Source organism: Pseudomonas sp. GW822-FHT04C11 (assembly GCF_058800905.1).
Genome location: NZ_JBXAMS010000001.1, coordinates 114,017 through 229,359, shown reverse-complemented (window position 1 = coordinate 229,359; position 115,343 = coordinate 114,017). Strand labels below are relative to the sequence as shown.

90 protein-coding genes and 4 pseudogenes (2 of these 94 running past the window's edge) are annotated in these 115,343 nt (G+C 58.8%); 57 read left to right on the top strand and 37 right to left on the bottom strand.

The window, feature by feature from the left end; translation table 11 throughout:
• The 4 genes from AC1RJ3_RS01035 to glnE form a co-directional block, all read right to left on the bottom strand.
• On the bottom strand, positions 1-15 hold the 5' portion of the coding sequence (locus tag AC1RJ3_RS01035) for a glycosyltransferase family 4 protein (RefSeq protein WP_054595304.1). The gene continues 1,107 nt to the left of window position 1, outside the view; 15 of the gene's 1,122 nt are visible here — the first part of the coding sequence; it begins with the start codon at positions 13-15; its stop codon lies off the left edge, out of view.
• The gene (gene waaC / locus AC1RJ3_RS01030; RefSeq protein ID WP_493077023.1) at positions 15-1,088 is read right to left on the bottom strand and encodes a lipopolysaccharide heptosyltransferase I; all 1,074 of its coding nucleotides are present in this window, start codon (positions 1,086-1,088) and stop codon (positions 15-17) included. Before waaC ends, AC1RJ3_RS01035 begins: the two co-directional genes overlap by 1 nt.
• Position 1,089: 1 nt before the next feature.
• Positions 1,090-2,124 carry a lipopolysaccharide heptosyltransferase II gene (gene waaF, locus AC1RJ3_RS01025; protein ID WP_347928714.1) on the bottom strand — a complete coding sequence of 345 codons (1,035 nt, stop codon included), beginning with the start codon at positions 2,122-2,124 and terminating at the stop codon, positions 1,090-1,092.
• Positions 2,125-2,311: 187 nt separating this feature from the next.
• A complete protein-coding gene (gene glnE / locus AC1RJ3_RS01020) occupies positions 2,312-5,251 on the bottom strand; it encodes a bifunctional [glutamate--ammonia ligase]-adenylyl-L-tyrosine phosphorylase/[glutamate--ammonia-ligase] adenylyltransferase (protein ID WP_347928713.1) in 2,940 nt (979 codons plus the stop codon).
• A gap of 382 nt (positions 5,252-5,633) precedes the next feature.
• Between glnE and aceE the strand changes: the two genes are divergently transcribed.
• The 5 genes from aceE (at position 5,634) to msrA (ending at position 15,310) form a co-directional block, all read left to right on the top strand.
• Positions 5,634-8,279, top strand: a complete 2,646-nt coding sequence (gene aceE / locus AC1RJ3_RS01015; RefSeq protein WP_054595300.1) for a pyruvate dehydrogenase (acetyl-transferring), homodimeric type — start codon at positions 5,634-5,636, stop codon at positions 8,277-8,279.
• 11 nt (positions 8,280-8,290) lie between these two features.
• A complete protein-coding gene (aceF, locus tag AC1RJ3_RS01010) occupies positions 8,291-9,925 on the top strand; it encodes a dihydrolipoyllysine-residue acetyltransferase (RefSeq protein ID WP_347928712.1) in 1,635 nt (544 codons plus the stop codon).
• A 337-nt stretch (positions 9,926-10,262) separates the two neighbouring features.
• Positions 10,263-11,657, top strand: a complete 1,395-nt coding sequence (locus tag AC1RJ3_RS01005) for an alkaline phosphatase D family protein (RefSeq protein WP_347928711.1) — start codon at positions 10,263-10,265, stop codon at positions 11,655-11,657.
• Between the two features lie 234 nt (positions 11,658-11,891).
• On the top strand, positions 11,892-14,585 hold the full coding sequence (locus AC1RJ3_RS01000) for a sensor domain-containing phosphodiesterase (RefSeq protein WP_054595297.1): 2,694 nt from the start codon (positions 11,892-11,894) through the stop codon (positions 14,583-14,585).
• A gap of 77 nt (positions 14,586-14,662) precedes the next feature.
• Positions 14,663-15,310: a peptide-methionine (S)-S-oxide reductase MsrA gene (msrA, locus tag AC1RJ3_RS00995; RefSeq protein WP_054595296.1), complete on the top strand. Its 648-nt coding sequence runs from the start codon at positions 14,663-14,665 to the stop codon at positions 15,308-15,310.
• A 152-nt stretch (positions 15,311-15,462) separates the two neighbouring features.
• On the opposite strand, the gene AC1RJ3_RS00990 is transcribed toward msrA, so the two are convergent.
• The 7 genes from AC1RJ3_RS00990 to putP all read right to left on the bottom strand — a co-directional run bounded on the left by AC1RJ3_RS00990 (position 15,463) and on the right by putP (position 26,818).
• Positions 15,463-16,299 carry a 23S rRNA (adenine(2030)-N(6))-methyltransferase RlmJ gene (locus tag AC1RJ3_RS00990; RefSeq protein ID WP_054595295.1) on the bottom strand — a complete coding sequence of 279 codons (837 nt, stop codon included), beginning with the start codon at positions 16,297-16,299 and terminating at the stop codon, positions 15,463-15,465.
• Positions 16,300-16,545: 246 nt separating this feature from the next.
• Positions 16,546-16,905, bottom strand: coding sequence for a hypothetical protein (locus tag AC1RJ3_RS00985; RefSeq protein ID WP_493077018.1), 360 nt, complete (start codon positions 16,903-16,905; stop codon positions 16,546-16,548).
• A 49-nt stretch (positions 16,906-16,954) separates the two neighbouring features.
• A complete protein-coding gene (locus AC1RJ3_RS00980; protein WP_103316354.1) occupies positions 16,955-17,371 on the bottom strand; it encodes a hypothetical protein in 417 nt (138 codons plus the stop codon).
• Positions 17,372-22,153, bottom strand: coding sequence for an RHS repeat-associated core domain-containing protein (locus tag AC1RJ3_RS00975; protein WP_493077016.1), 4,782 nt, complete (start codon positions 22,151-22,153; stop codon positions 17,372-17,374).
• The gene (locus tag AC1RJ3_RS00970; RefSeq protein ID WP_493077014.1) at positions 22,153-22,890 is read right to left on the bottom strand and encodes a DUF4123 domain-containing protein; all 738 of its coding nucleotides are present in this window, start codon (positions 22,888-22,890) and stop codon (positions 22,153-22,155) included. The genes AC1RJ3_RS00975 and AC1RJ3_RS00970 overlap by 1 nt, the downstream gene beginning before the upstream one ends.
• Complete coding sequence (locus AC1RJ3_RS00965) at positions 22,880-24,892, bottom strand: type VI secretion system Vgr family protein (RefSeq protein ID WP_493077012.1); 2,013 nt, start codon at positions 24,890-24,892, stop codon at positions 22,880-22,882. Before AC1RJ3_RS00965 ends, AC1RJ3_RS00970 begins: the two co-directional genes overlap by 11 nt.
• Before the next feature lie 441 nt (positions 24,893-25,333).
• Positions 25,334-26,818 carry a sodium/proline symporter PutP gene (gene putP / locus AC1RJ3_RS00960; protein ID WP_103320384.1) on the bottom strand — a complete coding sequence of 495 codons (1,485 nt, stop codon included), beginning with the start codon at positions 26,816-26,818 and terminating at the stop codon, positions 25,334-25,336.
• 460 nt (positions 26,819-27,278) lie between these two features.
• Between putP and putA the strand changes: the two genes are divergently transcribed.
• The 3 genes from putA to AC1RJ3_RS00945 all read left to right on the top strand — a co-directional run bounded on the left by putA (position 27,279) and on the right by AC1RJ3_RS00945 (position 34,066).
• The gene (putA, locus tag AC1RJ3_RS00955; RefSeq protein WP_493077010.1) at positions 27,279-31,232 is read left to right on the top strand and encodes a trifunctional transcriptional regulator/proline dehydrogenase/L-glutamate gamma-semialdehyde dehydrogenase; all 3,954 of its coding nucleotides are present in this window, start codon (positions 27,279-27,281) and stop codon (positions 31,230-31,232) included.
• Between the two features lie 133 nt (positions 31,233-31,365).
• Entirely contained in the window at positions 31,366-33,168 is a 1,803-nt protein-coding gene (locus AC1RJ3_RS00950) for an acyl-CoA dehydrogenase (RefSeq protein WP_493077008.1), read from the top strand.
• Between the two features lie 175 nt (positions 33,169-33,343).
• Positions 33,344-34,066, top strand: a complete 723-nt coding sequence (locus AC1RJ3_RS00945) for a hypothetical protein (RefSeq protein WP_493077006.1) — start codon at positions 33,344-33,346, stop codon at positions 34,064-34,066.
• 57 nt (positions 34,067-34,123) lie between these two features.
• On the opposite strand, the gene AC1RJ3_RS00940 is transcribed toward AC1RJ3_RS00945, so the two are convergent.
• From AC1RJ3_RS00940 to AC1RJ3_RS00925, 4 genes and pseudogenes are all read right to left on the bottom strand, one after another.
• Entirely contained in the window at positions 34,124-34,855 is a 732-nt protein-coding gene (locus tag AC1RJ3_RS00940; RefSeq protein WP_437128449.1) for a methyl-accepting chemotaxis protein, read from the bottom strand.
• Between the two features lie 135 nt (positions 34,856-34,990).
• Positions 34,991-36,016: pseudogene (locus tag AC1RJ3_RS00935) on the bottom strand (HAMP domain-containing protein); the annotation flags it as partial.
• A gap of 144 nt (positions 36,017-36,160) precedes the next feature.
• Positions 36,161-36,463: a cell division protein ZapA gene (locus AC1RJ3_RS00930; protein ID WP_054595286.1), complete on the bottom strand. Its 303-nt coding sequence runs from the start codon at positions 36,461-36,463 to the stop codon at positions 36,161-36,163.
• Complete coding sequence (locus AC1RJ3_RS00925; RefSeq protein WP_019691434.1) at positions 36,460-36,690, bottom strand: hypothetical protein; 231 nt, start codon at positions 36,688-36,690, stop codon at positions 36,460-36,462. Before AC1RJ3_RS00925 ends, AC1RJ3_RS00930 begins: the two co-directional genes overlap by 4 nt.
• Positions 36,691-36,964: 274 nt before the next feature.
• On the opposite strand from AC1RJ3_RS00925, the pseudogene AC1RJ3_RS00920 reads away from it, so the two are divergent.
• The 8 genes and pseudogenes from AC1RJ3_RS00920 to AC1RJ3_RS00885 all read left to right on the top strand — a co-directional run.
• Positions 36,965-37,687 (top strand): annotated as a pseudogene (locus AC1RJ3_RS00920) (MCP four helix bundle domain-containing protein); the annotation flags it as partial.
• A 30-nt stretch (positions 37,688-37,717) separates the two neighbouring features.
• The gene (locus tag AC1RJ3_RS00915; protein WP_371917727.1) at positions 37,718-38,590 is read left to right on the top strand and encodes a methyl-accepting chemotaxis protein; all 873 of its coding nucleotides are present in this window, start codon (positions 37,718-37,720) and stop codon (positions 38,588-38,590) included.
• 289 nt (positions 38,591-38,879) lie between these two features.
• Positions 38,880-40,622 (top strand): potassium/proton antiporter, encoded by a 1,743-nt coding sequence (locus AC1RJ3_RS00910; protein ID WP_103317206.1) that lies wholly within the window; start codon positions 38,880-38,882, stop codon positions 40,620-40,622.
• 34 nt (positions 40,623-40,656) lie between these two features.
• Positions 40,657-44,004: a mechanosensitive channel MscK gene (mscK, locus tag AC1RJ3_RS00905; RefSeq protein WP_347928704.1), complete on the top strand. Its 3,348-nt coding sequence runs from the start codon at positions 40,657-40,659 to the stop codon at positions 44,002-44,004.
• Positions 44,005-44,062: 58 nt separating this feature from the next.
• The gene (gene selO, locus AC1RJ3_RS00900) at positions 44,063-45,526 is read left to right on the top strand and encodes a protein adenylyltransferase SelO (RefSeq protein WP_103317202.1); all 1,464 of its coding nucleotides are present in this window, start codon (positions 44,063-44,065) and stop codon (positions 45,524-45,526) included.
• Between the two features lie 61 nt (positions 45,527-45,587).
• Positions 45,588-45,947, top strand: a complete 360-nt coding sequence (locus AC1RJ3_RS00895; RefSeq protein ID WP_103317200.1) for a DUF7716 domain-containing protein — start codon at positions 45,588-45,590, stop codon at positions 45,945-45,947.
• 335 nt (positions 45,948-46,282) lie between these two features.
• Complete coding sequence (locus tag AC1RJ3_RS00890) at positions 46,283-46,921, top strand: hypothetical protein (protein ID WP_146039820.1); 639 nt, start codon at positions 46,283-46,285, stop codon at positions 46,919-46,921.
• A 25-nt stretch (positions 46,922-46,946) separates the two neighbouring features.
• Positions 46,947-47,168, top strand: a pseudogene (locus AC1RJ3_RS00885) (hypothetical protein); the annotation flags it as partial.
• A gap of 53 nt (positions 47,169-47,221) precedes the next feature.
• On the opposite strand, the gene AC1RJ3_RS00880 reads toward AC1RJ3_RS00885, so the two are convergent.
• Positions 47,222-47,395: a hypothetical protein gene (locus AC1RJ3_RS00880; RefSeq protein WP_347928702.1), complete on the bottom strand. Its 174-nt coding sequence runs from the start codon at positions 47,393-47,395 to the stop codon at positions 47,222-47,224.
• 123 nt (positions 47,396-47,518) lie between these two features.
• Between AC1RJ3_RS00880 and AC1RJ3_RS00875 the strand changes: the two genes are divergently transcribed.
• The 10 genes from AC1RJ3_RS00875 to trxC all read left to right on the top strand — a co-directional run bounded on the left by AC1RJ3_RS00875 (position 47,519) and on the right by trxC (position 59,396).
• Positions 47,519-48,037, top strand: coding sequence for an Hcp family type VI secretion system effector (locus AC1RJ3_RS00875; RefSeq protein WP_054595279.1), 519 nt, complete (start codon positions 47,519-47,521; stop codon positions 48,035-48,037).
• A 353-nt stretch (positions 48,038-48,390) separates the two neighbouring features.
• Positions 48,391-48,909: an Hcp family type VI secretion system effector gene (locus tag AC1RJ3_RS00870; protein ID WP_054595278.1), complete on the top strand. Its 519-nt coding sequence runs from the start codon at positions 48,391-48,393 to the stop codon at positions 48,907-48,909.
• A gap of 133 nt (positions 48,910-49,042) precedes the next feature.
• A complete protein-coding gene (locus AC1RJ3_RS00865) occupies positions 49,043-51,097 on the top strand; it encodes a type VI secretion system Vgr family protein (RefSeq protein ID WP_493077001.1) in 2,055 nt (684 codons plus the stop codon).
• Entirely contained in the window at positions 51,094-51,972 is an 879-nt protein-coding gene (locus AC1RJ3_RS00860) for a DUF4123 domain-containing protein (RefSeq protein ID WP_347928700.1), read from the top strand. Before AC1RJ3_RS00865 ends, AC1RJ3_RS00860 begins: the two co-directional genes overlap by 4 nt.
• Positions 51,972-55,430, top strand: a complete 3,459-nt coding sequence (locus AC1RJ3_RS00855; protein ID WP_493076999.1) for a T6SS effector BTH_I2691 family protein — start codon at positions 51,972-51,974, stop codon at positions 55,428-55,430. Before AC1RJ3_RS00860 ends, AC1RJ3_RS00855 begins: the two co-directional genes overlap by 1 nt.
• Before the next feature lie 20 nt (positions 55,431-55,450).
• Positions 55,451-56,194 carry a hypothetical protein gene (locus AC1RJ3_RS00850; RefSeq protein WP_493076997.1) on the top strand — a complete coding sequence of 248 codons (744 nt, stop codon included), beginning with the start codon at positions 55,451-55,453 and terminating at the stop codon, positions 56,192-56,194.
• 128 nt (positions 56,195-56,322) lie between these two features.
• The gene (locus AC1RJ3_RS00845) at positions 56,323-57,066 is read left to right on the top strand and encodes a hypothetical protein (protein WP_493076995.1); all 744 of its coding nucleotides are present in this window, start codon (positions 56,323-56,325) and stop codon (positions 57,064-57,066) included.
• Positions 57,067-57,321: 255 nt separating this feature from the next.
• The gene (locus tag AC1RJ3_RS00840; protein WP_493076993.1) at positions 57,322-58,086 is read left to right on the top strand and encodes a hypothetical protein; all 765 of its coding nucleotides are present in this window, start codon (positions 57,322-57,324) and stop codon (positions 58,084-58,086) included.
• A gap of 235 nt (positions 58,087-58,321) precedes the next feature.
• Positions 58,322-58,648: a DUF6124 family protein gene (locus tag AC1RJ3_RS00835; protein WP_493076991.1), complete on the top strand. Its 327-nt coding sequence runs from the start codon at positions 58,322-58,324 to the stop codon at positions 58,646-58,648.
• A gap of 313 nt (positions 58,649-58,961) precedes the next feature.
• Positions 58,962-59,396, top strand: coding sequence for a thioredoxin TrxC (gene trxC, locus AC1RJ3_RS00830; protein WP_054595271.1), 435 nt, complete (start codon positions 58,962-58,964; stop codon positions 59,394-59,396).
• A 190-nt stretch (positions 59,397-59,586) separates the two neighbouring features.
• Here trxC and AC1RJ3_RS00825 read toward each other — a convergent pair whose 3' ends face one another.
• Complete coding sequence (locus AC1RJ3_RS00825; protein WP_054595270.1) at positions 59,587-60,357, bottom strand: ParA family protein; 771 nt, start codon at positions 60,355-60,357, stop codon at positions 59,587-59,589.
• A 359-nt stretch (positions 60,358-60,716) separates the two neighbouring features.
• On the opposite strand from AC1RJ3_RS00825, the gene AC1RJ3_RS00820 reads away from it, so the two are divergent.
• From AC1RJ3_RS00820 to AC1RJ3_RS00725, 20 genes are all read left to right on the top strand, one after another.
• Positions 60,717-61,436: a beta-ketoacyl synthase chain length factor gene (locus AC1RJ3_RS00820; RefSeq protein WP_054595269.1), complete on the top strand. Its 720-nt coding sequence runs from the start codon at positions 60,717-60,719 to the stop codon at positions 61,434-61,436.
• Positions 61,412-62,221, top strand: coding sequence for a lysophospholipid acyltransferase family protein (locus AC1RJ3_RS00815; RefSeq protein ID WP_054595268.1), 810 nt, complete (start codon positions 61,412-61,414; stop codon positions 62,219-62,221). The genes AC1RJ3_RS00820 and AC1RJ3_RS00815 overlap by 25 nt, the downstream gene beginning before the upstream one ends.
• The gene (locus tag AC1RJ3_RS00810) at positions 62,202-62,462 is read left to right on the top strand and encodes a phosphopantetheine-binding protein (protein WP_054595267.1); all 261 of its coding nucleotides are present in this window, start codon (positions 62,202-62,204) and stop codon (positions 62,460-62,462) included. The genes AC1RJ3_RS00815 and AC1RJ3_RS00810 overlap by 20 nt, the downstream gene beginning before the upstream one ends.
• 9 nt (positions 62,463-62,471) lie before the next feature.
• On the top strand, positions 62,472-62,726 hold the full coding sequence (locus tag AC1RJ3_RS00805; protein ID WP_054595266.1) for an acyl carrier protein: 255 nt from the start codon (positions 62,472-62,474) through the stop codon (positions 62,724-62,726).
• Positions 62,723-63,268 (top strand): COG4648 family protein, encoded by a 546-nt coding sequence (locus AC1RJ3_RS00800; RefSeq protein WP_054595265.1) that lies wholly within the window; start codon positions 62,723-62,725, stop codon positions 63,266-63,268. Before AC1RJ3_RS00805 ends, AC1RJ3_RS00800 begins: the two co-directional genes overlap by 4 nt.
• Positions 63,265-64,944 carry an ApeI family dehydratase gene (locus AC1RJ3_RS00795; RefSeq protein WP_347928693.1) on the top strand — a complete coding sequence of 560 codons (1,680 nt, stop codon included), beginning with the start codon at positions 63,265-63,267 and terminating at the stop codon, positions 64,942-64,944. The genes AC1RJ3_RS00800 and AC1RJ3_RS00795 overlap by 4 nt, the downstream gene beginning before the upstream one ends.
• Positions 64,945-65,123: 179 nt before the next feature.
• Entirely contained in the window at positions 65,124-65,858 is a 735-nt protein-coding gene (locus tag AC1RJ3_RS00790) for a glycosyltransferase family 2 protein (protein WP_054595263.1), read from the top strand.
• Positions 65,855-66,802, top strand: a complete 948-nt coding sequence (locus AC1RJ3_RS00785; protein WP_054595262.1) for a lysophospholipid acyltransferase family protein — start codon at positions 65,855-65,857, stop codon at positions 66,800-66,802. Before AC1RJ3_RS00790 ends, AC1RJ3_RS00785 begins: the two co-directional genes overlap by 4 nt.
• Positions 66,783-68,327: an HAL/PAL/TAL family ammonia-lyase gene (locus AC1RJ3_RS00780; RefSeq protein WP_054595261.1), complete on the top strand. Its 1,545-nt coding sequence runs from the start codon at positions 66,783-66,785 to the stop codon at positions 68,325-68,327. Before AC1RJ3_RS00785 ends, AC1RJ3_RS00780 begins: the two co-directional genes overlap by 20 nt.
• Positions 68,320-68,745, top strand: a complete 426-nt coding sequence (locus tag AC1RJ3_RS00775; protein WP_019691416.1) for an acyl-CoA thioesterase — start codon at positions 68,320-68,322, stop codon at positions 68,743-68,745. The genes AC1RJ3_RS00780 and AC1RJ3_RS00775 overlap by 8 nt, the downstream gene beginning before the upstream one ends.
• A 98-nt stretch (positions 68,746-68,843) precedes the next feature.
• Complete coding sequence (locus AC1RJ3_RS00770) at positions 68,844-69,512, top strand: outer membrane lipoprotein carrier protein LolA (RefSeq protein WP_493077307.1); 669 nt, start codon at positions 68,844-68,846, stop codon at positions 69,510-69,512.
• Positions 69,496-71,835, top strand: coding sequence for an MMPL family transporter (locus AC1RJ3_RS00765; RefSeq protein WP_493076985.1), 2,340 nt, complete (start codon positions 69,496-69,498; stop codon positions 71,833-71,835). The genes AC1RJ3_RS00770 and AC1RJ3_RS00765 overlap by 17 nt, the downstream gene beginning before the upstream one ends.
• Entirely contained in the window at positions 71,832-72,992 is a 1,161-nt protein-coding gene (locus AC1RJ3_RS00760) for a cation:proton antiporter (RefSeq protein WP_493076983.1), read from the top strand. Before AC1RJ3_RS00765 ends, AC1RJ3_RS00760 begins: the two co-directional genes overlap by 4 nt.
• Positions 72,979-74,226, top strand: coding sequence for an NAD(P)/FAD-dependent oxidoreductase (locus AC1RJ3_RS00755; protein WP_054595258.1), 1,248 nt, complete (start codon positions 72,979-72,981; stop codon positions 74,224-74,226). Before AC1RJ3_RS00760 ends, AC1RJ3_RS00755 begins: the two co-directional genes overlap by 14 nt.
• Positions 74,223-74,963, top strand: coding sequence for a class I SAM-dependent methyltransferase (locus AC1RJ3_RS00750; RefSeq protein WP_493076981.1), 741 nt, complete (start codon positions 74,223-74,225; stop codon positions 74,961-74,963). The genes AC1RJ3_RS00755 and AC1RJ3_RS00750 overlap by 4 nt, the downstream gene beginning before the upstream one ends.
• Complete coding sequence (locus AC1RJ3_RS00745; protein ID WP_427529344.1) at positions 74,963-75,448, top strand: hypothetical protein; 486 nt, start codon at positions 74,963-74,965, stop codon at positions 75,446-75,448. The genes AC1RJ3_RS00750 and AC1RJ3_RS00745 overlap by 1 nt, the downstream gene beginning before the upstream one ends.
• Positions 75,445-76,641 carry a beta-ketoacyl-[acyl-carrier-protein] synthase family protein gene (locus AC1RJ3_RS00740; RefSeq protein ID WP_103317145.1) on the top strand — a complete coding sequence of 399 codons (1,197 nt, stop codon included), beginning with the start codon at positions 75,445-75,447 and terminating at the stop codon, positions 76,639-76,641. The genes AC1RJ3_RS00745 and AC1RJ3_RS00740 overlap by 4 nt, the downstream gene beginning before the upstream one ends.
• The gene (locus AC1RJ3_RS00735; protein WP_489111254.1) at positions 76,638-77,117 is read left to right on the top strand and encodes a hotdog family protein; all 480 of its coding nucleotides are present in this window, start codon (positions 76,638-76,640) and stop codon (positions 77,115-77,117) included. Before AC1RJ3_RS00740 ends, AC1RJ3_RS00735 begins: the two co-directional genes overlap by 4 nt.
• A complete protein-coding gene (gene fabG / locus AC1RJ3_RS00730) occupies positions 77,114-77,842 on the top strand; it encodes a 3-oxoacyl-ACP reductase FabG (protein WP_493076978.1) in 729 nt (242 codons plus the stop codon). Before AC1RJ3_RS00735 ends, fabG begins: the two co-directional genes overlap by 4 nt.
• On the top strand, positions 77,842-79,068 hold the full coding sequence (locus tag AC1RJ3_RS00725) for a beta-ketoacyl-ACP synthase (protein WP_493076976.1): 1,227 nt from the start codon (positions 77,842-77,844) through the stop codon (positions 79,066-79,068). Before fabG ends, AC1RJ3_RS00725 begins: the two co-directional genes overlap by 1 nt.
• Before the next feature lie 107 nt (positions 79,069-79,175).
• Here AC1RJ3_RS00725 and AC1RJ3_RS00720 read toward each other — a convergent pair whose 3' ends face one another.
• Positions 79,176-80,099: a LysR family transcriptional regulator gene (locus AC1RJ3_RS00720; protein ID WP_493076974.1), complete on the bottom strand. Its 924-nt coding sequence runs from the start codon at positions 80,097-80,099 to the stop codon at positions 79,176-79,178.
• A gap of 131 nt (positions 80,100-80,230) precedes the next feature.
• On the opposite strand from AC1RJ3_RS00720, the gene AC1RJ3_RS00715 reads away from it, so the two are divergent.
• The 5 genes and pseudogenes from AC1RJ3_RS00715 to queC all read left to right on the top strand — a co-directional run bounded on the left by AC1RJ3_RS00715 (position 80,231) and on the right by queC (position 83,457).
• Entirely contained in the window at positions 80,231-80,998 is a 768-nt protein-coding gene (locus AC1RJ3_RS00715; RefSeq protein ID WP_493076972.1) for an iron-containing redox enzyme family protein, read from the top strand.
• Positions 80,998-81,894, top strand: a complete 897-nt coding sequence (locus AC1RJ3_RS00710; RefSeq protein WP_493076970.1) for a DMT family transporter — start codon at positions 80,998-81,000, stop codon at positions 81,892-81,894. Before AC1RJ3_RS00715 ends, AC1RJ3_RS00710 begins: the two co-directional genes overlap by 1 nt.
• Positions 81,895-81,913: 19 nt before the next feature.
• Complete coding sequence (locus AC1RJ3_RS00705; RefSeq protein ID WP_493076968.1) at positions 81,914-82,225, top strand: (2Fe-2S) ferredoxin domain-containing protein; 312 nt, start codon at positions 81,914-81,916, stop codon at positions 82,223-82,225.
• Positions 82,226-82,254: 29 nt separating this feature from the next.
• Entirely contained in the window at positions 82,255-82,533 is a 279-nt protein-coding gene (locus AC1RJ3_RS00700) for a DUF6953 family protein (RefSeq protein WP_493076966.1), read from the top strand.
• A gap of 223 nt (positions 82,534-82,756) precedes the next feature.
• Positions 82,757-83,457, top strand: a pseudogene (queC, locus tag AC1RJ3_RS00695) (7-cyano-7-deazaguanine synthase QueC).
• A 47-nt stretch (positions 83,458-83,504) separates the two neighbouring features.
• Here the strand turns inward: queC and AC1RJ3_RS00690 are convergent.
• Positions 83,505-84,383 carry a queuosine precursor transporter gene (locus AC1RJ3_RS00690; protein WP_493076964.1) on the bottom strand — a complete coding sequence of 293 codons (879 nt, stop codon included), beginning with the start codon at positions 84,381-84,383 and terminating at the stop codon, positions 83,505-83,507.
• Complete coding sequence (locus tag AC1RJ3_RS00685; protein ID WP_493076962.1) at positions 84,376-84,972, bottom strand: helix-turn-helix transcriptional regulator; 597 nt, start codon at positions 84,970-84,972, stop codon at positions 84,376-84,378. Before AC1RJ3_RS00685 ends, AC1RJ3_RS00690 begins: the two co-directional genes overlap by 8 nt.
• Positions 84,973-85,410: 438 nt before the next feature.
• Between AC1RJ3_RS00685 and AC1RJ3_RS00680 the strand changes: the two genes are divergently transcribed.
• A complete protein-coding gene (locus AC1RJ3_RS00680; RefSeq protein WP_493076960.1) occupies positions 85,411-85,794 on the top strand; it encodes a DUF6124 family protein in 384 nt (127 codons plus the stop codon).
• A 33-nt stretch (positions 85,795-85,827) separates the two neighbouring features.
• Positions 85,828-86,082, top strand: coding sequence for a hypothetical protein (locus AC1RJ3_RS00675; protein ID WP_019691391.1), 255 nt, complete (start codon positions 85,828-85,830; stop codon positions 86,080-86,082).
• Between the two features lie 219 nt (positions 86,083-86,301).
• Here the strand turns inward: AC1RJ3_RS00675 and AC1RJ3_RS00670 are convergent, their stop codons facing one another.
• Both AC1RJ3_RS00670 and AC1RJ3_RS00665 read right to left on the bottom strand, forming a co-directional pair.
• Entirely contained in the window at positions 86,302-86,589 is a 288-nt protein-coding gene (locus tag AC1RJ3_RS00670) for an addiction module antidote protein (protein ID WP_019691390.1), read from the bottom strand.
• A gap of 92 nt (positions 86,590-86,681) precedes the next feature.
• Positions 86,682-87,575: a LysR family transcriptional regulator gene (locus AC1RJ3_RS00665; RefSeq protein WP_493076957.1), complete on the bottom strand. Its 894-nt coding sequence runs from the start codon at positions 87,573-87,575 to the stop codon at positions 86,682-86,684.
• Between the two features lie 152 nt (positions 87,576-87,727).
• Between AC1RJ3_RS00665 and AC1RJ3_RS00660 the strand changes: the two genes are divergently transcribed.
• On the top strand, positions 87,728-88,972 hold the full coding sequence (locus AC1RJ3_RS00660) for an MFS transporter (RefSeq protein WP_493077305.1): 1,245 nt from the start codon (positions 87,728-87,730) through the stop codon (positions 88,970-88,972).
• Between the two features lie 11 nt (positions 88,973-88,983).
• On the opposite strand, the gene AC1RJ3_RS00655 is transcribed toward AC1RJ3_RS00660, so the two are convergent.
• The 12 genes from AC1RJ3_RS00655 to AC1RJ3_RS00600 form a co-directional block, all read right to left on the bottom strand.
• Positions 88,984-89,502: a cytochrome b gene (locus AC1RJ3_RS00655; protein ID WP_103317128.1), complete on the bottom strand. Its 519-nt coding sequence runs from the start codon at positions 89,500-89,502 to the stop codon at positions 88,984-88,986.
• 365 nt (positions 89,503-89,867) lie between these two features.
• A complete protein-coding gene (hemE, locus tag AC1RJ3_RS00650; RefSeq protein WP_054595237.1) occupies positions 89,868-90,935 on the bottom strand; it encodes a uroporphyrinogen decarboxylase in 1,068 nt (355 codons plus the stop codon).
• 243 nt (positions 90,936-91,178) lie between these two features.
• A complete protein-coding gene (locus AC1RJ3_RS00645) occupies positions 91,179-92,597 on the bottom strand; it encodes an FAD-dependent oxidoreductase (RefSeq protein ID WP_054595236.1) in 1,419 nt (472 codons plus the stop codon).
• A 33-nt stretch (positions 92,598-92,630) separates the two neighbouring features.
• Positions 92,631-97,076, bottom strand: a complete 4,446-nt coding sequence (gene gltB, locus AC1RJ3_RS00640; protein ID WP_493076954.1) for a glutamate synthase large subunit — start codon at positions 97,074-97,076, stop codon at positions 92,631-92,633.
• 349 nt (positions 97,077-97,425) lie between these two features.
• Positions 97,426-99,027 (bottom strand): AAA family ATPase, encoded by a 1,602-nt coding sequence (locus AC1RJ3_RS00635; RefSeq protein ID WP_103317123.1) that lies wholly within the window; start codon positions 99,025-99,027, stop codon positions 97,426-97,428.
• A gap of 10 nt (positions 99,028-99,037) precedes the next feature.
• A complete protein-coding gene (gene aroB, locus AC1RJ3_RS00630) occupies positions 99,038-100,138 on the bottom strand; it encodes a 3-dehydroquinate synthase (RefSeq protein ID WP_054595233.1) in 1,101 nt (366 codons plus the stop codon).
• 147 nt (positions 100,139-100,285) lie between these two features.
• On the bottom strand, positions 100,286-100,804 hold the full coding sequence (gene aroK / locus AC1RJ3_RS00625; protein ID WP_054595232.1) for a shikimate kinase AroK: 519 nt from the start codon (positions 100,802-100,804) through the stop codon (positions 100,286-100,288).
• A 4-nt stretch (positions 100,805-100,808) separates the two neighbouring features.
• Positions 100,809-102,890 (bottom strand): type IV pilus secretin PilQ, encoded by a 2,082-nt coding sequence (locus AC1RJ3_RS00620; RefSeq protein WP_103317121.1) that lies wholly within the window; start codon positions 102,888-102,890, stop codon positions 100,809-100,811.
• Between the two features lie 13 nt (positions 102,891-102,903).
• Positions 102,904-103,431, bottom strand: a complete 528-nt coding sequence (locus tag AC1RJ3_RS00615; protein ID WP_054595230.1) for a pilus assembly protein PilP — start codon at positions 103,429-103,431, stop codon at positions 102,904-102,906.
• Positions 103,428-104,051, bottom strand: a complete 624-nt coding sequence (gene pilO, locus AC1RJ3_RS00610; protein WP_054595229.1) for a type 4a pilus biogenesis protein PilO — start codon at positions 104,049-104,051, stop codon at positions 103,428-103,430. The genes AC1RJ3_RS00615 and pilO overlap by 4 nt, the downstream gene beginning before the upstream one ends.
• Positions 104,048-104,614 (bottom strand): PilN domain-containing protein, encoded by a 567-nt coding sequence (locus AC1RJ3_RS00605; protein ID WP_493076950.1) that lies wholly within the window; start codon positions 104,612-104,614, stop codon positions 104,048-104,050. Before AC1RJ3_RS00605 ends, pilO begins: the two co-directional genes overlap by 4 nt.
• Complete coding sequence (locus AC1RJ3_RS00600; RefSeq protein ID WP_216742899.1) at positions 104,614-105,678, bottom strand: pilus assembly protein PilM; 1,065 nt, start codon at positions 105,676-105,678, stop codon at positions 104,614-104,616. Before AC1RJ3_RS00600 ends, AC1RJ3_RS00605 begins: the two co-directional genes overlap by 1 nt.
• Before the next feature lie 216 nt (positions 105,679-105,894).
• Here AC1RJ3_RS00600 and AC1RJ3_RS00595 point away from each other — a divergent pair, with 216 nt between their 5' ends.
• A complete protein-coding gene (locus tag AC1RJ3_RS00595) occupies positions 105,895-108,333 on the top strand; it encodes a penicillin-binding protein 1A (protein WP_493077303.1) in 2,439 nt (812 codons plus the stop codon).
• Positions 108,334-109,492: 1,159 nt separating this feature from the next.
• On the opposite strand, the gene AC1RJ3_RS00590 is transcribed toward AC1RJ3_RS00595, so the two are convergent.
• From AC1RJ3_RS00590 to rpmE, 3 genes are all read right to left on the bottom strand, one after another.
• Positions 109,493-110,761 carry a malic enzyme-like NAD(P)-binding protein gene (locus tag AC1RJ3_RS00590; protein ID WP_054595225.1) on the bottom strand — a complete coding sequence of 423 codons (1,269 nt, stop codon included), beginning with the start codon at positions 110,759-110,761 and terminating at the stop codon, positions 109,493-109,495.
• 181 nt (positions 110,762-110,942) lie between these two features.
• A complete protein-coding gene (locus AC1RJ3_RS00585; protein ID WP_493076947.1) occupies positions 110,943-111,761 on the bottom strand; it encodes a thermonuclease family protein in 819 nt (272 codons plus the stop codon).
• An 8-nt stretch (positions 111,762-111,769) separates the two neighbouring features.
• A complete protein-coding gene (rpmE, locus tag AC1RJ3_RS00580; RefSeq protein WP_054595223.1) occupies positions 111,770-111,985 on the bottom strand; it encodes a 50S ribosomal protein L31 in 216 nt (71 codons plus the stop codon).
• A gap of 233 nt (positions 111,986-112,218) precedes the next feature.
• Here rpmE and AC1RJ3_RS00575 point away from each other — a divergent pair, with 233 nt between their 5' ends.
• Together AC1RJ3_RS00575 and argS are read left to right on the top strand one after the other, a co-directional pair.
• Positions 112,219-114,438 (top strand): primosomal protein N', encoded by a 2,220-nt coding sequence (locus tag AC1RJ3_RS00575; protein ID WP_493076945.1) that lies wholly within the window; start codon positions 112,219-112,221, stop codon positions 114,436-114,438.
• 268 nt (positions 114,439-114,706) lie between these two features.
• A protein-coding gene (argS, locus tag AC1RJ3_RS00570; RefSeq protein ID WP_493076943.1) for an arginine--tRNA ligase crosses the window boundary here: on the top strand, positions 114,707-115,343 show its start. The gene runs 1,100 nt beyond the window's last position; 637 of the gene's 1,737 nt are visible here — the first part of the coding sequence; it begins with the start codon at positions 114,707-114,709; its stop codon lies off the right edge, out of view.

The following is a 115,343-nucleotide window of genomic DNA, read 5'->3' as shown; positions in this document are numbered from 1 at the left end:
AAAAGCCAATTGCATCAGCGCAGCTCCTCAGCCAGTAGCGGCGGCTGCAAAAGCGTGCTTAAACGGCTCGCGACACGCTCGGGGTTCAGGCGAGTGAAGCACAATGGCCACTCGCGCTTGAGATCGAATCGACGCTGATCTTCAGCGGTCGGTTGGTAAGAACATTTCTTTTGCATGCATGGCGCACACGGGAAGTCGCTCGCCAGGTGCACCTGGCTTTTGCCATAGGCACCGGTCAGGCCCGGATTGGTCGGGCCGAACAACGATATCGTCGGCACGTCCAGCGCAGCGGCCAGATGACCGAGACCGGTGTCTACCGCCACGCAGGCTTGCGCACCGGCCAGCACTTTGGCGACGCCGGCCAGGTTCAACTTGGGCAGCACTTCGGCATTCCGCAGACCCTTGGCGATGCGCTCGGCCCGGGCCTTTTCGGCCGGGTTGCCCCATGGGAGTTTCACCGCCATGCCGAGGTGGCCCATGCGTTCGGCCAACTCACGCCAGTAAGCTTCCGGCCAATGCTTGGTGTCCCACGTCGTGCCGTGCAGAAACAGCACGTAAGGATTCTTGCGCGGCAGCTCGACCAACCGCTCGACGTTCAGGCCATAGTCGCCCAACCCTTGCGGCAGGTCGTAGCCCAGCGCCACGGCGAATAACTGACGCAGTCGTTCCACGGCGTGTTGCCCACGGGCTACCGCCAGACGCCGGGAATAAAATCGCGCGGCAATGGGCTCACGGGCCGAGTTCTTGTCCAGCCCGGCTACCGGCGCGCGGACGTAACGGGTCAGCCAGGCGCTTTTGAGCAGGCCCTGGGCATCGATCACCAGATCGTATTTGGTCGCACGAACGTTTTGCTTGAAGCGTTTCCACTCGCCGCTTTTGAGGGTTTGCCAGAGGTTCTTGCGCCAGCGACGGATCGCCACCGGAATCACCTTGCCAACCGCCGGGTGCCAGGTCGGGATCTCGGCGAAGCCTTCTTCCACTACCCAGTCGAACTTGATGCCCGGGATCGCCCGTGCCGCGTCGGTCAACGCCGGCAACGCATGAATCACATCGCCCAGCGAGGAAGTCTTGATCAACAGTACCCGCAACTTAACGGACCTCGACCGGAGCGCCTTGCAGGCGTTCTAACGCTTCGTTCACCGGTTGCGGCGTGAGCTGGCGCAAGCAGTTGTAATGACCGAAACGGCAGGTACGATCGAAACACGGGCTGCACTCGATACCCAGGCGAACGATCTCGACCTTCTCGGCCAGCGGCGGCGTGAAGCCCGGCGACGTCGAGCCATAGACCGCTACCAGCGGGCGGTTCAGCGCTGCTGCGACGTGCATCAGGCCGGAGTCGTTGGACACCACTGAATCGGCGCAAGACAGCAAGTCGATGGCCTCGGCCAGCGAAGTGGCGCCACTGAGGTTCACCGACTCTTCACGCAGGCCCGGAATCAGTCGCGAGCGAATGTCTTCGCCAACCGCGTGATCGTTCTTCGAACCGAACAGCCAGACTTGCCAGCCCTCGCGGATTTTCGCCTCGGCGACCTTGGCGTAGTGCTCCGACGGCCAGCGCTTGGATTCACCGAATTCGGCACCCGGGCACAGCGCCAGCACCGGACGATCAAGGGCCAGATCGAACTTGGCCAGCGCAGCGTCGCGGCTGCCCGGGTCGATTTGCAGGCTCGGGCGCGGATACGGCTTGGGCAACTCGGCGCCCGGCTCATAGGCGAGCGCCATGAAGCGCTCGATCATCAGCGGGTAACGCTCTTTATCGAGGGTACGCACATCGTTGAGCAGGCCGTAACGAAACTCGCCACGCCAACCGGTGCGTTTCGGGATGCCGGCAAAGAACGGCACCAGTGCCGATTTCAGCGAATTGGGCAGCAAAATCGCCTGATCGTACTGGCCGGCCAGGGACTTGCCGATCCGCCGCCGCGTTGCCAGCTCCAGCACGCCGTGGCCGAGCGGAAAGCTCAAGGCCTGACGCACTTCGGGCATCCGCTCAAGGATCGGCCGACTCCACTCGGGGGCCAGCACGTCGATTTCGCACTGAGGATGACGCTGTTTCAGGCACTGGAAGAGTGTCTGCGCCATCACCATGTCACCGACCCAACTGGGCCCAACGATCAGAATTTTCATAGTTATCCACAAACGAATAAGGGAGGCATAAGCCTCCCCGCCTCGATAATTACTGTGGGAGCAGGCTTGCTCCCAGCGGCGTTCCGACGATAGGGTCATCACATTCAACATTGATGTCGACTGTCATTGTGCTATCGCGAACATGCTCGCTCCCACATCAAGAGTTGTTTCGTCCATGACTTCGAGTTCAGCTTAACCCCAGCTCGCGCCAGATCCGCAACACTTCGCGTCGCTCGGCCACAAACTGGTCCCCCGCAATCACCCCGGCCTCATTCTGCAGGGCCTGGCGGTGGGCCGCCGCGCGGTAGGTTTTATAGGCCTCACGCAGCAGGCTGGCGTCTTCGGCGGGCATCAACCCGACTTCCTCCAGACCTTCCAGGATGCGGATGTTATCCGTATAGCGGAGCAGCGAAGGGTGCGTGTCAGACCACGCCAACGCGGCGTATTGCACCATAAATTCAATATCGACGATACCACCGGCGTCCTGCTTGAGGTCGAACGGCGCAGTGGCTTCGAAGGCGTTTGGTGCGGTCCCGGCAGCGGTGCCCTTGCTTCCCAGGTTGTCGCGCATCTTGGCGCGCATCTCACTGACTTCCTGGCGCAGCTTGGGTAAGTCGCGTGCCCGGGCCAGAACCTTCGCCCGGACTTTCTCGAAGGCCTGGCCGACATCCTGACTGCCGACCAGCACCCGCGCCCGCACCAGCGCCTGATGCTCCCAGGTCCAGGCTTCGTTTTCCTGATAGCGCTCGAACGCCCCCAACGAACTGACCAACAGCCCCGACGCGCCAGAAGGGCGCAGGCGCATATCAACTTCGTACAACTGGCCGGAGTTGGTCTGGGTGGTCAGCAAATGGATGATCCGCTGCCCCAGCCGGGTGAAGAACTGCGCGCCGTCGATCGGTTTCGCACCGTCGGTTTCTGCTTGCGGATCACCATCGTGGATGAACACCAGGTCGAGGTCCGAACCATGCCCCAACTCCAGACCGCCGACCTTGCCGTAACCGACAATGACGAACCCCGGGTCGCACAAGGTTCCGTCGGAACGCTGCGGCGAGCCGTACTTGGCGACCGTTTGACGCCAGGCCAGGGCCAGCACTTGCTCCAGAATGGCTTCGGCGAGCCAGGTCAGGTAGTCGCTGACTTTCATCAGCGGCAGGCTGCCGGCGATTTCCGAGGCCGCCACCCGCAGGCGGTGCGCCAGCTTGAAGTGCCGCAAGGCTTCCATCTGTTGTTCGAGATCATCCTCGGGAATCCGCGTCAGCCGCTCGCGCAATTCGGCGGCCAGCTCCGGCGCCAACGGTGGCTTGAACAGCCGCCCCTCGTTGAGCAGTTCGTCGAGCAACAACGGAAAACGGGTGATCTGTTCGGCAATCCACGGGCTGGCCGCGCACAAGGTCATCAGCCGCCGTAGCGCACCAGGGTTCTCGGTGAGCAGCACCAGATAAGCCGAGCGCCGAGCCACCGCTTCAACCAACGGCAACACGCGTTCCAGCACCAGGTCCGGGCTGGCGTGTTCAACCGCTTGCGCCAGCAAACGCGGAATAAAGGCATCGAGCCGTTCGCGCCCCAGACGTTGCATCGCCCGCAATTGCGGACTGCTGCGCAGGCTGGCGAGCGTTTTCAGGGCCTTGGGCGCATCGACAAAACCACCCTCTTCCAACTGACGGCAAGCGGCCTCTTCATCCTGGGCTTCCTCCCAGAGCGGCAACCACTCACCGCCGACCACCACTTCGCTCTCCTCGCCGTCCTCTTCATCCGGGTCAGCGATCACTTGACGGAAATGCCAGTCGACCCGGCCGCGCCAGTACATCAGTTGTTCATGGAACGCTGTCCAATTGGCAAAACCCAACATAAAGGCAATGCGCGCCTGATCTCGCTCATCATGCGGGAGCATTTGCGTCTGCCGGTCGGCAATCGCCTGGATCGCATGCTCGGTGTAGCGCAGGAATTCGTAACCTTCGCGCAGCTCGCTGATCACCGCCGGCGGCAGGTAACCTTGCCCTTCCAGCGTGCTGAGTACTTTTAATAGAGGACGCTGCTGCAAACTCAGGTCGCGCCCCCCGTGAATCAGCTGAAAGGCCTGCGCGATAAATTCAACCTCGCGAATGCCGCCAGAGCCGAGCTTGATGTTGTCGGCCATGCCTTTGCGCCGGACTTCCTGCTGAATCAGCTGCTTCATGGTGCGCAGCGCTTCGATGGCCGAGAAATCCAGATATCGCCGGTAAACGAATGGCCGCAGCATGTCGAGTAATTGCGCGCCCGCCGCCTGATCACCGGCCACCACCCGCGCCTTGATCATTGCGTAACGCTCCCAGTCGCGCCCCTGGTCCTGGTAGTACTGCTCCAACGCATTGAAGCTGAGCACCAGCGCGCCGGATGAACCGTACGGCCGCAAGCGCATGTCGACACGGAAGACAAAACCGTCGACAGTCATCGGGTCCAGCGCCTTGATCAACCGCTGGCCCAGACGAATGAAAAATTCCTGGTTATCCAATGGACGCTTTACGCCGACCGTCTCGCCGCCTTCGGGGTAGGCGAAAATCAAATCGATGTCCGACGACAGGTTGAGCTCCACTGCGCCAAGCTTGCCCATTCCGAGAATGACCATTTGCTGCGGTTCACCGCTGCGCCGCCCGGTGGGTGTACCGAACTGCTGGCAATGGCGCTGATACAACCATTGATAAGCCTGATCGATGCTCGCATCGGCCATGTCCGAGAGGTCACGGCAGGTCTGGATCAGATCGGCCTGGCGGGTCAGGTCGCGCCAGATAATCCGCACTTGCTGACGGTTGCGCTGCCGGCGTAATACGCGACCCAACTCATCGTCGGTGGTGGCCGTCTGCACCGCAGCGGCGATCTGTGCGCACAATTCACCGGAGGCGAAACTTCGGTCGAGTTCGCCGGACCGCACAAGCTCAAGCAACATCAAAGGGTCACGCAGGCTCTGTTCAATGACGAAATCGCTGGCCGCTGTCACTCGGGCAAACGCTGTCCAGCGTTCTGGCGACCAGGTCGACAGGCCATGATCATCGTCAAACAGGGCAACAGCGGCACGGAACGACTGCTCGGCGCGGCTGGCAAGCGGAAGAAGAATGGCCGGCAGTTCGGCAAGCGAAGGAAGGCTCATGGTCTATCCTTGATCGGCGTAGAAAGGGCTGTCTGTAGTGAATTCATGAAATGCACTACGCAAAGGACTGTCGAACAAAAGTTAGAAATAGCTGAAATTTCGGTTTTTTTGGCAGCCAGCATCAAACTTCCACCTATCTCGGTTAGCTAAAGACCAACAGTAACGATTATTCTCACAACGCAGCAGGAGGCCACACGCCCGTCTTCTGTAGTTTTACTACTCGTATATACATTCGAAAGGCTGAAATGGCCGACGATTTGTAGTAAAACTACACGCCGCCGAATCAACCTCCGGCATTCCAAGAATTTATAACGTCTGCCCACAAGGCCAGTCGCTAACTCAGGCAACCGATTCTGGAAGCCTTTCCGCCCTGGAGCAAGCCATGCAAGACCTCGATCCCGTCGAAACCCAGGAATGGCTGGACGCCCTGGAATCGGTTCTCGACAAAGAAGGCGAAGACCGTGCTCACTATCTGATGACCCGTATGGGCGAACTCGCAACCCGTAGCGGTTCGCAATTGCCTTACGCCATCACCACGCCATACCGCAACACCATTCCCGTTACCCACGAAGCACGCATGCCTGGCGACCTGTTCATGGAACGCCGCATTCGCTCGCTGGTACGCTGGAACGCGATGGCCATGGTGATGCGTACGAACCTGAAAGATTCTGACCTGGGCGGTCACATCTCCAGCTTCGCCTCCAGCGCAACCCTGTACGACATTGGCTTCAACTATTTCTTCCAGGCCCCGACCGACGAACACGGCGGCGACCTGATCTACTTCCAGGGCCACACCTCGCCAGGCGTTTACGCCCGTGCATTCATGGAAGGCCGCATCACCGAAGACCAGATGAACAACTTCCGCCAGGAAGTCGATGGCAACGGTCTGTCGTCCTACCCGCACCCTTGGCTGATGCCTGATTTCTGGCAGTTCCCGACGGTATCGATGGGTCTGGGCCCGATCCAGGCGATCTACCAGGCACGCTTCATGAAGTACCTGGAAGCCCGCGGCTTCATCCCTGAAGGCAAGCAAAAAGTCTGGTGCTTCCTGGGCGACGGCGAGTGCGACGAGCCGGAATCCCTGGGTGCGATCTCGCTGGCTGGCCGCGAGAAGCTCGACAACCTGATCTTCGTCATCAACTGCAACCTGCAGCGCCTCGACGGCCCGGTTCGCGGCAACGGCAAGATCATCCAGGAACTCGAAGGCGTGTTCCGCGGTGCCCAGTGGAACGTGACCAAGGTCATCTGGGGCCGTTTCTGGGACCCACTGCTGGCCAAAGACGTCGACGGTATCCTGCAACGCCGGATGGACGAAGTCATCGACGGCGAGTACCAGAACTACAAAGCCAAAGACGGCGCGTTCGTGCGTGAACACTTCTTCAACTCGCCAGAACTCAAGGCGATGGTTGCCGATCTGTCCGACGACGAGATCTGGAAGCTCAACCGTGGCGGCCACGACCCGTACAAGGTCTACGCGGCGTACCACGAAGCGGTCAACCACAAAGAACAACCGACCGTCATCCTGGCCAAGACCATCAAAGGTTATGGCACCGGTGCCGGCGAAGCGAAAAACACCGCGCACAACACCAAGAAAGTCGATGTCGACAGCCTGAAGTTGTTCCGTGACCGCTTCGACATTCCGGTCAAAGACGAAGAACTGGAAAACCTGCCATTCTTCAAACCGGAGCCAAACAGCGCCGAAGCCCGCTACCTGAGCGAGCGCCGCACTGCACTGGGCGGTTTCGTGCCACAGCGCCGCGCGCAGAGCTTCAGCGTGCCGACACCATCGCTCGATACCCTCAAGGCGATCCTCGACGGCTCGGGCGACCGTGAAATTTCCACCACCATGGCCTTCGTGCGGATCCTCGCGCAGCTGGTCAAGGACAAGGACATCGGCCCGCGCATCGTCCCGATTATCCCGGACGAAGCCCGTACCTTCGGTATGGAAGGCATGTTCCGTCAGTTGGGCATCTACTCGTCCGTCGGCCAGCTCTACGAGCCAGTCGATAAAGACCAGGTGATGTTCTACAAGGAAGACAAGAAGGGCCAGATCCTCGAAGAAGGCATCAACGAAGCGGGCGCCATGAGCTCCTTCATCGCTGCCGGTACTTCGTACTCCAGCCATAACCAGCCAATGCTGCCGTTCTACATCTTCTACTCGATGTTCGGCTTCCAGCGTATCGGCGACCTGGCCTGGGCCGCTGGCGACAGCCGTACCCGCGGTTTCCTGATCGGCGGCACCGCCGGCCGGACCACGCTGAACGGCGAAGGCCTGCAACACGAAGACGGTCACAGCCACATTCTGGCCGCTACCATCCCGAACTGCCGCACCTTTGATCCAACCTACGGCTACGAGCTGGCGGTGATCATCCAGGACGGCATGAAGAAGATGACCGAAGAGCAGCAGGACGTTTTCTACTACATCACCGTGATGAACGAGTCCTACCAGCAGCCAGCCATGCCGGCCGGCGTGGAAGAAGGCATCATCAAGGGCATGTACCTGCTCGAAGAAGACAACCGCGAAGCGGCGCACCACGTTCAGCTGATGGGCTCCGGCACCATCCTGCGTGAAGTTCGTGAAGCGGCGAAGATTCTGCGTGAAGAGTTCAACGTCGGCGCTGACGTGTGGAGCGTTACCAGCTTCAACGAACTGCGTCGTGATGGCCTGGCCGTAGAGCGCACCAATCGCCTGCACCCTGGCCAGAAGCCTAAGCGCAGCTACGTTGAAGACTGCCTGATCGGCCGTAAAGGTCCGGTCATCGCGTCGACCGACTACATGAAGCTGTTCGCCGAGCAGATCCGTCAGTGGGTTCCGTCCAAGGAATTCAAAGTGCTGGGCACCGACGGTTTCGGCCGCAGCGACAGCCGCAAGAAACTGCGTCATTTCTTCGAAGTCGACCGTCATTTCGTGGTGTTGGCAGCCCTTGAAGCGCTGGCTGACCGTGGTGACATCGAACCTAAGGTGGTGGCTGAAGCCATCGTCAAGTTCGGTATCAACCCGGAAAAACGCAACCCACTGGACTGCTGAGGAGAGACTCTGTGAGCGAACTCATTCGCGTACCTGACATCGGCAGCGGTGAAGGTGAAGTAATTGAATTGCTGGTCAAGGTCGGTGATCGCATCGAAGCTGACCAGAGCCTGCTGACACTTGAGTCGGACAAGGCGAGCATGGAGATTCCGGCCCCCAAGGCCGGCGTCATCAAGAGCCTGAAAGTGAAGCTGGGCGATCGCCTGAAAGAAGGCGACGAGCTGATGGAACTGGAAGTCGAGGGTGCCGCTGCGGCACCTGCGGCTCCGGCCGCTGCACCTGCGGCCGCTGCAGCACCTGCTGCTGCACCGGCACCGCAAGCTGCTCCAGCGCCAGCCGCTGCGCCTGCTGCTGCCACCGTTCAGGACATTCACGTCCCGGACATCGGCTCGTCGGGCAAGGCCAAGATCATCGAAGTACTGGTCAAGGTTGGCGACACCGTTGAGGCTGATCAATCGCTGATCACCCTGGAGTCTGACAAGGCCAGCATGGAAATCCCTTCGCCAGCTGCCGGCGTAGTGGAAAGCATCGCGGTCAAGCTCGAAGACGAAGTCGGCACTGGCGACTTTATCCTCAAGCTGAAAGTGGCAGGCGCTGCTGCACCTGCTGCGCCAGCACCAGCTGCCGCTGCCCCGGCTCAAGCCGCTGCGCCTGCCGCTGCTGCACCTGCTGCGCCTGCTGCAAAAACCGAGGCCGCTCCGGCGCCGGTGCAAGCTCCAGCGCCAAGCGGTGCCAAGGTTCACGCAGGCCCGGCGGTTCGTCAGCTGGCCCGTGAGTTCGGCGTCGAGCTGAACGCGGTGAGCCCAAGCGGCCCACACGGTCGTGTGCTCAAGGAAGACGTGCAGGTTTACGTCAAAGCCATGATGCAGAAGGCCAAAGAAGCTCCAGCCGCAGGCGCAACCGGCGGTGCCGGTATTCCGCCGATTCCGGTCGTGGACTTCAGCCGCTTCGGTGAAATCGAAGAAGTGCCGATGACCCGCCTGATGCAGGCTGGCGCCGCCAACCTGCACCGCAGCTGGCTGAACGTGCCTCACGTGACCCAGTTCGATTCGGCTGACATCACTGAGCTGGAAGCTTTCCGTGTCGCACAGAAAGCCGTGGCCGAGAAGGCTGGCGTCAAGCTGACCGTACTGCCACTGCTGCTCAAGTCCTGCGCGCACCTGCTCAAGGAGCTGCCGGACTTCAACAGCTCGCTGGCGCCAAGCGGCAAAGCGATCATCCGCAAGAAATACGTGAACATCGGCTTCGCCGTCGACACTCCTGAAGGCCTGCTGGTACCGGTCATCAAGAACGTCGACCAGAAGAGCCTGCTGCAACTGGCTGCCGAAGCCGCTTCCCTGGCTGAAAAAGCCCGGACCAAGAAGCTCTCGGCAGACGAGATGCAAGGTGCCTGCTTCACGATTTCCAGCCTCGGGCACATTGGCGGCACCGGCTTCACGCCGATCGTCAACGCGCCGGAAGTGGCGATCCTCGGTGTTTCCAAGGCAACCATCCAGCCAGTCTGGGACGGTAAAGCCTTCCAGCCGAAACTGATGCTGCCACTGTCGCTGTCCTACGATCACCGTGTGATCAACGGCGCTGCTGCTGCACGCTTCACCAAGCGTCTGAGCGACCTGCTGGGCGACATCCGCACCATTCTGCTGTAAAGACCGAGCGGCCCTCCTTCACCGGAGGGCCACTCGCGCTCCACGTTTTCCGAGCGCCACGCTCGTACCTCAACCCCGCCAATTTGGCGGGGCTTTTTTTTGCCCGGAAAAACACCCGCCACTTAAGCATGCGTCAACGTTCGATCACGCGTTGTATGTATTCCTACCGCCGATAGCAGTCGAGACTACTTTCGTGGCTTATTCAGACCACAGCCAAAGTCCACTTACCTATCAATATTTATCACCTGACGAACAATAGGATAGTGCCAACAAAGCACACTGACTGCTTTCACAAAACACTGTAACTTTCACCGCTACATTTCGAACGGATTCGAAAATGTTTAAACCGACTGTCGGCCCGATTATTGGCCATACCACAACTAACCATGTGCGCATTTTTTTACGCGGCGATATAGAAAACAATGCCCCGGCCTTTGCGGGGATACGTTATCGCCGCGCCGATGATACTCACTGGCCCACCGGTCAGTTTGTTGCGTTAACAGCACTTCGCGACCTGTCCGACGTTATTGCGCTCAACAACCTCGACGCCGATACCGCCTATGAGTACCAGGCTGGCTGGTTCAGTACCATGAGCCCGGTACACACCGTGGAAACGGTGCAAGAGCTACTCCTGCAATGGCCGAAAGAGATCTACCGCTTTCGCACCGCCTCAAGCAAAACCACTGCAGCACGCGGCTATATCGTTGGCTCATGCCGCTACCTGCGCATGACAGCGGGCGAGCCGTCGGCACCCGCCAAGGGCGACCGGATTTTTGCCGCCATCGGCGCCCTGGCTGAAACAGCATCGCCACCGATCAGCGCCTTGTTGATGACGGGTGACCAGGTTTATCTGGATGACCTGAACATAATCGCCCCTGACCGGGAGTACACGGAAATACTCGGCAAGTATCGAGCCGCCTTTTCCCAGCCACATATAAAGAAGGTAATGGCATCCCTTGCGACTTACATGATCCTCGATGACCACGAAATAGAAGACAACTGGCCCGCCAACGAAAGCGCAGACGACAAACTCCTCTACACCAACGCAATGGCCGCGTATGAGTTATATCAGGCCAGTCATAGCCCTGTTCATGAGTTACTGCCCAACGGGCAACCCAGCCGCAAACTAAAACATTACTGGTATCAGTTTTCCGAAGGGGATATCGAATGGTTCGTGACCGACAGTCGAACCCGACGCACGCTCGCGGCCGATGACCGACGTATCCTCGATGCGGAGCAGGAACAAGCCTTGTTCAAATGGCTGATCAACAGCCCGGCACGGGTCAAGTTCGTGGTCACCAGCGTGATGCTCTACCCCGACCGCAAGCACTATGGCGACGACGCCTGGCAAGCCTTTCCCGAGCAGCGCCTGCGCCTGCTGGAAACCATCCGGACCCACAAGATCAAGAACGTCATCATCGTTTCCGGTGATGTTCATGGTTCGCTCACCAGCCGCCTGAGTCACAGCGAAGACCCGGACTTCGAGGTTCACACCATCGTCTCGTCGCCTCTGTGCAACAGCGCACTGCTGCCCTACGCCAAAGCCTCGACCTTCGTACTCGACCAGCCACTGGTGCGGACTGCCGCGGGCGACTATCACCACCAACTGACCAGTAACGTGGTCAGCCAGGATAACTTTGCGCACCTGGTGGTCGACGCACAGCAGATTCGCGTCGGTTATCACGACCGGGAGGGCAACCCTCTGCAATCGACAAACATTAAATTGCGTTAAGCCTGGAAAATATCGCAGCCTTCGGCAGCTCCCCCAAGGCGGCGATCTTTTCGCACTACCACATTACTTTCAGCCCCCGGCTGGAGAAAACCCCGCCCTCGCCGATACAGTCTTATAGCACTTAGCCTTCATCCTTACTTGTCAGTCAGTGCAGCATGATGCAACCTTGCCGCAGGCAACAGTAAAGAGGGCGCGAGCCCGGCGCGATCAGCATTTTCGAAGCGAGTTTCTTCCATGAAAAGCCATCCCGATGCCGCCAGCCGTATGGTGGCCGAGGTAGTGACGCAGTTGCCCGTGCCCTCGCGGCTCGGCATGCTGCGTTTCGAACGGCTGAATGAACCAAGCTGGGCGCTGCTGTTCCTTGACCCAAACTGCGAACGCCAGTTCGGTTTGCCCGCTGTCGAGCTGTGCGCTCTGGTCGGCTCACCCTATGCGAGCCTGATGGAGCCCGAAGCGCGCTATCAGTTGCACGATGCGATCCAGCAGCAATTGACCGCAAGCCCGCATTACCTGGTCCGCTACACGCTGCACACCGCCCAAGGCTCCCTCAGCCTGCTTGAATTGGGCGAAGCCTATAAACAACACAATCGCCACCTGCTACGCGGCTATCTGCTGGTGGTCGACGGTTTGTTTACCGATGATCCGCTGCTACCGGCGCTGGACCTGGAAACCCAGAACTCGCGCCTGCAGATTGCCCTGGAACTGAACCAGCGCGCCCAGCAGGAACAACTGCTGCACCTGGATCGCGTTCGCGCCCAGCAAGACCTGATCCTGCTGCTCGCCCGCCAGCGCTACAGCACCGGCAACTCCTTGCAAGAAGCCGCCGAACTGATCACCCGTAGCGCCTGCGACATCTATGAAATCGACTGCGCGAGCCTGTGGAACCTCGAAGGCCAGAAGCTGGTGCCGATTTCCGCCTACCACCGCGACTCTCAAGAGCACTGGTTACCGGACGTGATTGACGCCAGCAACTTCCCGGATTACCTGGAAGCCTTGCACACCAGCCGCGCAATCGACGCCCACAATGCCATGCGCGACCCGCGCACCCGAAGCATGGCCGAGAGCCTGCGCCCGCGTGACATCAATGCCATGCTCGACGCCAGCATCCGTGTCGATGGTCAGGTAGTCGGCGTGCTGTGCCTGGAGCAAACCGGCATGACCCGCGCCTGGCAGTCGGACGAAATCGCCTTTGCCGGCGAGCTGGCCGACCAATTCGCCCAGGTCATCAACAACCACAACCGCCGCACTGCCACCAGCGCTCTGCACCTGTTCCAGCGCGCGGTCGAGCAAAGTGCCAACGCCTTTTTGCTGGTCAATTGCGACGGTGTGGTCGAGTACGTCAACCCGAGCTTCACGGCGATCACCCAGTACAGCACCGAAGAAGTCCACGGCCATCGGCTGTCGGAACTGCCGGCGCTGGAGAACCTCAGCGAATTGCTGTTCGACGCGCCCTCAAGCCTGGCCAAGAGCAACAGCTGGCAGGGCGAGTTCAAGAGCCGGCGCAAAAACCTCGAACCCTACTGGGGCCAGTTGTCGATCTCCAAGGTCTACGGCGACAACCGTGAACTGACCCACTACATCGGCATCTACGAAGACATCACCCAGACCAAGCTCGCCCAGCAACGTATCGAGCGCCTGGCCTACACCGACAACCTGACCAACCTGGGCAACCGTCCGGCGTTCATCCGCAACCTCGACGAGCGTTTCGCCCGCGACAGCGATAGCCCGATCTGCCTGCTGCTGGTGGACATCGACAACTTCAAGCGGATCAATGACAGCCTCGGCCACCAGACCGGCGACAAACTGTTGATCAGCCTGGCCCGGCGGCTGCGCAACAGCTTGAGCCCGAGCGGCAGCCTGGCGCGTTTCGCCAGTAACGAGTTCGCGGTGCTGCTCGACGACACCAGCCTTAAAGCCGGCCAGCAGATCGCCAGCCAATTGTTGATGACGCTGGATAAACCGATGTTCGTCGACAACCAGTTGATCAGCGTCACGGGTTCCGTGGGGCTAGCTTGCGCACCGCTGCACGGCCGCGATCCGCAAACCCTGATGCGTAACGCGGGGCTCGCGCTGCACAAGGCCAAGGCCAACGGCAAACATCAGGTTCAGGTGTTTACCGAAGCGCTGAACGCCGAGGCCAGCTACAAGCTGTTTGTGGAAAACAACCTGCGTCGCGCCCTGACCCAGAACGAGCTGGACGTGTTCTACCAGCCCAAGCTGTGCCTGCGCTCCGGGCGCTTGCTGGGGATGGAAGCGTTGCTGCGCTGGAACCATCCGGAAAAGGGCATGATCCGCCCGGATCAGTTCATCAGCGTCGCCGAAGAAACCGGTCTGATCATTCCCATCGGCAAATGGATTGCCCGTCAGGCGTGTCGCATGAGCAAAGAGCTGACCGCCGCCGGACTGGGCAATTTGCAGGTAGCGATCAACCTGTCACCCAAGCAGTTCTCTGACCCGGACCTGGTGTCGTCGATTGCCAACATCCTCAAGGAAGAACAGCTGCCCGCGCGCTTGCTGGAGCTGGAACTGACCGAAGGCCTGCTGCTGGAGGCCACCGAAGATACGCACTTGCAGCTCGACCAACTCAAGCGTCTGGGCCTGACCCTGGCCATGGACGACTTCGGCACCGGTTACTCATCGCTCAGCTACCTGAAAAAATTCCCGATCGACATCATCAAGATCGATCGCAGCTTCATCCATGAAATCCCGGACAACCAGGACGACATGGAAATCACCTCGGCCGTGATCGCCATGGCCCATAATCTCAAGCTCAAAGTGGTCGCCGAAGGCATCGAAACCGCCGAACAACTGGCGTTCCTCCGTCGCCACCGTTGCGATGTCGGCCAGGGTTACCTGTTCGACCGGCCGATTCCGGGCGCCGAGCTGATCGAGAAGCTGAAACGCTATCCGCGTGGCCCAATCGCCTGACAGCGCTGTAACACTCGGGCACACTGTGGGTCTTATTGCGTATATCGCTCATCCCAACCTGACTGAGAGGACTGATCATGGTTCTGCGCTCGGAAATTCTGGTGAACAAAAACGTGCTCCCAACTAAAGAACAAGCTCTGCCTGGCCGCGAAACTCCGATAAAAGTGCCGGACGAACACTTCGTCAACGGCCATCCACTGCTGGGCCCGTTCCCGGGCAACGTGGATTTCGCGATCTTCGGCCTGGGTTGCTTCTGGGGCGCCGAGCGGCGCTTCTGGCAGCGCGAAGGTGTGTACAGCACGTCGGTGGGTTACGCCGGTGGCTTCACACCGAACCCGACCTACGAAGAAGTCTGCTCGGGCCTGACGGGCCACAGCGAAGTCGTGCTCGTGGTCTACGAGCCGGAAAAGGTCAGCTACGAACAATTGCTGGCGATGTTCTGGGAACTGCACAACCCGACGCAGGGTATGCGCCAAGGCAACGACATCGGCACCCAGTACCGCTCGGTGATCTACGCCACCAACCCAAGCCAACTGGCAGCGGCCAAGGCCAGCAAGGAAGTGTTCCAGGCTGAACTGACCAAGGCCGGCCTCGGCACCATCACCACTGAAATCGAAGAAGCCCCGACGTTTTACTACGCCGAGGCCTATCACCAGCAATACCTGGCGAAGAACCCGGAAGGGTATTGCGGGATTGGCGGCACGGGCGTGACCTGCCCGATTTGATGGGTGAACGCAGTACCTGTGGCGAGGGAGCTTGCTCCCGCTGGGGCGCGAAGCGGCCCTGAAATCAGTGACAACGTTCTTTCAGATAGAACCTATATACCGATTTTACGACTGCTTCGCAGCCGAGCGGGAGCAAGCTCCCTCGCCACACATTACTCCGCGATCAACCAATCCATCTGCCACCCGCCCTGGGTCTGACCGAGTTTCTTCGACAGCCACGGCAGCAACTCGCGCAACTCTTCCTCCAGCCCCCACGGCGGATTGGCAATCGCCAGCCCGGAACCGTTCAGGCTGTTTGGCGTATCCAGCGGATGCACCAACAACTCCACGCGCAACAACTTCGGCGCACCGGTGCCCGCCAGGTCCTGGTAGAACCGACGCAACATGCGCTGGTCCTTCACCGGGTACCAGATCGCCGCCACGGTTTGACGCATCCGGCCAATCGCCTCTTTCAGCGACGCGGCACAACGCTGCATCTCGTCGAGCTTCTCGAACGGCGGATCAATCAACATCAACCCACGCTTCTCTGGCACCGGCAACAAAGCCCGTGGCACGTGCCAGCCTTCGCCCAAGTGCACTTTGACCCGGCGATCGCCTTTCATGTTGTCCTTGAGCAACAGTCCGTCTTCCGGGTGTTTCTCGTTGAGCAATACCCGGTCCTGCGGACGGGTCAAACGCCGCGCCAGCTCAGGCGAGCCAGGGTAGTAGCGCAACTCGCCATCCGGGTTCATCTCATGCAAGACGCGCATGTAATCGGCGGTCAGCGGCGGCAGATCCTGCTCGCCCCACAAGCGTGCGATGCCTTCCAGGTATTCACCGGTACGGCTCGCCTGATCGCCCTGCAGGTCATACAGACCAATGCCGGCGTGGGTGTCGAGATAGGCAAACGGCTGCTCCTTGCGCGACATCAAGGCGATGAGGCGGGTCAAGGTCAGGTGTTTGAACACATCGGCGTGATTGCCGGCGTGGAAGGCGTGACGATAATTCATGGCTGCTCCTGCGAAGGAGGCGAAGTTTACCTTGTACCGCGCCCAGCGTCAGGGGTTCGCAGCCGAGCGGGCAGACAAACCATGATCGCCTGATGATCATTCCAACGCTCCGCGTGGGAATGCCTCAAGGGACGCTCAGCGTTCCAGCCGCAATGGTCGGTATCAAGCCTGGCTCCGATGTGACGCAGAGCGTCACGGGCTGCATTCCCACGCAGGAGCGTGGGAACGATCAATATTAACCAGCGGTTATTTTTCTTGTGTTGCTTGCGATTGATAACGCATCAAACACTCCAAGAGGACCCGCATGAACTGACGCTGATCCTTAACATCCTCATCAAAATAAGTATCAATCTTTGAAAATACCCCATCAAAATCATCGTTTATGCCTAAAAAATATACCAAAGTATCAATTAGCAACTGTCGTTCATTCTCGCTATAAATAAGAAATTCTGGCCGCATTAAAATATCAAAAAGCTCAGCAAGCTCTTGCTCATCGTTCACATCCTTCGAAACGATAATCTCCTCCCTCGCCACATCACGTGTGTTTTCCATATCAAATACGAAAAGCAAACTACGTATATCCCAGATATTGTAGGCATCTTTCATTAATCAAAGTCCGTATAAGAAATTTCGCCTCCGTTTCGGGGTCGCTTCTTTACCAAGTGGACTGATCTTCAAGACTGGCTTTATGGAGGTCGTCTTTCCACGCTTCGCTTGCCAACCGATATATGTCCTCGAAAAATCCACGAGGATCGTCTATTTCTGTTTCATTCCACGCAATAGTGCGTGGCTCATCGTAATCACTTTCAAACTGAGCAGCAAAATCAAAATTTTCTTGTCTCAGGATATCCTCAAGCATTTTGAACGTTACAAATCTATGCCTATAAGTTAAATAGTCAAAGTCCGGAAGGATGAATACCTTTATTATCTTCTCCCTATCATTTTTCTCATTCGGATTATATACCCACAGCTCCTCACCCAGCGTTTCCTCTCTATCGTATATTGATATCCCTCCAAGCAAATACAAAGGGACTGGTACATAAGGGATGTTCACAAACGGATGAGTCAACATTCATTTCACCTTTCGTGGAAAAGCAGTAAATGGTCGTTTTATATTTTTCTTATCAAACTTAATTTCCGCGCCATCCAAACCCTCAATATACTTGGGGCTATTTCTATCTTTATCATTCGGCTTATACCCACGACCGGCTCCTGGCAACTCCATTCGAACAATAGGATTCCGTTCGCTATCATAGCCAGTTGGTTCAGGTGGGTCACGATGCATTTTCGACAGAGCATAACTTATCGCCCGAAATTGCATAGTCCAACTTTTAAACTGAGAGCTAGAATTAATCTTCTCTCTTACTCCTTTTTTTGTTGGATGCGAGCCGTCAATTGCCCGTTGCTTTAAGGCCTTGTCACCAATTTCCGGACCATGCTTCGCGACCGTATGCATTTTGTATTGTTTTTCCCAATCCAAAACTTGGCGTTTGGCCTCTGCCTCATTTTCTGGCTCAAACTTTTCCGTCTTAGGTAGTGCTGGAGACTGCTCATCAACCGCAGCACCACCCACATCATCCGGCGCCTTACAATCTGGCTTGTTCGGTGGCGGACAATTTCCGCTCAACCCCAACGGGTCAATCCACCCCGTTGGATTCGGGGTGTACTGGTAGCCGTTCAGCCCGCCCGCCAATTTGATCGGGTCGGGTGTCAGGTAGCGGCCGATGTCCGGATTGTAGTAGCGATGGCGGTTGTAGTGCAGGCCGCTTTCGGCATCGAAGTACTGCCCCTGAAAGCGCAATGGCTGCTCGAGTTGTTCTTCACCGAAGTGCTTCAGGCTGGCGAGTTTTCCGTAGGCCTTGTAGGTCGCCGACCAGACGATCTCGCCGCTGTAATCCGTCAGTTCCTGCGGGGTGCCGAGGTGGTCGAGTTGGTAGTAGAACGGACAGGCCTTGCGCGGACCGAAGCCGTCGAGCATGGCCAGGGGGCGGAAGCTGCCGGGTTCGTAGACGTAGCTGCGGTAGTGTTCTTTGCCGCGTTCGGCGACGAGGTTGTCGCCTTGCCAGAAGAACTCGGTGGTGTGGCCATCGACGGTTTTGGCGATGCGCCGACCGAAGGCGTCATAGCGGTAGCTGGCAGTTTTGCCATCCGGCAGCGTGACGCCGATCAACCGGTGTTGGCAGTCGTAGCGGTATTCGGTAACGAGTTTCTGCGCGGTGCCGCGGCGCTCAAAGATCAGGTTGCCGAAGGCGTCGTAGTCGTAATGGCGGTCGCCTTGCAGCAGCAGGCGGTTGCCTTTGATCGTCGCCAGGCCCGGGCGATCGTGCATTTGCAGGTTGCCGGCAGGGTCGTGCTCAAAGCTTTGCGCGGGTTCGCCGCGGGCATGGCGTACGCGGGTCAGGCGGTTGAGCGCGTCGTAGTAATAGCTGCGCTGACCGTGGCGACTGTCAGCGATGGCAGCCAGGTTGCCATTGACCGCATAACTGTAGTGGCGCATGTACAGCGGGCGGTCTGACTGGTTGACCGCGTGGGATTGCAACCGGCCCTGTTCGTCATGGTGGTACTGGCTAAGCAGTTGGCCTTGCTGGCGTTGTCGCTCACGCCCTGCGTTAAAGACGTGCGTGGTCAGCCGTGTGCCGTTGAGGTCGATAGCGCTGAGCGCGCCGCCCTTGGCGTGGTGATAATCGAGTGTGCTGTTGTCCGGTAAGCGCAGGCGATTGAGCTGGCCGCAGGCGTCGTAGCCATAACGCAAGGTGCCCCAACCCTGATGCTCGGTGATCAGGCGGTCCTGCTGGTCGTACTCGAACTCCAACGGGTGGTCGTGGCCGTCATCGACGCTGACCAGTCGGCCGAGACCGTCGTAGCAATACTCGACGTTGACGCCATCGGGCAGCGTCTTGACCAGCAGTCGTCCTGCCGCATCGCGCTGGTAGGTGGTGATCAGCGTTGAGCCGTCATCGCCGAACTCGGTTTTCTCCAGCAGATGGCCGTTGAGGTCGTAGGCATAGGCCGTGCGGCGGCCGTCGAAACCGGTTTCCTGTCGGATCAGGCCATTGGGTGTGTAGTCCAGCTGATACTTTTCGCCGGATTCGTTCTCGATTTCTGTCAGCAACAACAGCGCGTTGTCGTAGCGATAACGCAGTTGTGTGCCGTCGGCATTGATTCGACGGCTGACCAGGTGCAGGTCGTCGGCGTATTCATAGCGCGTGACCTGGCCCTGCTCATCGCGTTCGGCGATGATTTTTCCGTAGGCGTTGTAGCTGAAGGCGCGGCTGGCACCGCTGGGAAGTGTTGTCTGAATCAGCCTTCCGACGGCATCCCATTGGTAGTGGGTGACGGCACCGTGTTCGTCCTGCCGGGTAATCTGCCGCCCCAAAGCATCATAGGAAAACCGACGCTGGCCACCGTCTGGCAACGTTTCTTCGAGCAGTTGCCCCAAGCCGTTCCAGACGAACACATGCCGACTGGTGTCCGGATAACGGATCGACAGCAGCCGCCCCCGAGTGTCGTAGTGGTAATGCGTGACATGCCCGTCAGGATCAGTCGCTTCAGTGACATCACCCTGAGCATTGCGCTGATACTTCCACACGGCTTTACCGCGATACCGCGCATGCAGGAAACCATCGCGGTATTCGTAGGCCGTCGGTTCGTCTTCTGGTGGAATCAGCGCGACAAGCCGTCCAACCTCGTCGTAACGGTACTCAGTGACGGCCCCCAGCGGATCCTGCTCGGCAATCAGCCGACCTTTGTCATCGTAGGCCTTGAGATGTTCGCCACCTTCCAGGTCGACCTTGCGCACTAGCCGCGCCCGATCGTCATGGACGTAAACCTCTTCGCTACCGTCGATATTCAGGACAGTGACACCGCCCTGGTCATCCCAGACGTACTGCGCGTCCATCTGCGAAAACGACGCCCAGTGCCGAATGCATCTGGCAGCCTTGCCGGACCTTTCCCACTCCCAGAAAAAGCTCGCGCCACCGGCCAATTGCCGCTGCAAAATGACGTGCTGATCGTCGTAGTCGTAGCGCTCGCTTTCGCCTGCGGCGTTGGTCGCTTCGATCAGTTGATCGCGTTCGTCGTAGCGATAATTGACCAGCGTCTGCTCGGTGTGCCACGCCTCGTCGAGGGTTGGAGCCGGGACAAAACGCTGGTAATCGACGGCGATCAAATGTCTGCGGTCATAGCGCAACAGCAAGGCGCGGCCCACGCCGTTATCGAGGCGCTTGATGCGTTCCTGACGGTCGCGGGTGATGCGCAATCGGTTGTTGTAAGCGTCGCTGACGGTCGTCAGCCGGCCATTATGAAAGTGATAAAAACGCGCGTCGTCGCCGGCCTGGACGAGGATCAGTTCCTCGGGCTCATCGCCCAGATAAATCGCCGCCCGCGACAGACTGTTGTGGATCGCCGGGCGCTCGACGTTCGGTAACGGGAATGCCGTACGACGGTTTTCGTGGTCGATCCAGATGACGTTGTCGCCATCGATTTCCAGGCGGTGCGCCAGCGAATGGCTCCAGCCAAAGCCCAGTCCGCTATCGATCTCGGCGGCGCTGGTGCGATAGAGCCGGGTGAAGTCGAACGGCAGAATCCCGTCGAGCGAACCATCGACCAGGGTCAGCAGTTCTTCGCCAGTGACCATCGACACCGGGCATTTGTTGGTGGCGGTTTTATCTGCCGAATCGGCGCTGTCGCCGTTGGGGTTTTTCGCCTGCGCCGGGACGTCGACGTGAGGTTCGTGTTTATTCAGCGTGGAATTTTTGCGGCCATTCCAGCGCAGTTGCATCCGACCTTTTTTCAGGCCCGCTACGACACCCCGAGCGGCGACTTTTTTGTAGCGGTCAACGTAGGTCATGAAGTTGTTGATGATCGTGATCATCGACCTCACGAAACCCATGGCTGCCTGAAAAATCTGCGGGCCGTACTTGGCCAGGCGCACCGTCAACCAGGCAACACCGATGCCGACCACGCTCAGCACCAAGCCAATCAGCAGGTCGATGATCAAACCAACCACCACCTTGGAAATGGCCTCGGCCGAGGTGCCGGCCAGTTGCGTCGGTGGCAACATTTCCAGCCACAGTGCTGCGGTGCGCATCAACAAACACAGCGCCGCTTCATCACTGGCCAGCAGCATGGCTTTTTCCATCAAGTCCGGAGCGCTTTCGGCCAGATCAGCCAGTTGCCCGGCGCTGTCCCCAAGCTTTTCGACAAAGGCTTCGGGATTCTTCAAGATGTCGCTCAGCTCGCCAATCCCATCCCAGACACCCTGAATCGCCGCCCAACTGCCGGCGAGCATTCCATTGCCCACCGCCGCCAGCGATGCCGACGCCGACTGCTGCGACCACTGCGGCTTGAATCCTTCCCACTCGCTGCGCAGCCAGGTTTCCAGCTCATCGGTCAATCCGTCGTAAGCGTCAAAAAGCTCATCGACTTGCTCCGGCGTCACTTCGCTCTGGACATGAACCCGATAGAACTTCCCGGCGATCCCCTTAAACGTCCCTTTGCCGTTTTCATCCAGCAGGACCGGCGTCTTTTCACCGCCCTCCACGGCAATCACATCGACCTGAATATTCCCCAGCGGAATGTCGTAGACCGATTCGAACTTGCTCTCGATCTGCAACAGGCCGCCGGCCGGACACTGCGCCACACTGGAAATGAAATCGTCATCGCCGCTGCTCACCGCGGTGGTCGTGCTGCCGAACTTGATCTGCCGCTCCATGCCCATCAACGACGGCAGGTCGGCAGCGTGGCTAGCTTTGTCTGCGGCTCTGATAAACCAGCGGTTGAGTTGTTCGCGGTAGAGGCTGAGGGTGTCTTTAAAGCTGTCGAGCTCCTGCTCGATACGTGCGATCTGATCCATCAGTTCAGCTCCGCCATCAGGAACTCCACCAAGGCAGTTTTCGGTGCTTTAGGCAGGCCGGGTGCGTCAAGAAAGACCGCAACCTTGTGCCGTAAAACGCTTTCGGAAAACGCTTCGTACAGGTCCGGGCGATCGTCGCTCAGCCACGTCAGCAGGTTGTTGATTCGGGTGGCGGCAGACTGCACCGCGAGTTGTTCCAATAGCGCGCCGGGAATTTCCCACCATGGAAAAACCTTTGATGTTTTCAGCGCGCAGTCACCGATTTCCAGGGCCTGCCCATTGATCAGGCAGCGCCCGATCGGCGGCATCAGTTGCGCGACATCAACCTGTGCAGACTGAAGAATCGGCAGCAAATAACGTCCGTCCCAGAAACGGAAAAATACTGCGTTGCCGTTGGGTAACAGGGCTTGCGTAAGGCTGCGCAGATGGTCGACCAAAGCCTCTTGAGGAGCAGAAGACACCGCCAGCCAACCCCAGTCGCGAGACTCGGTAGTGGCGACCCACTCCAGAAACTCACTGTCCGCAGCGACGATGCCGACATAGGGCATCACCGACATCCACTCGGCGTATGCGCTGTCGGCCCAGATGGCGCTCGGTGCTTGCGCAGTGATCGAGCGTTGCCAGGCTTTAAGGGGCTCGGCAGAGCTCGCATTGCCGAACACCGCGAACAACTGCTCGGAAGGTTTCAGCGGATGGCACTCCTGCCAGGCACGAGGTGACAAGGCATCAGGCTGCACAGACACCCTCCTTGCAGCGCTCGCATTCTTCGCAGAACGGCGCGTCGCTTTTCAGGCTCAGAATCTGTGCGGCGCTCAGCAGCGCAATTGGAGTTGCGGCGAGTTTCAATGGAACGTCCAGCGACTTCGGCGCAGCAGCAACCATCGCCACCATCGGCGCGCCACCCAGCTGAATCGGCACACTGCTGAAGATCCCGGCAGCGCTGATGTTGATCCACTGCCCGCCCGCCTGAATGGACACGCTGGCACCGCCGTCGATGACCACTTGCTGTCCGGCGCTGACATGGAATTGCTGACTGGCATTGAGCGCCTGACTGGTCACCCGAATGTGCCGGTCGCCAACCACTACCAGATGATCGTCCTGCTTCACTTCGGTTTGGCGCTGACCGTAGGTGATGCGCTGTTCGTCAGCCTTCAGTTCATGGCGATCGAGACCCGCGACCACCACACTTCGCTGGTTACCCACTTGCGTGTGCAGGTCGTGCAATACGTGCCGGGTCCAGTCGCGCTGGGCCCGCAGATAGATTTCCTCGGCGCCCTTGCGGTCTTCAATGCGCAGTTCGTTGTAACCACCGCCACCGGGACTGCTCTGGCTGCGAAAAATGCTGCGGGTCTTGTCTGCCGGCAGATCGAGCGGCACCGAATTGGCCCCATTTGCCAAGCACGCCATGACCAAGGGTTTGTCCGGGTCGGCATCGACAAACCCCACCAACACTTCCATCCCAACCCGCGGGATCAGCGCACTGCCGTAACCGTCATGAGTCCAGCCACTGGCGACTCGCAGCCAACAACTGGAATGTTCGTTGCGCTGGCCTTCGCGGTCCCAGGCAAATTGCACCTTGACCCGCCCAAACTCGTCGCAATGGATTTCGCTATCGGTCGGCCCAGTGACGACCGCGTTCTGATAGCCCGGAACCCGCGGCTTGTTTTCGGCCAAAGGCGGACGAAACGGTACGTCCCACGGCGTCGCCAGAAAGGTATTGCGATACCCCTGAAAATCACCGCTGTCAGCGGACTCTTCCAGCACTTGCGGTTGCCGGCCGTGGTGCTGAATTTCTGTCAGTAGCCACAGGTCATTCCACTCTGTGCGCGGGTGTTCGGCGATCTTCAGAAAATGGCCGGTGAGCAACGCCGATTGATCACTGCGACCTTCGGCCTGACGGAAATCCGCGCCATGGCGCTCCAGCGCCCGTTGCGCCAGGTGTTTGCCGTGGTCGCGATCGGTGAACTGACCGGGATAGCGGTAATCCTCCAGCACCGTACGCTGCTCGCTGTCGACAGCGCTTTGCAGCAACAGGCCGGGTTTGTGGAAGTCATAGTCGCGACGGGTGACTGCGGTGGTGCGGGTTTCCAGGCGGACGTTGAAGCGCTTGATTGCAGGCTGGTCGGCGGCCATTCCACTGCCTGGCAAGTAAAGGGTCGGCTGCGCCGGTTGGCGGAAAACTGTCTGGTCGTCACCGAACACCAGCAGATGGCCGTGCGGGCTGTGCTGGAAGTGGTAGTGAATGCCGATCTCGGCGCACAACCGCTGAATAAATTCCAGATCGCTTTCGGCGAATTGCACGCAGTACTCGCGCTTGGGGTATTGGCTGCCAAGCTGTAACTCGAATGCATCACCCAAGATGCCGTGATCCTTGAGCACCAGAGCAATGATCTCGGGAACGCTTTTATGCTGGAAGATTCTCTGGTTGATGCGTTGACCAAGATAGGCCAGGCGCGGCACCAGACTGATCTGATAACGAGTCAGGCGCGTGCCCGAATCGCCTTGGGCGATGCGATAAACCTGACCGTGAACACCAGCGCCTTGCGCGTCAAAACCGAGAAAAGCCTGACGATACAGCAGGCTCTCGAGGTCGAGGTCCGGGCGCTCACTGACCAGTTCCAGGTCGAAACGAAAGGGTTGGCTGATGGCTTCCTTGCCCGTGAACTCAAGCACTTTGAGCTCATTCTGGACGCCGTCGAGGGTCAACGTGAAATGCGGTTGATGGGCAGACGTGAGCATCCGATGCCTCTGAAGCAGAATGAAGGCGGGCGATTCTGCATGAGCGACAAGGGGGGGAGATCGAGGGTCAGAAAAATCAGATTTACCCTGATTTTTTAGAGAATTTTCCTTCAGATATCGGGATGAACCACTACAGACATTCCTGTCGAACAGGCTGTATCGACGCCTTCTTGAGCCACAACACGATCCCTGTAGCAGCTGGCGCAGCCTGCGTTCGAGCGCGTAGCGGTCGTAAAACCATCCTCTGCGGTTTACCTGAAGAAATGCGGTGAATGATTTTACGACTGCTGCGCCCGAGCGCGGACCGAGCCGAACGCAGGCTGCGCCAGCTGCTACAGGGATCGTGCGATGGCTTAAACCGGCGGACGAAAAAACGGCCCGCATCCATAAGGCTGCGAGCCGTTTTTATTCAGCGAAGGATTAGAGCATCAGCTCATCCGATCACTTGTTCAGGTGGAAATCTTTTTCCGCCGCAGCGAAACGCTGCAGCATACCGGCCGACGGCTCACCCATTTTGCTGACCAGCAAAATAGCGAGGCTGGCGAAGATGAAGCCCGGGATGATTTCGTACAGACCCAGCAGGTTGAAGTGCTTCCAGACGATCACGGTGAGCGCACCCACCACGATACCGGCCAGTGCGCCGTTACGGGTCATGCCTTTCCACAGTACCGAGATCAATACCACCGGACCAAACGCCGCACCGAAGCCGGCCCAAGCGTAGCTGACCAGACCCAGCACACGGTTTTCCGGGTTGGCAGCCAATGCGATGGCGATCAGTGCAACGGCCAGAACCATCGCGCGACCAACCCAGACCAGTTCAACCTGGGAAGCGTTTTTACGCAGGAAGGATTTGTAGAAGTCTTCGGTCAGGGCACTCGAGCACACCAGCAACTGGCAGCTCAGGGTGCTCATCACGGCAGCCAGAATGGCCGACAGCAGCACGCCGGCGATCCATGGGTTGAACAGGATCTTGGCCAGTTCGATGAACACGCGCTCATGGTTTTCACTTACCGGCATTGCCACGGCCGGGTTCGCCGAGAAGTAAGCGATACCAAAGAAGCCAACCGCCACGGTGCCGCCCAGGCACAGGATCATCCAGGTCATGGAGATGCGACGGGCGTTGGCAATCGACTTGACCGAATCCGCCGCCATGAAGCGCGCCAGGATGTGCGGCTGACCAAAGTAACCAAGGCCCCAACCCATCAGCGAAATGATGCCGATGAAGCTGGTGTTTTTCAGCATGTCGAAGTTGCCTGGATCTTGCGCTTCGATGGCCAGGAAGGTGGTGTCGATACCGCCGGTAGCCAGCAGCACGATGATCGGTGTCAGCAACAAAGCGAAGATCATCAACGTGGCTTGAACGGTGTCAGTCCAGCTCACCGCCAGGAAACCACCGACAAAGGTGTAGGCAATCGTCGCCGCAGCGCCGGCCCACAATGCAGTCTCGTAGGACATGCCGAAAGTGCTTTCAAACAGACGGGCACCGGCCACGATGCCGGAGGCGCAATAAATGGTGAAGAACACCAGGATCACCACAGCAGAGATGATCCGCAGCAAGCCGCTCTTGTCTTCAAAACGGCTGGAGAAGTAATCCGGCAGCGTCAGCGCATCGCCGTTGTGTTCAGTCTGCACGCGCAGCCGGCCGGCCACGAACAGCCAGTTCAGGTACGCACCGACGATCAGGCCGATGGCGATCCAGCTTTCCGACAGACCCGACATGTAGATGGCGCCCGGCAGGCCCATCAACAACCAGCCACTCATGTCGGAGGCACCCGCGGAAAGCGCAGTCACGACGCTGCCCAGGCTACGGCCACCCAGAATGTAGTCAGAAAGGTTGTTGGTGGAGCGATAGGCCATGAAGCCGATCAGCACCATTGCTGCGATGTAGATCACGAACGTGATCAAGGTTGGATTGCTTGCACTCATTGAGTTACGCCCTGGCTTTGTTTTTATGTAGCGGCGGTCTGCTGAACCGCCGCCAAACAATGACGTTTGAGAGACGATCAGGGCATCCGCGCATTTATGACTGATGTTTCCCCAGGAAAGCCATCAGCCGATGAACCGCATCAACAGCGGTTGCACCTTGGTGCGCGAATGCTATTCAACAAAGCAAATGAGGTGCAACCAGTTTTTGGGAATAAGTTGCACCTAATACAAAATTTCTTTTAAACAGCGGTTTTTGCTCCTTTTCGGAGCAAGAACCTTCGCTAACTGCTGCAAAAAGCACCAAGCAAGAGCGGAGGCCACGAACCAGAATTTATTTCCTGACAAGCTGCCGATTATTCCGACAAAAAAAGGGTTGCACCCGGTTGCACCTCTTTCGGCGCACGGCTAATCTTGCCGCCAGCTGATGCCACGCAGTCGTGGCAAACATGAGGATAAAAATATGGCTACCACCACCCTTGGGGTCAAACTCGATGACCCGACCCGCGAGCGCCTCAAAGCTGCCGCGACCTCGATTGATCGCACGCCGCATTGGCTGATCAAACAGGCGATTTTCAATTACCTGGAAAAACTCGAGGGTGGTGCAACCCTGACCGAGCTGAGCGGCTTGACCCGCTCCGAAGCCGATGAAGGCGCCGAGGTCCACGTCGATCACGCTCATCAGTGCTTCCTCGAATTCGCTGAAAGCATCCTTCCGCAATCGGTACTGCGCGCCTCGATCACCGCCGCCTACCGTCGTCCGGAGCCGGAAGTGGTGCCGATGCTGATCGAGCAGGCGCGCCTGCCAGCCCCAATGGCCGAGGCCACCAACAAGCTTGCCGCCTCGATTGCGGAAAAACTGCGCAATCAGAAGAGCGCCGGCGGCCGTGCAGGTATTGTTCAGGGCCTGTTGCAGGAATTTTCCCTGTCATCCCAGGAAGGCGTGGCGCTGATGTGCCTGGCCGAAGCGCTGCTGCGTATCCCGGACAAAGGCACTCGCGATGCACTGATCCGCGACAAGATCAGCACCGGCAACTGGCAGCCGCACCTGGGCAATAGCCCGTCGCTGTTCGTCAACGCCGCCACCTGGGGCCTGTTGCTGACCGGCAAACTGGTCGCCACCCACAACGAAGCCGGCCTGACTTCGTCCCTGAGCCGGATCATCGGCAAAAGCGGCGAGCCGATGATTCGCAAGGGCGTCGACATGGCCATGCGCCTGATGGGCGAGCAGTTCGTCACCGGCGAAACCATCGCCGAAGCCCTGGCCAACGCCAGCAAGTTCGAAGCCAAAGGCTTCCGCTATTCCTACGACATGCTCGGTGAAGCCGCACTGACCGAACATGACGCGCAGAAATACCTCGCGTCCTACGAGCAAGCCATCCACTCGATCGGCAAGGCTTCCCACGGTCGTGGCATTTATGAAGGCCCGGGCATCTCGATCAAGCTCTCGGCCCTGCACCCGCGTTACAGCCGCGCCCAGTACGAGCGCGTGATGGACGAGCTGTACCCGCGCTTGCTGTCGCTGACCCTGTTGGCCAAGCAATATGACATCGGCCTGAACATCGACGCCGAAGAAGCCGACCGCCTCGAGCTGTCGCTGGATCTGCTCGAGCGCCTGTGCTTCGAGCCGCAACTGACCGGCTGGAACGGCATTGGTTTCGTGATCCAGGCCTACCAGAAGCGTTGCCCGTATGTGATCGACTACGTGATCGACCTGGCTCGCCGCAGCCGTCATCGCCTGATGATTCGCCTGGTGAAAGGCGCCTACTGGGACAGCGAAATCAAACGCGCCCAAGTCGAAGGCCTGGAAGGCTATCCGGTCTATACCCGCAAGGTGTACACCGACGTTTCCTACATCGCCTGCGCACGCAAACTGCTCTCGGTGCCGGAAGTCATCTACCCGCAGTTCGCCACGCACAACGCCCACACCCTGTCGGCGATTTATCACATTGCCGGTCAGAACTATTACCCCGGCCAGTACGAGTTCCAGTGCCTGCACGGCATGGGCGAACCGCTGTACGAACAGGTTGTAGGCAAGGTTTCCGAAGGTAAGCTGAACCGTCCGTGCCGCGTGTACGCACCGGTCGGCACTCACGAAACACTGCTGGCGTACCTGGTACGTCGCCTGCTGGAAAACGGCGCGAACACTTCGTTCGTCAACCGTATCGCCGACCAATCGATCTCGATTCAGGAGCTGGTAGCCGATCCGGTGAGCAGCATCGAGCAGATGGCCACGCTGGAAGGCGGCTTCGGTCTGCCGCACCCGCGTATCCCGCTGCCGCGCGACCTCTATGGCAGCGAGCGCGCCAACTCCAGCGGCATCGACCTGGCCAACGAACATCGCCTGGCATCGCTGTCCTGCGCCCTGTTGGCCACCGCGCACAACAACTGGAAAGCCGCGCCGATGCTGGGCTGCGCCGCCAGCGCTGAAGCCCCGGTACCGGTGTTGAACCCATCGGACCTGCGCGATGTGGTCGGTCATGTGCAAGAAGCCACCGTCACCGACGCTGACAACGCCATCCAGTGCGCACTGAACGCTGCTCCGATCTGGCAGGCCACCCCGCCCGCCGAGCGCGCCGCAATTCTCGAACGTGCCGCCGATTTGATGGAAAGCGAGATTCAGCCGCTGATGGGCCTATTGGCTCGTGAAGCCGGCAAGACCTTCGCCAACGCCATTGCCGAAGTGCGTGAAGCCGTGGACTTCCTGCGTTACTACGCGGTGCAGGCACGCAACGATTTCACCAACGACGCCCACCGCCCATTGGGTCCGGTGGTGTGCATCAGCCCGTGGAACTTCCCGCTGGCGATTTTCAGCGGTCAAGTCGCCGCCGCACTGGCCGCCGGCAACCCGGTCCTGGCCAAGCCTGCGGAACAAACGCCGCTGGTGGCCGCTCAAGCCGTACGCATACTGCTCGAAGCCGGGATTCCGGAAGGCGTGCTGCAACTGCTGCCGGGCCGTGGCGAAACCGTCGGTGCCCGCCTGGTCGGCGACGACCGGGTCAAAGGCGTGATGTTCACGGGTTCTACCGAAGTTGCGCGCTTGCTGCAACGCAACGTCGCCGGTCGCCTGGATGCCCAGGGCCGTCCGATTCCGCTGATCGCCGAAACCGGTGGCCAGAACGCGATGATCGTCGACTCTTCGGCACTGACCGAACAAGTGGTCATTGACGTGGTGTCTTCGGCTTTCGACAGTGCCGGCCAACGCTGCTCGGCCCTGCGCGTACTGTGCTTGCAGGAAGATTCCGCCGACCGCGTGATCGAAATGCTCAAGGGCGCCATGGCTGAATGCCGCCTCGGCAACCCTGAGCGCCTGTCCGTGGACATTGGCCCGGTGATCGATGCCGAAGCCAAGGCCGGCATCGAGAAACACATCCAGGCCATGCGTGACAAAGGTCGCAACGTCTACCAGGTCGCCATCGCCGACATGGAAGAATGCAAGCGCGGCACGTTCGTCATGCCAACCCTGATCGAGCTGGAAAGCTTCGACGAGTTGCAACGGGAGATCTTCGGCCCGGTGCTGCACGTGGTGCGCTACAAGCGCAAAGACATCGATCAACTGATCGGGCAGATCAACGCTTCCGGCTACGGCCTGACACTGGGCGTGCACACCCGTATCGACGAAACCATCGCCAAGGTGATCGACAACGTCAACGCCGGTAACGTCTACGTCAACCGCAACATTGTTGGTGCCGTGGTCGGCGTGCAGCCGTTCGGTGGTGAAGGCCTGTCGGGTACTGGTCCGAAAGCCGGTGGTCCGTTGTACCTGTACCGCTTGCTGTCGACGCGTCCTACCGACGCAATCGAACAATCCTTCGCTCGCGGCGATACCCTGAGCGCGCCGGATGTGCGTCTGCGTGACGCCATGAGCAAACCGCTGACCGCCCTGAAAACCTGGGCCGACAGCCACAAGCTGACCGAACTGAGCGCGTTGTGCACGCAGTTCGCGACACAATCGCAAAGCGGCATTACCCGCACGCTGAACGGCCCGACAGGCGAGCGCAACAGCTACGCCATCCTGCCGCGTGAACACGTGCTGTGCCTGGCGGAAGTCGAAAGCGATCTGTTGAGTCAACTGGCTGCAGTACTGGCCGTAGGTGGCTCGGCGGTGTGGCCGGAAGGTGAACTGAGCAAAGCGTTGTTGGCTCGTCTGCCGAAAGACGTGCAAGCGCGCATCAAGCTGGTCGCCGACTGGAACAAGGACGAAGTGGTGTTCGATGCAGTCCTGCATCACGGCCACTCCGACCAGTTGCGTGCGGTCTGCCAGCAAGTGGCCAAGCGTGCCGGCGCGATCATTGGGGTTCAGGGCCTGTCGCAGGGCGAAACCAACATTGCGCTGGAACGCCTGGTGATCGAGCGTGCGCTGAGCGTCAACACCGCTGCAGCGGGTGGTAATGCCAGCTTGATGACTATCGGTTAAACCGCAATACGACCGGGTGCCTGCAATGGGCGCCCGGTTGATCTTTTGCCCCTCCATCACCCGCATCAATCATCCTGTTCAGCCCACCCTCCCCGCACCTAGACTCGGTCCATTCCAATATAGGTAGGCCGCCATGTCCGAGACGTTGCTCAGTTCCCGCAATCTGGCTTTCGAGCTGTATGAAGTCCTTGATGCCGAGGGCCTGACCCTGCGCGAGCGTTTCGCCGAGCACAATCGCGAGACGTTCGACGCCGCCATTGGTACGGCGCGCAGCCTTGCCGAGAAGTTCTTTGCCCCGCACAACCGCAAGGGTGACGAGCACGAACCGCGCTACGAAGACGGCAAGGCGATCCTGATTCCGGAAGTGAAACCTGCGGTGGATGCATTCCTCGAAGCCGGCTTTCTCAACGCCGCACGCAGCTTCGAGGCCGGCGGCATGCAGTTGCCGACGCTGCTGTCGCAAGCCTGCTTCGCGCACTTCCAGTCCGCCAACGCCGCGACGACCTCCTACCCGTTCCTGACCATGGGCGCGGCCAACCTGATTGAAAGCTTCGGTACCGATGAGCAGAAACGGCGCTTCCTGCAACCGATGATCGACGGCCGCTTCTTCGGCACCATGGCCCTGACCGAACCTCACGCCGGCTCCTCGCTGTCGGACATCCGCACTCGCGCCGAACCGGCCGCCGATGGCACATACCGACTCAAGGGCAACAAGATATTCATCTCCGGCGGCGACCACCCGCTGTCGGAAAACATCGTGCACATGGTGCTGGCCAAACTGCCGGATGCACCGGCCGGGGTGAAAGGCATTTCGCTGTTTATCGTGCCTAAATTCCTGGTCAACGATGACGGCAGCCTGGGCAAGCGCAACGACGTGCTGCTGGCCGGGCTGTTTCACAAGATGGGCTGGCGCGGCACCACCTCCACCGCGCTGAATTTCGGCGATAACGGCGAGTGTGTCGGCTACCTGGTGGGCAAGCCGCACCAAGGTCTGAGCTGCATGTTCCAGATGATGAACGAAGCGCGAATCGGCGTCGGCATGGGCGCGGTGATGCTCGGTTACGCCGGTTACCTGTACTCGCTGGAATATGCCCGCGAACGCCCGCAAGGTCGCCTGCCGGACAGCAAGGACCCGAACACTGCGCCGGTCTCGATCATTCAGCACGCCGACGTCAAACGCATGCTGCTGACCCAAAAGGCTTACGTCGAAGGCGCCTTCGACCTCGGTTTGTATGCCGCGCGACTGTTCGACGACACCACCACGCTGGAGACCGAAGCCGAGCGTAAACAGGCCCATGAATTGCTCGACCTGCTGACGCCGATCGTTAAATCCTGGCCATCGGAGTTCTGCCTGAAGGCCAACGAACTGGCGATCCAGATCCTCGGTGGCCACGGCTACACCCGCGAGTACCCGGTGGAACAGTACTACCGCGACAACCGCCTGAACCCGATTCATGAAGGGACTCACGGCATTCAGTCGCTGGACCTGCTGGGTCGCAAACTGGCGCAAAACGGCGGCGCCGGGCTCAAGCAATTGATCCAACTGATCGCCAATACCGCCAAACGCGCCCATGCGTACGAATCATTAACGCCACTGCGTGAGCCGCTGGAAAAACTGGTGGCACGCCTGCAAACCGTGACCATCGGCCTGCTGACGGATCTGGGCCAAGGCAAGGTCAACAGCAGTCTGGCGAACTCGGCGCTGTATCTGAAAGTTTTTGGCCACACGGTGATCGGCTGGCGCTGGCTGGAACAGGCGATCTGCGCAGAAGAAGGGTTGGCCAAGGGCAATGCGGCGGATGTCGGCTTCTATAAAGGCAAGCTGCAAGCGGCGCGGTATTTCCTGACGTGGGAAGTGCCGGCTTGCCATCATGAACTGGCGATTCTTGAGGCGCGGGATGATGTTTGCCTGAGCATGCAGGAAGAGTGGTTCTGATCCCTGACAGTAACTGAGCGGGTAGCCAACATCGTATGTCAGTACGTGCACACCTGTCATATATGACAGGTGTGCACGTTAAGGATGCAGGATAAGGTATTTTCGCGGGACATCCAGTTTGCCCGGCAAGTATGGACTCAAGGTCCACCTCTTACCTCTAAACGAGCGAATCACCATGAACAGCCAAACTTTCGAAGAGCGATCCATAAAACTTTCAGGGCTTATAACAAAGGATTACTGCATCCTCGCATCGATCTCAAATACGCCGTTGCGAAACGGAACTGTCTGGACGAATAAAAACTCAACTCTTTCCACAGTGATCACCAAAAACCATAACCGGCTTTCTGATGAAGAAACGCAGATAAGCATCACATCAACTCCCGACAATGCTGAATCCAGTGTAAAAACATCAGCGACGGCGATGTTCGAAGTCACTTCGGCGGACGACCACTATCTAGGCACCCACCGTGTCACTTACAAAGAGTTTACGTACACCGGGCCCAATCAATGGAATGCAACGGTTTATGGCACCCCATTACGCAAGGAAACGCCAGAAATAAAAATAGACCCTTATGTAAAGCTCACTGACAATCAATTTTTCTTGTCGGCCAGGGTCAACGATGCAGTGAAGGATCAAGGTAACGTACGAATCACTGAAAAGAGACACATAAAGGCAGACAACAACACTTACATCAATGAAATTATAACTCCGACCAAACGTTATAGAAACAATGTATCGATCACACAAGACGACATGTTCAGAACGCTGGCTGCAGACGATATCTACATTGATGAACAAGCAGCAGAATGGCGAGTTAAGGTAAAGTGGGTTTTTTACTTGCTGACAATGGGCGGGGTCGATTTTTATGGGCGGGAGATCTTGTTGATAAAGGTGTAGTTGCGGTCTTGCAGACGCGCTCTTATCGGCGCGTCTGCAAGACCGAAACGATCAGGTTCAACTCAACCGAAACCCACCCATCTGCCGCGCCAAATCATCCGCCAACCGCTGCAACGTCTGGCAATCCTCCCGACACGCCCTCACCTCACCCGCCGTAGCCCGCGCCAGATCGGAAATCCCCTGCACGTTGCGGTTGATCTCTTCAGTCACCGCCGACTGTTCTTCGGTGGCCGTCGCCACTTGATGGTTCATGTCGCTGATGCGCTCGACCTGCCCGGTAATCGCCGTCAACGACGCCCCGGTGCGCTGGCTCGACTCCACGCCGGTTCCGGTCGCCGCTTGCCCTGAGTGCATCGACGACACGGCATTCTCCGCACCCTGCTTGAGGCTGCCGATCATCTGCTGGATTTCATCGGTGGACGATTGCGTACGGCGTGCCAGTGTCCGCACTTCATCCGCCACCACTGCAAAGCCGCGGCCCATGTCTCCGGCCCGCGCGGCTTCAATGGCTGCGTTCAACGCCAGCAAGTTGGTCTGCTCGGAGATCCCGCGAATCACCGCCAGCACCTGATCAATGGACGCAACCTGCGTCGCCAGCTCGCCGACAGCACTGGCCGCAATACCGATTTCATCGGACATGCTTTCGATATGCCGAATGGAACCGCCGACCACTTCACGCGCCTGCAAGGCTTCATCGCGGGCGGTTTGTGAGGCGACCGCCGCGTTGCCGGCGTTCTGTGCAATTTCCTGCACGGTGAGGCCCATCTCGTGCACGGCAGTGGCGACCATGTCGGTCATTTCCTGCTGCCGACCGGAACGCTCGGCAGTGTTCTCCACCACTCGCGCAACCTGCCCGACAGCGGTGCGCAAACGCTCGCTGGTGGCCAGCACTTCGCCGATCATGTTGCGTTGATTTTCAAGGAACCGGTTGAAGCCGCGAGCCAGATCACCCAGCTCATCGGCACGACTGGAATCTAACCTGTGGGTCAAATCGCCACCACCGCTACCAATCGCTACCAGTGCCGCTGTTACCTGCCGGATCGGCCGCACCAGGCCACGAGCCAGCAACACCACCAATAACAGGCACACCAGTGCAACGCCCAGACCGATGGCACTGGTCAGCCACATCGCCTGTCGGGCCTCGGCGTAAATTTGCGATTGCGGCACTTCGGCCACCAGCGTCCAGCCCAGATCGCGTAATGGCAGGCTCAGGGCCAGGTAGTCTTCACCATCGCGCACAAAGCCGCTGCTGGTCGGGCCTTGATGGCCCATCACCGCTTGCGCCGCCGGGCCGCCGATCTGCTCGGCCAACTGGCGTTTGTTGCTGAACCCGGCCTCGGGATGAACCTGGATCAACCCATCGGAACGCACCAGATAGACCTTCCCGCGCTCGCCGAAGCTGAAGTTGTGAATCAGCTCCGAGAGTTCCTTCATGCTCAGGCCCAGCCCGGCAACACCCACGACTTTGCCGCCCTGCGAGACCTTGAGGTCAATGAACAAGGCCAATTCGCCGGTCGCCGTATCGTTGTCGATATTAAGGGTGCGCGGCTGGTTGCCGTCGAGGAAGGCGTAGAACCAGGCGTCTGCGGGATTGGATCGACTGAGGGTCCGATCAAGCCCTTTTTCGGTGAAGTAGTGGCCCGACGCAGTGCCAGCGATCAGCGCGGTAAAGGCTTTATGCTCGGCGCGGATACCTTCCAGGTAGCTGACGAAGCCGCTGGCCCGGTCGGCGTTTTCTCCTTCGGCCAACCACTCGCGCACCATGCTGTTGCTGGCGATGTCCTTGGCCGCGGTGAGCGGCTGGACCAGAATCCGCTCGATGTCGTTGCGCATCGCTTCGATGCTCGACGGCAGCGCTTGCTCGACCAGATAGCGCTGGGCAAGGCGGTTGACCACCAGGGTATAAATGCCGACCACGATCAGAATACTGACCAGCAGGGCGGTGCCCATACTCAGGATCAACTGCCATTGAATACTGCGTCGCCAGAACTGCATGAAGCACCCCCAAAGAGTAAGAGGCAAAACTACTGCAACAGCCGTGCCGATTGTATACAACTAAATCGACAATCTACTCTTTGGTTGTGCGCAAGCTGATCAAGCCTGATTGATCGTCTTCGAAATCACTTCAACCGTGGCGCTGACTTGCTCTTGGTAACGGTCGAGTTCCCGCTGATGACGTTTCTGCATTTCGAGCTGCTGCGAGCACAGGTTCATTGCCGTCAGCACCAGCAGTTTGTCCCCGATCAGGGTCGGGTATTTCTTTTTGGTCTCGGCCAGCACCGCTTTCAACATTAATGCGGCGTCCAGCAGGGTCTGCTCTTCCCCGGCCGGCGCCTTGATCGAATAGTCTTCCCCAAGAATCGAGACGACTTTTATCCCGTCGGCACCGTGTCTCATGCGTTCACAGGACCTGCGCTCACGCGCTCAACCAGCGCTTGAATGCGCGCAACGGTGGCGCCCTGCTTCTCTTCCTGTTCCATCAGGCTCAGTTGCAGGCTTTCGTTTTCATCCTTGGCCTGGGCCAGTTCTGCGCTCAGGGTTGCGTTCGTGCCGAGCAGCTCCTGGTTCTGTTGCACCAGGTCGCTGACCAGTTGTTCCAATTGGCTTAGGGATGCTTCCAACATTTTGATTTTCCGAGCATTTTCAAAGGGCGCGTACGATAAAGAAAAGTCACCACTGGCGCCAGGGTTATTCAGGCGTAAAGCCTTGATTTGCCTGGCGGCAACCTTGCTTGCGAGTTTTAAAGACTGCGTTTGTCCGCTCTGGTTCCTGACAGCTCGTCAGTGCGACCAATCTGCGGCAAAAGCGCACAGCGGCTCAAGACTTTAGTCGTATGACCGATAAGTCATACATACCTCGTCTCAGACTCGTGCCAATGCGCGCTTTACGGTGAACACCATGTCCCTTCGCAATATGAATATCGCCCCCAGGGCGTTCGCAGGTTTCACCCTGATTGGCGCACTGATGTTGATTCTGGGTGTGTTCGCCTTGAACCAGATGAGCAAGATTCGCGCTGCCGGCGAAGACATCGTTCAGAACAGCGTGCCGAGCATCAAGGCCCTGGACGAGTTCACTCAACTCGGCCTGCGCCAGCGCACTCTGGCCTATCGCCTGCTGGTCAACCGCGAACCGGATATCCAGCAAAAAACCATGGAGTTGCTCGACACCCGCAGCCAGCAGATCCGTGCGGCGCAGACCGCCTATGAAAAACTGATCAGCAGCCCTCTGGAACGCACGACCTACGACCAGTACGTGCAATTGATGGGTCAGTACCGCCAGATTGAGGACCGGATGAAGACGCTGTCGCGTAATAACCAACTCGACGAACTGCGCACGCTTCTGAATACCGAATTGCTGACCAACTCCGATGCGATTAACACCACTCTGAACCGCCTGGTGGAGATCAACAACGATCAAGCCGCCGACTTCAACCAGAAAGCCGCCGACCAATATTCCTCCGCCTTCAATCTGGTAGTGACCCTGCTGGTGATCGCCACGGGTTTGACCCTGCTGTTTGCCTGGCTGCTGACCAACAGCATCACGCAGCCCATCGCCAAGGCACTGAGCGCGGCTGAAGAAATCGCCGAGGGCAATCTGACCCGACCGATCATCGTCGACGGTAGCGACGAAGCTGGCCGCTTGTTGCAGGCCATGTTGAAGATGCAGGAAAAACTGCGCGACACCCTGCAGCGGATCTCGGGTTCGGCGACTCAGCTGGCCTCCGCCGCCGAAGAGCTGAACAGCGTCACCGACGAAAGCGCTCGTGGCCTGACTCAGCAGAACAACGAAATCGAGCAAGCCGCAACGGCCGTCAACGAAATGACCAGCGCCGTGGAAGAAGTTGCGCGCAACGCGGTGAGCACCTCCGAAGCCTCGAAAAACGCCACCACTTCTGCCGGTGACGGCCGTGACCTGGTGCAGGAAACCGTCAGTGCCATCGAACGCATGAGCGCCGATGTACAGAGCACTGCCACGCTGATCGGCGATCTGGCCAACGAGTCGCGTGACATCGGCAAGGTGCTGGACGTGATTCGCGGCCTGGCTGACCAGACCAACCTGCTGGCGCTGAACGCCGCCATCGAGGCTGCGCGTGCCGGTGAAGCCGGTCGCGGTTTTGCGGTGGTGGCCGACGAAGTTCGCGCCCTGGCGCATCGCACGCAGCAATCGACCAGCGAAATCGAACGCATGATCGGCAGCATCCAGAGCGGTACCGAACACGCCGTTGATTCGATGCGCAACAGCACCGAACGCGCTGAATCGACCCTGAACATCGCCCGTGGTGCCGGACTGTCGCTGGACACCATCAACAGCGCCATCGTCGAAATCAACGAGCGCAACCTGGTGATCGCCAGCGCCGCCGAAGAGCAGGCCCAAGTGGCCCGTGAAGTCGACCGCAACCTGGTGAACATCCGCGACCTGTCGGTGCAGTCGGCCACTGGCGCCAACCAGACCAGCGCCGCCAGCAACGAGCTGTCGCGCCTGGCGCTGGACCTGAACAATATGGTTGGGCGGTTTAGCCTTTAACGGTCACTGAATACCCTGTGGCGAGGGAGCTTGCTCCCGCTGGGGTGCGCAGCAGCCGTAAAATTGCTGATGAGTTTTTTCTGGAAGACCACAGCGTCTGTTTTCGGGCCGCTGCGCGCCCCAGCGGGAGCAAGCTCCCTCGCCACAATGATCGCACCCGACCCAAGGGGCTGTGGTTGAGCGCCGTCAAAAGCTTTTTGACAGCATCACATTTCAACAGGTTAGAATCGCTGGCACGCAGACTGCATGGTCAGTTTGCGCCCGCCTTTAGCTTTCTGGAGTACTGCCATTGAATGCGACGACCATCAACAGCCTGTTCTTGATCGGCGCGTTGCTGGTAGGTGCGAGCATTCTGGTGAGCTCACTTTCGTCCCGCCTCGGGATCCCGATTCTGGTAATCATCCTGGCCGTGGGCATGGCTGCCGGCGTCGACGGCGGCGGCATCATCTTCGATAACTACCCCACCGCTTATCTGGTCGGCAACCTCGCGCTGGCCGTGATCCTGCTCGACGGCGGGTTGCGCACCCGGGTCGCGAGTTTCCGCGTGGCATTGTGGCCGGCGTTGTCACTGGCCACGGTCGGGGTGCTGATCACCACCGTGCTGACCGGCATGGCCGCCGCCTGGTTGTTCAACCTGAACCTGATCCAGGGCCTGCTGATCGGTGCCATTGTCGGCTCCACCGACGCCGCGGCGGTGTTCTCGCTGCTGGGTGGCAAAGGCCTGAACGAGCGGGTGACCGCCAGCCTGGAAATCGAATCCGGCAGCAACGACCCGATGGCGGTGTTTCTCACCGTGACCCTGATCGACATGCTCGCCAGCGGCCAGACAGGTCTGCACTGGAGCCTGCTCGGGCACCTGGTCCGCGAGTTCGGTATCGGCGCGATCATCGGTCTGAGCGGTGGCTGGCTGATGCTGCAAATGGTCAATCGAATCCACCTGGCTGCCGGCCTGTACCCGATTCTGGTGATCGCTGGCGGTCTGGTGGTGTTCGCCCTGACCAACGCCTTGCACGGCAGTGGCTTTCTTGCGGTGTACCTGTGCGGCCTGGTGATCGGCAACCGTCCGGTGCGCAGCCGCCACGGCATTCTGCACATGCTCGACGGCATGGCCTGGCTGGCACAAATTGGTATGTTCCTGGTGCTGGGGCTGCTGGTGACACCTCACGACTTGTTGCCCATCGCCCTGCCCGCCCTCGGCCTGGCGCTGTGGATGATTCTGTTTGCGCGTCCGCTGTCGGTGCTGGTCGGCCTGCTGCCGTTCAAGGCTTTCCATGGGCGCGAAAAGGCCTTTATCTCCTGGGTTGGCCTGCGCGGTGCGGTACCGATCATTCTGGCGGTGTTCCCGTTGATGGCCGGGCTGCCGAATGCCCAGCTGTATTTCAACCTCGCGTTCTTCATCGTGCTGGTTTCGCTGCTGGTGCAGGGCACCAGCCTGCCGTGGGTCGCCAAGCTGCTGAAGGTGACTGTCCCGCCAGAACCCGCGCCAATCTCCCGGGCTGCTCTCGAAGTGCATGTCACCAGCGAGTGGGAGTTGTTCGTTTATCGCCTTGGCGCGGAGAAATGGTGCATCGGCGCCGCGCTTCGCGAGCTGAAAATGCCCGAAGGCACGCGTATCGCGGCGCTGTTTCGTGGCCAGCAACTGCTCCACCCGTCGGGTAGTACGGTACTCGAAGTCGGCGATTTGCTCTGCGTAATCGGCCATGAACACAACCTGCCGGCACTCGGAAAACTCTTCAGCCAGGCCCCCCAACGAGGTCTCGATTTGCGCTTCTTCGGCGACTTCGTTCTGGAAGGCGACGCCCAGCTGGGCGCGGTTTCAGCGCTGTACGGGCTGCAACTCGAAGGGGTCGATCCGGACATGCCGCTGGGTCGTTTCATCACCCAGAAAGTCGGCGGTGCCCCGGTGGTCGGCGACCAGGTGGAATGGAATAACACCATTTGGACTGTCGCAGTCATGGATGGGAACAAGATCGCCAAAGTGGGCGTCAGATTTCCCGAAGGAAGTCGCCCGGGCCCCGGATTGTTCCTCTAAACTCCTTTTTTCGTTACGTTTTCGATCGGTCTCTATGCCAACTTTGCGCACATTTTTAGCTATTGCCCTGCTAGGGCTGAGTCTCTCCGTCGGCACCCTGCAAGCGGCCGAACCACCGTCCGCCGAGTCTGTCCAGAAGAGCCTGGACAAGATCGCCGAGCGCAAGCTGCCCGAGGCCGATCAAAAAGCCCTGCAACTGGTGCTGCAACAGACGCTGACCCAGTTGTCCAACCGCGACGATTATGAAAAGCGTCTGGACAACCTCAAGCAGCAACTGAGCACGGCCCCCAAGCAGAACATCGAAAACCAGCGTGAGCTGGAGCGCCTCAAGGCCAGCAAAGCCGTACCGGTCGAGCAACGTTACGCCAACCTGTCGGTGCCACAACTCGAGCAGATGCTGACTGAACGCAGCACCCAGCAAAGCGATCTGCAAAAAGCCCTGGCCGATGCCAACAGCCTGATCATCACCGCCCAGACCCGCCCCGAGCGCGCCCAGGCCGAGATCAGCACCAGCCAGACACGCATCCTGCAAATCAACAGCATCCTCAAGCTGGGCAGAGACAACGGCAAAGCCCTGACGAATGAACAACGCGACACCCTCAACGCCGAGCTGGCAGCGTTGAATGCGCTGATCCCGCTGCGTCGTCAGGAACTGGCTGGCAACAGTCAACTGCAGGACCTGGGCAGCAGCCAACATGACTTGCTGCTGGAAAAAACCGCACGGATGGAGCGGGAGATCCAGGACCTGCAAACCCTGATCAACCAAAAGCGCCTGGCCCAGTCTCAACAGACGGTGACCCAGCAATCGATCGAAGCGCAAAAGGCTGGCGGCAGCAATCTGCTGGCCACCGAAAGCGCCGCCAATCTCAAGCTCTCCGACTACCTGCTCAAAAGCACCGACCGTCTCAACGAACTGACCCAGCAGAACCTGCAGACCAAGCAACAACTCGACAGCGTGACCCAAAGCGACGCCGCGCTGGACGAGCAGATCAGCGTGCTCAAGGGCAGTCTGTTGCTGTCCAAGATCCTCTACAAACAAAAGCAGGCCTTGCCCCGCCTCAAGCTTGATCGGGACCTGGCCAATGACATCGCCGACATTCGCCTGTACCAGTTCGAGGTCAATCAACAACGCGAACTGATCAGCACGCCCGGCGCCTATGTGGATAACTTGCTGGCGAGCCAGCCACCCGATCAGGTCACCCCGCAACTGCGCAAGAACCTGTTGGACCTGGCTGTCACCCGCGCCGACCTGCTGGAGCGCCTGAGCCGCGAACTGAGTGCGCTGCTCAACGAATCCATCACCCTGCAACTGAACCAGAAACAGTTGCTCACTACCGCTCAGAACCTGCGCGCGACCCTCGACGAACAGATGTTCTGGATTCCCAGCAACAAGCCGCTGGATTTCGAATGGATGCGCGGCGTGCCGGACCGCCTGGAGAAACAGGTCGTCACTCTGCCGTGGGCTTCGAGCCTGAGCGAGCTGGCCGACGGCCTGACCCAGCGACCACTGCTGTTTCTGCCGCTGGTGCTGCTGATCGGCTTCCTGGTCTGGCGGCGCAAGTACCTCTATGCGCGACTGAACAAGGTGCACCAGGACATCGGTCACTTCAAACGTGACAGTCAATGGCACACACCACAGGCGATCCTGATCAACGTGCTGCTGGCAATGCCGGTGTCACTGGCCCTGGCGCTGTGCGGTTTCGCCTTGCAGATCGACGCCCGCGGGCAAAACGCCAACCTCGGCGCCGCCCTGTTGCAAATTGCCCAGGCGTGGCTGCTGTTCTATACCGCGTACCGGATACTTGCGCCGGGTGGCGTGGCAGAACTGCACTTTCGCTGGGAAAGACCGCAGGTGGAATTCCTCCGCGGCTGGATCCGTCGTCTTGGCCTGGTCGTACTGGCGCTGGTCGCCGTGGTGGCGGTGGCCGAATTACAACCGGCGGCCCTGACGGACGACGTAATCGGCATCGCCGTGGTGCTGACCTGCTACGCCTTGATGGCCTGGCTGCTCAGCCGCCTGCTGATCAACAGTCCGACCCATAACAGCGCCTCCCTGTTTCGCAAAGCTGTCGGCGTTCTATTCACTGTGCTGCCGATCGCCTTGTTTATCGCCGTGTGCTTTGGCTACTTCTACACCGCACTGAAACTCAGCGACCGGTTGATCAACACCCTGTACCTGCTGATGTTCTGGCTGATCATCGAAGCCACCTTTGTGCGCGGTCTGGCCGTCGCGGCGCGGCGCCTGGCCTACCAGCGCGCCCTGACCAAACGCCAGGCCGCCAAAGAAGCCGGCGACGGTGAAGCGGTCGTCGAAGAACCGACACTGGACATCGAGAAAGTCAACGAACAGTCGCTGCGCCTGATCCGCCTGGCCTTGCTCGGCGGCTTCATCGCTGCATTGTATTGGGTCTGGAAAGACCTGATCTCGGTGTTCTCGTACCTCGACAACATCACGTTGTACGAATACACCAGCGGTGTCGGCGCCAACATGAGCATGGTGCCGATCAGCATCGGCGACATGCTCGGGGCGTTGATCATCATCGGTATTACCGTAGCCCTGGCGCGAAACCTGCCGGGGTTGCTCGAGGTGCTGGTGCTGTCCAAGCTCGATCTGGCCCAGGGCAGTGCCTACGCCACGACCACCCTGCTGACCTATGTGATTGCCGGTGTGGGTTTCGTTTCCACCCTGTCGACCCTCGGCGTGAGCTGGGACAAACTGCAATGGCTGGTGGCCGCACTCTCGGTCGGCCTGGGTTTCGGTATGCAGGAGATTTTCGCCAACTTCATCTCCGGGATCATGATCCTGTTCGAACGCCCGGTGCGGATCGGCGACACGATCACCATCGGCAACCTGTCGGGCACGGTGAGCAAAATTCGCATCCGCGCCACCACCATCACCGACTTCGACCGCAAGGACATCATTGTCCCGAACAAGACGTTCATCACCGGGCAACTGATCAACTGGTCGCTGACCGACACCGTGACCCGGGTCACCCTCAAGCTGGGCGTCGGCTACGATTCGGATCTGGAGCTGGTACGTACCCTGCTGCTCAGAGCGGCCATGGAAAACCCGCGCGTGCTGAAGGACCCTGCGCCCTCGGTGTACTTCCTGAACTTTGGTGAAAGCACCCTGGATCACGAGCTGCGTATTCACGTGCGCGACCTCGGCGACCGTAACCCGGCACTCGATGAAATCAACCGGTTCATCAACAGCGAGTTCAAGAAGCACGACATCAACATCGCTTTCCGTCAGGTAGATATCCACCTGAAAAACCTGACAGGCCAGGAACAGCTGTTGCTGACCAGCGATGCAGTCAAACCCGCCAAGGCTCCAAATACAGGCAAGACCCCACCCGAGCCGCCATCGGTACAACTCGACTGACTGGACGCCACGCGCCATTCCCCAGCAGAATGCTCGGACATTCTGCTGGAGATGGCCGTTGAAAGCCCTCGACGAACTGACCTTCGACAACCGCTTCGCCCGCCTGGGCGACGCGCTCTCAACTCATGTACTGCCTGAGCCCATCGGCGAACCACGACTGGTGGTTGCCAGCCCGGCGGCCATGGCCCTGCTCGACCTCGACCCGAGTGTTGCCGAAACGCCAGTGTTCGCCGAACTGTTCGGTGGTCACAAGCTGTGGGCAGAAGCCGAGCCGCGGGCGATGGTCTATTCCGGGCACCAGTTCGGTTCCTACAACCCACAATTGGGCGATGGTCGCGGGCTGCTGCTGGGCGAGGTCTACAACGAGGCCGGCGAACACTGGGACTTGCACCTCAAGGGTGCCGGGCAAACGCCGTACTCGCGCATGGGCGACGGCCGGGCGGTGCTGCGTTCATCGATTCGTGAGTTCCTGGCGTCTGAAGCGTTGCACGCACTGGGCATCCCGACCACCCGCGCACTGTGCGTCATTGGTTCGAACACCCCGGTCTGGCGCGAGAAACAGGAACGCGCGGCCATGGTCCTGCGCCTGGCAGCGAGCCATGTGCGCTTCGGGCATTTCGAATATTTCTACTACACCAAACGCCCCGAACAGCAGAAAGCCCTCGGCGAACACGTGTTGGCGATGCATTTCCCCGAGTGCCTGGAACAGCCGGAACCGTACCTGGCGATGTTCCGCGAAGTCGTCGAGCGCAACGCCGAGCTGATCGCCAAATGGCAGGCCTATGGCTTCTGCCACGGGGTGATGAACACCGACAATATGTCGATCCTCGGCGTCACCTTCGACTTCGGTCCGTTTGCCTTCCTCGACGATTTTGACGCCAACTTCATCTGTAACCATTCCGATGATCAGGGTCGCTACTCGTTCAGCAATCAAGTGCCGATCGGCCAATGGAACCTCAGCGCACTGGCCCAGGCCCTGACACCATTCATCAGCGTCGAAGCCCTGCGCGAAACCCTCGGCCTGTACTTCCCGCTGTATCAGGCTCATTACCTGGACCTGATGCGCCGTCGACTCGGCTTGACCACTGGCGAAGAAGACGACCAGCAACTGGTCGAAAACCTGCTGCAACTGATGCAAAACAGCAGCGTCGACTACAGCCTGTTTTTCCGCCGTCTGGGCGATCAAGCCGCCGAGCTTGCCGTCGCCCGCTTGCGCGACGACTTCGTCGACATCAAGGGCTTCGATGCCTGGGCCGAGCGCTACTGCGCACGCGTCGCCCGCGACGGTAACAGCGATCAAGCACAGCGCCGCGCCCGCATGCACGCGGTCAATCCGCTCTACATCCTGCGCAATTACCTGGCGCAGAAAGCCATCGATGCGGCGGAGAGTGGCGACTATGCCGAGGTCCGCCGTCTGCACGCGGTACTGAGCAAACCGTTCGAGGAACAACCTGGGATGGAAAGTTATGCAGAGCGGCCGCCGGAGTGGGGCAAGCATTTGGAAATCAGTTGTTCGTCTTGAAACCCGTCAAGTACCGACCGGCCAGTTAAATGTTTACTCGAAAAATGAACAGGGACGTTCCATGCATTACCAACAGCATCTCAGCATCGGAGAACTGATCGGGCTTCTCAGACAACAGGAAAAAACCCTGCATTTCTGTGTCTATGGCACTCAGGATTCCAGCACCATCACCTTGCAAACCGTGTGCGTGATCGAAGCCTTTCCGCAAATCACCGACAACGACGAAGAAATCTATCCGGACTTTGTCATCCGCCAGGGTCTTGAGTTCTGGTTCAGTGACGACTTGCTCGAAGATGTGGTGATGAGTGCACTGCAGCACAAACCCTCGGTAACAGACGTCGAGTTGCTCAAGGCGATCAGGTATTACGCCGAGCACGATTGCTTCATGAGTTTTTACTGCCCCCCTCCTGCCACCCCGTAACAACACGCGACAAGGACGTTCCCGTGCAAGGATTGCTGTCTATCGGCATCATGCTGCTCCAAGTGCTGTCACTGGCGATTTTCATTGGCAGCATTTGGGCGTATCGCTTCAAATTCAAGTGGTTTCGTGGCTTACGCCAGTGGCGGGCTATGCATTGCTTACGGCATCAACATGTTACGGCGGATTCGCCAACGTCGGCCTCATGCCGAAGACGCTCAAACGCCCATTGCTGCAACGATGCCCCTTTCTAACCAAGACGAGGTATCGGAGTGATGAGCAATGGCGGCAAAAACGACTTCCTTGCACAAGAATCGGACTCGACTGAGCCCGCGCTCATGAGCTGGTCGATCAACGTTCAAACACGGCCGACCGGTGCATGGGATATCACGATGGCGTTGTTGGTGCTGTTCGGAGTCATCTCCCTGACATACGGCCTCTATGAAGAGCACTTCAGCGCACCCGGCGGTGAGGCAAAGTCCGTGCTGTTCAGCACTGGCTTTGGCGCGGCCTGGCTGTTCATCACCGGTTACCTGTGGACCATGGTGGTTCACCGCAAAATCACCTATCACTACAGCATCCACACCGGTAATGGTTGGTGCCTGCAGCATTTGGCCGTCCCGAACCATGCAGGCCGGATCCTTGAACTGCTGCAGATCGGCGTCCCTCTACTGAGTTTTGTTCTGATACTCGACAACCCGCCACTGACCTGGTTGCTCGCACTGCCCGTCGCAGTGACCCTGATAGGTCCACGCTCTTGGTTGGGATTGGACCTCAACACGCGCTCGAAAATCTCGGCACCCTGGAGCACCTGTCAACGCGTGCTAATCGACCGCCAAAATAACCGGGTTATCGCCTATCAGGCTGACCGCAATGACATGTTCGAGGTTTATCTGCCAGAACACCTGCTGGAGAGCTACCTGAAGACACTGAGTTCGTTACTGCCAAGCAATGCCCTGTTCGAGCAGGCTCACTAACTCTGCGCGCGATCCTGACAGCGCCACTGGCGAAGAAGACGACCAGCAACTGGTCGAAAACCTGCTGCAACTGATGCAAAACAGCAGCGTCGACTACAGCCCGTTTTACCGCCGTTTGGGCGATCAAGCCGCCGAACTTGCCGTCGCCCGCTTGCGCGACGACTTCGTCGACATCAAGGGTTTCGATGCCTGGGCCGAGCGCCCGCCTGAGTGGGGCAAGCATCTGGAGATCAGCTGTTCGTCTTGAGGGCGGTCAGATAAAGGTTTCTATCGCCGTTCTGAAGTCGGCACTACAGGCAGTCACATGGCCATGATGCGCAAGAACTTGCGCAGCATGCCTGTGGATAACCAGCTTTTGATCAGACTCGCAGCATCGCCTGTATGGCTTTCAAGGCACTGCGCAAGTTCTTGCGCTGTGGTGCGCAAGAACTTGCGCACTTTTCTTGAAAATTTATCGATATCAGCTTTAGACAAACTATAGCTTATTGATTTTTATAGATTAAATTTAAGTGGCATGAAGCTTGATCACTATCAGGTGTGCATCGGGCGATTTTCCTCTCCCGGATACCTTCGATTGATCAGGCAAGGAAAGCATTCATGCCAACACCCGCATATCTGTCCCTATCAGGCGCCACGCAAGGATTCATCACTGAGGGCAACCTCACTCGAGACTCGGTAGGGAATGTCTATCAGGACGCCCATCAAGATCAGATTCTGGTTCAAGCATTCAGTCACCAGGTCATCATCCCTCGCGACCCGCAGTCCGGACAGCCAACCGGTCAACGCGTTCACAAACCCCTGATGATCACCAAAATCTTCGACAGGTCCTCACCACTGCTTTTCGCGGCCCTGACCAGCGGCGAGCAAATGACCGAATGCCACATCGAGTGGTACCGAACCTCAACTCTCGGTACTCAGGAGCTCTACTTCACCACCACCCTCGAAGACGCCATCATCGTAGAGATCCAGTCGCACATGCCCAATTGCCAGGACCCTGGCAACGCGCACTTCACTCACCTGGAAGATGTGTACTTCAGCTACCGCAAAATCACATGGGAGCATGTCATCTCCAATACATCCGGTTCTGATGACTGGCGTGTTCCAATCGCAGGCTAAGGCTGCACCACCGATTCGTTGCAGCGACCAGCGTTGCTAATGGCATCCAAAAACCAAAGTGCGCAAGAAGTTGCGCACTCACCTTCCGAAAAACACCACCCCATCCTGCTCCAGGCCCAGCCGCACAAGGCCTGTAGCCAAGTGCGCAAGAAGTTGCGCAGCACTGCGCAACTTCTTGCGCACATTAGCGACTCTTCCTACAGAAAAACCGGACAAGCCCGACACTGACAACGCATATATCATTGATTTATATACGAAATGTACTACATGGCACGAAGCTTGATCTGTAAGGAGTACCCACCGGGCGATCTCGCCTCCCGGGCACCCTCATTTATTCAGCAAGGAGAGCATCCATGGCTACACCAGCGTATATGTCCATCACTGGCACCAAACAAGGCCTTATCACTGCCGGTGCATTCACCGCTGATTCGGTTGGCAACACCTACCAGGAAGGTCACGAAGACCAGGTCATGGTTCAGGGTTTCAACCACGAAGTGATCATCCCGCGTGACCCGCAGTCCGGCCAACCCACCGGCCAGCGCGTGCACAAGCCAGTGAAAATCACCAAGGTTTTCGACAAGTCCTCGCCACTGCTGCTGGCTGCGCTGACTTCCGGCGAGCGCCTGACCGAAATCACCATCCAGTGGTACCGCACTTCGGCTGCCGGCACCCAGGAACACTACTTCACCACCAAGCTTGAAGACGCGATCATCGTCGACATCAAAGACTACATGCACAACTGCCAAGACCCGGCGAACTCGCACTTCACTCACCTGGAAGACGTAGAGTTCACCTACCGCAAAATCACCTGGACCCACGAAGTCTCCGGTACTTCGGGTTCCGATGACTGGCGTTCCCCGGTCGCTGGCTAAGTCTGGCCGACCGTTACAAAACATCGGCCAGCGCTGCTGGTCGATGTTGTTTGTGCCACCCAAGAATTCTTGCCTTCGTTGATCGCCCACTCAGGGCTTGATGGATGCTGCAGCACTGCACGAGGAACATCGGATGTTCGCGCCGGCCAACCAGACTCACTTCGCCCTGACCGTAGAAGGTCTGGCGAACGATTTCCAGGTACTTGCCCTCACTGGTCGAGAAGCCATCAGTCAGCCATTTCAGTTCGACGTCGAACTGGTCAGCGAAAACCCGTCCCTGGACCTCGAAAGCCTGTTGCATAAACCGGCGTTTTTGCAGCTCTCGCAAAACGGCACGGGCATTCATGGGCAGATCTATCGCGTGGCCCAAGGCGATACCGGTAAACGCCTGACCCGCTACTCGGTGACCCTGCGCCCCCAGCTGTCTTACCTTGCGCACCGCATCAACCAACGCATCTTCCAGAACCTCAGCGTGCCGAAAATCATCGGCCAGGTCCTCGAAGAGCACGGCATCCAAAGCAATGCCTACGAATTCAAAGTCGGGGCGATTTATCCCGAGCGCGTGTATTGCGTTCAGTACGATGAATCGGACCTGCATTTCATCCAGCGCCTGTGCGAGGAAGAAGGTATCCACTACCACTTCCAGCACAGCACCACCGCCCACAAGCTGGTGTTCGGCGATGACCAGACGGTGTTCCCGAAACTCGCGCCCGTGGCCTACCAGCAAGACTCCGGCATGCTCGCCAACGACCCGGTGATCAAGCGCTTCGACCTGCGCCTGGAAACCCGCACCAGCCGTACCACGCGCCGCGACTACGACTTCGAAAAGCCGCGCATCACCCTCGAAAGCGAGTCCCGTGGCGACGCCAAACCGGACCTCGAAGACTACGACTATCCAGGCCGCTTTATCGACCGCGAACGTGGCAAGCACCTGGCCAAGCGAAACCTTGAACGGCACCGCAGCGACTACCAACTGGCCGAAGGCAAAAGCGATCAGCCGCTGCTGGTCAGCGGGCATTTCCTCGCCCTGAGTCAGCACCCCAAAGCCAAATGGAACGATCTCTGGCTGCTCACTGAAATCCTTCACGAAGGCAAGCAGCCACAGGTGCTCGAAGAGTCGGTGACCAGCGACACCACCGACCTCAAGGACGACTTCCACCAGGGCTACCGAAACCGCTTTCAGGCCACGCCGTGGGACGTGCCCAACCGTCCGCCGCTGATGCACCCGAAACCGCGCATCCTTGGCAGCCAGAGCGCGGTGGTCACCGGCCCCAAAGGTGAAGAAATCCACTGCGACCAGTACGGTCGGGTGAAAGTGCAATTTCACTGGGACCGCATCGGTGCGGCCGACGACAAGACCAGCTGCTGGCTGCGCGTCTCGTCCGCCTGGGCCGGCGCCCACTACGGCGGCATCGCCATCCCGCGGATCGGCATGGAAGTGCTGGTCACCTTCCTCGAAGGCGACCCCGACCAGCCGCTGATCAGCGGCTGCCTGTACCACAAGGAAAACGTCGTCCCCTACGACCTGCCAGCGAACAAAACCCGCAGTACTTTCAAGAGCCTCAGCTCACCCGGTGGCGGTGGCTACAACGAGCTGCGCATCGAAGACAAGAAAGGCCAGGAACAGATCTTCCTGCACGCCCAGCGCGACTGGGATGAAAACATCGAGCACGACCAGAAAATCCGCGTCGGCAACGAACGCCACGACACCGTCGAGGCCAACAGCTATAGCGAGTTCAAGGCCGAAGAACACCACACCGTCCACAAAGACCGCAAAGTCGAAACCCGCGCCAATGACCACCTGACCGTCGGCGTGAACCAGCACATCAAAATCGGCACCGGCCAATTCATCGAAGCCGGTCAGGAAATCCACCTCAGCAGCGGCCTGAAAGTGGTGCTCGAAGCCGGCAGCGAACTGACCCTCAAGGGCGGCGGCAGCTTCATCAAGATCGACGCCGGCGGCGTGACCCTCAGCGGGCCGGCGATCAATATGAACAGCGGCGGCAGTCCGGGCAGTGGGACGGGAGCTGCGCCGATATTGCCGGGGCCGTTGAAGCAGGCGGATGCGGACAAGGCTGGGCAGTTGCTGGTGCCGGCGCAACGGCAGGCGCTGATGCGCGGCACCCCACGCTGTGAGATCTGTGAGCAAGCGGCCAAGGAGCCAGCGGCGAAGGAGAACGCTACGTGAACAATGTTTCCCAGGCCAATTTCTTGCTGATTGATGGTGTATTACGGCCCGACGCGATTACCCATCTCTACCAGCGCAGTGAACCGTTGGAGATTGAGCCGCTGTACATCGGAACGCGATGGCAAGAGCTGCATGACCTGGGTCCGATATTGGTATCGCTTCGAGGCTCATCCGACTTGATCAGCGAGACGCTCCAAAACGCTATTCAACCGGCAGACTCCAGCCTTTTGTACAGTCTCGCGCCGATGAATATCGTAGCGGGCCATTTGCGGCGCTTCATTGCTCCGCCGGATGTACTTGGCAGCAACGCTCTGCTGCGTTTTGCCGACCCATTGGTGGCACGTTATTGGTTAGGTAGCTATCAAGGTGCGCACTTGGATGCAATGCTTGGCCCGATAGAAGCCTGGCACGTGCCCGAAAACCAGCACTCCTGGGAGCTTGCGGGGTCATCCGAATGGCGAAGCATTTTTCGTGCAGCATCTCCCCCTGAGTGGGTTGATGCCTACGCTCAATTGGGAGAAATACAGCTGAGTGCGCTGGACCAGGCTGCCCGTTGGCGCTTCATGGAACGGCTAAACCAGAGTTTCGAGCGGCGCCATCCTCAGCTCCTGGCACAACTGGATACCAGTACCCGGACTCAGTGGTTCAATAAGCGGTTGGATGAAGCCGATGCCTGGGGGCTGTCGAGCGAACGCAGCCTCGCGATCTGGGTCGAATACACTTTGCGTTGGGGCGAAGGATTTACGCTACACCCCAACACCCCCTACCAGCACTGGTTGGCCCGTACACCCAAGGCGCTGAAGCTTTCACCCGAGTTGCGTATCCAGCAGATGGATGACGATTGCCTGGACGTCGAAATGATCAAGGAAGTGTGATGACTCAGCCCGCAACAGAAGCCCAACTGAAACAGGCTAGACGTAACCAAGAGTTTACCAACACCCCCATGGGGAAAGGCCAATGTCCACTGATGCAGGGGGAAGTGGCTATATTTCCGGTGCGTTATGCTTTGGACGAGTCCCCGATAAAAAAGGGCAGCAGCCAAGGGCCACATCCACTGCCAAAAAACTGGTCAAGCAAACCGCCAGAGCTGAAAACACGCAGTTATACCCTGCGCCAATTGCGCGACGGTTGGCTCTATGTGTGGAACAGTATCGACAAGACCTTTCATGAGTACCAGATAAAAGCCGAACAGTTCACTCGTCACAAATGGACCGACAGCCAGCTGAACAAGGACGTGCGCAACAACCCGGGCGAGACGCACCCGTACCTGCTCTATCCGCGACGTAGCCAATTGCGTATCGCTTACTCGCCTGTGCAATGGACCTGGCGCATGTGCGAGTTGATGCGCAACAGTGCCACCGAACAAACCCAATGGATGCGTAAGATTGATCTGCCAGCGTTTTGCGGCAGCGGGAAAGTCGCCCACGGTGACGCGATCACAGAGCTTGGTAAAAGTGTCGCGGATATTCTGGTTTCGGGCAAAAAAGCCTCGACCTTCACCAGCACCCTTTTGCCGACCAAAGCAACAGACACTGGCGCTCCGTTCAAGCCGGCCTTTGAAGAAGCCCTGGTACGCGGCAAAGTTCCAGCACAGGATACTGCCCTCTTCGTCGCTTTGGATGATCCACTGGCGATGGTCGATGACCTGAACATGAACCTGATCGGTCGGCTCATGGAACACAGTCAATTCGAAGCCCTGCATCAACACAAACTGCAAAGTGCGTTTGCCGTGCAGAATTTGTGTGGGTTCGATGCCGATCCTTTTATTCCGCCCTCGATCAAAGACCCGATTCAGCGGCAAGCCTATACCGATGACCTGTACACACTTCTGAAAACCAATGATGAAGTCGAACGGGGCAAAGACCTGGTACCTGCCGATCAAGCTGGAATGGTGGAGATGGGAGCCACATCGACAGTCGCTGCCGCCGAAACCCCATTCAAGGCTAAATGGGGGCAACTGCCCGATCAAAACAAATGGAAAAAAGCCCTTGAAGAATGGAACGCCAAACGTTTTTGGCGCGAGGACGTGCGCTTTGACGAAGCACAGAAGTACCTGAGCCAGACCACCACCGAGGCACAACGGCTCCACGACCATTGTCAACGCAGCGAGCGTGATCTGATCACCTGGCTCGACCAACTCAGCCCCAGCGCTGAGGCGGTCTACCACGATACCTGCAATGAAGACCAAGCCAGTCTGCTTCTGGAGACCGCCCACGCTATTTACACGGCACTGGGCAATGGGGAGAACGGGCAAAAGTGGTTGTGCAAACAGGCCAGGCAACCGAGCACACTGTTCAGCATGGCGCTGTTCAACTTCAACCCGGAAGTCGCCACTTTGATAAAGAAGGTGACGCACAACTTCAGCACTACCGGCAAGCTTGATGACCAGGGCAGTGAAGGCGACGGCAGCTCACCCGCGTTGGCTCCGACCTCCTCGGGCGATGCCACGAACATTGGCACCCGCACCGGTGAAATCAAAGCGGTCTTCGACCTGGAGGTCGTCCAGAACAGCAAGCTCTACAAGGCCATGAGCAGTGCCGCCAAGCAAGCCATGACCACCCTGATCAAGGTCGCCAACAACCAGGCCAGGGACGCCTGGCATGGGCTGAGCACTCTGCTGTTACCGGCGATGAAACAACAAGCGGCGCTGACTCTCGCCGCGCCCCAGGTGTTGATTTCCACCGAAATTTCCAGCGCCACCCAACTGACCTTCAACCCGACCTACCAGCGCGACTACCAGGCCTGGCTGCTGGAGGTCGTAACCGTGAAGAATAAAATAACGGGCGACAAAGGAGTGTTGCGCCGTCCCGGTGCGGCTTACGATCAACGCTCAGCGCGCCTCTCTCTGCAATCCCATGAAGAGCAATTGAAAAACCTGCTCTTGAAACGCCCCAATCAGATCGTCGCCAAAGCGTCTGGCAGCACTCGTCTGCGTGTCGGCATACCGCAAATCAACAGTTGGCTCGCCGACCTGGGACAAACCGAGGTGATGGCGCAACTGAAAATTGCAGGCACCCAGGAGTATCTGACACGCACCCAAGCCTGGATGGGCCAGAACCTGGGCAATGCCCTGCCCGCCCTGGTGGTCGGTTTGAACCTGTGGAATGTCTATAGCAGTGCCAAACAAGCGCAAAACGACGGTAAGTTTTCTGCCGATGAATGGCGCACTGTGGGTGCTAACGCCGCCTACGCTGCCAATGCTATTGCGGCGCTGTGGGTCGGGCCGGCGTGGAGTCGTGCGGGAGAGATGTCTACGCAGCTAGGTAGGAGGACACTGACCCTTGCACAAGCAGGATACACCGAATGGTCTGACGCTATTGCTGCGAGAAAGACTGGCGAATCAGCAATTGCTCACGAGTTTGCAGCGGCTTCGAAAGGCCTGATATTGCGCACTGTGACGTGGGCAGTATTGGGAGTCACTGCGACCGGGCTTGAGGCTTGGCAGATTTCCCAAGACGCCGGCGGCGCCACCAGTGAGGAAGAAAAAACGCTGCTGTGGATGAAGTTTGGTGTGGTTTTCGGGATGTCTTTTGTTGCCACGACCCAACTAGTTGGCGCAGTCCTCGGCCGTTGGTTTAGCTTTGCCTGGGTGATGTCCACTCCGGTGACGATCATTGTGGCAGTCCTCGGAATCGCCTATTTGATGATCACCATGGCCGCCAACCGCTACAAGCGCGAGGGACTGCGTCTATGGCTGTACCGTTGCAGCTGGGGACGCGGGGCAACACCTGAATGGTTAGGTGAAGAGGGCCATCCAAAACAGATGCAGGCCCTGCTGGAGACCCTGCAACGACCGAGCGTCGTGGGCAGAGCCTTGTATTACGGCGGCGGCAGTACCCCAAGAAAATGGTTGGGCTTCTGGGTGCAGGTCCAGGTGCCCAACGGGTTGGCGGGCAAAGAGGTGACCTTGCAACCGGCGATGATCGAAAAGAATTATTTTTCTAAAGATGAACTGCAAACCACAAAAAGTAGCTTTTACGACCAGTTTCTCAACGGAAACTGGGTAGACCCGAAGCTGCTCGGACAGTTGCCAGACGGTGCCGGCAGTAAAACCAGCCCGGCTGACTTCAGTTATACCAGCACCGAACAGCACCGTCTTTGGCAAGTGTGGATCGACACCTCGACAGACAGTCCGATCCTTGAATTGGAGGTCAAGTATCCGGCCGGAGTGCTTCAGCGCACTGACGGACGCGGCTATATGTTTCGATTGGCGCTTGAGTGGGCTGCGAGTGAAGCTGACCGAGCCAACAATGCCTTTAGCGGTGAGCTAAAGGACGACATCGTACTGGCCCAAAAAAGCACCCAGCTGTTGAAGCTGGCCGTCCCTAACTGAATGGATCAATGAGCCCTACAATGTTCAATTTTGACAAAGCACTTGATCTGCCGCCGCAACTCCATTGGAAGTATGCCGCCGAATCAGAGTTGTTGGGGTGGACGATTCGGGCACGCAATTACAATACGTTTGTGGCTAATTGCATGTTTACATTTATGGCCGCACTAATACTGGGAGGCTCATTCATCATGTACTCGGTATATGAGGGCATGAGTCAACCTTGGCGCACACTGTCTTGCGTTTTTTTTTACACGCTCATGTTATTTACAACTTTCTCCATGACCCACCAGCGAATGAATTTTGCCTATCGCTTTACTCAATCCGGAGTGGAGTGCTGCGAGTGGAAGGATTTCCCTAAATGGGCATTGACGTTTTTGAAGTGGCTTGCTGGGATTACGGCGATTATTTTCGTCTTCCTGGCGGCCATTGATCCAGCATTCCTGATTGGTGCACTGATAGGTCCGGGAGGGATAGGCTTGATGTATCTCTCGATGGCGAACTCGAGGAGCTACCAAAAAATGCAGACCCAATACCATCATCTGACATACGAATGGAAGGATTTCACACAGCTGGCCATTGCAACCAATAGAGACGTTGTGGACTTAAAGTACACCATGTATGACAACGGAATTGTAACTTGGAGTCAGAATATTTTTTGCAAGCGCAAGCAAAAAGAAAACGTAGCCAAACTCATCAAACCTTATTTATCTCCGAGTGTACCGTTTATCAAAGCCAAAGTTAATGTACCACTTAGCACTGACTAACGTTTGGTATGTGTGGTGCATACAACCACTTTTATTACCGACAACCGCCTCGCGCAAATAATCCCCTTTTCTGCTTTTCTGACCTTGAAGCAGGCCGTCCCTAACTGAATGAATCAATGAGCCCTACGATGTTCAATTTTGACAAAGCACTTGAGCTGCCGTCGCAACTCCAATGGAAATATGCCGACGAACCAGAACTGTTGGGATGGACGATTCGGGCACGCAATTACAATACGCTTGTAGCTAATTGCATGTTTGCATTTATGTCCTTAGTGTTATTTGGCCTTTCTATGTTTTTGTATTCCGCATACCACGACCTGAATCAACCTTGGCGGACCTTGTCGTGCGTATTTTTTTATGTACTCATGTCATTTACGATTTCGTGCATGACCCACCAGCGAATGAATTTTGCCTATCGCTTTACTCAATCCGGAGTGGAGTGCTGCGAGTGGAAGGATTTCCCTAAATGGGCATTGACGTTTTTGAAGTGGCTTGCTGGGATTACGGCGATTATTTTCGTCTTCCTGGCGGCCATTGATCCAGCATTCCTGATTGGTGCACTGATAGGTCCGGGCGGGATAGGCTTGATGTATCTCTCGATGGCGAACTCGAGGAGCTACCAAAAAATGCAGACCCAATACCATCATCTGACATACGAATGGAAGGATTTCACACAGCTGGCCATTGCAACCAATAGAGATGTTGTGGACTTAAAGTACACCATGTATGACAACGGAATTGTAACTTGGAGTCAGAATATTTTTTGCAAGCGCAAGCAAAAAGAAAACGTAGCCAAGATCATCAAACCTTATTTATCTCCGAGCGCACCGCTTATCAAAGCCAAAGTTAATGTACCACTTAGCACTGACTAACGTTTGGTATGCGTGGTACATACAACCACTTTTGCTACCGCCAACCGCCTCGCGCAAATCACCCCAAGAAAGGGGCGCCACGGATTTATTCTCGGGACACTCAACTAAAATAAATCCGCCCCCTTTTTCCGTGAAAAACAATAATAGATGCTTCTGGCGCCTCTATTTTTATTAAAAACTTAAGCGACTTAAACCCCATAGGTGCTACATTATGGAGTTAAAAAACTTTTTCCGACCCACCACATTGGTCACCAGATGGACATTAAACACGTTCTACTCATCATTTTAAGCATTTTTTCAACATCAGCGCCTGCCCAAAATATCGGATTTGGATTCATTAAAAATGATCCGGACAAGAAGACCTATTTATATACCACTCAGGAAATTGCAATCGGCGAAGCCATTTCAGTCCAGTTCCCTAAAACCAACGGAACCGCTGCTTGCTGCAAGTTAACAAAGTCAAATGGAGAAAAACGGCAACCGGGCGATGTAATCGATCTGCTCAACGAGTCCGACATGCACGCCTACGGGCTCGACATTCAATATAAAGAACCTTTTATCGGCATAGCTGTAGTTGGCAAAAACGCAAATGAAAATGGCGCCACAGCGGTTGAGGTTAAGGGTCAACGGACAATAATCAGCACCTGTTTAAGCCAAGAAGGCATCCATCTTTTCTCAAGAAAAAATGGAATATTGAACGGTCACTTATACTTAAACCTTGGATACGGCATAGAGCCAAATTCTAATTCTTGCGAAACGGAAAAGCACCGCTCCGTACCGACCGACGTATCCAGCTACATCGAAAGTAGAGATAACTGTGACTCTCTACGCGGCGATATCCCTGAGCCGGACCCCGCCGACCCGGGCAACCTCAACCGTGTCATCAGCGATATCAACAAATACTGCAAGGGCACAGACCAAAAACTGAAGCAGTTGAAAGAGAAATATTCCGGCAACGAAAGCATTATGAAATTGCTCTCTACTTATGAAGAGAACATTGAAGCTGACATGAGTTTTTAGATTCACTCATCAGGGACAAGAAAGGGCCACGGATTTATTTTCGGGACACCCCCAAAAAGAAACCGTCCTAGGACATTTCCCGCACGCTGTAGCGCCTTGGATGAACTTGTCCCAAATCGACCACGCAGATAGTCTTCACAAGTCGCCACATAATCAGCGACCAGTTTTGACAGACTGAACAGTATCAAGGCATGCAAATGCCGCTATGCGGCTCCATAGCTCAGGGAGCTTCACCATGAAAAAGATCACCCTCAAACCACTCAGCCTCACCGCCACCGATTCCCTCGACACTCCAAACCAGACCCAACGTCCGAGCCCCATCTTCACCGTCACCCCCAACATCGACACCGAAACCCTGCTAATCCACGCCAGCGAAATCCTGGCCTCGCTGAACGCGATGACCACCGACCTGGCCTTTGAGCTTGAAGGCGCGCACCGCAACGTGGCGCTGGGCATTCAGCAGATGATCGTGTTGGGCGAGTTGCTAGTGAACAGAGCGCTGGAGAACCTCGACCTGCCCGATTCGGCGGGCAGCCGGCTCAATCCGTCCGCCGTCCATTGACGGGCCGCGCTGTTTTATCGAATGGAGAGTTCCCCAAGTCTCGATAGATACCTATCACCGGCCTGAACTGCAACGTCCCTTCCCCGCTGATCGTCACCGAAGCCCCGCTCGACGTGCTGCGCGAAACAGTGGCCTTCCGCATCCGCAGCGCCACCCAACTGCTGGAAACATTCGCCCTGGCGATGGCTGCGACATGCTGAACGTCATCGGGCGACCTTGGGGTCGCCCATTTTTTTGCACTCGCCTGCACACCTTGATAATCCACGGCCTCGGCTCCAGATTGGTTGCATTGCCCACTTTCTGGAGCCCCTTCATGTCTGAACCCCTGTTGATCCCCTGCCCCCACTGCAACGGCCTCAACCGCATCCCCGCCGAGCGCCTGGGCGATCATCCCAAGTGCGGGCGCTGCAAAGCCGAAGTCCTGCTGAACAAACCCTTCGAGCTGACGCAAGGCGATTACGCCAGTCAGATCAAGGGTGATCTGCCGTTGCTGGTGGATGTGTGGGCGGATTGGTGTGGGCCGTGCAAGTCGTTTGCGCCGGTGTTCGAGCAGGCGGCGGGGCAGTTGGCGGGCAAGTGTCGGTTGGCGAAGCTCGACAGCGAGGCGAATCAGCAGTTGTCGGCGCAGCTGGGGATTCGTTCGATTCCGAGTTTGATTCTGTTCAAGAACGGTCGGGAGGTGGCGCGTCAGAGCGGGGCGTTTCCGTTGCCGCAGTTGATGAGCTGGTTGCGTAGTCAGGGAGTTTGATGACCTGAAGTAGAAGGCTCAGCTCAGAACTTTGTGGCGAGGGGGCTTGCCCCCGCTCGGCTGCGAAGCAGTCGTAACGTCGACGATTGAGACTTAATAGACAAACCGCAATGTCAGATTTTAGGGCCGCTTCGCGGCCCAACGGGAGCAAGTACCCTCGCCACAGGGGACCGTGTTCAGTGGGCGGCTGTCAGGTGTTTTCCAGCAGGTTGTGCAGTTCGACGAACTGCTGGGTCAGTTTGTGCCGGGGGTCGAGGTGGATCAGTGGCATGTTGGCCTGGTGGGATTCGCGCATGCGCACCGAGCTGCCCAGGTACACCGGTAGCACCGGCAGGCCTTCGGCGATCAGTTCGTCGAGCATCTGCTGCGGCAGGCTCGCGCGGGCCTGGAACTGGTTGACCACGATGCCTTCGACTTGCAGCTCTTCGTTGTGGTCTTCCTTCAACTCTTCGATTTCCGCCAGCAGGCCGTACAGCGCCTGACGGGAGAAGCTGTCGCAGTCGAAGGGAATCAGCACACGATCGGCGGCGATTAACGCCGACACCGCGTAGAAGTTCAACGCTGGCGGAGTGTCGAGGTAGATCCGGTCGTAGTCTTCGGCCAGTTCGTCGAGCAGTTTGCGCAGTTTGTTGATCTTGTGTTTGGCCTCGAGCTTGGGCTGCAAGTCGGCCAGCTCGGCGGTGGCAGTGACCACATGCAGGTTGTCGAACGGGGTTTCGTAGATATCGACCTGGTTTTTCTTCGAGAACGGCCCGGATGACAAGGTCTGTTTGAAGAAGTCGGCGATGCCCATCGGGATGTCGTTGCCGGTCAAACCCGTCAGGTACTGAGTGGAGTTGGCCTGGGCATCGAGATCCACCAGCAGCGTGCGATAGCCTTCGCTGGCGCTGACCGCCGCCAGATTGCAGGCAATACTGGATTTGCCCACGCCACCTTTCTGATTGAACACCACACGCCGCATGTCAAAACCTCCGTGTATCAAAGAATGACCGAGTGTAGTTGCCGACACCGCAGCTTCGCTACCTCGTTGGCAGTCAGACTGCACGGTCAGCTGCAATCTCGGCAAAAAAACGACCGACTTCGCCCTTTGAGTGATGAATCAACTGACAGACACGTCTGTAAAAAACCGAATAATGGCAAAACGACAGCTTTTTCGCGGATAAACGGCATGGCACACCGAACAAAATGGGGCCAGTATTTGCTGAAAGCCCGCCGCACCGGGATAATGCGCGCCACTCGGCGGTAGCGTCATGCCGGGTCAGTCGCCGGTCAATCGACTCACCGCGTCAAGGAAGCCCGCAGGGGCGGGATGAATTTTCAGTGATCAAATTCAATATCGCCCAATGGCGCGCTTGGGCCCCTGGGCTCGAAAGCGTGGACGATTGGCAAGCCTGGAGCCGACAACCGGTCGTGCTCGAGAACAGCGATGCCGCCCCCGACGTATCGTTTTTGCCGGCCATGCAGCGTCGGCGACTCAGCCGTCTGGCGCGGATGGCCTTTAGTGTCGGCTGGCCGTTGGCCGAGGGTCACGAACAGCTACCGTTGGTCTTCATTTCTCGTCACGGCGAAACTCCGCGCACCTTCGAGATTCTCAACGACCTGGCCGCCGATCAGCCGCTGTCGCCGACTCAGTTCAGTCTGTCGGTGCACAACGCCGTCATCGGCCTGTGGTCGATCATGCGCGGCGAAACCAGCGAGATGACCGCCCTCGCGGCGGCCGGCGATGGCCTTGAACACGGCATGCTAGAGGCCGCCGCGTTGCTTGAGGAAGGCGCGCCGGCGGTATTGCTGGTGATCACCGAAGAGCAACCGCCGCAAGCCTACTCGACCTGGATCGACGATGTGCCGTTCCCGTATGCGGTCGGCCTGTTGATCACACCCGGAAATCAGTGGCAGCTGTCTCTGAACAGCACCTCGGATACGTTGTCCAAACCCCATTGGCCCCATGCGCTGAATCTGTTGAGTACCCTGCTCGGCCAGCAGACCACCTGCCAACATGCCTGGAAAAATCGTGTATGGACCTGGCAACGCAACCAGTAACCGATAAAAACCGCGACGCCTATTACTGGCGCCTGCTGGCCACTGCCTTGAGTTTCACCCTCTTCGGGTTGGGCGGGCTGTGCCTGCGGCTGGTGATTCTCCCGGTGCTCGGCTGCCTGCCGGGCGATGCCCAGGCCCATCGACAACGAACGCGGCATATTGTCAGCCGGATATTCCGCTCCTTTGTCCGGTTCATGGCCCGCACAGGCGTGCTGACCTACGACATCCAGGGTGCGGAAAAACTCGGCCGTCCGGGACAGATGATCATTGCCAATCATCCCTCGTTGATCGATGTCGTGTTCCTGATCGGCCTGGTGCCCCATGCCAACTGCGTGGTCAAGAAAAGCCTCTGGGAAAATCCTTTCACTCGCGGCCCGCTACGCCGCACCGGGTACATCAGCAACGACGGCAGCATGGACATGCTCGACGCTGCTGCCGACGCGCTGAAAAGCGACCAGACCCTGATCATCTTTCCCGAAGGCACCCGCACCCAACCCGGCCAACCGCCGGCCTTTCATCGGGGCGCGGCAGCAATCGCCCTGCGCGGTGCGAGAATCGTCACCCCGGTGGTCATCAAGGTCAGCCCCACGACCCTGACCAAGGCCGAGCCTTGGTATCGGATCCCCAAACGTCGCGTGCACTTCAGTTTCCGTGTCGGGGCCGATATAGACCCACAGGCCTTCGCAGCGCTGGGCCCTGCACCTCAGGCCTCGCGCAAGCTCAACGATTATTTTCACCATTACTTTATTAAGGAGCTCGCCGAAGATGAGCGATCTGAAGCTTGAGATAAAACTGTTGATCATTGACGCCCTTGGCCTCGAAGACATCGGCGTGCAGGACATCGGCGACGAGCAGACGCTATTCGGCGAAGGCCTGGGCCTGGACTCGGTCGACGCGCTGGAGCTCGGCCTGGCGATCCAGAAAAAGTACGGCATCAAAATCGACGCCGATGCCAATGACACCCGTGGTCACTTCACCAACGTGGCGAGCCTTGCGGCGTTCGTCACTGCAAAACAGGCAGCTTGAGACCGGACCATGCAAACTCGTGACGACATCTTCAACACCCTGCGTGATGCCCTGGTCGAACTCTTTGAGCTGGAACCCGAACGCGTGACCCTGGACGCCAACCTGTATCAGGACCTGGAAATCGACAGCATTGATGCCGTCGACCTGATCGATCACATCAAACGCCAGACCGGCAAGAAAATCGCCGCCGAAGAGTTCAAGTCGGTGCGTACCGTCGGCGACGTGGTCGAGGCGGTCTACCGTCTGGTTCAACCGGCCGCATGAGCCGACTGATCGGCCTCGGCCTGCTGCTGGCGGGCCTGCTGTACCCCTTTGCGGTGTATTTCGGCATGGAACATTTTGCCCCGTGGCAGTTCGGTCTGTTGCTGGGCGGATTGTGGCTGGCCCGTGCGCTGCTGGGCGAGCGACGCCCCGGCAGCGTCTGGATGGCGGTGGTTGCCATTGCTTTTTGCCTGCTGCTGGCGCTGTTCGACAGCCCTGTGTTGCTGCGCTGGTACCCGGTGCTGATGAGCGGTTTCATGCTGGCGTTGTTTGGCCTGAGCCTGAAGTTCGGGCAACCGATGATCGAGCGGCTGGCGCGTTTGCGCGAACCGCATCTGCCGGACAAGGCCATTGTTTATACCCGCCAGGTGACGATCGCCTGGAGTGTGTTTTTCCTCTGTAACGGTTTGCTCGCGGCCGCCCTGACTCTCTGGGCGCCGTTGAGTTGGTGGATGTTGTACACCGGCCTGATCTCCTACGGGTTAATGGGTTTGCTGTTTGCCATTGAATGGCTCATACGACAACGGGTACGAGGCCACCCATGAATTGGATAAAACTTGAGCAACTGTTGCTCAAGGCACTACCTGCGCGCGCCGTCACGGCGGATCCAGCGCTCAATCACGCCGACCTGTGCGAGCAGGCCCTGCGCCTCGCCGCTGGCCTGCAAGCACAAGGTGTGACGCGTATTGCCGTGCACCTGGAAGATGCCGCGCAACTGGCGATTGCCCTGCTCGGCGCCTGGCGTGCCGGGGTCAGCGTGCTGCTGCCTGCCGATCTGCAACCCCAAACCCGTCTGCGCTGGTCGACGGCGGTCGATCTGTGGCTGACCGATCTGGCAGACGACGCACAGCTGACTGACTTCCAGCAGGCGCCGCTGGCTGCCGCCGAACTGGATCTCGATCACTGCCACCTGAGCCTGTGCACATCCGGCTCCAGCGGCGAACCCAAGCGCATCGAGAAAACCCTGCGGCAACTGGCCAATGAAGTTCAGGCGCTGGAGCACTTGTGGGGCGCGGACCTGGGCAACGCCTGCATCATCGGCAGCGTCGGCACCCAGCACATCTATGGATTGCTGTTTCGGGTGCTGTGGCCGCTGTGCGCCGGGCGTCCGTTCGTACGCCGGCAATTGGCGTTCCCGGAAGACCTGCAGCGCACCAGTCGCGAACATCCAGCCTTCGCCTGGGTTGCCAGCCCGGCGCTGCTCAAGCGCATGGGCGACAACCTCGATTGGCCGGCCTTGAGCGCAGTCCGCCGAGTGTTTTCTTCCGGTGGCGCGTTGCCGGCCGAGGCGGCGCAACGCTTGCACGCACGCCTGCAACAATGGCCGACGGAGATTCTCGGCAGCTCGGAAACCGGTGGCATTGCCTGGCGTCAGGGCGACGATCTCTGGCAACCCTTTGCCGATGTCGTGCTGAGTCAGGACAGTGACGGGGCCCTGCTCATCGCCTCGCCGTACTTGCCGGTCGACCACGTTGAACATACCGCCGACGCCGCGCACATCGCCGCCGACGGTCGTTTCGAACTGCTTGGACGGCTGGACCGGATCGTCAAGCTGGAAGAAAAACGTATCTCGCTGCCGATGCTGGAACAGGCGCTGATGGCTCACGACTGGGTCGCCGAAGCGCGCCTCGGCGTGGTTCAGGAGAACCGGGCCTCGCTGGGAGCCTTGCTGGTGCTGAGCGAACAGGGTCTGCACGCGTTGCGCAACCAAGGCCGGCGTACCCTGACCCAGGAACTGCGTCAGCACTTGAGTCAACATTGCGAAACCCTGGCCCTGCCGCGCCGCTGGCGCTTGTTGCGTCAACTGCCGCTGAACGCCCAGGGCAAACTGCCGCAAGCCGACGTTGAAGCCCTGCTGCTGGCGCCCCGTCCAAAGGCGCCGCATGTATTGGAACAGGTCGAAGCCGATGGCGAGTGGAGCCTGCAACTGGCGGTGCCGCCGGACCTTGCCTACTTCAGCGGCCACTTCCCGCAAACGCCTGTATTGCCGGGCGTGGTGCAAGTCGAATGGGCGCTGAACCTGGGTCGGCAGCTGATGGAGCTGCCGATAAAGTTTGCCGGCATGGAAGTGCTGAAGTTCCAGCAACTGGTGCGCCCCGGCGATGAAATCCAGCTGCATCTGCGCTTCGACCCATTGCGCAGCAAATTGTATTTCGCCTATCGCAATGAGACGGCTACCTGCTCCAGTGGACGAATTTTACTGGAGGCCGCAGATGTCTAAAGTTATGCATCTGTGGCGAGGGAGCTTGCTCCCGCGGGTCGGTCCGCGCTCGGGCGCAACAGCCCCAAAACCCTCCAATGCGGCCTGCCAGGTTTCGTCCGCAGGATTGATTGCGAGCGCTTCGCACTCGAACGGGAGCAAGCTCCCTCGCCACAATGAATCCGAGCAAGGGACAACACATGCATAACCCCTGCGCCGTGATCCCGGTCTACAACCACGAAGCCGCCGTCACCAACGTGGTCGACGCGCTGCTCGCCAACCATCTGCCGTGCATTCTGGTGGATGACGCCAGCAGTCCGGCCTGTGCCGCGGTACTGGAGCAACTGGCCCGGCGCGACCAGGTTTTCCTGATCAAACTCGCCGTCAATCAGGGCAAGGGCGGCGCGGTCATGAGCGGGTTTCGCGAAGCTTCGCGCCTGGGCTTCAGTCACGCCTTGCAGGTGGACGCCGATGGTCAGCACGACTTGAGTGACGTTCGGACCTTCATCGAGCAGTCACGCGCCCATCCCGACGCACTGATCTGCGGCTACCCGCTGTACGACGCCAGTGTGCCGAAGGGCCGTTTGTATGCCCGCTACCTGACGCACGTGATGGTCTGGATCAACACCCTTTCGTTGCAGATTCGCGACTCCATGTGCGGTTTTCGCCTCTACCCGTTGCCGCCGACGCTGGCGCTGATCAATTCGGTGAAGATCGGCAATCGCATGGACTTCGACACTGACATCATCGTGCGCCTGGCCTGGCGCAATCTGCCGATGCGCTGGCTGCACACCAAGGTTCACTACCCCCTGGATGGCGTCTCGCATTTTCGTCTGTTTCGCGACAATGTGCTGATTACGAGCATGCACACCCGCCTGTTCTTCGGCATGCTGTTACGGGCGCCGGTCATTCTTTGGCGACGGTGGCGAACATGAGCATCAATGCAGACAACGAGCACTGGGCCGATCACAAGGAACGCGGCAGTTTCTGGCTGATGAAATTCACCGCACTCTGCGCAAAAGTGCTCGGGCGTCGGCTGTTGAGCCCGCTGCTGTACGGCATCGTCTTGTACTTTTTCCTGTTCGGTCGCAGCGCCCGCCACAGCGCCTGGCAATACCAGCAGCACCTGGCCGACTGGAGCGGCCGCAGCGAATTGCGCCCGTCTCATTGGCGGGTGTTTGGCCAGTTCATGGCCTTCGCCGACTCCATGCTCGACAAGCTCGACGTGTGGAACGGCAAGTTGAGCATCGAACAGATCGAAATCATCGACCCGGCGCTGTTGCGCAATCAATTGCGCGGCTCACGCGGGCAGATGCTGGTGGGCGCTCACCTGGGCAATCTCGAAGTCTGCCGGGCCCTCGCCGAACTCGGTGAAAGGGTCACCATGAACGTGCTGGTGCACACCAAGCACGCCGAGCGTTTCAATCGCCTGCTGGGCGAAGCCGGCGCGACCAATCTGCGGCTGATCCAGGTCAGCGAACTGGACCCGGTGATCATGCTGCAACTGAGCCAGCGCCTGGAACGCGGCGAGTGGCTGGCGATTGCCGGCGACCGCGTGCCGCTGCACGGCGGGCGCAGCGTGACGGTGGACTTCCTCGGTCATCCGGCCGCGTTCCCCCAAGGTCCGTGGCTGCTGGCCGGCCTGTTGAAGTGCCCGGTCAATTTTCTGATGTGCCTGAAGAAACCAGCCGGTGACTATCGACTGATCATCGAGCCCTTCACCGATGCGGTGGTATGGAAGCGCAGCGACCGCGAGCAAGTGATTCACCACTGGGCCACGCGCTATGCCGAACGCCTCGGCCAGTGCTGCCTTGAAGCGCCCCAACAATGGTTCAACTTTTACCCATTCTGGAAGACCGATGACGACGCATCTGCTTGAGCCGGTAACCTTCGGCGAACTCCCTTTGCGCATCGAAGACGTGCTGGCCCTGGCCAACCGTCAGGCGCCCGTGCAACTGCAAAACGACAGCGAATACCGTGAACGCATCGCCAAGGGCGCGCGGTTTCTCGATTCGTTGCTGGACAAGGAAGGCGTGATCTACGGCGTGACCACCGGTTACGGCGATTCCTGCGTGGTCGCGGTGCCGCTGCATCATGTCGAAGCGCTGCCGCGTCATCTGTACACCTTTCACGGTTGCGGCCTGGGTAAACTGCTCGACGCCCAGGCGACCCGCGCGGTGCTTGCGGCGCGTTTGCAGTCGCTGTGCCACGGCGTGTCCGGGGTTCGCATCGAGCTGCTGGAGCGCCTGCACGCCTTCCTCGAACACGACATTCTGCCGCTGATCCCGGAAGAGGGTTCGGTGGGCGCCAGCGGCGATTTGACACCGCTGTCATACGTTGCCGCGACCTTGTCCGGCGAGCGCGAAGTGCTGTTCAAGGGCGAGCGCCGGCAGGCTGCCGACGTCCATCGCGAACTCGGCTGGGAGCCGCTGGTGCTGCGCCCCAAGGAAGCGCTGGCGCTGATGAACGGCACGGCGGTAATGACCGGCCTCGCCTGCCTGGCTTACGCCCGTGCCGACTACCTGCTGCAACTGGCGACGCGCATCACTGCGCTGAACGTGGTTGCCCTGCAAGGTAACCCGGAGCACTTCGACGAGCGCCTGTTCGCCACCAAGCCGCACCCGGGCCAGATGCAAGTGGCCGCGTGGTTGCGCAAGGATCTGGCAATCGACGCCCCGACCGCGCCGCTGCATCGTCTGCAAGACCGCTATTCGCTGCGTTGCGCGCCGCATGTGCTCGGCGTGTTGGCCGACAGCCTGAACTGGCTGCGTTCGTTCATCGAGATCGAACTCAACAGCGCCAACGACAACCCGATCATCGACGCCGAAGCCGAACGCGTGCTGCACGGCGGGCACTTCTACGGCGGGCACATTGCCTTCGCCATGGACAGCCTGAAAAACCTCGTCGCCAACGTTGCCGACCTGCTCGACCGTCAGCTCGCGCTGCTGGTGGACGAACGCTACAACCACGGTTTGCCGAGCAACCTGTCGGGCGCCAGCGCCGAGCGCGCGATGCTCAACCACGGCTTTAAAGCGGTGCAGATCGGCACCAGCGCCTGGACCGCCGAAGCGTTGAAAAACACCATGCCGGCCAGCGTGTTCTCACGCTCCACCGAATGCCACAACCAGGACAAAGTGAGCATGGGCACCATCGCTGCCCGCGATGCGATCCGCGTGCTGGAGCTGACCGAACAGGTTGCCGCCGCGACCCTGTTGGCGGCCAATCAAGGGGTCTGGTTGCGCAGCCAGGCAGAAGACGCCCGGCCATTGCCGCCGGCGCTGGCGGCGATGCACGCAGAGCTCGCCAAGGATTTTGCGCCGGTCATTGAAGACCGCGCCCTGGAAGGTGAATTGCGCCTGTGCCTGCAACGCATCGCCGAACAACACTGGAGGCTGCATGCGTAGCAAGGGAGTGCTTCACGCCGATACGCAAATCCTCGTGCCGTTCTTCGACGTCGATTCGATGAACGTGGTCTGGCACGGCCATTACGTGAAGTACCTGGAAGTTGCCCGCTGCGCCCTGCTCGACCAGCTCGGCCACAACTACACCGCCATGCAGGAATCCGGCTACGCGTGGCCGGTGATCGACCTGCAACTGCGTTATGTGCGCGGCGCGGTGTTCGGCCAGACGCTCAACGTGCGCGCCAGTCTGGTGGAATGGGAAAATCGCCTGAAGATCAGCTACCTGATCAGCGACCTCGCCACCGGTGAACGCCTGACCCGCGCCAGCTCGGTGCAGGTTGCCGTGCACGTCGCCAGCCGCGAGATGCAACTGGCGTCGCCCAAGGTGTTTACCGATGCGGTCGAGAGGATGTTGCCATGACCTTTAGCACCCATCGACTTGATGACTGCCCTGTGGCGAGGGAGATTGCTCCCGCTCGGGCGCGCAGCACCCGTAAATCTGACGACTCGATCCCCCCGATGAAATGCCGTCGTCTGGGTTGGGGATTGCTGCGCACTCCAGCGGGAGCAAGCGCCCTCGCCACACGCTGCGGCTACAAGGTTGTGGTGATACTGATAGCGCTGCTTGGTTTTTCATCGCTGGCTAACGCCTTCGACCTGCAACAGCTGAGCGCTCAACTGGCCAAACCCAGCGTGATCCACGGCAGTTTCATTCAGGAAAAACACCTGCGTGCCCTGCCGCAACCACTGACCAGCAAGGGCTCGTTCGTACTGGCCAAGGATCACGGTTTGCTGTGGCTGCTCAAGACGCCGCTGCAACAGGATTACCGGATCAGCACCAAGGGCATCGCGCGGCGTGACAGCAGTGGCTGGCAAATGCTGCCGGGCAAAAGTGCCGGCGCCGAGCAGAACCGCATCTTCCTCGCAGTGCTGCAAGGTGACAGCAGCGGGCTGCAACGGGATTTCGAGTTGTCGTTGAGCGGCGAAGCACAGCACTGGAAGCTCACGCTGACTCCGCGTTCGATGCTGCTCAAGCAAGTGTTCAATCAGATCAACATCGACGGAGGTGAACTGGTGCAGCGCATCGAGTTGCTGGAAACCCAGGGCGACAGCACCGTTTTGCGCATGCAGGACACCACCAGCGCCACCCCATTGAGCGATGCGGAGCAACATGACTTTGCCGAGTGAACGGAGGCTTCCACGGCTATTTCTGACCCTGCTGCTGGCGGTGCTCGCACTCGCCGGTTGGCAATGGCACGACGGCGCACCGCTGTCGGCCAACCTGATGGATCTGGTACCGGGCACCGCGCCGGATGCGCTGGAGCTCAAGGCCGAACAGCGCATGCAAGAACCGCTGAACCGCGAAATGCTGGTGCTGGTCGGCCACACTAATCGCGAGCAAGCAATCGCTATGACGCAGAAGCTCGGCGAACAATGGCTGGCCAGTGGACTGTTCGAGAAAGTCCAATGGAACCTGCAAGCCGACTTGCCTGCGTTGCGCGCACAGCTGTTGCAAGGTCGGTTGGCGATGCTCTCGGCAGCCGATCGGCAACAACTGATCGAACAACCGCAAGCGTTCATCCAGCAGCGCGTACAAGCGCTGTTCGACCCCTTTACCGGTTTCAGCCTGGTGCCGAGCCAGGACGACTGGCTGGGCCTGACCGGACGCATTCAAAACAGCCAGCCGCAGCATGGTTCAGTGCAACTGGACATTGGCAGCGGCACATTGGTCGCTGATGCTGACGGCAAAAGCTGGGTCATGCTGCGAGCCCGCACCAGCGGTAACGCGTTCGACATGCAGCTGCCGCTGAAGGTCGCCGAGCTGCTCAAGCACAGCCGCGAAGAAGCGGCGCAGGCCGACGTGCAACTACTCGCCGCCAGTGGCCTGCTGTACGCCGCCAACGGTCAACAGCAAGCGACCCGCGAAATTACCTGGGTCGGCGGTGGTGCAACCGTCGGCATCCTGTTGCTGTTGTTGCTGGCGTTCCGCAGATTTCGCGTGCTGCTGGCCTTCATCCCTGTATTGGTCGGCATGCTGTTTGGTGCGGTGGCCTGCGTCGCACTGTTTGGTCATATGCACGTGATGACCCTGGTGCTGGGATCGAGCCTGATCGGCGTCGCCGTCGACTACCCGCTGCATTACCTGTCCAAGAGCTGGAGCCTGAAACCCTGGCACAGCTGGCCCGCACTGCGCCTGACCTTGCCGGGGCTGACCCTGAGCCTGGCCACCAGTTGCATCGGTTATCTGGCACTGGCCTGGACACCGTTCCCGGCGCTGACCCAGATTGCCGTGTTCTCTGCCGCCGGTCTGCTTGGCGCCTACCTGTCGGCGGTGTGCTTGTTGCCGGCGCTGCTCAAGGGCACGGACCTGCGACCCGCGCAGTGGCCGCTGCGGGTGGCCGAGTTCTTGGTGAACGTGCGTGCAGCGCTGCTCAAACGCGTACGCAGTTCGGTCCTGCTGGTGTTGGTCCTGGCCTTCTGTACGGGCGGCCTGTGGCACCTGACCACGAAAAACGACATCCGTCAGTGGGTCAGTGCGCCGCCGCAATTGATGAACGAAGCGCAGACCATTGCGCGGATCACCGGCTATCAACCCACCAGCCAGTTCTTCCTGGTGCGCGCGGCCAACCAGCAGCAATTGCTCGAGCGCCAGAAAGCCCTCAGCGACCGCCTGGATCAGTTGGTCAATCTGGACAAGCTCAAAGGCTACCTGGCGCTGAGCCAACTGGTCAGCCTGCCTTCCGAGCAGCAACAGGTTCGCGAAGCGCTGAATAAACTCCCGGCATTCTGGCAGCCGTTGCTCGACCTCGGCATCCCGGCCACCGCACTGCAAACCGAACTGACGCAGTTGCAGGCCTTGCCGGTCGAAGACATCGACGCAGCGCTGGTCGGGCCCTTGGCCGAGCCGTGGCGCCCGCTGTGGCTGGGCGCCTCGGATGGCGGCGTGGCGGCGATGGTCAGCCTGCAAGGCTTGAACGATACCGCGCTGCTGCGGGTGCAAGCGCTGGACTTGCCGGGTGTGCAGTTGGTGGATCGTCTGGACGACCTGAACAAGGTCTTCGCCGCCACCCAGATCAGCGCGGCTGAACTGAAACTGATGTCCTGCGCATTGATCGTGTTGCTGCTGATTCTGCCCTTCGGTTTTGGCGGCGCTCTGCGGCTCGTCGCGCTGCCATTACTGGCGGCCTTGTGCAGCCTGGCCAGCCTCGGTTGGCTGGGGCAGCCGCTGACGCTGTTCAGCGTGTTCGGGTTGCTGCTGGTGACAGCGATCAGTGTCGATTACGCGATCCTCATGCGCGAGCAGATCGGCGGGGCCGCCGTGAGCCTGTTGGGCACGCTGCTGGCGGCGGCGACCACGTGGCTGTCGTTTGGTCTGCTGGCGATTTCCAGCACCCCGGCGGTGAGCAACTTCGGTCTTTCGGTGAGCCTCGGCCTGGCCTTCAGCTTCATTCTCGCGCCGTGGGCCAAACCTTCGGCGCATGCCGCGCCCGTCGTAGAGCCGGCAGCATGATGACCATGCTGTTCTGGCTGCTGGCCTTGGCGCTGTTCGCGGTGGCGACGCGTGTCGGGCGTCATTTTGGCTTGATCCCGATTGTCAGCCAGTTGCTGCTGGCGACCTTCGGCCTGCCGCTGTTGATGTATTTCTGGATTGAACCGTACTGGCAGTTGAGCGGTGCCGAGCTGGTCTCGCCGGGCTGGCTGAAAAACCTCTACAGCCTGAGTTTCGCGCTGTTGCTGGGGCATATCCTCAGCGATGTGATCGACCTGAAGCTGGACCGTCAGAGCCTGAAAATCGCCTTGCCGAGTTTCGGCATTCCGTTCGCCTGTGGTCTGGCGACAGCGATTTGGTTGCTGCCGGATCAGCCGTGGTTGAGCTCGCTGGCGGTCGGCCTGTTGTTCGCGATCACGGCGATCCCGGTGTTGTATCTGTACCTGCGGCACATCAACTATCCACCGACCGCGACCCGCCGACTGGTGCAAACCGCAATCCTCATCGACCTGACCTGCTGGAGCCTGTTCGCCTTCGCCCAAGGCAGCCTGCACCTGAGCAGCCTGTTGCTGCCGCTGGCCGGCGCCTGCCTGCCGTTGCTGCTGCGTGTGCTCGGGTTGCGTCAGCCGCTGCTGCACAGCCTGGGCTTCTTTGCGCTGCTGGTGGTGGCGGAACACTTCAAACTCAATGCGCTGATTTTCGGCATCGGTTATCTGTTGTGCATGGCTGCCCTCAAGCTACCGCTGGTGCTACCGTTATCGGCAGCCTGGATGAGTCGCTTGCAGAACAGCATCGCAATCCCGCTGATCCTGACCTTCGGCATTGTGCAGATCAACGTGCACAGCGCCATGGACAGCCTCAGCTGGATGCAGCTCGGTGCGCTGCTGGTGTTTCCTATCGCCAGCAAACTGCTGGGTAACTGGCTCGGCCTCGGTTGGGCCGGAACATCGTTTGTCGGCGCCAACCGTTGGCGCGAAAGTCTGCTGTTGAACATTCGCGGCTTGAGCGAGATCGTCTTTCTCAATCTGCTGCTGCAACAACAGCTGATCAGTCCCGCGCTGTATTTCGCGCTGATGCTGATGGGTTTGATCGCAACACTGCTGCCGGCACTCGCCGGCGTGCACCGAATCCCCTCACCGCTCGCCGCCCCGGCCAGGAGCTCCAGTGCCAACAGTTGATACGGAACGTCGCCAGGTCATCGTCATCGGTGCCGGCCCATCGGGCGCCATCGCCGCCGCGCTGCTCAAGCGTAACGGCCATGACGTGCTGATCATTGAACGTCAGCACTTCCCGCGGTTTTCGATCGGCGAAAGCCTGCTCTCGCACTGCCTGGATTTCGTCGAAGAAGCCGGCATGCTCGAAGCGGTACAAGCCGCCGGCTTCCAGCTGAAAAACGGCGCAGCGTTCGCCTGGGGCGAGCGCTACAGCACGTTCGATTTCGGCGACACCTTCAGTAACGGCAAGCCGACCACCTTTCAGGTCCAGCGCGCTGATTTCGACAAACTGCTGGCCGATCAGGCAGCGCTGCAAGGGGTGGAAATCCGTTACGGCGAGACGATCATCAGTGCCAACTTCGAGCGGGCGAAACCCCAGCTCAGCGCTCGCCGTGAAGACGGCAGCGAATACCGCCTGGAAGCCGATTTCGTGCTCGATGCCAGCGGCTACGGCCGCGTCTTGCCGCGCCTGCTCGACCTTGAAGCACCGTCGAACTTCCCGCTGCGCCAGGCCGTGTTCACCCACATCGAAGACCACATCGACGGCCCGCACTTCGACCGTGAAAAGATCCTCATCACCACCCACCCGACCCAGCGCGACATCTGGTTCTGGACCATCCCGTTCAGCCAGGGTCGCTGCTCGGTGGGCGTGGTTGCTGCTGCCGAACACTTCGACGGCCGCGGCGACGATCTCGACGAATGCCTGCGAGGCTTCATCGCCGAAACCCCGAGCTTGGCCAAGGTGCTGAAAAACGCCCATTGGGACACGCCCGCGCGGACCATCGGCGGCTACTCGGCCAACGTCAAAACCTTGCACGGCCCGGGCTTCGCCTTGCTCGGCAACGCCGCAGAGTTCCTCGATCCGGTGTTTTCCTCCGGCGTGACCATCGCCATGCGTTCGGCGAGCATGGCCGCCGGCGTTCTGCATCGCCAACTGCAAGGCGAAAGCGTGGACTGGCAACGCGAGTTTGCCGTGCCACTGAAGCGCGGTGTCGACACCTTCCGCTGCTACGTCGAAGGTTGGTATGCCGGGACCTTCCAGGATGTGATCTACCACCCTGGCAGCGCTCCGGAGATCCGCCGCATGATCAGCGCGATCCTCGCCGGTTACGCCTGGGACGAACGCAATCCGTTCGTCAGCGAACCCAAGCGCCGGTTGCGCATGCTCTCGGAGATTTGTGCGAGTGATGCAACGTGAGTGACACCGAACAACAGTACCTCAGCGACAGTTACGTCGAAGAAACCCGCTTCGGGTTCTGGTTCCTGCGCAGCTTCACCTGGCAGCACCACGTGCTGCGAGTGGCAATCAACGACCTGCGCAGCTTGTTCGGCGAAGCACTGCCCAGCCATCCGGTGCTGCTGGATGCCGGTTGCGGTCAGGGCAAGTCGTTCCAGTACCTGCATCAGGTGTTTGCCCCGCAACGGCTGATCGGCCTCGACGCCGACCCGCACAGCCTGATGCTCAGCGGCGAAGAGGCGCAGCGCCAGAACATCGACGTCGAACTGATCGGCAGCGATTGCGCGACCCTCAAGCTGCCGGACGCCAGCGTCGATTTGCTGTTCTGCCACCAGACCTTCCACCACCTGGTGGAACAGGAGCAAGCCCTCGCCGAGTTCTATCGGGTGCTCAAGCCGGGCGGCTATCTGATGTTTGCCGAGTCCACCGAAGCCTACATCGACACCTGGGTGATTCGCTGGTTGTTCCGCCACCCGATGCACGTGCAAAAGAGCGCCGACGGGTATTTGCAGATGATTCGCCAGCAGGGTTTTGAATTCGGCCCGCAAAACGTGTCCTACCCTTATCTGTGGTGGAGTCGTGCGAAGGATTTTGGTTTGCTCGAACGCTTTGGACTGCGCCGCCCAAAACCGGTTGGCCAACGGGAAGAAACCCTGGTCAACGTGGTTGCCCGTAAACCGCTCGAAGGTAAGCACTAATGATTCGCCTCCTGCTCGTGTGCTGTGCCTTGCTGCTGAGCGCTTGCGCCAGCCAGCCGCCGCTGCCCGAGCGCAACCCGACACTGGCCTTGCCGCTGCAATTGCATGTCGAGCGGCAACGGGCCGATCAGCGCCAGGACTGGTTGCTGGTGATCCAGCGCGAAGGTGCCGGTATTCGCTGGTCGCTGATGGACCCATTGGGCATTCCGGTGGCTCGCCAGCGCCTGATCGACAACCAGTGGCAGGCCGACGGCTTGCTGCCGCCCAACCCGGAAGCGCGCCAGTTGTTTGCAGCGTTGTTATTCGCCCTGACACCGGAGGCCGAGTTGCTCAATAATTATCCTGCCGCCCGGCATCACGCGGCTTTACGCTCGCTGACGCCACACTGGCAGGTGCTGTATCGAACCCCGTCGGACTTCGTGCTGACGCTGCCCGAACAGCTGAACTATCACGTTACCCCGCTGACCGCCGAGACTGCGCCATGACGGCCTACCTGAACGCCCTCGGGCTGATCTGCAGCCTGGGCCGCAACAAACACGAAGTGGCCCGCAAGCTGTTTGCCGGCGACTGCTCGGGAATCCGTGTCGAGGCCGGCTGGGTGCCTGAACGTTCGCTGCCGGTGGCGGCGGTACACGGTGAGTTGCCCGCGATCCCGGCTGCACTGAAGCAGCACAACACCCGCAACAATCAGTTGCTGCTGGACGCCGCGCTGCAAATCCGCGAAGACATCGAACAGGCCATTCAGACCTATGGCCGTGGACGCATCGGCATCGTCCTGGGCACTAGCACCTCGGGCATCGACGAAGCCAGTCGCGGGATTGCCCATTACCTGCGGGACGGTCAGTTCCCGCCAGAATACGACTACCAACAACAGGAACTTGGCGCCCCGGCGAACTTCCTCGCCGACTGGCTGCAACTGAGCGGCCCGGCCTATGTGATTTCTACGGCCTGCACCTCCAGTGCCCGCGCATTGATGAGTGCTCAGCGACTGCTCGACATGGGCATGTGTGATGCGGTGCTGTGTGGCGGCGTCGACAGTCTGTGCAAACTGACCCTCAACGGTTTTTCGGCGCTGGATGCAGTGTCCGAGCAGCGCTGCAATCCGTTCTCGGTCAATCGCAACGGCATCAACATCGGTGAAGCGGCGGTACTTTTCTTGATGAGCAAACACCTCGGCAGCAGCCAACCGATTGCCCTGCTGGGCAGCGGCGCCAGCTCCGATGCGCACCATATTTCCGCCCCGGAACCCAGCGGGCGCGGTGCCCTGCAAGCGATGAACAAGGCCCTGCGCAGCGCCGGTTTAGCGCCTGAGCGGATCAACTACCTGAACCTGCACGGCACCGCCACCCAACACAACGACGCCATGGAAAGCCTGGCCGTCAACAGCCTGTTCCCGGCAGGCGTGCCCTGCTCTTCAACCAAGCCCATGACCGGCCACACCCTCGGTGCGGCCGGGGCGCTGGAAGCGGCGTTCTGCTGGCTGAGCCTGAGCCGCGACAACACCCGACACGCGCTGCCACCACAGGTCTGGGACGGCCAGCCTGACCCGCAATTGCCAGCGCTGAGTTTTGTGACCGCTGCTGATCGCCTGGAACCAAGCACTGCACGTTGCCTGATGAGTAACTCCTTTGCCTTTGGTGGCAACAACGTCAGCCTGATTATCGGAGACGCCCAATGATTGATTGGCCTCTCGCCGAACTGCTGCCCCACGCGGGTGACATGATCCTTATCGATCACGTGCTGTCGTTCGACGAAGAACAGATTCACACCCGCCTCACCGTCAAGCCCGGTGGCCTGTTCAACCAGCCCGACGGTAGTTTGCCGGCCTGGGTCGGTATCGAGCTGATGGCGCAAAGCGTGGCAGCGTACGCCGGCTGTCGCGCACGCGAGCGAGGCAATCCGGTTGAGCTTGGTTTCCTGCTCGGTACGCGTAAATTTGAATGTAATGTGGAACACTTTCCGCTCGGCAGCGAGTTGACGATCCACGCCCTGCGCTCGCTCGAAGACGACAACGGCATGGGCGTTTTCGAATGCCACCTGACGGCACCCGGCATTCATGCCACGGCCCGTCTGAATGTGTTCTGCCCACCTCAGGCGGCTCACTATCTACATGAATCCCACTCTTCTTCTAGCACTACTGGAGTCCAGTCTTGACTGAATCCGTACTGGTCACCGGTTCCAGCCGTGGCATCGGCCGCGCCATCGCACTACGCCTGGCCCAGGCCGGCTTTGATCTGGTGCTGCATTGCCGTAGCGGTCGCAGCGACGCCGAAGCCGTTCAGGCCGAAATCGAAGCATTGGGCCGCCGTGCGCGCATCCTGCAATTCGACGTGTCGGATCGTGCCAGCTGCAAGGCCCATCTGGAAGCCGACGTGGAAACCCACGGCGCCTATTACGGCGTGGTGCTCAACGCCGGCCTGACCCGCGACGGCGCCTTCCCGGCCCTGAGCGAGGACGACTGGGACGTGGTGATGCGCACCAACCTCGACGGTTTTTATAACGTGTTGCACCCGGTGATGATGCCGATGATTCGCCGTCGCGCCGCCGGGCGGATCGTGTGCATCACCTCGGTTTCCGGGTTGATTGGTAACCGTGGGCAGGTCAACTACAGCGCCTCCAAGGCCGGATTGATCGGCGCCGCCAAGGCCCTGGCGATCGAACTGGGCAAGCGCAAGATCACCGTCAACTGCGTTGCGCCGGGGCTGATCGACACCGCGATGCTCGACGAAAACGTCCCCGTTGATGAACTGCTGAAAATGATTCCCGCACAACGCATGGGCACCCCTGAAGAGGTGGCCGGCGCGGTGAATTTCCTGATGTCCGCCGAAGCGGGCTATATCACCCGACAGGTGCTGGCCGTCAACGGAGGCCTGTGCTGATGAAACGTGTCGTCGTCACCGGCATGGCCGGCATCACCTCGTTGGGCAGCGACTGGGAGACCATTCGCGCTAATTTCAAGGCCAATCGCAGTGGCATCCGCCGCATGGACGAGTGGGATCGTTTCATCGAACTGAACACGCGTCTGGCCGGTCCCATCGATGACTTCATCGTCCCGAGCCACTGGACCCGCAAGCAGTTGCGCAGCATGGGCCGGGTTTCCCGGCTGGCGGTCGGCGCGGCAGAACAGGCATTGGCCGATGCCGGCCTGCTCGGTGACGAGTCGATCAAGGACGGCCGCATGGGCGTATCCTGCGGCTCATCCACCGGCAGTACCGAGGAGATAAAAGCCTTCGGCAAGATGCTGCTCAATTCGGTGGCTGAAGGCCTGAACGCCAACTCCTACGTGCGGATGATGCCGCACACCACAGCGGCCAATATCAGCATTTTCTTTGGCCTCACCGGGCGCTTGATCCCGACCTCCAGCGCCTGCACCAGTGGCAGCCAGGGCATCGGTTATGCCTACGAGGCGATCAAGTTCGGCCGCCTGCCGCTGATGCTCGCCGGCGGCGCCGAAGAGCTGTGCCCGACCGAAGCCATGGTGTTTGACGCGCTCTACGCCACCAGCCTGAAAAACGACGCCCCGAAAACCAGCCCACGGCCTTACGACAGTGCACGCGATGGCCTGGTGATCGGTGAAGGCGGCGGCATGCTGGTACTCGAAGAACTCGAACACGCGCTGGCCCGCGGTGCGCACATTTACGCCGAAATCGTTGGTTTTGGCAGCAACGCCGACGGCCAGCACGCCACCCGCCCAGAGCAAACCACCATGCGCCGGGCCATGGAGCTGGCACTCGAAGACGCAGGCCTGGAGCCATCGGCCATCGGCTACGTGAACGGCCACGGCACCGCCACCGAGCAAGGCGACATCGCGGAAACCCTGGCCACCAACAGCCTGTTCGGCAGCCACATGCCCATCAGCTCGCAGAAGAGTTTTCTCGGTCACACCCTTGGCGCCTGCGGTGCACTGGAGTCCTGGTTCAGCATCGAAATGATGAACAGCGACGAGTACGTGCACACCTTCAACCTCGACGACATCGATCCACGCTGCGGCGAACTGGACTACCTGCGCGGCGAGTTCCGTGAGATGAGCTGCCAGTACGTGATGAACAACAACTTTGCCTTTGGTGGGGTTAATACGTCGCTGATCTTTCGGCGTTGGTCGTAACTTAAAACTTCAAGCTCAAGCCCCCCGATACCAAGACCTATAAATGTCACGCCGAGGCGAACATGGACGGGATTGCGTTGAGGGGGATTTGGCGAAGGCTCAGTCATTCAAGACGCGGGTTTTGCAGGGGGCTGCGTCGTATCGATGTCCCCTTCCAACGCCGTTGGGCCCTCGAACTCTGTCTGCAGTAGTGCCAAAAACGCTTCCCGAGCTGGGTGTCGACCTGCGTTTTCATGCCAGTAAAACAGGTTGTCGATACTCGTCAGGTCCGGGAATTCATATCCTTGCCAACCCGCACTGTGACGGTATTGCTCATAAATCCCGCGAGGAACCAGCGAAACGCCGGCACCAGCACTGACACAGCCCACTATGGTGCCATAGCTTGCAATGCTGACGATCGGCAACACCTGATCATGGCGCAACAGCCACTGCTCCAGTGCCAACCGGTACGGACAGCCGGGGGGCCACATGAAAATTTCCTTACCTTGTAAATCCGCTGCCTTGCGTAAAGGCCCATGCGACGCGGATGCGATGAGCACTAAATCTTCACGGTAGATCACTGCACGCTTGAGACCGGGGCGTTCAATGTTCACCGCCACGATCACCCCATCAAGCCGGTGATGCTGAGTATCGTCCAGCAGTTGAGCCCAGGTGCCGGTGCTCAACTCCAGCGACACCTGCGGGTACAGCGCATGGTACTTGGCCAATAACCGGGGCAACCGTCCCGTAGCACTAGACTCGATGGCGCCAATACGCAGGGGACCTCCAGGCGCATTGGTAGGCGCTACCGCGCGCCGGGCCTCATCAGCCAAACACAGGATTTTCGTCGCGTACTCGAGAAACACCTCCCCGGCAGGAGTGATCCGCAATCCTCGACCATCGCGGAAAAACAGCGGTGTGCCGAGCTCACGCTCCAGGGACTTGAGGCGTGCAGTGATATTGGACGGCACGCAGTGCAGCAACTCGGCGGCGCGCGCAATGCTGCCGAAGTCGTGAACCGTCTTGAACATGCGCAGTTGGGACAGTTCCATAGCTCACCCAAAGTGAATGCATGGGTCAGTTTAAGTCACTTGTAGTGAGGCTGCGTGTTTTTGATACTTCAACCGGCGCACGTTGCACGGATGCTATCGCGCCTTCACTTCCCCGATGAACAGGAGTTCTCATGGAGTTATCTCAGCGCAAAATCCAATGCCTCGCCGAAAGCGTGTTCACTCATAAAGCCTTGAATAACACGTTCTTCCAACGATGGATGGGAGGCACACTCTCCCTCGGCGACGTTGAGGTGTTCGCCCGAAACTACCTGGCCCGTACGACGCAGACTTCTCGTATGGTTGCCCTGTCATTTGTGGGCACGGACGACTTGTATGCTCAGGTCGAAATCGTCAAAAACCTGTACTCCGAAATGGGCTACGGTAACCCGGAAAAGGCCCACCTTGCCCTGCTGGAATGTTATCTGATCGACCTTCTCAGCCGCCTTGCTGATCGGCCATACAGCATGGACGAACTCATGGCCTTGCCTGTGTTGGAAAGTACCCATACGTTTAGTCGCGAACAATTGAGTCTTTACACCGACGGTGGCCACAACAATCCGCGCCATGTGCTCGGCACATTATTGGCTCAGGAGTGGCTGGCCTATTCGATGCTCACCCGTTTGTACGAAGGAGCGCGCAACTATCAGCACCTGTATGCCAATAACGACGACTTTCATGAACACTGCGAGTATTTCTACATCCACATCGGGGATGCGGAAAAAGAACACAAAATCCAGGCCGTGAAAGCCGCCACCCAGGAATGCACCACCGACCAGCACATAGAGGAAGTCCGCGCTTCGTTCAACCGCTTCCTGGACATCACTGAGCAATACTGGAACGGAATAGCTCGTGCCATGCCCAGCGTGCAAAGTCGTGTTGCTTCCAAGATGACGATTTGATGAATACAAGGCCCAGCTTAAAAATCACGTTGGCGGCGATATTTGTAATTCTTTGCTGGGCCTATTCCCCCATTGGAATCCACATCGGACTAAAGGCTTACGAACCCGGTCATCTCGCACTGATGCGATTCCTCATCGCCTCAACGTTCATGGCCGGAGTCGCATCTGTGATGCGTATTTCCCTGCCACGCCTGAAAGACCTGCCGCTGCTGGCGGTGCTGGGATTTTTTGCTGTCAGCCTGCATCACATAGCCCTCAACTACGGCCAACGAGGTGTTAGCGCTGGGGCCGCCAGCGTACTGGCACAATCCACGCCGCTGTTCAGCACGTTATTGGCGCATTTCGCGTTCAAGGATCGGGTCAACGGCTGGCAATGGATCTGTGTGCTGTGCGGCCTGCTCGGCGCCGCTGTGGTAGTCACCGGGGACCGTGGTTTTGGTGAGCTGGACGCACACGGGCTGCTGATCCTGCTGGCGGCGTTTTCATGGAGTCTGTATTTCGCTTTGCAAAAACGCCATTCCTATCGTTATGACGGGCTGACGATGGTGTGTTACACCATCTGGTCGGGCACGGTACTGCTGCTTGTATATGTCCCAGGGCTGTGGAGCGCAGCGCAAAATGCCTCAACCTCGGTCAATCTGGCGGTACTCATTCTGGGCATCTTCCCCAGTGCCCTTGCGTACCTCGCCTGGGCATACGTACTGGCGCACAGCAATGTGAGTCGCGCTTCCATTTCGCTTTACCTGATACCGCCCACAGCCATGTTGATGGCCTCACTGGTTCTGAGCGAACGCCCTTCGGCCATGGTGATCGTCGGAATGGTCATTGTGCTGATGAGCGTACTCGCCCTCAATCTGGAACCATCGAAAGTCGCAGTGCCTGCCGACAACGTTTGAACAGCGGTCGTGACCACCTATGAATGACACACAAAATCCGATCTTGGCCTATGAGCACCATGTGCTGATTTGCACCAACTTGCGCCCCGATGGCCACCGTAGTTGCTCGGGCTCAGGCGCCCATGAACTGCTCAGTGCAGCAAAACGCAAACTCGCCAAAATGGGTGAGCCAGGAACATCGCGCGCCAACGCATCGGGCTGCCTGGGCCGCTGCGACAACGGCCCGGTCATGGTGATTTACCCAGCTAACCTGTGGTTCTCGTGCACGACGCCGCAACAGGTTGAACGCATTCTCGATCAACACCTCTTCCGTCCCGATCAGCAATTGTGACCCAAGGGGCCTCACCAGGAATCCGCGTCGTGACTTGGACAGATGAAGACATGCGCATCGCACAATGGATGCTGGCCGAATACCGTAAACAAGACTATCTGCCGCAAGCTGTCGCCGCGCGGGAAATCCGTCTGATGTTCGGCGAAGCTCATGTGTACCAAAATCGCCACGGCAACTGGGCCGTGAACAAGCCGATTCTCGAAGCCTTTAAAGCACTGACTGCTGAGTTCGTGGTATGGAGCCGAAGCTTTCAACTATGGAGGCCAAGAACCGCACAAGATCCGGCCGACATACGCGTGAGCCGCTGAAAAGCTATCCCGACCGATACCATGCGGCGTGATTCATGACCTCGCGTAATATCTGAGTGCAAATCACTCTGTTCAGGCGTTACCGGGGTTGAAACACTAATGACACCTTGGCAAAAAATGAAACATTGGAAAGCGAAGTACACAATTTCGGAAGCGTCCCACAGCAGGAATTAGAATTTCGCGCTAGGGTCAGTGCCCCGAACACCCCAAGAAAGAATGAACCATGACTAAAAAGGCCGTTATCGTTTTCAGCGGTGGGCAAGACTCAACAACCTGCTTGATCCATGCACTGACTATTTACGATGAAATACACTGCATTACGTTTGATTATGGCCAGCGCCATCGCGCGGAAATTGATGTGGCGCAACAGCTCTCGAAAAAGCTTGGCGTGACGGTGCACAAAGTACTGGACGCTTCATTGCTGAATGAATTGGCCATCAGCAGCTTAATCCGGGACAACATTCAGCCCCAACCATAGACAGTTCCGGGGACGGTCTGCCAAGCACGTTCGTACCCGGCAGGAATATTCTGTTTTTTTAACCTTGGCTTCTATTTATGCGTATCAAGTGGGCGCTCAAACTGTAATTACAGGTGTTTGTGAAACTGATTTTTCTGGCTACCCAGATTGTCGGGATACATTTGTAAATGTCTTTGAATAATGCCATCGAATTGGGCATGGATTATAAGTTGCGCATTGAAACTCCGCTTATGTGGTTGAACAAGGCGGAAACCTGGGCTTTGGCCGACTACCATAACCAACTGGACTTGATTCGCTACCACACACTGTCTTGCTACAACGGACTACAGGGAAGTGGGTGTGCCGACTGTGACGCCTGTAATCTTTGTGCAAAAAAATTGAATGAGTATCTGGAAAACAGAACGGAGATCATGAACAATCCAAAAGACAAACTAGAATTAAAATAGCTACCCTTGAGCAGGGGGATGCATTAGTAACAGTCTTATCTCCTTCCTTAAGCAGCTTGGGCTCCAGCTATGTACCTTTTAAATAATGACCTAGCGCCGTAGGCGGGCAAAACGTTAAAAACCGCGAAACACATCTTTATAACTATCTGAACGTAAACTATATTGAGTATGTCACCGTTTTCCATAGCACCATAAAACGCAATAAAGCAGAAAAGAAAGCTGTCTATTATCACCGCAAAAAAAGTGCTTAAAAACACTCGCAAAAATAGAAACCTGGAATTTGTCAGCTCTTTTATTCTACATAGCAAGTACGAATTCACATATTCAGAAAAAAGAAAAGAGATTGAGGACGCCACTAATACAGACGACACATGTGTAACGACTACCCTATAGGACTCATCAAGCTTCCAGCCAGGCAACCCGGGAAAATAGCTAGTGACACTCAGTAGAACCACAATAAGAGCATTACTCGCAAAAGCAAACAATATAGCTTTCCTTGCAAGTCTAAGCCCATAAGACTCGTTTAACAGATCGACTATTAAAAACGTCAGCGGATATAGAAAAACACCTGGAGTGACAACAACATCAAATCGTTCCAAATAAACAAGCTTGGTCGCAGCAACATTCGTAAAAATATAAAGCACAAACAGCAACAGATTGAGAACAACATAAGTCATCCACGACCTTTCATGACGATCTTTCATTTCATATGCAGTTAATGCAGCCCCACCGGAATAAAATTTCTTGCATATGTCTTTCACCTCCATCCTATTTAAATTATCTACTATTTCACTTTTCAACAACTCACTTAACTTTACCTTAATGACCTTGCCAGTAGAGATTACCATAATGACAGCAAGGCTTTTGCTATTTTCAAACCCTAACAGCTTGTACTTACTATTTTCGACTTCAGTGTCACTAACCATTAAACCTCTCCTCGACGACATCCCCAACAACACAAACGCTATCAGAATCAAAATACAACCCACTGATGATAGATAACCTTCCTGTTGTTTTGTCGTACACCAGCCTTTCTTTATTACTACTCGACAACCCCTTCTTCACTATCAAGAGATCACCCGCCTCATTTACCCCACTAATTTCGTTCTCCAGAAGCACACCTATTAAATTGCTGGCCGTACCAAAATAATAGGTAAGAGGATGAATCGTTGCCAACTCACCAATTCTCTTGTCCAGACTCTGAATCAGTAGACTCTCTCTAATCACCGGGACCGCCGCAGGATTCATATTCCCCTGCAGAGAAACACTACTCTCTATAATTTCTTTCTCTTCAAAATCAACAGTCTCTATTTCTTTATAAGACACACCAAAAAAATCAGATATTTTTCGAACAGTAGACTGCTGTACATTGACTACCCTTCCTTCCAGAATATTATAGATAGTCGTCCTGGTCAGACCACTGGAACTGCACAAAGACAGCCGCGTTTCTCCGCGACTCTTCATGAGGTACTTAATATTATTTTTCAGTTTTTCCGCTTTGTCTTTCCTATACATTAAATATCTACCACTTGCTTATAGTTGCAACAAACCACACGCCCTAGCTGAATGACTACGGAGGTGAATCTTTGCGAGACCAGCACCCTAAATATTTGCCGCCCACACGAAATAATAGTGCAAGCATATGGAACAGCCGTCAAACAATGTTTCATACCTTTACTTGTGACGCAAAGTCCTACGGATGTCGCCCACTCAAATTAGTGAATTTTCTTACATCAATTAAGAAGTGGCTGACTAGCTTAATATCGATGAAATCTAGATAGCTAGAAAGGGCGCTATTTGAACACCAGCCACACATGAATCATTTAATTACACAGATGTTCATTTATTTGATTAATAAAAATGAATTTTCTGGTAATAAATAGACCGCCCCATCAACTCACGTAAAGCTGCCAAGGGACTGGCACCTTCCTAAACCTTGCAAGGAGCTCCGTCATGAAAAAGACCACTGCCAACTCCCCGCAATCGCCCGACCGTTCACCCGACGACACCACCGACTTATCCAAACTCACCGAAGTCGCCGAACGCTCCGTCAGCGCCCGCCTGCGCAATCCAGGCCGCCCCGACCCTATCAGCCACGTGTTCACGATCATCCCGAATGTCGACACCGAATCCCTGCTCTGTCACGCCTGTGAAACCCTGGCCTCGCTCAACGTCATGACCACCGACTTCGCCGCCGAACTTGAAGGCTCGCACCGCAATATGGCGTTAGCGATTCAACAGTTGGCCTTGCTGGGCGAGTTGCTGGTCAATCGGGCGCTGGACAACCTGGACCCGCCCGAGGGGTTACCTGAAGTTCCGTCCAACAGCGCCCACTGAGTGGTCGCGCTCTTTTACCGAGTGGAGGTTTTCATGGATCGATATATGCCTATCACCGGCATCGACTGCACCATCCCATCATTGCTGATCGACACCGAAGCACCGCTGGACGTGTTGCACGACACCGCGGCCTACCGCATCCGCACTGCAACCCAGCTGCTGGAGTGTTTCGCATTCAGCGAGGGCATTCATAGTGAGCTGGCGCGGGTGCTGGTGACGTCACTGCGCGATGGCTGCGATTTGCTGGATGTCGTCGGGCGACGATTACAGGCGCAGATTTCGGCGTAAAAAAAAACAGGCGACCCCAGTGGGATCGCCTGTTTTTTATACGACAAAGGGCGCCTTTCGGCGCCCTTTCACAAACAGGTCGGCTTGTCATCGCCCTTTACCTGCCTGGCTCTGCGATGGCTGGTTGCCCAGGATCCTCAGAGTCTCACAAGCCCCTTTCGGGAACGTGGGCAGTATTGCCCAAGGTTGAGCAAACAACCATAGCTCTATTTCGATGTATCAGGTGCTGGCATGCAACTTCAGCCCAAGCGCCTTGACGACTTTAAGGATCGTACCGAACTCGGGATTTCCTTCGCCGGACAGCGCTCGGTAAAGGCTCTCACGTGAAAGCCCGGCATCACGCGCAACCTGGGTCATACCTCGGGCACGTGCAATGGTGCCAAGCGCCTTGGCGATAAAGGCTGGGTCATCTCCGGCCTCCTCCATGCAAGCATCCAGGTAATTGGCCATGTCCTCTTCGGTCTTGAGGTACTCGGCAGAGTCCCAGCGAGAAAATTGTTCGGTCAATGTTGAGCTTCGAATGATTTCAGTCATGCGAGCGAGTGTAGCCTTCAAGCTACACTCGCTCAACTTGAACCTACCGTCCACACGGACTGCCACTAAAGTGCCGTCTTACGCATCAGCAACTCGACAAACGCCTTGGCCATCGGCGACTTCTGGTCCTTGCGCTGCACCAGCCACACCGCCGACATCGCCAGCGGGTCGAGCAAGGGCCGATAGACCACGCCGTCGATGCGCATCCGCTGATACGACGCCGGCAACACCGACACCCCGAGTCCTGCCGCCACCAGGCCGATAATGGTCATGGCCTCACCGGCTTCCTGGGTGAAGTGCGGGCTGAAACCCGCGTCACGCGCCAGGTTCAGCAGTTGCGCGTATAGACCACTGCCATAGCTGCGCGGGAAGAACACGAAAGGCTCGTGGGCCAGTGCAGACAGAAACAGCCCTTCCTCGCTGCCGACCACCAGCGGGTCCTTGGAGCTGAGCACCGCCACCAAGGGTTCACGCGTCAACTCGACCACCTCCAGCGAATCCGGCAGCGGCAATGGCCGCATGATCCCGACCTGAATCGACTCGTCCACCAGCGCCTCGGCAACCTGGGTGCTGCTCATTTCCCGCAAGTTCAGATGCACCGCCGGGAAGCGCTGGCGAAACGCGAAGATCGCCTGCGGGATCGTCGAGTTGAACGGCGCCGATGAGGTGAAGCCGATCTTCAGTTCCCCCAGCTCGCCAAGTTGGGCTCGACGGGCGACGTCGGCAGCCTTGTCGACCTGGGCCAGCACCAGCCGAGCCTCTTCGAGGAACAGCCGACCGGCTTCACTGAGCTCGACCCGACGATTGGTACGCTCGAATAAACGTGCGCCGACTTCCTGTTCCAGCACCTGAATCTGCTGGCTCAACGGCGGCTGAGAGATGCCTAGCACCTGTGCGGCGCGGCCAAAATGCAGTTCTTCGGCGACGGCGATGAAGTAGCGCAAATGGCGCAATTCCATGAAAACTCCATTAGGTCGTTAAACCTATCAAACAGGTCGAACAATATATTGGATAGAAACATTAGCCAGCTATATGATTTTTCCATTGCCTGCCTGGCCGTGCTCTCCCGAGGTCCCCCGTGAAAACTGCTGTCGCCCCGCTCGCCCATGAATTGCCGCCGACTGCGCTGGACGATGTGGTCGCCCAACTGAATGATGTGTACATCGAAAAAGGCACGCCGATGTTCATGCGTACGGTGCTGGCGCTGTTCTCCGGCGGCTTTGCGACCTTCGCCCTGCTCTACTGCGTGCAGCCGATGATGCCGCTGTTTTCCCGAGAGTTTTCGATCAACGCGGCGCAGAGCAGCCTGATCCTGTCGGTGGCCACCGGGATGCTCGCCATCGGCTTGCTGATCACCGGCCCGATCTCCGACCGCATTGGTCGTAAACCGGTAATGGTTGCGGCGCTGTTCGCGGCAGCGTTGTGCACCATGGCCAGTGCGATGATGCCAAGCTGGCAGGGCGTGCTGGTGATGCGTGCGCTGGTCGGGCTGTCTCTCAGCGGGCTGGCGGCGGTGGCCATGACGTACTTGAGCGAAGAGATTCATCCACAGCACATCGGTCTGGCGATGGGACTGTACATCGGTGGCAACGCGATTGGCGGGATGTGCGGCCGGCTGATCGTCGGCGTACTGATCGACTTCGTTAACTGGCACACCGCGATGCTGGTGATCGGTGGCCTGGCGCTGATTGCGGCGGCGGTGTTCTGGAAAATCCTCCCCGAGTCGCGCAACTTCCGCTCCCGCTCGCTGCATCCGCGCAGCTTGCTCGACGGCTTCACCATGCACTTTCGCGACGCCGGGCTGCCGTGGTTGTTCCTCGAAGCGTTCGTGCTGATGGGCGCGTTCGTCACGCTGTTCAACTACATCGGCTATCGCCTGCTGGCCGAGCCGTATCACATGGATCAGGCCTTCGTTGGCTTGCTCTCGGTGGTCTACCTGTCGGGCATCTACAGCTCGGCGAAAATCGGCGCATTGGCCGACAAGCTTGGCCGGCGCAAAGTCCTGTGGGCAACCATCGTGCTGATGCTCGCAGGTCTTGCGCTGACCCTGTTCACGCCATTGCCGCTGGTGATCATCGGCATGTTGATCTTCACCTTCGGCTTCTTCGCCGCACACTCGGTGGCCAGCAGCTGGATCGGCCGCCGCGCGACCAAAGCCAAGGGCCAGGCCTCGTCGCTGTACCTGTTCAGCTACTACGCCGGTTCGAGTGTCGCCGGCACGGCGGGCGGGGTGTTCTGGCACCTGGGCGGCTGGAACGGCATCGGCCTGTTCATCGGCGGGTTGCTGATGATTGCGCTGCTGGTGGCGTTGAAACTGGCCCGCTTGCCATTGCTGCCAAACAACCAACCGGCTTGAAGCTTCGGGGCTCAGCGTCGAAAGGACATGAGTTTCAGTACTCGACGCCCTGAAGCTTCGTGCTTGATAACAGCCGCCACATGCAACGCAACCAGCAGTGCGAGCAGCACGCACGCGACGATATGTATTTTAAAAAACAGCACAATCAAATAAGCATTCGTCAGCGGCTGTGGAATCAACAAGACATCAAACACATTGATTGCCCGATCCATCATCAAAAAACCCGTCACCATGACAACACCTGTCACCAGATAAATCAGTCGGTGCATAAACAATACAAACAACTCGACGGGTGAGAGTGGCTGACGGTTTTCATGACGGCTGTGGCGCCAATGAAGAAATACCCGCAGAGCGAAAAACGGTAAAAACACTGTCGTCAGCGATACATTGACAAACGCCACCCACTCCTTGACCGCCAATGAAACATCAAACAGAGAAACATAAAACCCGCTACCCAGCGCCCATATGATGATGACTGCAGATAACCAATGCAGAAACTTCTGCCAACCCGAATACGATGAATTCCTCATTCCAATTAAACTACCCAATGAACATTAGGGGCCATGATGCGGAAACCCCGATCATTTGTTGATGGCTTGGCATTCTCTTTGATCACACTATTAACTCCTGTTCATCCATGAATAAAAAATCGGTCTCGGCACCGAACAATTCAAATAGCCGAGAAAGTACTCTACCGATACAAACAAACACTCTATGCAGGAAGAATCCCCCACCAACGCGGGAAATCTCAGCAGGATGATTAATCAGACATTGCAAGTAATACTAACTTGCAATGAATGGAATAACTTCCGACACATTCCGCAAGAACGTGAAAAACAAAAAAACCCGTCTGACGCAAAGGTCAGACGGGCTTTGGCAGCTATCCAGAACAGGATTACTGGTGGTATTGCGCCGACAATTCATGCACCGCACGCAGGAAGGCGCCGGCATGTTCCGGGTCGACTTCCGGGGTGATGCCGTGGCCGAGGTTGAACACGTGGCCACTGCCTTTGCCATAGCTGGCGAGGATGCGGCCAACTTCAGCGCGAATGGCTTCTGGTTTTGCGTAGAGTACGGTCGGGTCCATGTTGCCTTGCAGGGCGACTTTGTTGCCGACGCGCTGGCGGGCTTCGCCAATGTCGCAGGTCCAGTCCAGGCCCAAGGCATCTGCACCGGCGTCGGCGATGCTTTCCAGCCACAGGCCGCCGTTTTTGGTGAACAGGATCACCGGCACTTTGCGGCCTTCGTGCTCGCGGATCAGGCCGCTGACGATTTTGCGCATGTAGGCCAGGGAGAACTCCTGGTACGCCGCTGCCGAGAGGTTACCGCCCCAGGTGTCGAAGATTTGCACCGCCTGCGCGCCGGCCATGATCTGGCCGTTGAGGTAGGAGGTGACCGACTGCGCGAGCTTATCCAGCAGCAGGTGCATGGCTTGCGGGTTGTCGTAGAGCATGGCCTTGGTCTTGCGGAAGTCTTTCGACGAGCCGCCTTCGACCATGTAGGTGGCCAGGGTCCATGGGCTACCGGAGAAGCCGATCAGCGGCACGCGGCCGTTCAGCTCGCGGCGAATGGTGCTGACCGCGTCCATGACGTAGCCGAGGTCTTTGTGTGGGTCAGGAATTGGCAGGGCTTCGACGTCGGCCAGGGTGCTGACGACTTTCTTGAAGCGCGGACCTTCGCCGGTTTCGAAGTACAGGCCTTGGCCCATGGCATCGGGGATGGTCAGGATGTCGGAGAAGAGGATCGCCGCATCCAGCTGTGGATAACGGTCGAGCGGCTGCATTGTGACTTCGCAAGCGAACTCCGGGTTCATGCACAGGCTCATGAAATCACCGGCCTTGGCACGGCTGGCGCGGTATTCAGGCAGGTAGCGACCGGCCTGACGCATCATCCACACAGGGGTGACGTCTACGGGTTGCTTGAGCAGGGCGCGAAGGAAACGGTCGTTCTTCAGGGCAGTCATGTCGGCATCCGGAAAAAAAGTGCGGGCATTTTCTCAGAGCGCGACGCAAAAGGCACGGCAAGCGCCGCACCTTTTGTCTATCGGGTCAATTTGTCGCGGTGGAACCACCTCACGAGCCGACCTCTCCCCCGTAGGAGCAAAGCTTGCTCGCGATGCGGGCACCTCGGTCGACCTGATTACTGCGGTGATGCTATCGCGAGCAAGCTTTGCTCCCACGGGAACGCGGTTTACTCGCGATGAGGGTCAGACGCCCAGGTAATCCAGGATCCCTTCCGCCGCATTACGGCCTTCGAAGATCGCCGTCACCACCAGGTCAGAACCCCGCACCATGTCGCCACCGGCGAAGATTTTCGGGTTGCTGGTCTGGTGCTTGTACTGGCCCTGTTCCGGGGCCACAACGCGGCCCTGGCTGTCGGTCTGGATGCTGAACTGCTCGAACCACGAGGCCGGGCTCGGACGGAAACCGAAGGCGATGACCACGGCGTCGGCCGGGATGATCTCTTCGGAACCCGGGATCGGCTCGGGGCTGCGACGGCCACGGGCATCCGGTTCGCCGAGACGGGTCTCGACCACCTTCACGCCTTCAACCTTGTCCTCACCGACGATGGCGATTGGCTGACGGTTGTAGAGGAATTTCACGCCTTCTTCCTTGGCGTTCTTCACCTCTTTGCGCGAGCCCGGCATGTTCGCTTCGTCACGACGATAGGCACAGGTCACCGACTTGGCGCCCTGGCGGATCGAGGTCCGGTTGCAGTCCATCGCCGTGTCGCCGCCGCCCAGTACCACGACCTTCTTGCCCTTCATGTCGACGAAGTCTTCCGGCGACTTTTCAAAGCCCAGGTTGCGGTTGACGTTGGCAATCAGGAAGTCCAGCGCGTCATAGACGCCCGGCAGGTCCTCACCGGCAAAGCCGCCCTTCATGTAGGTGTAGGTGCCCATGCCCATGAACACGGCATCGTATTCTTCGAGCAGTTGCTCGATGCTCACGTCCTTGCCGATTTCAGTGTTCAGGCGGAACTCGATGCCCATGCCGGTGAAGACTTCGCGGCGATTGCTCAGCACGGTCTTTTCCAGCTTGAACTCGGGGATGCCGAAGGTCAGCAGACCGCCGATTTCCGGGTTCTTGTCGAACACCACCGGGGTCACGCCACCGCGTACCAACACGTCGGCACAGCCCAGGCCAGCAGGGCCTGCACCGATCACCGCGACACGCTTGCCGGTCGGCTTGACCTTGGACATGTCCGGGCGCCAGCCCATGGCGAATGCGGTGTCGGTGATGTACTTCTCGACCGAACCGATGGTCACCGCGCCGAAGCCGTCGTTAAGGGTGCACGCCCCCTCGCACAGACGGTCCTGCGGGCACACCCGGCCGCAAACTTCCGGCAAGGTGTTGGTCTGGTGCGACAGTTCGGCGGCGGCGAGGATGTTGCCTTCGGCCACCAGCTTCAGCCAGTTGGGAATGAAGTTGTGCACCGGGCACTTCCATTCGCAATACGGGTTACCGCAACCCAGGCAGCGGTGGGCCTGGTCGGCCGACTGCTGGGGTTTGAAGGGTTCGTAGATCTCCACGAACTCTTTCTTGCGTTGACGCAACAGTTTCTTCTTCGGATCCTTGCGCCCGACCTCGATGAACTGGAAGTCATTATTCAGACGTTCAGCCATTGTTAAAACCTCATCAAACTCTTCAGGCGCATATCACTGCGGGTTGGCACGGGTGCTGGAAAGCAACGATTTCAAGCTGGCAGCCTTAGGCTTGACCAACCAGAACCGACGCAAGTAGTCATCGAGGTTTTCAGCGAGGTTACGACCCCACTCGCTGTCGGTTTCCTCGACGTATTCGTTCAGCACGCGTTGCAGGTGGCTGCGATAGGCTTCCATCGCCTCACCGCTGATCCGCTGGATTTCAACCAGTTCGTGGTTGACCCGGTCAACGAAGGTGTTGTCCTGGTCGAGCACGTAAGCGAAACCGCCGGTCATGCCTGAGCCGAAGTTGTAACCGGTCTTGCCCAATACGCAGACGAAACCACCGGTCATGTACTCGCAGCAGTGATCGCCAGTGCCTTCCACCACGGTGTGAGCACCGGAGTTGCGCACCGCGAAACGCTCGCCCGCAGTACCGGCGGCGAACAGCTTGCCGCCCGTGGCGCCGTACAGGCAGGTGTTGCCGATAATGGCGCTGTCCTGAGTCTTGTAGACGCTGCCTTTTGGCGGAACGATGACCAGTTTGCCGCCGGTCATGCCTTTGCCGACATAGTCGTTGGCATCGCCTTCGAGGTACATGTTCAGGCCGCCGGCGTTCCATACGCCAAAGCTCTGACCGGCCGTCCCTTTGAAGCGGAAGGTGATCGGCGCATTGGCCATGCCCTGGTTGCCGTGTTTGCGAGCGATTTCACCGGAGATCCGCGCGCCGATCGAACGGTCGCAGTTGCAGATATCCAGAGCGAAGTCGGCGCCGCTCAGGTCGTTGATCGCCGAAGTGGCCATGTCGACCATCTTCTCGGCCAGCAGGCCTTTGTCGAACGGCGGGTTGCGGTCTACCTGACAGAACTGTGGCTTGTCTGCCGGGATGTGATCGCTGCCGAGCAACGGCGTCAGGTCCAGGTGTTGCTGCTTGGCGGTCTGACCTTCGAGGACTTCCAGCAGATCGGTACGACCGATCAGCTCTTCGAGGGAACGTACGCCCAGCTTCGCCAGCCACTCACGGGTTTCTTCGGCGACGTAGGTGAAGAAATTCACCACCATGTCGACCGTACCGATGTAGTGGTCCTTGCGCAGTTTTTCGTTCTGAGTCGCCACGCCGGTGGCGCAGTTGTTCAGGTGGCAGATGCGCAGGTATTTGCAGCCCAGGGCAATCATTGGCGCGGTGCCGAAGCCGAAGCTTTCAGCGCCGAGGATCGCCGCCTTGATCACGTCGAGGCCGGTTTTCAGGCCGCCGTCAGTTTGCACCCGAACCTTGCCGCGCAAGTCGTTGCCGCGCAGGGTCTGGTGGGTTTCAGCCAGGCCGAGTTCCCACGGTGCGCCCGCGTACTTGATCGAGGTCAGCGGCGATGCGCCGGTACCGCCGTCGTATCCGGAAATGGTGATCAGGTCGGCATAGGCCTTGGCCACGCCAGCGGCGATGGTGCCAACGCCGGCTTCTGCTACCAGCTTCACCGAGACCAGGGCCTTCGGGTTGACTTGTTTCAGGTCGAAAATCAGCTGCGACAAGTCTTCGATCGAATAGATGTCGTGGTGCGGTGGTGGCGAAATCAGCGTCACGCCCGGCACTGCATAGCGCAGCTTGGCGATCAGGCCGTTGACCTTGCCGCCTGGCAGTTGACCGCCTTCGCCGGGCTTGGCGCCCTGTGCGACCTTGATCTGCAGCACTTCGGCGTTGACCAGGTATTCCGGGGTCACACCGAAACGGCCGGTGGCCACCTGCTTGATTTTCGAGCTCTTGATAGTGCCGTAGCGCGCCGGGTCTTCGCCGCCTTCGCCGGAGTTGGAACGCGCACCGAGGCGGTTCATGGCTTCGGCCAGGGCTTCGTGAGCTTCCGGCGACAATGCGCCGAGCGAGATGCCCGCGGAGTCGAAGCGTTTGAGCACCGATTCCAGTGGTTCGATTTCACTGATATCCAGCGGCGTATCAAGGGTCTTGACCTTGAACAGGTCGCGGATCATCGACACCGGACGGTTGTCCACCAGCGCCGTGTATTCCTTGAACTTGCTGTAGTCGCCCTGCTGCACAGCGGCTTGCAGCGTGCTGACCACATCCGGGTTGTACGCGTGATATTCGCCACCGTGGACGAACTTCAGCAAACCGCCCTGCTGGATTGGCTTGCGCGGGCTCCAGGCTTCGGCAGCCAAGGCCTTCTGCTCGGCTTCGATGTCGACGAAACGCGCACCCTTGATGCGGCTCGGCACGCCACGGAAGCTCAGGTCGCAGACTTCCTGAGACAGACCGATCGCTTCGAACAGTTGTGCTCCGCGATAGGAGGTGATGGTCGAGATGCCCATCTTCGAGAGGATCTTGAGCAGGCCTTTGGTGATGCCTTTGCGGTAGTTCTTGAACACCTCGTAGAGGTCGCCCAGCACTTCACCGGTGCGGATCAGGTCGCCCAGCACTTCGTAAGCCAGGAACGGATAAACCGCAGAAGCGCCGAAGCCAATCAGCACCGCGAAGTGATGCGGGTCGCGTGCGGTGGCGGTCTCGACCAGGATGTTGCTGTCGCAACGCAGGCCTTTCTCGGTCAGGCGATGGTGCACCGCACCAGTGGCCAGCGAAGCGTGAACCGGCAGTTTGCCCGGGGCAATATGACGGTCGCTCAGCACGATCTGGGTACGCCCGGAACGCACGGCCTCTTCGGCCTGATCAGCGATATTGCGCACCGCGGCTTCAAGGCCCAGCGCCTCGTCGTAGTTGAGGTCGATGATCTGGCGTTCGAAGCCTGGACGATCGAGGTTCATCAGCGAGCGCCACTTGGCCGGGGAAACGACCGGCGAGCTGAGGATCACGCGCGAGGCATGTTCCGGCGACTCCTGGAAGATGTTGCGCTCGGCACCGAGGCAGACTTCCAGCGACATGACGATGGCTTCACGCAGCGGGTCGATCGGCGGGTTGGTGACCTGCGCGAACTGCTGGCGGAAATAGTCATACGGCGTGCGCACACGCTGGGACAACACTGCCATTGGCGTGTCGTCGCCCATCGAGCCAACGGCTTCATAGCCTTGTTCGCCAAGCGGACGCAGCACCTGATCACGTTCTTCGAACGTGACCTGATACATCTTCATGTATTGCTTGAGCTGGTCAACGTCATAGAACGCCGAACCGTGGTCGTTGTCTTCCATGGTCGCCTGGATACGCAGGGCGTTCTTGCGCAGCCATTGCTTGTATGGATGACGGGACTTCAAACGGTTGTCGATGGCATCGGTGTCGAGGATCTGACCGGTTTCGGTGTCCACGGCGAAGATCTGACCCGGGCCAACGCGGCCCTTGGCGATCACGTCTTCAGGCTGGTAGTTCCAGACACCGATTTCCGAGGCCAGGGTGATGAAGCCGTTTTTGGTGGTAACCCAACGCGCCGGACGCAGACCGTTACGGTCGAGCAGGCACACCGCATAACGACCGTCGGTCATTACCACGCCGGCCGGGCCGTCCCACGGTTCCATGTGCATCGAGTTGTATTCGTAGAATGCACGCAGATCCGGGTCCATGGTCTCGACGTTCTGCCACGCAGGCGGAATGATCATCCGCACGCCACGGAACAAGTCGATGCCGCCGGTGACCATCAGCTCCAGCATGTTGTCCATGCTCGAGGAGTCGGAACCCACGCGATTGACCAGCGGGCCGAGTTCATCCAGATCCATCAGATCGTTGGTGAACTTGGTGCGACGAGCCTGGGCCCAGTTACGGTTACCGGTGATGGTGTTGATTTCACCGTTGTGCGCGAGGAAGCGGAACGGTTGAGCCAACGGCCATTTCGGCAGGGTGTTGGTGGAGAAGCGCTGGTGGAACACGCAGATTGCGGTTTGCAGGCGCTGATCGCTGAGGTCTGGATAGAAGGCGGTCAGGTCCGCCGGCATCATCAGGCCTTTGTAAATGATGGTCTTGTGCGAAAAGCTGCAGACGTAGTGGTCGAGGTCGGCGGCGTTGGCCACGGACGAGCGACGACGGGACGTGAACAGTTTGACGGCCATGTCCTGATCGCTCAGGCCCGCACCGCCGATGAACACTTGTTCGATCTGCGGCAGGCGCTCGAGCGCCAGACGGCCGAGAACGCTGGTGTCGATCGGCACTTTGCGCCAACCCACCAGTTGCAGGCCGGCAGCCAGGATCTCGCGGTTCATGTTCTCGCGAGCCGCTTCGGCTTTTACCGGGTCCTGGTTGAAGAACACCATGCCCACGGCGTATTGCTTGGGCAGTTCAATACCAAACGTTTCCTGGGCGATGGCTCGCAGGAACACGTCGGGCTTTTGCATCAGCAGACCGCAACCGTCGCCGGTTTTGCCGTCAGCGTTGATCCCACCGCGGTGGGTCATGCAGGTCAGGGCCTCAATGGCCGTTTGCAACAGGGTATGACTGGGTTCGCCCTGCATATGGGCTATCAGGCCGAAACCGCAGTTATCCTTGAACTCATCTGGTTGGTACAGACCTGCTTTCATAGACACTTTCTCACCAGGCTGCCTCTTATCGAGACAAATTTCTTTTCAATTCAGCCAGTTACCTTCCACGCCGAACGTACGCCAGCTTTGCGGGGGCAAAAGGGAGGTCATTGTACACACCGACACAGAGGCTCACAAATTTGACGACGAAATGTCGCAAATCTATGTCGCATTTGTGAAAGGTTTAAAGCGATATGCTGTGCTAGTCAAAACATTTTTAATGTTGACCGCAACGACTCAAAGACTACTGTGACGCAGACGCCACAAGGCACGCGGCTTTGACAGCCGCATGCGCTTGCAGAAATTTTGAGGTGCCGGGAGAGGCGGCCTGGGTAAGGCCGCCGAATCTTCAGCGAGCTGTTGCCAGTTCTTGTTGGACGCTGGCGACAGAGCGAGGCCAAGGTTTACCAGCCTGAACCTTCGCTGGCAAGGCCTTGATGGCGGTAACGGCTGCATCGCGGTTGGCGAAGCTACCGTAAGTGATGACGTAAAGCGGCTTGCCGTTGAGGACTTTCTTGAAATAGCGGTACTCGCCGCCCTGCTCCTTGACGAAGTTTTGCGCCGCGGCTTCAGAGCTGGTGCCGAGGATTTGCACTACATAATTGCCCGGCGCCTGACCTGCGTACCAGGTGCCACCGGTTGCGGCTTTGGCGACGGTCGCCGGCTTCTCGACCGGTTTCTCGACAGCTTTGGCGACTGGGGCAGGTTTGGCCACTGGAGCCGGTTTGGCCGCAGGTGCCGGGGCTGGCTTGGCAGTTGCGACCTGAGTCGGCGCTGGCGTTGGCTTGGCCGCAGGCGCTGGTGCAGGGGCTGGCGTCGGACCGGCCGGAATACCGGCTGGCGGCGCAGTGGTGGTCACGGTAGGCGGTTTGGCGCTGGAGCCTTCGACTGGCACGCCGTCGTCGCCTTCAGTGATACCGCCCGCAGCTTCCGCCAATGGGCCGCGCATAACCGGCTGCGATTGTCCGACCAGCGGCAATGGCATCGGCTGGGTATTACCGGCGAACTCGACCGACGGAGCACCACCATTCGGTTTCGGTGTGCCCAGTGGCAATTGCGCCTGCTCATTGGCAGGCGCGCCGGTGGCTGGTGCCTTGCTGCGACCCGGCATCAACCAGGCGGCGGCCACCGCGACCACGACTACGGCAGATATCGCCAATACGTGTTTCTTCGGCATGTTGAACCCCATACTTGGACGCTTGACCGCTGAGCGGCTAGCAATCATGGCTTCGATCATCGCATCGCGGGCGACCTGATTGATGTTTCCAGGCCATCCATCGGAGCTTTCGTGTATCTCAGAGATCTGATTCGCAGAGAAAAGTTCGATTCCCTGACCGGCGCCTTCGAGTCGCTGGGCCAGGTATTCGCGGGTTTCTTCTTCGGCGTAAGGTTGCAGTTCGATGACGTGGAAGCGCTCTTCCTCGGTGCTCAGTTGCTCAAGTTCAGCGATCAGCGACGACTCACCGAACAGGAACACGTGCGGACGACCTTCCGGCGCACCCGCCGCCAACGCCAGTAGCGCTTCAAGGGCGGACTCGTCGAGCTGCTCGGCGTCATCGACCAGCAAATAGACTTCCTGACCGGTCAGTGCGAGCTGCACCACTTGCTTGAGAATCGCACCGACTTCAGCCTGGGCAACGTTCAGCGCCTGAGCCACCTGACGCAACACACCCGCCGCATCACCGGCGCCACGGGCGGAAACCACCACGCTCTGCACCGACTGCTTGTTGGTGCTGGCTACCAGCGCCTGACGCAACAGGGTCTTGCCACTACCTTGCGGGCCGGTAACCACCAGCAACAACTGGCTGTAACGGGCCAGGTGATGCAGTTGCCCCAGCACGGGCTTGCGCTGGGCAGGGAAGAACTTGAAGCCAGGCACCCGTGGAGCGAAAGGGTCGTGACTCAACTGGTAATGGCCGAGGAACGCCTCGTCGGCATGCAAACTAGTCATCGGGATCTTATTAACCTTTAAGCTGAGCCAGGGCGCGGTAATCCGCTCCCAGCGTGGCCTGTAAAACCTCTTTCGGATAATCGTCGGTCACTACGGCTTCGCCCATGCGGCGCAACAACACCAGTCGCAAACGACCGTCGATTACTTTCTTGTCAATTGCCATGTGTTCGAGAAAATCGGCTTCGGTCATCACTGAAGGTGGGATGACCGGCAACCCGGCCCGCTGGAACAGGCGAATGCCGCGATCACGCTCCTGGTCGCTGATCCAGCCCAGGCGCGAAGACATTTCCAAGGCCATTACAGTGCCAGCAGCCACCGCTTCACCATGTAGCCAGACACCATAGCCCATGTGGGTTTCGATGGCGTGGCCGAAGGTATGGCCCAAATTGAGCGTAGCGCGCACCCCAGACTCGCGCTCGTCGGCACCGACCACAGCAGCCTTGGCCGCGCAGGAGCGTTCGATAGCGTAGGTCAGGGCCGTTTGATCCAGTGCCCGCAAGCGATCGACGTTGTCTTCGAGCCAGGTCAGGAACGGCTCATCGCAGATCAACCCGTATTTGATGACTTCCGCCAGACCCGCCGACAACTCGCGAGCCGGCAAGGTATTGAGCGTTGCGGTATCGATCAACACGACGTTCGGCTGATAGAAGGCGCCAATCATGTTTTTGCCCAACGGGTGGTTGATGCCGGTCTTGCCGCCCACCGAAGAGTCGACTTGCGACAGCAAGGTGGTCGGAACCTGGATGAAATCGACACCACGCTGGTAACAAGCAGCGGCAAAACCGGCCATGTCGCCTATCACACCGCCGCCCAAGGCGATCACGGTGGTGCGGCGGTCATGGCGAGCGGTGAGCAGGCCGTCAAAGATGGTTTGCAGGGTTTCCCAGTTCTTGAAGGCTTCACCGTCAGGCAGAACCACGGAGATCACCGAAAACTGTGCAAGGCTGCGGGTCAGACGCTCTAGATACAGCGGCGCAACGGTCTCGTTGGAGATGATCGCGACTTGCCGCCCGGCGATATGCGGCGCCAGCAGTTCGGGCTGATCCAGCAACCCTTCGCCAATATGGATCGGGTAGCTTCGCTCGCCTAAATCGACCTTAAGTGTCTGCATGTGTCCCCACAGTGAAGTTGGAATCAGGTGTCCGGCCTTACATTATCGACTGACAACATCTGCGTGTGTGACGCTGCCCGTTCGTCATGCGCCACACCTTCGAACGGTCATGACCGGAGCCGAGGATAGCGCATTTCGTCCTGCGCATTAACGGGGAGGCAGCTGCTGCAAGCGCTCCAGGATGTCCAGGACCACCATCCGCGGCGGCCGCTCATCGGTTTCCACCACCAGGTCGGCGATCTCCCGATACAGCGGATCGCGTAATGCCAGCAGATCACGGAGGGTTTTTGCCGGATCGGCGGTGCGCAACAGAGGACGATTGCGATCACGCGCGGTGCGCCCGACCTGCTGCTCGACGGACGCATGCAGATACACCACACGCCCGCCAGCATGCAGCGCCCGACGATTGGCTTCGCGCATCACTGCGCCACCACCCGTCGCCAGCACCACGCCATCAAGCGCGCACAGCTCGGCGATCATCGCCTGCTCGCGGTCGCGAAAGCCGGGTTCGCCTTCTTTGTCGAAGATCCACGGGATATTGGCGCCCGTGCGCAATTCAATTTCCTTATCGGAATCCTTGAACGGCAGGCGCAGCTCTTTGGCCAACAAGCGACCGATGGTGCTTTTTCCAGCACCCATCGGCCCAACAAGAATCAAATTTCGCACAGAATCAATGACTCACAGCAATCGCCTGGTTATTCATGATACGCGGAGTGAGAAATACCAGCAGCTCGGATTTTTTCTCCGACACCACGTCACGCCGGAAAAGGCGGCCAAGATACGGCACATCACCGAGAAATGGCACCTTATCTACAACCTTGCTCTGAGTATTTGAGAAAACCCCGCCAATGACGATGGTTTCGCCATCGTTGACCAGTACCTTGGCATTGACCTCGTTCTTCTTGATCGGCGGCACATCCTGCACTTTGTTCAGGTAGTCCGGCTCATCCTTGGTGACCTTGACCTCCATGATGATGCGGTTATCCGGGGTGATCTGCGGCGTCACCTCCAGAGACAGCGAGGCCTCCTTGAACGCCACCGATGTCGCGCCGCTGGAGCTGGCTTCCTGATAGGGGATTTCCGTACCCTTGAGGATCTTCGCGGTTTCCTTGTCGGAGGTGACCACTTTGGGTTGAGAGACGATTTCCCCGTTACCGGTCTTCTCCATGGCCGTCAGCTCAAGGTCCAGCAACACGTTATCGGTGATGAAGGCGATGCCGATCCCCGATGTATTCCCTGCCGCGCCCATATCGACGAACGGTGAGTTGGTGCTGGTGCTGCCCGGTGTACCAATGGTCGATGAGGCGTTGGCCCCGTTGCTGACCCCGGAGGCATTCCAGTTACCCTTGTTGCGGACCGAGCCGCCCCAACGCACGCCGAGGCTTTTGTCGTAGTCGACGTTGGCTTCGACGATCCGCGCCTCGATCATCACCTGACGCACTGGAATATCCAGCTGAGCGACGATTCGCCGTAGCTCATCCAGGCGATCCTGGGTCTGGTAGGCAATGATGTTGTTGGTTCGCTCGTCGACAGTGATCGAACCACGCTCGTCGACTTTCGCCTCGGCGCTGGTCACCGACTGGAACAGCTTGGCGATATCCGCCGCCTTGGCGTAGTTGACCTGCAACAGCTCACGGCGCAGTGGCGCCAGCTCGGCGATCTGTTTGCGCGACTCCAGCTCCTGGCGCTCGCGGGCGGCAATCTCATCTGCCGGCGCTACCAGCAAGACGTTACCGATCTTGCGCTTGTCCAACCCTTTGGTCTTGAGCACCAGATCCAGCGCCTGATCCCACGGCACGTTTTGCAGGCGCAAGGTGATGCCGCCCTGCACCGTGTCGCTGGCCACCAGGTTGAGGTTGGTAAAGTCAGCGATCAGTTGCAGTACCGAGCGCACATCGATGTCCTGAAAATTCAACGACAGCTTCTCACCGCTGTAGGCGAAACGATCTGCGTTGCGCTTCTGCAGATCGTCGACAGTCATCGGGCGGACACTGACGGTCAGCTTGTTGTCGGTCTGGTAGGTCGAATATTCGTATGTACCACTGGGCTCGATGCTGATGCTCGCTTTATCGGCAGACGCACTGGCGTTGACGAACTGCACCGGCGTGGCGAAATCCTTGACGTCCAGGCGAACCCGCAACCGTTCGGGCAACTGGGTTTTGGCGAAGGTGAGAATGATCTTGCCGTCACGCTCCTGGATGTCCGGGCTGATACCGGGGTCTGACAAGTCAATGACGACATTGCCTTCACCCTGCTCACCGCGTTGAAAGTCCACGCCGCGAATGGCCTTGCTCACGGGAGCATAAGTCTTGGCGGCCACTGGCATGGCGCTCGCCACTCGCGGTGCCGCTGGCCTGGGTTTCTGAGCGGCAGCAGCCTGCCCAACCACCACGAACAGCGTATTGCCCTCGACTCGCGTGCTGTAAGGCGTCAACTGCGTCAGGTTGATGATCAAACGGGTGCGGTCCTTGGCCTCGACCACTGTCGCACTGCGAGCGTTGCCGCCTCCCAGATCCCGCGTCTTGCTCGCCAGTTGGCTGCTCACACCCGGCAGATCAAGGGCGATGCGTGCCGGCTGATCGGTGGTATAGCCATGAGGCGCGGGCGGTGGCCCGTCGAAAGCCAGTTTCAACTCGATGCGATCACCCGGCAGCGCGGCGACATCCAGCGCTTTGAGATTGGCTGCCTGCACCATCGGAGAAAGCAGCGCCATCCATAGCGAAAAACCGAGGGTTGAGAAGATCCTGTTCATGATACGAGTTCCACTATGAGTGCTCTTTCAAAGGAATAGTCCGCGCTCGCTCCAGCCAGGCACCTTGGCCATCGGGAACGATTTCGACCACATCGACTTGCGAGTCGCTGATGGCCACGATCCGGCCATCGTTGCGCCCCAGGTAGTCACCGACCTTCAGCCGATGCACCCCACCGGCACCGCGCAGCAGCGCAAAGGCGCCGGACGCATTGGAAATAGTGCCGACCATTTCAAACTGCTCGATGTTGAAACCTTCAAGGTATTGCTTGACCCGGTTCGGATCGGGCTTGACGTTGCGTGCCCCCGGTTTTCGACCTGCAAGGTCGACCCTGATCTGCGGTGAAAACGGACTGCGCAACGACGCAGCACTGTAAGTGAATGTCTCGTAGGACCTGAACGTCGGCACCGGCTCGATCTTGCCGGGCGGATGCAGACGCACCTCGTTCATGTAGGCGTCCAGATCGCTGAAGTCGTTACCGTTGCCACAACCGGCAAGCCCTCCCAGCAGCACAGCCAGCGAAAACCATCGGGCCGCGTTCATTTCTGCAGCCCCTTGTCGTTGTAGCGGTAAGTCTTGGCCAGGATGTTCATGCGCAGTTTCGCGCCGCTGCCCGGAACAACCGGCTCGACGTTGAAATCGTGCAGGGTGACGATCCGCGGGAGGTTGGCGACGCCACTGACGAAGGTCGCCAGGTCATGGTAGGCGCCAGTGACAGTGATCTGGATCGGTAACTCGATGTAGAACTGCTGGGTGACTTCCGGCAGCAGCTTGATCTCTTCAAACTCCAGCCCGCTGCCCAATCCGGTGCGAGTGATATCTTCCAGCAGACCGGGCACCTCGGTATCGCCGGGTAACTGCCGCAGGAGCACGCCGAAGGAGGTTTCCATTGCTTTCATCTGCTCGATGTAGCGCTCCAGATTGGCCGCCATGTGCGCCTTGCTCGCGAACTGCTCCTTGAGGGTGGCTTCCCCGGCGCGGGCCTGCTCAAGCTGATCTTCAAGATCCTTGAGGTAAAAGCTGTAACCCAGCGCCAGCACCAGCACGATCAGCAGCCCGCTGGCCAGGCCTTTGATCGCCGTGGGCCAGGAGCCTATGTTGTTCAGGTCCAGGTCGTTGATATCGACCTTGCGCAACCCCTCGAACCATTGGGACGGGCTCATTTCGCGTCCTCCGCTGCGGCCGGTTGAGACTGACGAACGGTCAACTGAAACACGTTGGCCTGATCCAGCGCGCCGGCCGTGGTCGCTTTGACCTCGGTCAGGTTCGGCGACTCGAACCGGTCGGAGGCATCGAGGTTGCGCAACAACTCCGAGACGCGATTGTTCGACTCTGCCGCCCCGCTGATGGACAGCGTTTTATCGACCAGCTTCACGTCGGTGAAATACACCCCGTCCGGCAGCCTGCGCGCCAGTTGATCGAAAATACGTGCGCTGACCGATCGATTGCCTTGCAAGTCCTGGATGATCCGCATCCGCTCCACGAGTTGCCGACGACGGGTTTTCAGATCGCTGATCTGCTTGATCCGGTCATCCAGCACGGCGATCTGTTTGCCGACGTAATCGTTGCGGACGACCTGTCGATCAATCGCACTGCTGATGGCGTGATCACCCAGCAAAATTACCCCGACCGCCGCCGCCAGCGCGCCGGCCAACCCCAACAGGAAGCGCTTGCGACGCTCCTCACGCAGCTCTTCGCGCCAAGGGAGAAGATTGATCCGCGCCATCAGTCGAAACTCCTCAGCGCCAGGCCGCAGGCAATCATCAGCGCCGGCGCATCACTGGCCAGGGCACTGGCGTTGACCTTGCTGCTCAATGTCATGTCCGCAAACGGATTGGCCACCTGCGTCGGCGTGCCCAGGCGCTGCTCGATCAGTCGATCCAGCCCGGTGACCGAGGCTGTGCCACCGGCCAGCAGGATGTAGTCGATCGCGTTGTACTGACCCGAGGCGAAAAAGAACTGCAACGATCGCGAAACCTGCTGCACCAGCGCCTCGCGGAACGGTTGCAGGACTTCGCTGACGTAGTCTTCAGGCAAGCCACCCTGTTTTTTTCCAAGACCGGCCTGTTCAACCGTCATGCCATAGCGGCGCTGGATTTCCTCCGTCAACTGACGACCGCCGAACAACTGCTCGCGGGTGTAGATGATTCGGCCGTTGGACAGCACGCTCAAGGTGGTCATGGTGGCGCCGATGTCGACCACGGCCACCGTCGAACGCTCGGTCACGCCGGCCAACTGTGCCGTCAGCAAGCCGAATGAACGCTCCAGCGCGTACGCCTCGACATCGACGACCCGTGCGGTCAGGCCGGCAAGGGCCAGCGCAGCTTCGCGAACTTCGACGTTTTCCTTGCGACAGGCCGCCAGCAATACGTCGACCCGCTCGGGATTACGCCGGGAGGCGCCCTGCACTTCAAAATCGATGGCGACTTCTTCGAGGGGATAGGGGATGTACTGGTCAGCTTCAATCTTCAGCTGATTTTCCATTTCATCGGGGGAAAGCCCGGCGTCCATTTCGATGATCTTGGTGATGACCGCCGATCCGGCAACCGCCACCGCGACACTCTTGACGCTGGTTTTGGCCTTGAGCAACACCCGGGACAACGCCTGCCCGACGCCTTCGAGTTCGGCGATATTTTTCTCGACCACGGCGTTGGTCGGCAGCGGCTCTACCGCGTAGGCTTCGACCCGGTATCGATTGCCTGCACGGCTTAGCTCGAGAAGCTTCACCGAAGTGGAGCTGATATCGATCCCCAAAAGCGTGCGGCTTTTTTTATTGAAGAGTCCCAGCACTTGCAATTCCCTATGACTATCCGTGAGTTACGGACTCTTTATGATTCATTGCGTTCAATAGCTGCGTCTTGACAGAGGCGCCAAATGCGCTTTTGGCGGAAAAATGCTTATAATGGCCAGCGTTTTTTCCGCTTTCTCAAGCGCGGGTCGACCCTTGCTTACCTTGAATGCCCTGACGCCTAATTCATTCTTTACCCTGGATGTCCAAAAGCCTTGATTCGTCTGCTGAAATTTTTCGGGTGGTCCATCGTCGCCGTTTTCTGCGGACTGCTCCTCGGTCTGAGCGGCGCTTTTCTTTACCTTAGTCCGGGATTGCCATCCGTGGAGGCGCTGAGAAGCATTCAGTTGCAGATTCCTTTGCGGGTCTACAGCAGCGACGGCAAATTGATCGCCGAGTTTGGCGAAATGCGCCGCACACCGATCCGCTTCGCCGACATCCCACCGAATTTCATCAATGCGTTACTCAGTGCCGAAGACGACAACTTCGCCAATCACTATGGCGTCGACCCCAGCAGCCTGATGCGTGCCGCGAGCCAACTGGTCAAAAGCGGACACATTCAATCCGGCGGCAGCACCATCACCATGCAGGTGGCGAAGAACTTCTTCCTCACCAGCGAGCGTAGCTTCTCGCGCAAGACCACGGAAATCCTCCTGGCCCTGCAAATCGAGCGTCAGCTGACCAAGGACGAGATCCTTGAGCTCTACGTGAACAAGATCTATCTGGGCAACCGCGCCTACGGCATCGAGGCGGCGGCGCAGGTGTATTACGGCAAGTCGATCCGCGACGTCAGCCTGGCGCAGATGGCGATGATCGCCGGCCTGCCGAAAGCCCCTTCGCGCTTCAACCCGCTGGCCAACCCGGCGCGCAGCAAAGAACGTCGCGACTGGATCCTGGGCCGCATGTACAAGCTCGGGAAAATTGACGAAGCGGCGTATCAGGCCGCGATCAACGAGCCGCTGAACGCCAGCTATCACGTGCCGACGCCGGAAGTGAACGCGCCGTACATCGCCGAAATGGCCCGTGCCGAAATGGTCGGTCGTTATGGTAGCGATGCCTACACCGAAGGTTTCCGCGTCACCACCACCGTGCCGAGTAACCTTCAGGAAATGGCCAACACCGCCGTCCATGAAGGCTTGATCACCTACGACCAGCGTCACGGCTATCGCGGCCCTGAATCCCGCCTGCCAGGCAAGACGCCTGCTGCCTGGGCCACGGAACTGACCAAACAGCGCACCATCAGCGGCCTGGAACCAGCCATCGTCACTCTGATCGAGAAAAACGGCGTGCAGGTCCTGACCCGCAACGGCGAAGAACATGTCAGCTGGGACAGCATGAAATGGGCGCGCCCGTTCCTGAACACCAACAGCATGGGCCCGGCACCGAAGCAGCCATCGGACGTCGCCCAGGTCGGTGACCTGATTCGCGTACAGCGCCAAGCGGACAACGCCCTGAAGTTCAGCCAGATTCCGGTCGCCCAAAGCGCACTGGTTTCGCTGGACCCGCAAAACGGCGCCATCCGCGCGCTGGTCGGCGGCTTCGCGTTCGAGCAGAGCAACTACAACCGCGCCATGCAGGCCAAGCGCCAACCGGGCTCGAGCTTCAAGCCATTCGTCTACAGCGCTGCGCTGGATAACGGCTACACCCCGGCAACGCTGGTCAACGACGCCCCGATCGTGTTCGTCGACGAGTACCTGGACAAAGTCTGGCGTCCGAAGAACGACACCAACACCTTCCTCGGCCCGATCCGCATGCGTGAAGCGCTCTACAAGTCGCGCAACCTGGTATCGATCCGTCTGCTCCAGGCGCTGGGCGTCGATCGCACCATCGACTACATCAGCAAGTTCGGTTTCAACAAGCAGGACCTGCCGCGCAACCTGTCGCTGGCCCTGGGCACCGCAACGCTGACGCCAATGGAAATCGCCACCGGCTGGAGCACCTTTGCCAACGGCGGCTACAAGATCACCCCGTACATCATCGACAAGATCGAAAGCCGCAACGGTGACACGCTGTTCGTCGCCAACCCGCCAAGCGTGCCGAAAGGCGATATCGCCAGCAACGGGATTGCAGCGCCGGTGAGCAACACCTTTACGGTCAACCCGACGCCAGGTGAAGCCCCGGCAGCGCAAACCACCGTACAAGCACCGGCCGTCGCAGAACGGATCATCGACGGGCGCACCACCTTCATCCTCAACAGCATGCTCGAAGACGTGATCAAGCTCGGTACCGGACGTCGCGCCCTGTCCATGGGCCGCAGCGACATCGCAGGCAAGACCGGGACCACCAACGAATCCAAGGATGCCTGGTTCTCGGGCTACAACGCCGATTACGTGACCACGGTCTGGACCGGTTTCGACCAACCGGAAAGCCTCGGCAAGCGCGAGTTCGGCGGCACCGTGGCGCTGCCGATCTGGATGAACTACATGAGCGCCGCGCTCAAAGGCAAACCACCACATACCCAGGCCGAGCCGGAAGGCATCCTCAGCCTGCGGGTTGACCCGATCAGCGGCCGCGCAGCCACCCCAAGCACGCCTGGCGCCTACTTCGAGCTGTTCAAGTCCGAAGACTCCCCGCCATCGATCAACGAACTGGGCAACGGCAATGCACCGGGCAGCCCACTGCCCGCGGACGAAGCGGCGCCGATCGACCTGTTCTGATCGCGCAGCCCCAACAAAAAGCCCCACTCTTCGTTTGAAGGCGGGGCTTTTTAGTTTCTGGAGGTGGCAGCTGTACGCGGATTGACAGACCGGGAATCAAGGGACCCGGCACACCCGAAGGTGTCCCACGCACAGCCGCCATGACACGATACCCCAGACGAAAAAATCGCCTGAAACAGGTCTTGGGCACTGGTGCGCCTTGATTTACACGGACGGTCAAATCCGGTCGCTGAATTGGCAGCGACGATCAAAGGCTAGAGGCCACGCTTCCGAGAGGCAACCTTAAAGACTTGTCAGAGATTTCTACGTTGCCCGTGATGCTGTCATCAAGTTCCGACCTCATCCTACGGGCATTACACAAATGATCGTTCCCACGCTCCGCTTCAGCTCGTGAAGCGGAACGCGGAGCGTCCCTGGCGGCATTCCTTTGCTGCGCGTGGGAACGATCAGCTTCTGAAGCCGCACACGCCCCAACCACTCAGGCCGGCCGGTAGGCCGCCGTGCTTTGCTGTTGATCTTGATCCACCCGCCCCTATCGGGAGGCCGAGCGCAGGTGTTCATCAGGGGGTGGGCGCGCAGCGCCGTACGGCGCAGCCGGACACATCGAGAGGAGGTCGTCGCGAAGCAGACCGTAGGCGATGCCCCCTGATGGACACCGGAGTGAGGGGACGCCGAGCCTAGGCGAGGTGCCGTACGCTTGGGGCGAAGCCTTTTGCTTACTTTTCGGCGTCTGGAAAAGTGAGTCGCCGTCAGGGCGAAACCCTAAGCGGCCGTTACCGCAGGAATGGATATGTACACCTGCGAGAGGTTGGTCGGCTGTTAGGCCGCCATCGCGGGCAAGCCCGGCTCCCACAATGGATCGATGTACACCTGCAAGAGATAGGCTGGCTGTCAGGCCGCCATCGCGAGCAAGCTCGGCTCCCACAGTAGAACTGTGTACATCTGTAGGAGACTGGTCGGCTGTCAGGCCGCCATCGCGGGCAAGCCCGGCTCCCACAATGGATTGGTGTACACCTGCGAGAGATTGGTCGGCTGTCAGGCCGCCTTCGCGAGCAAGCTCAGCTCCTACAGGTTTGGTTGGGGTACATCTGCGAAAGACAGATACAAAAAAGCCCCGACTCACAAGAGCCGGGGCTTTCTGTTGAAGCGCTACAACGGCTTAGCCGTTGAACACGTCATCCACGCTTTTCAGCGGGTAGTTCTTCGGATACGGCAGAGTCGCCACACCCGTCTCGATTGCAGCCTTGGCCACAGCATCCGAGATCACAGTGATCAAACGCGCATCCATTGGCTTCGGAATGATGTACTCACGACCGAACTCCAGCTTGATGCCACCGTAAGCGTCACACACTTCCTGAGGCACTGGCAGCTTGGCCAATTCACGCAGAGCGTTGGCCGCAGCCACTTTCATTTCTTCGTTGATGCGCTTGGCGCGAACGTCCAGAGCACCACGGAAAATGAACGGGAAGCCCAGTACGTTGTTCACCTGGTTCGGGTAGTCCGAACGGCCGGTCGCCATGATCACGTCGTTACGGGTGGCGTGAGCCAGTTCCGGGGCGATTTCCGGATCAGGGTTCGAGCACGCGAACACGATCGGGTTGGCCGCCATCAGCATCAGGTTTTCAGCGCTCAGCAGGTTCGGGCCGGACAGGCCAACGAACACGTCTGCGCCTTTCAGGGCGTCAGTCAGCGTGCGCTTGTCGGTCGCGTGAGCGAAGACAGCCTTGTACTGGTTCAGGTCGTCACGCTCGGAGTGGATCACGCCGGTACGGTCAACCATGAAGATGTTTTCGATCTTGGCGCCCATGCTCACCAGCAACTTCATGCAGGAGATAGCGGCAGCGCCAGCGCCCAGGCAGACGATCTTGGCTTCCGGCAGGGTTTTGCCAGCGATTTCCAGGGCGTTGATCATGCCCGCAGCGGTCACGATCGCGGTGCCGTGCTGGTCATCGTGGAACACCGGAATGTCGCACTGTTCGATCAGCGCGCGTTCGATCTCAAAGCACTCGGGTGCCTTGATGTCTTCCAGGTTGATGCCACCGAAGGTGATGGAGATACGCTTGACGGTGTCGATGAAGGCTTGCGGGCTTTCGGAGTCGACTTCGATGTCGAACACGTCGATACCGGCGAAGCGCTTGAACAGCACGCCTTTACCTTCCATCACCGGCTTGGAAGCCAATGGGCCAAGGTTACCCAGGCCGAGAATCGCGGTGCCATCGGAAATGACTGCAACCAGGTTGCCCTTGCCGGTGTATTTGTAGGCCAGTTCAGGATCGCGGGCGATTTCGCGTACTGGTTCGGCTACGCCGGGGCTGTAGGCCAGCGACAGATCGCGGGCGGTAGCGGTGGCCTTGGTGAGCTCGACACTCAGCTTACCTGGACGAGGATGGGCGTGATATTCGAGAGCGGCAGTTTTCAAATCAGACATGTGGGCATTCCGCTTTTACTGTTGAACGACGGACCGCCGAGGATACTCGCGTCGCAAAGTCCCCACAAGACTGACCGGTCACCCCTGTCAAGCGCCCTACCCTACGACTTTGGGCCAAGAGCCACGGAACACAAGGGCTCAACTGTTCACAATCGACATAAAAAATGTCGACAATTTCTTTTTACGGCACTGCTTGCAGCATGGCCGGATGGGTCAGTGGCAACAACCAGCGCGCCTCACCGGAATCCAGACCACCACGCCGTGAGCGATCGATCACCCAGCCACGCGCCTCGATCTGCTTGCCATTGAGCCGCTCCAGAGCCGCCAGATCGAATTGGCCGAGCTGATTGGGTGCAATGCGCAATACAACCGAATCCTGTAACTCGATCCAAATTCCGCCGCGATTGCGCTGAACCTTGCTCACACGCCCACTGAGCACGGCAAAACCCGATTGGTTGATCTGTTCCGCTTTCAGTACAGGTGACTGCCGCCATAACCCCCGCCTGGCCTGCCGCGCAGTGTGTTCGGCGGCCTGTTGGCAACTGACAAAATCGACGTTCGGCGCCACTGCCACCAGGTAACCAAGCCCCTCGGCAAGCATCTGCACTTCGAGATTGTCACCGTTGGCGCTGTAAAGATGGGCCAGGGTGCGCCCGTAACGATCCTTGCCCTCTTGTCCCGCCAGCAAACCCAACCGTCCGTCGCTTGCGGCCACCAACGTTTCCAGACGCTTGCGTGCAGCCGCAGCGAAAGGTTCGTCGGAGCGACCTTTCTTGCCCAGTTCCGGGGTATTCAAACCGATCATGCGCACACTGCGGCCGTCGCGCAGGCGCACCGTGTCGCCATCCACCACGCGCTGCACGCTGACAGCTTCCAGCTGACTCGTGGGCGCAGGACAGAGGGCCTGGGCGCTGGAGAGCCAAATCGCGGACATAAAAAAGGCGCCCGCTAGGGGCGCCTTTTTCATCAGTCTGGAGAAGTCTAATCGACTTTCCAACATGATCAGTCTTAGGCTTTTTTGCCAAAAGCACCGAAACGATCGGCGAACTTCTGTACACGGCCGCCAGTATCCAGAGTCTTCTGCTTACCGGTGTAGAACGGGTGGCACTCGTTGCATACGTCGATCGCCAGAGGCTTGGCCAGGTTCGAACGAGTTTCGAACTTGTTGCCACAGCTGCAGGTAACTGCGGTGATTTCGTATGTTGGATGGATATCGGCTTTCATGGTGTCTTCCTCGGGCTAGCGTGCCGCCACTCAACACTATTGTTGAATACCGCACGTAATTAGGCCGCGGATTCTACCAGACCTTTGCGATCACGCAAGCTGTCCAAAGTGCCCTCCATCAGAAAAGACTGTTCGATTCTGGCGAGTGAACACTTTCCTAATAGAGGACACTAATCCAGTCGTCTGCTAGGCTCCGGCCCTTCTTTACCTCCTGCTCAATGAGATCCCCCCGCGTGCCCGACGCCATTTTGCGCCTCGCCCTGCCTTCGCCCCTGCGCCGCCTGTTCGACTACCGTGCCCCGGCGGGAGTCCTGCGCGCGCATTTGTACCCGGGCATGCGGTTGCGGGTGCCGTTCGGCCGCCGCGAGATGATCGGGATCCTGGTGGAAGTCACCAGCCACAGCGAAGTCCCGGCCGACAAACTCAAACCGGCACTGGCGCTGCTCGACGCTACGCCACCGCTACCGGCAGCACTGTTCAAGTTGTGCCTGTGGACGTCCCAGTATTATCAGCACAGCCTCGGCGACACCTTGAGTTGGGCGCTGCCGGTACTGTTACGCCAGGGTGAACTGGCCGAAGCGCGCCAGGAGCGCTTCTGGTCGATCACCCCGGGCGCGAAACTGGATGATCCGCGTATCGCCCGCGCGCCACGTCAGCGTGAGGCCTTGGCGACGCTGGCCCAGCACCCGCATGGCGTTGCCCATCAGTTGCTGAGCAAGTTGATGTTGAGCAAGGACAGCCTCGACCTGCTGCTGGCCAAAGAACTGGTGCAGGTGGATATCCGCAAACACGCACCCGGCGAACGTCACGAACACTGGCTGGCGCAACCGGAGCTGCCGCTGAACCCGGAGCAGCGCGCCGCGTATGAAGCGATCCGCGCAGGTTTCGACAGTTTTCATGCGTTCCTGCTGGCCGGGGTCACTGGCAGCGGCAAGACCGAAGTCTATTTGCAGCTGATCCGCGAAACCCTTGAGGCCGGCAAGCAGGCGCTGGTGCTGATCCCCGAAATCAACCTCGGGCCGCAAACCCTGGCGCGCTTCGAACAGCGCTTCAATGCGCGTATTGCCCTCGTGCATTCGGCCGTCAATGACCGCGAACGGCTGGAATCCTGGCTCGCGGCCCGGGATGGCGAGGCCGACATTATTATCGGCACCCGCTCGGCGCTGTTCACACCGATGAAAAACCCCGGGCTGATCATCATCGATGAAGAGCACGATGGCTCTTATAAACAGCAGGAAGGTTTGCGCTATCACGCCCGCGACCTGGCATTGGTCCGAGCGCGGCAGGAAAACATCCCGATTGTCCTCGGCTCGGCGACGCCGTCACTGGAAAGCCTGCACAACGCCTACACCGGTCGTTACGGACTGCTGCGCCTGAACGAGCGCGCCGGCGGGGCGAAACAACCCCGTTTCCTGCGGCTGGACGTCAAAAGTCGCCCGCTGGACAGCGGCATTTCCGGGCCGATGCAGCAGGCGATCGGCCAGACCCTCGCCGCTGGCCAGCAAGTATTGGTCTTTCTCAACCGTCGCGGTTTTGCGCCCACCCTGCTCTGTCACGACTGCGGCTGGATGTCCGAGTGTCAGCGCTGCGATGCGCGAATGACCGTACACCAGCGTTCCGGCGAGCTGCGTTGCCACCATTGCGGCTACGTCGAGCGTGTCCCTCGGCACTGCCCGAAATGCGGCAAGGTCGATTTGCGCCCCGTGGGTGCCGGCACCGAACGCGCTGAAGAGCGTTTGGGCATTCTGTTCCCGGACTACCCGGTATTGCGGGTCGACCGCGACAGCACCTCGCGTAAAGATGCGATGAATCAGCTGTTCGCGACCATTCAGAAAGGTCAGCCGTGCATTCTGGTGGGCACGCAGATGCTCGCCAAAGGGCATCACTTTCCACGGGTGACGCTGGTGTCGATTCTCGATGCCGACGGCGGACTGTTCTCCGGTGATTTCCGCGCCAGCGAGCGCATGGCTCAGTTGATCGTGCAGGTGGCGGGACGTGCCGGTCGCGCCGAAGAGCCGGGCAAAGTGATCATCCAGACTCACCTGGCTGACCACCCGTTGTTGGTACAACTGACCGAGCAAGGTTATTTCGCCTTTGCCGAGCAGGCCTTGAGCGAACGTCGTTCCGCCGGGCTGCCACCCTTCGCGCACCTAGCGCTATTGCGGGCCGAAGCGCACAAACCGGGGCAGGCCGAAAGTTTCCTCGATGAAGCCTGCAGCGCGGCGGAGCAATTGTTGGATGAACACACCCTGACCGGCATCGAATTGCTCGGGCCGGTGCCGGCGCCGATGGAGCGTCGGGCCGGGCGTTATCGTGCGCAATTATTGTTGCAAGCCACGGCACGGGCGCCGCTGCACCGACTGCTGAGCGCCTGGTTGCTGGCGCTGGAACAGATGCCGAGCGGGCGGGCGGTGCGCTGGTCTTTGGATGTCGATCCGGTTGATTTGTATTGAGTCAACTATGTGGCGAGGGAGCTTGCTCCCGCTCGGCTGTGCAACAGTCGCAAACAAGTCACCCCTCCCAGCAGACAGAATGCAGCACCCGATTTCAGGGCCGCTCCGCGCCCCAGCGGGAGCAAGCTCCCTCGCCACAAGGTAATCAATCACCGTAAGTCCGCAATGAACCTACAATGGTTGGCAAGCCCGACTTCGCAACGGATAATGCCCAGTTTTTCCACCTGCGCATTGATGCGCCGCCGCTCTGCGGTTGAAAGAGAAGACCATGAAAGACACCATTCGCCAGTTGATCCAGCAAGCCCTCACCCAACTCGTTACCGACGGTGTGTTGCCTGAAGGCCTGACGCCGGCGATTCAGGTGGAGAACTCCCGTGACAAGACTCACGGCGACTTCGCCAGCAACATCGCCATGATGCTGGCTAAACCGGCCGGCATGAAACCGCGCGATCTGGCGGAAAAAATCATCGCTGCGCTGCCGGTTGACGAAAACGTCAGCAAAACCGAAATCGCCGGTCCGGGCTTCCTCAACTTCTTCCAGAACACCCAGGCCCTGGCCTCGCGCCTGGACGCAGCCCTGGCCGACGCCCACATCGGCGTGCGCAAGGCAGGTCCCGTGCAGCGCACTGTGGTCGACTTGTCGGCGCCGAACCTGGCCAAAGAGATGCACGTCGGTCACTTGCGTTCGACCATCATCGGCGACGGCGTGGCGCGCGTACTGGAGTTCCTCGGCGATACAGTGATCCGTCAGAACCACGTCGGCGACTGGGGCACCCAGTTCGGCATGCTGATGGCGTACCTGCAAGAAAACCCGATCACCAGCGACGAGCTGTCGGACCTGGAAAACTTCTACCGCGCCGCCAAGCAGCGCTTCGACGAATCCGCAGAATTCGCCGACCGCGCCC

Coding starts and splice junctions, on each gene's coding strand:
- waaF (WP_347928714.1), bottom strand. CDS start 2,124: ATGAAAATTCTGATCGTTGGGCCCAGTTGGGTCGGTGACATGGTGATG.
- glnE (WP_347928713.1), bottom strand. CDS start 5,251: ATGAGCCTTCCTTCGCTTGCCGAACTGCCGGCCATTCTTCTTCCGCTT.
- aceE (WP_054595300.1), top strand. CDS start 5,634: ATGCAAGACCTCGATCCCGTCGAAACCCAGGAATGGCTGGACGCCCTG.
- AC1RJ3_RS01005 (WP_347928711.1), top strand. CDS start 10,263: ATGTTTAAACCGACTGTCGGCCCGATTATTGGCCATACCACAACTAAC.
- AC1RJ3_RS01000 (WP_054595297.1), top strand. CDS start 11,892: ATGAAAAGCCATCCCGATGCCGCCAGCCGTATGGTGGCCGAGGTAGTG.
- msrA (WP_054595296.1), top strand. CDS start 14,663: ATGGTTCTGCGCTCGGAAATTCTGGTGAACAAAAACGTGCTCCCAACT.
- AC1RJ3_RS00990 (WP_054595295.1), bottom strand. CDS start 16,299: ATGAATTATCGTCACGCCTTCCACGCCGGCAATCACGCCGATGTGTTC.
- AC1RJ3_RS00985 (WP_493077018.1), bottom strand. CDS start 16,905: ATGAAAGATGCCTACAATATCTGGGATATACGTAGTTTGCTTTTCGTA.
- AC1RJ3_RS00980 (WP_103316354.1), bottom strand. CDS start 17,371: ATGTTGACTCATCCGTTTGTGAACATCCCTTATGTACCAGTCCCTTTG.
- AC1RJ3_RS00975 (WP_493077016.1), bottom strand. CDS start 22,153: ATGGATCAGATCGCACGTATCGAGCAGGAGCTCGACAGCTTTAAAGAC.
- AC1RJ3_RS00965 (WP_493077012.1), bottom strand. CDS start 24,892: ATGCTCACGTCTGCCCATCAACCGCATTTCACGTTGACCCTCGACGGC.
- putP (WP_103320384.1), bottom strand. CDS start 26,818: ATGAGTGCAAGCAATCCAACCTTGATCACGTTCGTGATCTACATCGCA.
- putA (WP_493077010.1), top strand. CDS start 27,279: ATGGCTACCACCACCCTTGGGGTCAAACTCGATGACCCGACCCGCGAG.
- AC1RJ3_RS00950 (WP_493077008.1), top strand. CDS start 31,366: ATGTCCGAGACGTTGCTCAGTTCCCGCAATCTGGCTTTCGAGCTGTAT.
- AC1RJ3_RS00945 (WP_493077006.1), top strand. CDS start 33,344: ATGAACAGCCAAACTTTCGAAGAGCGATCCATAAAACTTTCAGGGCTT.
- AC1RJ3_RS00940 (WP_437128449.1), bottom strand. CDS start 34,855: ATGGTCGCCACTGCCGTGCACGAGATGGGCCTCACCGTGCAGGAAATT.
- AC1RJ3_RS00930 (WP_054595286.1), bottom strand. CDS start 36,463: ATGAGACACGGTGCCGACGGGATAAAAGTCGTCTCGATTCTTGGGGAA.
- AC1RJ3_RS00925 (WP_019691434.1), bottom strand. CDS start 36,690: ATGTTGGAAGCATCCCTAAGCCAATTGGAACAACTGGTCAGCGACCTG.
- AC1RJ3_RS00915 (WP_371917727.1), top strand. CDS start 37,718: ATGTTGAAGATGCAGGAAAAACTGCGCGACACCCTGCAGCGGATCTCG.
- mscK (WP_347928704.1), top strand. CDS start 40,657: ATGCCAACTTTGCGCACATTTTTAGCTATTGCCCTGCTAGGGCTGAGT.
- AC1RJ3_RS00895 (WP_103317200.1), top strand. CDS start 45,588: ATGCATTACCAACAGCATCTCAGCATCGGAGAACTGATCGGGCTTCTC.
- AC1RJ3_RS00890 (WP_146039820.1), top strand. CDS start 46,283: ATGAGCTGGTCGATCAACGTTCAAACACGGCCGACCGGTGCATGGGAT.
- AC1RJ3_RS00875 (WP_054595279.1), top strand. CDS start 47,519: ATGCCAACACCCGCATATCTGTCCCTATCAGGCGCCACGCAAGGATTC.
- AC1RJ3_RS00870 (WP_054595278.1), top strand. CDS start 48,391: ATGGCTACACCAGCGTATATGTCCATCACTGGCACCAAACAAGGCCTT.
- AC1RJ3_RS00865 (WP_493077001.1), top strand. CDS start 49,043: ATGTTCGCGCCGGCCAACCAGACTCACTTCGCCCTGACCGTAGAAGGT.
- AC1RJ3_RS00855 (WP_493076999.1), top strand. CDS start 51,972: ATGACTCAGCCCGCAACAGAAGCCCAACTGAAACAGGCTAGACGTAAC.
- AC1RJ3_RS00850 (WP_493076997.1), top strand. CDS start 55,451: ATGTTCAATTTTGACAAAGCACTTGATCTGCCGCCGCAACTCCATTGG.
- AC1RJ3_RS00845 (WP_493076995.1), top strand. CDS start 56,323: ATGTTCAATTTTGACAAAGCACTTGAGCTGCCGTCGCAACTCCAATGG.
- AC1RJ3_RS00840 (WP_493076993.1), top strand. CDS start 57,322: ATGGACATTAAACACGTTCTACTCATCATTTTAAGCATTTTTTCAACA.
- AC1RJ3_RS00835 (WP_493076991.1), top strand. CDS start 58,322: ATGAAAAAGATCACCCTCAAACCACTCAGCCTCACCGCCACCGATTCC.
- trxC (WP_054595271.1), top strand. CDS start 58,962: ATGTCTGAACCCCTGTTGATCCCCTGCCCCCACTGCAACGGCCTCAAC.
- AC1RJ3_RS00825 (WP_054595270.1), bottom strand. CDS start 60,357: ATGCGGCGTGTGGTGTTCAATCAGAAAGGTGGCGTGGGCAAATCCAGT.
- AC1RJ3_RS00815 (WP_054595268.1), top strand. CDS start 61,412: ATGGACCTGGCAACGCAACCAGTAACCGATAAAAACCGCGACGCCTAT.
- AC1RJ3_RS00810 (WP_054595267.1), top strand. CDS start 62,202: ATGAGCGATCTGAAGCTTGAGATAAAACTGTTGATCATTGACGCCCTT.
- AC1RJ3_RS00805 (WP_054595266.1), top strand. CDS start 62,472: ATGCAAACTCGTGACGACATCTTCAACACCCTGCGTGATGCCCTGGTC.
- AC1RJ3_RS00800 (WP_054595265.1), top strand. CDS start 62,723: ATGAGCCGACTGATCGGCCTCGGCCTGCTGCTGGCGGGCCTGCTGTAC.
- AC1RJ3_RS00795 (WP_347928693.1), top strand. CDS start 63,265: ATGAATTGGATAAAACTTGAGCAACTGTTGCTCAAGGCACTACCTGCG.
- AC1RJ3_RS00790 (WP_054595263.1), top strand. CDS start 65,124: ATGCATAACCCCTGCGCCGTGATCCCGGTCTACAACCACGAAGCCGCC.
- AC1RJ3_RS00785 (WP_054595262.1), top strand. CDS start 65,855: ATGAGCATCAATGCAGACAACGAGCACTGGGCCGATCACAAGGAACGC.
- AC1RJ3_RS00780 (WP_054595261.1), top strand. CDS start 66,783: ATGACGACGCATCTGCTTGAGCCGGTAACCTTCGGCGAACTCCCTTTG.
- AC1RJ3_RS00775 (WP_019691416.1), top strand. CDS start 68,320: ATGCGTAGCAAGGGAGTGCTTCACGCCGATACGCAAATCCTCGTGCCG.
- AC1RJ3_RS00770 (WP_493077307.1), top strand. CDS start 68,844: ATGAAATGCCGTCGTCTGGGTTGGGGATTGCTGCGCACTCCAGCGGGA.
- AC1RJ3_RS00765 (WP_493076985.1), top strand. CDS start 69,496: ATGACTTTGCCGAGTGAACGGAGGCTTCCACGGCTATTTCTGACCCTG.
- AC1RJ3_RS00760 (WP_493076983.1), top strand. CDS start 71,832: ATGATGACCATGCTGTTCTGGCTGCTGGCCTTGGCGCTGTTCGCGGTG.
- AC1RJ3_RS00745 (WP_427529344.1), top strand. CDS start 74,963: ATGATTCGCCTCCTGCTCGTGTGCTGTGCCTTGCTGCTGAGCGCTTGC.
- AC1RJ3_RS00740 (WP_103317145.1), top strand. CDS start 75,445: ATGACGGCCTACCTGAACGCCCTCGGGCTGATCTGCAGCCTGGGCCGC.
- AC1RJ3_RS00735 (WP_489111254.1), top strand. CDS start 76,638: ATGATTGATTGGCCTCTCGCCGAACTGCTGCCCCACGCGGGTGACATG.
- AC1RJ3_RS00725 (WP_493076976.1), top strand. CDS start 77,842: ATGAAACGTGTCGTCGTCACCGGCATGGCCGGCATCACCTCGTTGGGC.
- AC1RJ3_RS00720 (WP_493076974.1), bottom strand. CDS start 80,099: ATGGAACTGTCCCAACTGCGCATGTTCAAGACGGTTCACGACTTCGGC.
- AC1RJ3_RS00715 (WP_493076972.1), top strand. CDS start 80,231: ATGGAGTTATCTCAGCGCAAAATCCAATGCCTCGCCGAAAGCGTGTTC.
- AC1RJ3_RS00710 (WP_493076970.1), top strand. CDS start 80,998: ATGAATACAAGGCCCAGCTTAAAAATCACGTTGGCGGCGATATTTGTA.
- AC1RJ3_RS00705 (WP_493076968.1), top strand. CDS start 81,914: ATGAATGACACACAAAATCCGATCTTGGCCTATGAGCACCATGTGCTG.
- AC1RJ3_RS00690 (WP_493076964.1), bottom strand. CDS start 84,383: ATGGTTAGTGACACTGAAGTCGAAAATAGTAAGTACAAGCTGTTAGGG.
- AC1RJ3_RS00685 (WP_493076962.1), bottom strand. CDS start 84,972: ATGTATAGGAAAGACAAAGCGGAAAAACTGAAAAATAATATTAAGTAC.
- AC1RJ3_RS00680 (WP_493076960.1), top strand. CDS start 85,411: ATGAAAAAGACCACTGCCAACTCCCCGCAATCGCCCGACCGTTCACCC.
- AC1RJ3_RS00675 (WP_019691391.1), top strand. CDS start 85,828: ATGGATCGATATATGCCTATCACCGGCATCGACTGCACCATCCCATCA.
- AC1RJ3_RS00665 (WP_493076957.1), bottom strand. CDS start 87,575: ATGGAATTGCGCCATTTGCGCTACTTCATCGCCGTCGCCGAAGAACTG.
- AC1RJ3_RS00655 (WP_103317128.1), bottom strand. CDS start 89,502: ATGAGGAATTCATCGTATTCGGGTTGGCAGAAGTTTCTGCATTGGTTA.
- hemE (WP_054595237.1), bottom strand. CDS start 90,935: ATGACTGCCCTGAAGAACGACCGTTTCCTTCGCGCCCTGCTCAAGCAA.
- AC1RJ3_RS00645 (WP_054595236.1), bottom strand. CDS start 92,597: ATGGCTGAACGTCTGAATAATGACTTCCAGTTCATCGAGGTCGGGCGC.
- gltB (WP_493076954.1), bottom strand. CDS start 97,076: ATGAAAGCAGGTCTGTACCAACCAGATGAGTTCAAGGATAACTGCGGT.
- AC1RJ3_RS00635 (WP_103317123.1), bottom strand. CDS start 99,027: ATGACTAGTTTGCATGCCGACGAGGCGTTCCTCGGCCATTACCAGTTG.
- aroB (WP_054595233.1), bottom strand. CDS start 100,138: ATGCAGACACTTAAGGTCGATTTAGGCGAGCGAAGCTACCCGATCCAT.
- AC1RJ3_RS00620 (WP_103317121.1), bottom strand. CDS start 102,890: ATGAACAGGATCTTCTCAACCCTCGGTTTTTCGCTATGGATGGCGCTG.
- AC1RJ3_RS00615 (WP_054595230.1), bottom strand. CDS start 103,431: ATGAACGCGGCCCGATGGTTTTCGCTGGCTGTGCTGCTGGGAGGGCTT.
- pilO (WP_054595229.1), bottom strand. CDS start 104,051: ATGAGCCCGTCCCAATGGTTCGAGGGGTTGCGCAAGGTCGATATCAAC.
- AC1RJ3_RS00605 (WP_493076950.1), bottom strand. CDS start 104,614: ATGGCGCGGATCAATCTTCTCCCTTGGCGCGAAGAGCTGCGTGAGGAG.
- AC1RJ3_RS00590 (WP_054595225.1), bottom strand. CDS start 110,761: ATGTCTGATTTGAAAACTGCCGCTCTCGAATATCACGCCCATCCTCGT.
- AC1RJ3_RS00585 (WP_493076947.1), bottom strand. CDS start 111,761: ATGTTGGAAAGTCGATTAGACTTCTCCAGACTGATGAAAAAGGCGCCC.
- rpmE (WP_054595223.1), bottom strand. CDS start 111,985: ATGAAAGCCGATATCCATCCAACATACGAAATCACCGCAGTTACCTGC.